Genomic DNA, 115343 nt, shown 5'->3' with positions numbered 1-115343 from the left:
GACCCGGTGGTCACCACGACCACCGACGGCGACACGTTCGTCGAGCCGGGCGAGTCGGCGACGGTCACGATCCCGGTCACCAACCGGGGCGACGGACCGGCCACCGGCGTGAGCGTCCAGGTCAGCACCTCGACCCCGGGCGTCACGGTCCGGCCGGCCACCCGGTCGTACGGGAACATCGCCGTCAACGCGACCAAGACCGTCGGAGCCTTCACCCTGACGGTCCCGGCGAACTTCCCGCTCGGCGGCACGATCACGCTGAACATCCGGGTCAGCTTCGCCGGGGCGCTGTCCCCGCAGACCGTGGCGAAGTCGATCACGGTCGGCCAGCCCGGTCCGGTGCAGAACTTCGCCTACGCCGGTCCCGTCGTCGCGATCCCGGACAACACCCCGGCCGGGGTCGACGTCCCGGTGACCGTCGCGGGCGTCGGCAACGTCGCCCGGGCGTCGTTCTCGGTCGACGGTGCGACCTGCACCGACCTGCCCGGCGCGACGGCCGTCGGCATCGACCACACGTTCGTCGGTGACCTGATCGGCACGGTGGTCGCGCCTGACGGCACGACCGTCACGCTGTTCGACGCGCAGGGCGCCGGCGGCAACAACATCTGCCAGGCCGTGTTCGACGACTCGGCGACCGCGGTATTCGGGTCCACCGCCGCGCCCTTCACCGGGACGTGGAAGCCGGACTCGCCGCTGTCGGCGCTCAACGGGCACGCCGGCGATGGCACGTGGAAGTTCCACGTGTCCGACAACGCCGGGCTGGACATCGGCTCGGTCCGGGCGTTCTCGCTGCACCTGAGCGGGTTCGTCGCCTAGCGACGCACAAGCAGCACGGGAGGGGGGCGGCCGTCCGGTCGCCCCCCTCTCCGCGTTCTGTGGGACGCTCGGTGTCGATGTCGACGCTGCTGGAGCTGCTGACCGAGCACACGGACCTGCCGGCCGAGGACGTGACGCACCTGCAGCGGCTGGTGGCGGAGTGGCAGCTGCTGTCGGACCTGTCCTTCGCCGACCTGCTGCTCTGGGTGCCGATCGGGGAGGACGAGTTCCTCTGCGTGGCGCAGGTACGGCCGACGACCGGGCCGACCGCGTACCTGGACGACCACGTGGGGTTGCGGCAGTGCGACCCCGAGGCGGTCCCGCAGCTGGTCGCGACCCGCGAGGGCCGCATCTTCCGGGAGGCCGACCCGGAGTGGGACGGCCCGGTCGCGGTGCGGCGGGAGGCGATCCCGGTCCGCCGGTACGGCGGGCAGCCGCCGATCGGGGTCGTCGGCCGGGACACCAACCTGGTCGCCACCCGTGGTCCGTCCAAGCTGGAGCTGGCCTACCTCGGCGCCGCCAACGACCTGTGCCGGATGCTGGCCGAGGGCAACTTCCCGGCGCCCGGCCAGGACGAGGTGCACACCGGCCCGCGGGCCGGGGACGGGCTGATCCGGCTCGACGCCGACGGCCGCGTGGTCTACGCCAGCCCGAACGCGCAGTCGGCGTACCGGCGGCTCGGCGTGACCGGTGACCTGGTCGAGGACGAGCTGGCGCCGCTGACCCGGCAGCTGTCCCGGGACGCGCTGGAGGGCAGCGAGATCGCGGGCCGGATCAAGGCCGCGCTCGCCGGCGAGGCGCCGGCCCGGATGGAGGTCGAGGCCCGGGGCGCGATCGTGCTGTTCCGGGTGCTGCCGTTGCATCCCGAGGGGGAGGCCGCCGGGGCGCTGGTGCTGGTCGGCGACGTCACCGAGGTCCGCAACCGGGACCGGCAGCTGCTGAGCAAGGACGCGACCATCCGGGAGATCCACCATCGGGTGAAGAACAACCTGCAGACCGTGGCCGCGCTGCTGCGGCTGCAGGCCCGGCGGGTGGAGTCGGCGGCGGCCCGGACCGCGCTGGAGGAGTCCGTCCGGCGGGTGTCCTCGATCGCGATGGTGCACGAGACGCTCGCGGTCTCGCTGGACGAGAAGGTCGACTTCGACGGGATCGTGGACCGGCTGCTGCTCTCGCTCGGCGACGTGGCCGGGGCCGGGACCCGGGTCCGGCTGAACCGGCAGGGCGCGTTCGGGATCCTCGTCGCGGACGTGGCGACGCCGCTGGTGATGGTGCTCACCGAGACCGTGCAGAACGCGGTCGAGCACGGGTTCCCGGAGGACACCGACACCGGGACGGTCACGGTCACCGCGTACCGGATGGGGCGGCGGGTGCGGGTGACGATCGCCGACGACGGGGCCGGGCTGCCGCCGGGGTTCTCGCTCTCCGACAGCGACCGGCTCGGCCTGCAGATCGTCCGCGCGCTGGTGACGGCGGAACTCGGCGGCACCATCGCCGTACGCCCCCGCGCGATCGGCCGCGGCACCGAGGCGGTCCTCGACGTCCCCCTCCACCGCAAACACTGACCCACCCGGCCGACGGTGGTGCCGGGTGTTCGGACAGGGGACGGCCCGGCGCGTGAGCGCCGGGCCGTCGTGACGACGTTGGGGCAGTTATGCCATTCGTGCGCGAGCAGCGCGAGCACCACGCCGCTTGAGAGCACGACGCTCGTCCTCGCCCATCCCACCCCAGATGCCGGCGTCCTGACCGGATTCGAGCGCCCAACTCAGGCACTCGTCGGTCACTGGGCAACGACGGCATACGGCCTTGGCCGCGTCGAGCTGCACGATGGCGGGACCGGTGTTGCCGATCGGAAAGAACAGCTCCGGGTCCTCGTCGCGGCAGAGCGCTCGGTGGCGCCAGTCCATTGCGTAACTCTCCTCGCATCGCATGTTGGTCGCGATCCGTACCCGTGGTTAACGAGTACGAATCAGTCCCCCGCTTGTGAATTCTTTCACGAGTGACCTCGGTGTCAAGACTGTTCTCGGTCACCAGGTCATACCCGCGAGTGACGTCCCGCCGTTGCGGTGACCCGGAGTAGCCTTCCAGCCTGGCCGTGACGGCACAATGGGCTACTCGGGGTATTTCAGGCCACGATCTCCGGGGGCCTGATCACGTAATGCGATCAGACAATGACCCGCAGCACGTCGGGAACCGACCGGAATCGCACCGACTCCCGCTCGCCGAGCCAGTCGCCGTCCACCTGCAGCGCCAGCGGACGGCTCGCACGGAGGGTGAACTCCGCCAGGTCGTGCACTCTGAGCAACCGTCGGCTGCGTGGCGGCGACGACCCGAGCAGCGCCCGCCGAACGTAGCGCAGAGTGAGCAGGATTCCCATACTCCTGGGCGCGAAAAGGTCCAGTCCGGCGTCGAAGGACGCTTCCGGGCTCGGCTGCACCGGACGCTCCCCGAGGTACGTCCAGGGCGCGGTGTTGGTCACCAGCGCGAAGTGCAGGTGGTCGACCGGTTTCTGCCCCGGCCGTTCCAGCGTGATCGCCGGGTGCCGCCGGTCGACCGTGGCGTAGTGCGTGAGCGCGGCCCGGACGAACCGCGCGTGCGACGGCGGGTCGCCGGCCCGCCGCCGCTTCTCGATCCGCCGGACCACGTCGGCGTCGAAGCCGAGGCCGGCGTTGAAGGTGAAGTAGCGGTCGTCGGCCAGCCCGAGCCCGATCCGGCGGGTCCGCCCGGCTCGCAGCGCCTCCAGGATCGCGCCGGTCGCGTCGAACGGGTGCGTCGGCAGGCCGACCGCGCGGACGAAGACGTTGGTGGAGCCGCCGGGCACGACCGCGAGCGCCGGCAGGTCGTCTTGCGGGCCGTCGGTGAGCAGCCCGTTCACGACCTCGTTGACGGTCCCGTCGCCGCCGAGCGCGACGACCACGTCCAGGCCCTCGCGCATCGCCCGGACGGCCAGCGCGGCCGCGTGCCCGCGGTGGCTGGTCTCGACGACCTCGACCTTGAGCTCGCTGGCCAGCGCGCGCTTGAGCACCTCGCGGCTGCGCGGGGTCGTCGTGGTGGCCTTGGGGTTGACCACCAGGAGAGCGCGCACGTCCAGCAGCTTAGGTCCCGCCCGCTACCGGCCGCCCGGCTGCCGGTCCGCGGCCGCCGGTAGGGTCGTCGTGTGGCGGAGGGAGAGCCGGCCCGGGCGCCGCGGCCCGTGCTCGCCGCGTCGGCGCTGGTCGTGGTCGAGGGCGCCGCGCTGCTGGTGTTCGCGATCGTCAACGTCGTGCTGACCGCGTCCTCCGACGCCGGCAGCGTCCCGCTCGCGCTCGGCGGCGCGCTCGTGCTGGCGATCTTCGGCGGCATCCTGGTGCTGCTGGCCCGGGCGCTGCGCGCGCTCAAGCCGCCGGCCCGGTCGCCGGTGATCGCGGTGCAGATCGTCGCGCTGCCGATCGGCTGGACGCTGACCACCGGCAACGCGCGGCCGGAGATCGGCCTGCCGGTGCTGGCGCTGGCGATCGCCGTGCTGGTGCTGCTGTTCAGCACGGCCGAGGCCCGGGACTCGCTGACCCGGGAGCGCTTCATTCGTCCTGAGTGAGCCGCTCCCGCAGCTGGGCCAGGGTGCGGGCCAGCAATCGGGACACGTGCATCTGGGAGATGCCGAGCTCGGCCGCGATCTGGGACTGGGTCAGGTTGCCGAAGAACCGCAGCATGAGGATGCGCCGCTCCCGCGGGGCAAGCGAGTCCAGCAGCGGCTTGATCGACTCCCGGTACTCGACGCCCTCCAGGGACAGGTCCTCGGCCCCGAGCGTGTCCGCGACCGACAGGCCGCCCTCGCCGTCGCTGGCCTCGATGGACACGGCCGTGTACGCGTTGGCCGACTCCAGCCCCTCGAGCACCTCCTCCTCGCCGATCTTCAGGTGCACGGCGAGCTCGCCCACGGTGGGGGAGCGGCCCAGCGTCTGGGTCAGGTCGGAGGTGGCCGAGGACAGCGAGGCGCGCAGCTCCTGCAGCCGCCGCGGCACCCGGACGGTCCAGCCCTTGTCCCGGAAGTGCCGCTTGATCTCGCCGACCACGGTCGGCGTCGCGTACGTCGAGAACTCGACACCACGCTCGGTGTCGAACCGGTCCACGGCCTTGATCAGCCCGATGGTGCCGACCTGGACCAGGTCGTCCAGCGGCTCGCCGCGGCCGGCGAACCGGCGGGCGAGGTATTCCACCAGCGGCAGGTGCATCTCGACCAGCCGGTCGCGGACGCGCTGCCGGGCCGGGTCGTCCTCGGCCATCCCGACGAACGTGCCGAACAGCTCGCGGGCGAGCTCGCGGTCGTTGCGGGTGCGTTCGCTGCGGGTGGAGTCGTCGCCGGCGGTGGCGATGCTGCGCGCGCTCATCCCTGACCGCCGTGCTTGCGCAGGGTCACCGAGACGGTGTTGTCCTCGGCGACGTCGGTGTCGACGTCACCGGCCAGCGCGGTCAGGACCGTCCAGGCGAAGGTGTTGCGCCGGGGCACCCGCCCGGTCCGGCTCGGCACCCGGACGGTGACCGTGAGGGACCGGTCGGCCAGCGAGAACAGGCAGGTCATCGCCGCGCCGGCGACCGCGTCGGGCAGCAGCAGCGCGCACGCCTCGTCGACTGCGATGCGGAGGTCCTCGATCTCGTCGAGGGTGAAGTCCAGCCGGGCGGCCAGGCCGGCGGTCGCCGTCCGCAGCACCGACAGGTACGCCCCGTCGGCCGGGAGCCTGAGCTCGACCACGTCCTCGCTGCGGGCGGCCGCGGCCGCCGTCGCGGTTCCTGCGTCGTCGGTCACCTGGTGCCCTCCCGAGCGGCGTGTCGCCTGTTCGCCGCGCAGGGTACGCAGGTCAGCCCGAGTCCCGCTCGGCGGGGTTGGGCACGTTCCAGCGGTGCACGGCGGGCTGGCCGTGCTCGCTCCCGAGCAGGCACGGGCTGGCCGGACCCAGCACGAACAGTGAACCACTGCTCACGGGGAGTCCCAACCATCGGGCGGCCAGAACTCGGCTGAAATGACCGTGCCCGACGGTCACGACCGGCCCGGTCTCCAGCGCGGTACGGATCCTGACCAGCATCCGGTCGGCCCGGGCGCCGACCTCGGCCGCGGTCTCGCCGCCGGGCGGGTCGCCGGTCCAGATCGTCCAGCCGGGCCGGGTCTTGCGGATCTCCGCGGTGGTGACGCCCTCGTATTCGCCGTACGCCCACTCGGCCAGATCGTCGGTGATCTCGATCGTGCAGGTCTCGGCCAGGCCGGCCAGCTCGGCGGTGCGCTGAGCCCGCCCGCGGGGGCTGACGAAGACGGTGGCCGGGCAGACCTCGGCCAGCAGGGGGCCGAGGGCCCGCGCCTGCCGTTCGCCCTGCCGGGTGAGCGGGACGTCGGTCGTGCTGGTGTGCCGGCCGGCGCGGGACCACTCGGTCTCGCCGTGCCGGACGACGCAGAGCTCGTCGGGCGCAGGCGCGGCCGGCACCGCAGAGGTGCCGGCCGCGTCCAGAAGGCTCACGAGAAGCCCCTACGCCTGCTTGGTCTCCCAGAAGATCTTGTCGATCGCCGCGATCTGGTCGAGCAGTGCCTGGCCCTCGGCCGGGTCGACCGAGCCCTTGCCGCCGGCCGCGCCGGCCGCCTTGGTGGCCTTGTTGAACAGCTCGTGCAGCTGCGGGTACTTCTCGAAGTGCGGGGGCTTGAAGTAGTCGGTCCACAGCACCCAGAGGTGGTGCTTGACCAGCTCGGCCCGCTGCTCCTTGATGATGAGCGCCCGGGTGCGGAACACCGGGTCCTCGTTCGACTGGTACTTCTCCATGATCGCCTTGACCGACTCCGCCTCGATCCGCGCCTGCGCGGGGTCGTAGACGCCGCAAGGCAGATCGCAGTGCGCGTACGCGACAGTGCGAGGCGTGAGAAGCCGGGACAACCGCATCGGGTGAACCTCCGAATCGCTGTCATGATCGTGCCGTGCCGACCCTACCCCGCTGGCCCGTCCGGAGGGTCCGCGTGGTCGGCCCGTCGATGGTGCCTACCCTGCGAAATGGGGACGCACTCCTCGTCCGGCCGGGCGGATCCGTGCGGCCCGGCGACCTCGTCATCGCCCGCTTCCCGGCCGGTCCGGACCTGCTCGTGGTCAAGCGCGCGATCCGCCGCGAGGGCGCGGGCTGGTGGCTGGAGGGCGACAACCCGTTCGTCACCGACGACAGCCGCGCGTACGGCCCCGGCACCGTCCTGGCCCGGGTCGTGCTGCGGTACTGGCCGCTGCGCCGGCTTCAGCAGCACTAGCGCGACGAGCGCGGCCACGGCCCCCAGCGCGGCGTGCGCGTCCAGCAGCGGCAGCAGCCCGACCGGGTCGGCCAGCAGCCCGGCCAGCAGCGTCCCGGCCGCCTGGGCCGCGGCGCCGACGGCCAGCACCAGCCCGAGCACCCGGCCCCGGTACGCGTCCGGGGTGCTGCCCAGCGCCACCGTGGTCAGGCCGGCCAGGCCGGCCGAGATCGGCAGCCCGACCACCACGAACAACGCGACGTAGTACGGCGGTGCGGTGGTCAGCGCCGGGCCGTTCCAGATCGCCAGGCAGACCAGGGAGAAGCCGAGGCAGCCGCCGGTGACCAGCGCCCGGGGCGAGACCCGGCGGGCGAGCGCGCCGAGCACCATCCCGCCGGCGATGCCGCCGATCGCCTGCACGCCCCGCAGCAGCCCGACCTCGGCCCCGCCGCCGCCGAGCCGGCGCAGCACGAAGACCACGAACAGCACCACGAACATGCCCTGGGCCAGGTCGATGAGCACCGCGACCAGCACCGCGCCGACCAGCCGCCGGTCGGACCGGATGACCGCCAGCCCGGCCAGCAGCTCGGTCGCCGCGCCGGCCGGCGCCGCCCGTGGGACCGGCGCCGGCGTCCAGCCGACGAGCAGGGCCGCCGCCAGCGCGAAGGTGACCGCGTCGGCGATCACCACCCCGCCCAGCCCGTACGCCTGGAGCAGGACGCCGCCGAGGGCGCCGCCGGCCAGCCGGGCCACGTTCGCGGCCACCCCGAGCTGGGCCGCGGCCGCGGTCAGCTCGTCCGGCTCGACCGTGGCCGGCATCAGCGCCTGCCGGACCGGGTCGTTGACGGTGGACAGCACGGCCTGGGCCGCGGTCACCAGGTAGACGATCCAGAGCGTGCCGCGGCCGTCGACCGCGAGCAGCGGCAGCAGCAGGACGCCCTGCGTCAGCCCGGCCGCGATGAGCAGCCGGCGCCGGTCCCAGCGGTCGGCCAGCACCCCGGCCAGCGGCGCGGCCACCACCGCCCCGGCCAGCTCCAGCAGGAACACCGTCGAGGTGGTGAGGGCCGAGCCGGTCAGCTGCAGGACGTACACGGGCAGCGCGATCAGCAGCAGCCAGTCGCCGGTCTCGGAGACCGCGCCGGCGCTCCAGAGCCGGGCGAACGCCGGCCGGCGGCGGACCAGCATCACGACGCGTCCGGCCGCAGGAACGCGGACAGGAACAGGTGCACCGGCCGGGCCCCGGCGGGCGCGTCGTCCCGGGTCGCGGCGAGGTACGGCCGGATCGCCGCGTCCAGCCGGGCGCTCAGCTCGAGCAGCTCGGCCGGCGTCAGCAGCAGCCCGTACGTGCTCAGGTCGGCGCTGCGGCGCCACTCCTCGGGCAGGTCGTCCTCGCCCCGCAGGTAGGCCCGGGCCAGCCGGTTCTCCTCGTCCAGGCGGATCGCCGCGAAGGTCTGCAGGGCGCCGCGGGCGGCCGGCTCGGCCGCGATCTGGGAGAAGTCGAAGCCGGTGGCGGCCGCCCGCCAGGGCCGCTCGCGCCCGTCGGCCGCGTCCTCGGCCCGCTCGACGAAGCCGAACTTCTCCAGCTGCCGCAGGTGCCAGCTGCAGTTGGAGGGGGAGGCGCCGACCGCCTCCGCGCACTCGCTCGCGGTCCGCGGTCCGACCGCCATCAGGTGCGACAGCAGCGCGGTCCGGACCGGGTGGGCGAGCGCGGACAGCATCCGGACGTCGCGGACCTCGCGCCGGTTCTCGGGCCGGGCCATGAGCCACCTCCTGAAAGAGTCCTTTCACATCTGACCACGGTCAGAGACGGATGTGAAGGGGTTCTTTCGGACCTGGCGGAGTTCGGACCGGCCGGAGTTCGGACCGGCCGGAGTTCAGACCTGCCGGAGGGAGGCGTAGAACGCGCGGCACTCGTCGTACGTCGGCAGCAGGCCCTGGTCCGCGGCCTCGGCCAGCGTCGGGGCCGCGGTGTCCTTGGCCGAGAGCAGCACCTCCAGGTCGTCCGGGATCGGCAGCGCCAGGGCCGGGTCGACCGGGCTGATGCCCTTCTCCCGGCCGGGGTCGTAGCCGGTGGAGCAGAGATAGGACAGCACCGTGTCGTCCTCGAGCGCGACCGCGCAGTGCCCGAGCCCCTCGGAGAGGTAGATCGCGCGGAAGTCGCGGTCGTCGAGCCGGACCACGTCATGCTGCCCGTACGTCGGTGAGCCGATCCGGATGTCGATCACGATGTCGAGCGCGGCGCCGCGCGGCACGTAGACGTACTTGGCCTGGCCGGGGGGCAGCAGCGAGAAGTGCACACCGCGCACGACGCCCCGCTTCGAGGCGCTGTGGTTGGTCTGCACGACCTGCACCGGGTGGCCGATCGCGTCGGCGAGCACGTCCCCGCGGAACGGGTTGACGAACAGCCCGCGCTCGTCCGGGAAGACGTCCGTGCTGATCTCGTAGGCGTCCGGGATGCTCAGTTCGCGCACCTTCACGTGGGCAACCTAACAGCGGTGCCAAACCGGTCCATGCGACACTTCGAGCACCTTCCTCGTACGTCGAGCTTCGGGTGATCCCCGGCGCGTACCTCTCCGAACTCCACGATTGGACGAGCCGTGAGCGACGCCGTGTCCTCTGCCGAGGACCCTTTCTCCGATCCGGTCTTCGCGCTGCACGAGGGCGGGAAGCTGGCGGTGCGCAGCCGGGCGCCGTTGCGCGACACCGCCGACCTGTCGCTGGCGTACACGCCCGGGGTGGCCCGGGTCTGCATGGCGATCGCGCAGGAGCCGGCGCTGGCCGCCCGCTTCACCTGGACCAGCCGGCTGGTGGCGGTCGTCACCGACGGCACCGCGGTGCTGGGGCTGGGCGACATCGGCCCCAGGGCCTCGCTGCCGGTGATGGAGGGCAAGGTCTGCCTGTTCAAGGAGTTCGGCGGGCTGGACGCGGTGCCGATCGCGCTGGACACCACCGACGTCGACGAGATCGTCGACACGGTGGCCCGGCTGGCGCCGTCCTTCGGCGGGATCAACCTGGAGGACATCAGCGCGCCGCGCTGCTTCGAGATCGAGGACCGGCTGCGGGAGCGGCTGGACATCCCGGTCTTCCACGACGACCAGCACGGCACCGCGATCGTGGTGCTGGCGGCGCTGCGCAACGCGGCCCGGCTGACCGGGCGCGAGCTCGGCCAGCTGCGGGTGGTCGTCTCGGGCGCCGGGGCGGCCGGGGTCGCCTGCACCAAGATCCTGCTCGCCGCCGGGATCGGGGACATCGCGGTGGCGGACTCCCGCGGCATCGTGCACGCCGGGCGGACCGACCTGACCCCGGTCAAGGCCGCGCTGGCGGAGATCACCGACCGGGCCGGCCACACCGGCTCGCTGGTGGAGGCGCTGGTCGGGGCGGACGTCTTCCTCGGGCTGTCCGGCGGAACCGTCCCGGAGGAGGCGGTGGCCTCGATGGCGCCGGGCTCGATCGTGTTCGCGCTGGCCAACCCGGACCCGGAGATCCACCCCGAGATCGCGGCCAAGTACGCGGCCGTGGTCGCCACCGGCCGCAGCGACTTCCCGAACCAGATCAACAACGTGCTGGCCTTCCCGGGTGTGTTCGCCGGAGCCTTCGACGCCCGGGCGACGGAGATCACCGAGGCGATGAAGCTGGCCGCCGCCGAGGCGCTCGCGGCCGTGGTCGCGGACGAGCTCCGGCCGGACCTGATCGTGCCCGGCCCGTTCGACCGGAGGGTCGCGCCCGCTGTGGCGGCCGCCGTCGCCGCCGCCGCCCGTCAGGACGGCGTCGCGCAGGTCTGAGCCGCGCGTCCCCGCGGCAGGTGACCTGGGCCGTTTCCGCCCGCGAGGGCCCGATCGGTACCGCTGGCCGGGGACCGACCGGGCCACCTGTGTTGAGCCGTTCGGGCCAGTCTGGGCCGCCCCGTAACTGAACCGTTCGCTGTCTCGTTGCGAACGATGAACGTACAGTGATGGTGGCGGCGTTCGGTGCCCGTGTTCCCGTGCGCCTGAGTGCCGCCGAACGGGGAGGCGCCACGTGCTCGGAGTGCTGCGCACGATCTGCACGGTCGTCGGGGCCGGGGCGCTGTACGGCGCGCTGATGGTCGCGCTCTGGTACGGCGTGATGCGGGCCGGGAAGCACCGGGCCCGGATGCACGCCGACCGCCGGGTCGCGGCCCGCGCCGTGCCGGTGACCGGGAGCGCGCACGACCGGTCCGCCGAGGGCCGCGAGCGCCGGGCCCGGTCCTGGGAGGAGCTGCCGTCCTGGCTCTGGCGGGACCGGCCCTGGGCGGTGGCGGTCGTCCTGCTCGGCGCCCCGTCCGTACGGGACCGGACGGCGCCGTTCGTCGACTTCCCGAACCGGGTGATCGACTGGAAGACGCTGCTGGACGAGTCCAGGGCCTGGCCGCCCGACCAGCGGCTCCTGGTGCAGAGCGCGTACGAGATGGCGTTCGACACCCCGGGCGAGGTCACCCGGGCCATGTCCGACCCGGTGACGCTGCGGGACCTGGTCCGCCACCTCGACGACGACGAGGTCGACCGGATCCGGGTGGCCATGCAGATCCGGCGCGTCCGGCTCGAGCCGGAGGACGGGATCACCACCCTCTCCTAGGGCGCGGCTCATGACCGACTGGCGGCGCGGACGGCGGTCAGACGACGACCGGCCGCGTCGGAGAAGCCGACCGATACAACCCCGGTATCGGCCGACTCCGCCGCCTTGCCGGACGCCGCCTGACCGCCGTCCGCATCCACCGCCGGTCATGAGCCGCGCCCTAGTCTGTCCGGGTGGTCATCCCGGTCTATGACTCGAACCCCACCCGGCGGCGTCCGTACGTCACCTGGGCCCTGATCGCGGTGACCGTGCTCGCGTTCCTGTTGTCGCCGGTGGTGCGCGGCCCGATCTTCGGGCAGGCGTCGACGGCGCAGCTGTGCCGGCAGCAGGCGTACTTCCTGGAGTGGGGCGCGGTGCCGGTCGAGCTGACCCACAACCGGCCGCTGGGCTACACGTACGGGCAGGCGGCCGGGGCCGGGCAGTGCTTCCAGGAGACGCCGAGCTACGACAAGCGGCCCTGGCTGTCCTCGATCACCGCGATCTTCGTGCACGGCGGCTGGGGACACCTGCTCGGCAACATGCTGTTCCTCTGGGTCTTCGGCAACAACGTCGAGGACCGGTTCGGGCGGCTGCGGTTCCTGCTGTTCTACCTGGCCGTCGGCATCCTCTCGACCTATGCGTACGCGTTCACCCGACCGGACGCGACCGAGCCGCTGGTCGGCGCGTCCGGCGCGATCTCCGGGGTGCTCGGCGCGTACCTGCTGCTGTTCCCGCGGGCCAAGGTGCTCTCGCTGGTCAGCTTCCTGTTCTTCTTCCCGCTGCGACTGCCGGCCTGGGTCGTGCTCGGCTTCTACTTCGTCCTGCAGGCTGTCTACGCGTACGGGGTCGGCGTGGGCGGCGGGGGAGCGGTGGCGTACCTGGTGCACGTGGTCGGGTTCGCGCTCGGGGTCGGCGTGGTGCTCGCGCTCGGGAAGCGGCTGCGACCGCCGCCGCCCCCACCACAGGCGAACTGGGCGTACTAGACCGCGCCCGTGTGGGCGCCGGCGACCGGGTCGATCTCGTGCAGGAGCCGGCCGGCGTCGACGTAGAGCGAGACCAGCGTGCGCGGGTCCTGCTCGGACGGCATCGTCTCCAGCGCGTCCGAGACCGCGCGCAGGCCGGCCTGGGCGGCGGCGTGGGCCCGCTGCAGCTCCGTCCGGTCGCCGCCGACCTGCAGCCGGCCGAACGCGCCCACCGCCGCCCCGGCCTGCTCCAGCGGGTCGGCCAGCGCGGCCACCACCGGCGCGACCTCGGGGTCGTCGCGCAGGTCGGCCAGCGCCCGGGCGGTGCCACGGATCTGGGTGGCCACGTGCTCCAGCGCGGTGTGCGCCTCGGTCAGCCGGGCCACCGACTCGGCCTCGTCGCGGGCCAGCGGGTTGTAGCGCAGGCTCTCGTCGCCGCGCCGGACCGCCTCGCCGGCCCGGGCCCGGGCTGCGTCCAGCTCGCGGGCCCGGCGCAGCCAGTCCTGCGCGGTCCGGTGGTCCCAGCCCGTACGCAGGCCCGTGCCGATGTCCGTGAGCAGCAGGCCGAGGTCCTCCGCGGCCCGGGTGATCGCACCGGCCGCGGCCTGCACGTGCGTCGGCGGGACGACGAGCATGTTCACCAGCACGCCGACGACCGCGCCGAGCAGGGTGTCGACGATCCGGACGCTGCCGTAGCCGGCGCCGAGGGCGAGCACCAGCACCGCGGACATCGCGACCTGGTTGACCTGCCGGCCCAGCCGCAGCAGGTTGCCGACGACGAGCGCGAGCAGGATCAACAGGGCGACCGTCCACAGGTGCACGCCCAGCGCGCCGACCAGCAGGAACGCGCCGCCGACGCCGACGGTCACGCCGACCACCTGCTGGATGCCGAAGGTGACCGTCTGCTTGACCGTGACCTGCACGGTCAGGATCGCGCCGAGCGCGGCCAGCGCCGGCAGCGGGCTGTGCAGCACCCGGACCGCGAGCTCCCAGGACACCGTCGCCGCCAGCGCGGTCTTGGCGATCTGCCGCAGCGTGTCCTGCTCCAGCACCAGCCACCGCCGCAGGCCCAGGCGGCGCAGCCGCCGCCAGCCGTCTCTCAGCACGATCTCCACGAGCGCATCGTGCCCCGTCAGCTCGTCAGGTGGCGCAGCCAGCGTTCGGGCGCGTCGAGGAACTCGCGCCAGTCCCGGACCAGGTCCAGCTCGGCCCAGTCCCGGCGGGTGAGTCCGTCCTCGGTCAGCTCCAGCACGCTCGCCCCGGGGGCGGCGGCCAGCAGCGGGGAATGTGTCGCCATGATCACCTGGGAGCCGGCCGCGACCGCGTCGGCCAGCAGGACGAGCAGGGCCAGGCAGGACCGGAACGACAGCGCCGCCTCCGGCTCGTCCAGCAGGTAGAGCCCGCGCTCGGTCCGCCGCGACTCCAGGAAGGCCAGGAACCCCTCACCGTGCGAGCGGGAGTGCAGGCCGGCGCCGTCGAACGCGCGCAGCTCGAACGCGTCGGTGTCGAGGGTGTCGAAGACCGCGTGCATCGCCTCCGCCCGCAGGAAGCAGCCGCCCTGCGGCGGCGGCCGCTCGGTGTCCAGCGCGAGGTGCCGGAACAGGTCGGTGTAGCCGGGGCGGCCGGCGTCCTCCGGCGTCCAGACCGGACCCCAGTGCTTCACCTCGGCCCGGGTCAGCCGCCGGCGCCAGGCGGCCGCCAGCGCCTCGACCAGCGTCGACTTCCCGGACCCGTTCTCGCCCACGAGCACCGTGACGCCCGAGTCGAGGTCGAGACCCTCGGCGCGGAGCTGGGCGACGGCCGGGATCGACCAGTACCAGGCGGCCGGGTCGTACTCGTGGCCCGGCTGGACCGCCACCCGGGTCAGCGGCAGCATCCGGCCACCGTACCGGTGCGGCGGGCGCGGGCCTGGTCGCGGCTAGGTCGCCGCGACCGCGGCCGTCTCCAGGCGGCGCCGGCAGTCGGCCGCCAGTGCCTCGTCCCGCAGGTCGAGGGCGCAGTCGAGCAACAGCCGCAGCGCCAGGCCGGCCTGCTGCGCCCGGCCGATCCGGTCGGCCGTACCGGCCGAGGCGGTCAGCTCCGGTACGGCCTCGGCCGGCCGGCCCAGGTCGAGCAGGATCTCGCCGAGCAGCCGCCGGGCGTCGGCCTCGACGGGCAGGTCCTGGACCCGCGACTCGGTCTCCGCGGACCGCCGGGCCAGCGGCTCGGCCTCGGCGGGCCGCCCCAGCCGCAGCAGCACCTCGGCCCGGGTGAGCTCGGCGTGGCTGGCCAGGCAGTCGTCCTCCAGCCCGGCGCCCGCGGCCCCGGCCTCCCGCAGCACCCGGTCGGCATCGTCGAGCAGGCCGCCGCGGACCAGCACGATGCCGAGCGTGATGAGCCGGTCGCACCGGTCGTGGGCCCGGCCGTGCCGGCCGGCCAGCTCGACCGACCGCTCCAGCGACCGGCGGCCGGCGGTCGTGTCGCCCCGGTCGAGCTGCAGCAGCGAGAGCGCGTGCAGCACGTACCCCTCGGCGTCGGGGGTGCCGCCGACCGCCGCCAGCTGCAGGGCGTCCTCGATCAGCGCGGCGCCCTCGGCGGTCCGGCCGGTCATCCGCAGGCAGAAGCCGGCCCGGGTGGTGCACAGCGCGCCGCCGCGGTGGTCGCCGAGCTCGGCGTACAGCTCGCGGGCGCGCAGGGCCGCCGCCAGGCCGCCGTCGAAGTCGCCGGGCACCGAGCGGGCGTCGGCGGTGAACCGGAGCACGCAGGCCAGCCCGGCCCGGTCGCCGGCCGCCTCGGCCGCTCGCCGCGCGTCGGCGAGCACGCTCTCCCACTCCGCCAGCCGGCAGCGCACCTGCAGGTGCCCGGTCAGCCGCTGGGCCAGCGTCCAGGCGACCGCGGCCGACCCCAGGTCGGCGGCCTGGCCGGCCACTTCGACCAGCGCCGGGGTCTCCTCGTCGAACCAGCGGCGGGGTGCGGCCGCGACCAGCGCGCGGACCGGTTCGGGCGGGGTCCAGGGGTCCGCCGGCTCGGGGTCGAGGTGGGCGGCCGACGACCCGTGGGTGGCGGTCGCGGCCACGCCGGCCAGCGCGCTCCAGCCGGCCAGCGCCCGGCCCAGCGCGGCCGGGCTGCCGGCGTCGTCCGGGTCCCGGACCACGAGGCGGATCAGGTCGTGCAGGACGTACCGGGGGCCGGTGACGCCGCGGCCGGCCGGGGTGACCAGGTGGGCGTCCAGCAGCGCCTCCAGCGCCCGCTCGGCCCGGCCCGGGTCGGCGTCGAGCAGCGCGGCGGCGACCCAGCCGGAGACCTCGGGCGGGCGCAGCGCGGCCAGCCGGGACAGCAGCAGCCGGCATTCGGCCGGCAGCGCGACCAGCCCGGCCGACAGGCTGGCCCGAACGCCCAGGTCGCCGAGCTGCAGCCAGTCCAGCCGCTGCCCGTCGACGGCGAGCCGGTCGGCGAGCTCGGCCACCGTGCCGTCGGGCGTACGGGCCAGCCGGGCGGCCACGATCCGCACCGCCAGCGGCAACCCGTCGCAGTAGCCGGCCAGCCGCTCGGCCGCCGCGCGCTCGGCCGCCACCCGCTGCGGGCCGACCACCGCGGACAGCAGCTCCAGCGCCTCGCCCGGGTCGAACGGGGCCAGGCCGATCCGGGCGGTCGCCGGCAGTCCCGCCAGTTGCTGCCGGCTCGTCGCGACCAGGGCCGTACCGGGGCCGGTCGGCAGCAGCGGGCGCAGCTGCGCCTCGCCGGCGGCGTCGTCGGCGACCAGCAGCACCCGGCGGTCGGCGAGCAGGTCCCGCAGCCGGGCCGCCCGCGAGTCCAGGTCGGGCGGTACGGCGGCGGGCAGCACGCCGAGCGACTCCAGGCAGCGCCGGACCGCGGCGGCCGGGCTCACCGGCCGGTCCAGCGTCCCGCGCAGCGAGACGAACAGCTGCCCGTCCGGGAACCGGTCGCGCAGCGCGGCGCCGACGGCGGCCACCAGCGCGGTCTTGCCGACCCCGCCCATCCCGCCGACCACGACGACGGCCGGCCCGGCTCCGGTCAACGCCGCCGTCAGCGCGGCGCGCTCGGTGTCCCGGCCGCTGAAGTCGTTCGGCGCGGCCGGGAGCTGGCGCGGGGCGGCCGCGCGGCCGCGCGCGGGCGTGAGGATGTCGCCGGCGTCGCCGGCCAGCAGCCGCTCGTGCAGCTCGCGCAGCCGGGCGGCGGGCTCGACGCCGAGCTCGTCGACCGACCGCCGCCAGCCCTCCCGGTACGTCGCCAGCGCGTCGGCGGTCCGCCCCGTCCGGGCCAGCGCCAGCATGAACCGCTCCCGGACCCCGTCCAGGTACGGCTGCTCGGCCAGCACCGGACCCAGCTCGTACGCGACCTCCTCGGGCCGGCCCGCCCGCAGCGCCGCGTCGGCCCAGTCCAGCAGGACGCCGCCGCGCAGCTCGGCCAGCGCGGCGGCGTGCGCCCGCAGCCGGGGCAGGTCGAGGCCGTCGAAGGCGGGGCCCCGCCAGCGGTCCAGCGCCGCGCGCAGCTCGGTCGCGGCCCTGACGGCGTCGCCGTCGCGCAGCGCCTGCCGGCCGCGGGCGGCGCCGGTGCGGAACAGCTCCGCGTCCAGGCCGCCGTCCGGGAGTTCGAGCCGGTACCCGGCCGGAGAGGTCACCAGCACCTCCCGGCCGGGACCGCCGGCCTCGTCCAGCGCCCGCCGGATCCCGTGCACGAGCCCGTGCACCTGGGTGCGGGCCGAGGCCGGGGGATCGCCGGGCCAGAGGTCGGCGATCAGCCGGTCCACCGGCAGCGGCCCGGTGGCCAGCAGCGCGAGCAGCGCCTCGGCCAGCCGGCCGCCCACCGGCAGCACCCGTCCCCGCGCGGTCAGCTCGATCGGGCCGAGCACACCGAGCCGGACCGGCGGTGGTTCCGAACGAGCCACGGACAGCTAGAGGTCGTCGTCGGAGTCGTCGCGGGCCAGCCAGGTGGCCAGCCGCTCGACCGGGACCTCGAAGTCCGGGTTGAGGTCGACGAACGCCTGCAGCTTCGCGGCCAGCCAGGCGAGGGTGACCTCCTGGTCACCCCGCCGGTCGGCCAGCTCCTCGATGCCGCGATCGGTCGCGTACATGGGCCCTCAGTCCGCGAACGCCGACTCGACGATGCCGCGCTGCTGGGCCTCGTGCGTCTTGCTCGACCCGGCGGCCGGCGAGGCCGAGGCCGGCCGGGCCCGGACCGTGAGCTGCGGCCGGGAGCCGAGCAGGGCCGGCAGCCGGAAGGCCACGTACGTCCAGGCGCCCATGTTCTCCGGCTCCTCCTGCACCCACCGCACCTCCGCGGACGGGTACGCCGCGAGCGCCTCGGACAGCGACTCGCCCGGGAACGGGTGCAGCTGCTCCAGCCGGAGGATCGCGGTGTCCCGGACCTCGTTCTGCTGCCGGTAGGACTCCAGGTCGTAGTAGACCTTGCCCGAGCAGACCAGCACCTTCGTCACCTCGGACGCCGAGGGCTTGCTCGGGTCGGCCAGCACCGGGGCGAACCGGCCGGTGGTGAAGTCCTCCACCGCCGAGGTCGCCGCCCGCAGCCGCAGCAGCGACTTCGGGGTGAACACGACCAGCGGCCGGACCGCGGCCAGTGCCTGCCGGCGCAGCAGGTGGAAGTAGTTCGCCGGCGTGGAGCAGTTGGCCACCGTGATGTTGTCCTCGGCGCACATCTGCAGGAAGCGCTCGATGCGGGCGGAGGAGTGGTCCGGGCCCTGGCCCTCGTAGCCGTGCGGCAGCAGCAGGGCGACCCGGGACCGCTGGCCCCACTTCGCCTCGCCGGAGGAGATGAACTCGTCCGTGATCGTCTGGGCGCCGTCGATGAAGTCGCCGAACTGGGCCTCCCAGCAGACCAGCGCCTCGGGGTTGGCCACGGAGTAGCCGTACTCGAAGCCGACGGCGGCGAACTCCGACAGCAGCGAGTCGTAGACCCAGAACTGGGCCTGGCCGGGGTCCAGGTACTTCAGCGGGGTGTGCTCCTCGCCGGTGTTGCGGTCGATGAGCACCGAGTGCCGCTGCGAGAACGTGCCGCGGCGGCTGTCCTGCCCGGCCAGCCGGACCGGTACCCCGTCCAGCACGGTCGCGCCGAACGCGAGCAGCTCGCCGAAGGACCAGTCGACGTGGCCCTCGATCGCCATCGCGCCGCGCCGGTCCAGCTGCGGCTTCAGCCGCGGGTGGACCTCGAAGCCGTCCGGCAGCGAGACGAACGCGTCGCCGATCCGCTTCATCGTCTCGGGGGTGATCGAGGTGTCCACCTGCTTCGGCGGCGGCGGGGTCATGTCCGGTGCCGGCTTGGCCTGCCCGGAGGCGTCCCGGGTCTCCACGAACACGCGCTCCAGCTGGTCCTGGAAGTCGCGCAGGGCCTCCTCGGCCTCCTCCAGGGTGATGTCCCCACGGCCGATGAGCGCCTCGGTGTAGAGCTTCCGGACCGAGCGCTTCTTGTCGATGATGTCGTACATCAGCGGCTGGGTGAACGAGGGGTTGTCGGTCTCGTTGTGGCCCCGCCGCCGGTAGCAGACCATGTCGATGACGACGTCCTTCTTGAACTCCCGGCGGTAGTCGACGGCCAGCTTGGCCACCCGTACGCACGCCTCGGGGTCGTCGCCGTTCACGTGGAAGATCGGGGCCTGGATCATCCGGGCCACGTCGGTGGAGTAGATGCTGGAGCGGGCCGCGGCCGGCGAGGTGGTGAAGCCGACCTGGTTGTTCACGACCAGGTGCACGGTGCCCCCGGTGCGGTAGCCGCGCAGCTGGGAGAGGTTGAGCGTCTCGGCGATCACGCCCTGGCCGGCGAACGCGGCGTCGCCGTGCATGAGCACCGGCAGCACGGTGAAGCCGGCCTCGCCCTTGTCGATCAGGTCCTGCTTGGCCCGCACGATGCCCTCGACGACCGGGTTGACCGCCTCCAGGTGGGACGGGTTCGCGGTCAGCGACACCTTCACCGTGGAGCCCATCCGGGACTTGAACACGCCGGCCGAGCCGAGGTGGTATTTCACGTCGCCGGAGCCGTGGCTCGACCTCGGGTCGATGTTGCCCTCGAACTCGGCGAAGATCTTCCCGTACGACTTGCCGACGATGTTGGCCAGCACGTTGAGCCGGCCGCGGTGCGGCATGCCGATGACGACCTCGTCCAGCGCCTCGTTGGCGGCCTCGGTCAGCACCGCGTCCAGCAGCGGGATGACCGACTCGGCGCCCTCGAGTGAGAACCGGCGCTGGCCGACGTACTTGGTCTGCAGGAACGTCTCGAACGCCTCGGCCGCGTTGAGCCGGCCCAGCACGTGCTTCTGCTCCTCGCGGTCGACCTGGTCGTGCTTGACCTCGATGCGCTGCTGCAGCCAGCGGCGCTCCTCGGGGTCGGTGATGTGCATGTACTCGACGCCGACCCGGCGGCAGTACGCGTCGCGCAGCACGCCGAGGATGTCCCGCAGCGCCATCGTGCGCTCGCCCGCGAACCCGCCGACCGGGAAGACCCGGTCCAGGTCCCAGAGCGTCAGCCCGTGCCGGATCACGTCCAGGTCGGGGTGACTGCGGATCTTGAACTCGAGCGGGTCCGTGTCGGCCATCAGGTGGCCGTTGGTCCGGTACGCGTTGATCAGCTCGATCACCCGCGCGGCCTTGTCGATCTGGCCCTCGTGGCTGAACGTCTGGTCCTGGACCCAGCGCACCGGCTCGTACGGGATGCGCAGCGAGTTGAAGATCTCGTCGTAGAACTCGTCGCCGCCGAGCAGCAGCTCGTGCATCCGCTTGAGGAACTCGCCGGACTGCGCGCCCTGGATGATGCGGTGGTCGTAGGTCGAGGTGAGCGTGACCGTGCGGCTGACCGCATTCTGTGCCAGCGCCTCCTCGCTCATCCCGGAGAATGCCGCCGGATACTCCATCGCGCCGACGCCGATGATCGTGCCCTGGCCCTGCATCAGCCGGGGGACCGAGTGCTCGGTGCCGATCGTGCCCGGGTTGGTCAGGCTGATCGTGGTGCCGGCGAAGTCGTCGGCGGTCAGCTTGCCCTGCCGGGCCCGCCGGATGATGTCCTCGTACGCGGCCAGGAACTTCGCGAAGTCCATCCCGTCGGAGCCCTTGAGGGCGGCGACGACCAGCGAGCGACTGCCGTTCTTGGCCTGCAGGTCGATGGCCAGCCCGAGGTTCACGTGCTCGGGGGTGACCAGGGCCGGGCGGCCGTCCACCTCGCCGAAGGAGTTGTTCATCTCCGGGTGGCTGCGCAGGGCCTTGACCATCGCGTAGCCGATGAGGTGGGTGAAGCTGACCTTGCCGCCGCGGGCCCGGCGGAGGTGGTTGTTGATGACGATGCGGTTGTCGATGAGCAGCTTGGCCGGGACCGCGCGGACGCTGGTCGCGGTCGGCACGGTCAGGCTGGACTCCATGTTCGCGACCACTCGGGCCGCGGCGCCGCGCAGGGGCTGGGCGCTCTGCTGCTGCGGAGCCTTGCCGCTCGGGCCGGACTGGGCCGTGCCGGCGGCGGGCTTGTCCGCGGGCTTCGCCGCGGCCGGCTTGTCGGCGGCGGGGTCGGGGCTGCTCTGCTGGGCGGCGGCCCGGTCCGCACCCGGCGCGGGCTTCGCACCCGGCGTCCCGCCGGAGGTCGCGCCGGAGGTCCCGGCGGAGGCGCCGGAGGTCCCGGCGGGATCGCCGGTGGACATCGCGTCGGACTTCGCGCTCGGGCTCGCGCCGGACGTTCCGGCGGAGGTCGCCGCGGGCGTCGCGCTCGTCGGTGCGGTCCCGTTCGGAGACGTCTTCGGCGGCGCGGCGGTCGCGCTCGCGGCGCTGTCGGCGGCCGGCGCCGGGGTCGGCGCCGCGGCGCCGACATCACTCGCCGCGGGCGCCGTACGCCCGGCGGGTCTGTCCGGTGAGTAATCGGCGAAGAACTCATGCCAGGCCGTGTCGACGCTGCCCGGATCGTCCAGGAAACGCTCGTACATCTCTTCCACGAGCCAGTCGTTCGGTCCGAACCCGCTAGGGGCACTCTGGGTGGACACGCGTGCGGTCGCCTCTTCCGCGCTGAGGTTTGGAGTTTCCCCAGGTTACCGTCCGGACGCTCGGCCCGGTGGTGAGGTGACCCGATCGGCGCAGCGACACGGCGGAGGCCGGGCCCGGTTCCGCTGGTGTGCACAGCGGAACCGGACCCGGCCCCGGTCGGTGTCGGCCCGGCCTGTCAGCTCACGTCGCGACGCACCGTGAACAGCCAGGCGAGGACGGCGAACGCCACCCCGTAGGCGAGCAGCACGATCCCCCCGGCCCATGGCGTGAGCAGGGTGATGTCGCCGTTGGTCCGGTCCCCGGAGCCGGTGCTCAGGGCCGTCGTGGCCCCGCCCGGCACGTACGGGTAGGCCTGCTGGACCTTCGCGATCGCGAAGATGAGCGTCTCGACCACGAACCGGTAGAGCAGGATCCCGACGACGGCCGCCACCTGGTTGCGCAGCAGGGCGCCGACGCCGACCCCGATGACGCCCCAGATCCCGGACGCGACGATGCCGCCCACGATGATCCGCGGTACGTCGTCGGAGCCAAGTTCGACGTCGATGCCGCGGGCGGAGAAGATCACCGCCGTGATCACGACCGAGGAGGCGACGGCCAGCGCGCCCAGCGCGAGCCCGGTGATCCCGTACGTGATCATCTTGGCGGTGATCACGCTGCCGCGGCGGGGGACGCTGAGGAACGTCGGCGTCACGGTGAGGTGCCGGTACTCCCCGGTCACCCCGATGACACCGAGGACGGACGAGATGATGACCGCCAGTCCGGTCGTCCCGCTGACCGCGTCCTGCATGAAGTTGGCCGGGTCGTCGATCCTGGTGAGGCCGGCGTTGAGGCCGGTGATCAGCAGGCTCAGGCCGGCGGTGAGCACCACCAGCCAGAACCACACCCGGGTCGTGAACAGCTTGCGGCTCTCGGCGCGCAGGGCGAGCGTCACCGGGCACCTCCTGGCGTGGTCGGGGCCTGCGGACCGGCCTGTGCGGACGCCATCGGCGGCAGTCCCGCGGGGACCGTTCCCGGCGGCGGGGCCGACCCGTCGGGCGCCCGGTACTGACCCTCGGTGAGCGCGAAGAACAGCTGCTCCAGGTCGGCCCGCTCGGTGCGCAGCTCGTGCAGCTCCACACCGGCCTCGAACGCCCGGTGACCGACCGCGTCGGCCGCCATGTCGCGGACCCTCAGCTCGGTCTCCCCGCTGCGGGTGACGTTCGCGCCGGCGTCGGCCAGCGTCATGCCGAGCTTGTCGACCGTCGGCGTCCTGACCACGACCGTCTCGCCCGCGCCCTTCTCGAGCTCGTCCATCGAGCCCTCGCGGACCAGCCGGCCCTGGCTGAGGATCACGACCCGGTCGGCCGACTGCTGCACCTCGGTGAGCAGGTGGCTGGAGACCAGCACGGTCTTGCCGGCGTCGGCCAGCGCGCGCTGGAACCGGCGCAGCCAGCGGATGCCCTCCGGGTCCAGCCCGTTGGCCGGCTCGTCCAGCAGCAGCACCTGCGGGTCGCCGAGCAGCGCGAACGCCAGGCCCAGCCGCTGCCGCATGCCGAGGGAGAACCCGCGCACCTTGCGGTGCGCCGCCTCGGTCAGCCCGACCTGCTCCAGCACCTCGTCGGCCCGGACGTCCGGGATTCCGGACGCGGCCGCGTAGACCCGCAGGTGGTTCCGGGCCGTCCGGCCCGGGTGGAAGCTGGACGCCTCCAGCACCGCTCCCACCGCCTGCATCGGCCTCGAGATCTGGCCGTACGGAACCCCGCCGATCGTCGCGGTGCCGCTGGTCGGCGTGACCAGTCCCAGCAGCATCCGCAGCGTCGTCGTCTTGCCGGCCCCGTTGGGGCCGAGGAAGCCGGTCACCGAACCCGGCTCCACGGTGAAACTCAGGTTGTCGACGGCACGGATCGTGCCGAAGTTCTTGGACAGGCCGGCCACCACGATGCGGCCCGGCTGGTCTGCCACCGGTCTCTCCCTCCCGTTCGCCGTTGCGCCGGAGTCATCGACCCGGGCACGTTTCCCCGATCTGGGGGACATCCTGGCAGACCGGTCAGACCGGATAGATCCCGCTTGGGGTGGAGTCAGGCATCCGTCATCCGGTGGATGCGGCGATACCGTGACCCCATGTCCGCCCCCGTCGGCTACTCCGGGAAACCGCTGGCCGCCAAGCTCGGCGTCACGCCCGGGAGCCGGGTGCTGCTGGTCGGCGCGCCCGCCGGCTTCGACCTCGCGGCCCCGGCCGGCGCGGTGGTCCGGACCCGCCCGGGTACGGCGGAGTACGAGGTCGTCCTCGCGTTCTGTCCGGACAGGTCGGCGCTGCGACGGCGGTTCGCGGCCCAGGTCCCGCGGCTGACGACGGCCGGCGCGCTCTGGGTCTGCTGGCCGAAGAAGAGCAGCGGGGTGGCGACCGACCTGGACGAGAACGGCGTCCGCGAGCACGGTCTGTCGGTGGGGTTGGTCGACGTGAAGGTGGCGGCGGTGGATCAGGTCTGGTCCGGGTTGAAATTCGTCCGAAGGCTGGTCGACCGATGAGCGACGTGGTGGTGATCGGCGCCGGCCACAACGGGCTCGTCGCCGCGACGCTGCTGGCCCGGACCGGGCTGTCCGTACAGGTGCTGGAGCAGGCGCCGGTGGTGGGCGGGGCCTGCCGGACCGAGTACCCGTTCGGCAAGGCGCCCGGGCTGGCCGCCTCCACCGGGGCCTATCTGCTGGGCCTGATGCCGCCGGAGCTGCTGCCGATCCTCGGGCTCGACCTGCCGCTGGTCCGCCGCGACCCGCACTACTTCCTGCCCACGCTGGACGGCCGGTCGCTGGTGCTGGGCGGGTCGCGCGAGGCGGCCCGGGCCCAGTTCGCGGAGTTCTTCTCCGAGGCCGACGCCCGCGCGGACGAGGCGCTCGGCGCGGAGCTGGCGATGCTGCGCGAGGACCTGGCCCCGGCCTGGCTGGCGCCGCCGCTGACGGTGGAGGAGACGGCCGAGCGGTACCTGCGCCCGGAGCTGCGGGACACCTTCGCCGCGATGGTGCGCGGCTCGGCGATGGACTACCTGCAGCGCTTCGGCTTCGAGTCCGAGACCGTCCTGGCCATGTACGCGGTGACCGACGGCATGCCCGGTCTCACCGGCTCGCCCTGGTCGCCCGGGTCCGGGCACAACTTCCTGGTGCACAACATGTGCCGGCTGCCGGGCGCGGGCGGGACCTGGATGGTCGTGCGCGGGGGCATGGGGACGGTGACGACCCGGCTGGCGGCACTGGCCGCCGCGGCCGGGGCGACGATCCGGACCGGCGTCGAGGTGACCGGGATCGAGACCGCCGGCGGTGCCGCCACCGGGGTCGTCGCCGACGGCGCGGTCGTGCCGGCGTCGGTGGTGCTGGTGGCGACCGACGCGTACCGGGTGCCGGGGCTGCTCGGGGACGCGACCCCGCCCGCGCTGCGGGAGCGCATCGACTTCTTCGCCGCGCGCTCGCCCGGTCAGACGATGAAGGTGAACCTGGCGCTGGCCGGGCTGCCGCGGTTCGCCGCGCTGCCGGACCCGGGGCACGGCCAGCACGGCACGACCGTGCACCTGCTGCCGCCGGCGGCCGAGGACGGCAGCGTGCTGACCGCGCTGCGGGCGGCGTTCTCCGACGCGGGGGCCGGCCGGCTGCCCTCCGCTCCACCGCTGGAGTGGTATCTGCACTCGACGCTGGACCCGTCGCTCGCCGACGACGCCGGCAACCACTCGTCCGCGCTGTTCGTGCAGGGCGTCCCGCACGAGGTCGCCGGGTCGTCCTGGGCCGCCGAGCAGGACGGGTACGTCGACCACCTGCTCGACCTGGTCGAGGCGTACGCGCCGGGGACCCGGGACCTGCTCGTCGACGTGAACGCGCTGGCGCCCCCGGGCATCCGGGAGCACTTCGGCATCACCAGCGCGAACATCATGCACGTGGACAACTCGATCTCCTTCGCCGACCGGATGCCGTACGCGGTGGGCGTCGAGGGCGTCTACGCCGGCGCCGCCGGCTGCCACCCGGCCGGCTCCGTCATCGGCGCCGCCGGCCACAACGCCGCCCGGCTCGTCCTCGCCGACCTGGGCCGGCGATGACGGAGAAGCGGCCGGTGCGGGACGTCGAGGTGAGCTCGGCGCCGATCCGGCTCGGGCAGTTCCTCAAGCTGGCCGGGCTGGTCGAGGGCGGCGGGGAGGCCAAGGCCCTGCTGGAGGCGGGCGAGGTCACGCTGAACGGGCGGCCGGAGAGCCGCCGCGGCGCGCAGCTCCGGTCGGGTGACGTGGTCCGGGTCGGGGACGAGCGTGTCCGGGTGGCGGCCGCTCCGGCGGACTAGAGAGGCGGAGTAGAAAGGCTGCGTGGCGACGGACGGGCGCGGCTGATGGCCGGGCGGATCGAGGACTACGCGCTGCTGGGCGACCTGCAGACCGCGGCGCTGGTCGGCCGGGACGGCTCGATCGACTGGCTCTGCTTCCCGTACTTCGACTCCGCGGCCTGCTTCGCCGCGCTGCTCGGCGACGAGGAGAACGGGCACTGGCGGATGGCGCCGGCCGCCGGCGGCGAGTGCACCCGGCGGTCGTACCGGGGCGACACGCTGGTGCTGGAGACGGTCTGGGAGACCCCCGAGGGCACCGTCCGGGTGGTCGACTGCATGCCGCCGCGGGGCGAGGACCCGGACGTGGTCCGGATCGTCGAGGGCATCTCCGGCAAGGTCGCGATGCACGGCGTGCTCCGGCTGCGCTTCGACTACGGCAAGGTCATGCCCTGGGTCCGCCGGGTCGACGGGCAGATCGTCGCGGTCGCGGGCCCGGACTCGGCCTGGCTGTCGACGCCGGCCCCGCTGGACGGGCGCGACTTCGCCACCCACTCCGAGTTCACCGTCTCGGCCGGCGAGCGGGTCCCGTTCGTGCTGACCTGGCACCCGTCCTGGAAGCGGCCGCCCAAGCCCGTCGACCCGTACGCGGCCGTGGACGATGCCGAGGCCTGGTGGGCCGACTGGATGTCGCGCTGCACGTACGACGGGGCCTGGCAGGGCGAGGTCCGCCGCTCCCTGACCACGCTCAAGGCGCTGACCTTCCAGCCCACCGGCGGCATCGTGGCCGCGGCGACCACGAGCCTGCCGGAGCAGATCGGCGGGCCGCGCAACTGGGACTACCGGTTCTGCTGGCTGCGGGACGCGGCGCTGACCCTGCAGGCGCTGATGGGCGCCGGGTTCAAGGCCGAGGCTGGCAAGTGGCGGGACTGGCTGCTGCGCGCGGTCGCCGGCGACCCGGCCGAGCTGCAGATCATGTACGGCATCACCGGCGCCCGCCGGATCCCCGAGCTGGAGCTGGACTGGCTGGCCGGCTACGAGGGCTCCAAGCCGGTCCGGGTCGGCAACGCCGCGGCCGAGCAGCTGCAGCTCGACGTCTGGGGCGAGACGCTCGACGGCCTCTCCTTCGCCCGCGAGTCCGGCATCTCCCGCAACGACGACGCCTGGGCGCTGCAGATCAACCTGCTGGAGTTCCTGGAGGGCAACTGGCAGCAGCCCGACAACGGGCTCTGGGAGATGCGCGGCGACCGGCAGCACTTCGTCCACTCCAAGGTGATGGCCTGGGTCGCGTTCGACCGGATGATCTCCGGGGTCGAGCACTTCCGGCTGGACGGCCCGGTCGACCGCTGGCGGCAGACCCGCAAGGAGATCCGGGACGAGGTGCTGGCCAAGGGCTTCGACGCCCAGCGCAACACCTTCACCCAGGCGTACGGGTCGAGCCAGCTGGACGCGGCCCTGCTGCTGATCCCGCAGGTGCGCTTCCTGCCCTGGGACGACCCGCGGGTGTCCGGCACCGTCGAGGCGATCCAGCGCGAGCTGGTCGCGGACGACTTCGTGCTGCGGTACCGGCCCGGCCGCGGCACCTCCGACGACGGGCTGCCGGGCGACGAGGGCGCGTTCCTGGCCTGCTCGTTCTGGCTCGCCGACGCGCTGCACGGGATCGGCCGGCACGACCAGGCGACCGCGCTGTTCCAGAAGCTGGTCGACCTGGCCAACGACGTGGGCCTGCTGGCCGAGGAGTACGACCCGCGGATGAAGCGGCAGGTCGGCAACACCCCGCAGGCGTTCAGCCACCTCGGGCTGGTCAACGCGGCCCGGCACCTGTCCGGTGCCCGCTCGGCCGCGCCCGCCCTCCGGCAGCCCCGGATGCGGGCCCGACGCCCGCGATAGGCTGGCCGCCGCCATGAGTGAGCTGCTGCCGACCGCGCCCTACCGCGGTACGAGGGACTTCCTGCCCGCCGACTACTCGGTCCGTGACCAGGTCTTCCATCGGCTCTACGGGGTGATCGAGAGCTTCGGCTACCAGCGCTACGACGGCCCCATCCTGGAGTCGGCGGAGATCTACGAGGCCAAGTCCGGCCGCGAGCTGGCCGACCAGCAGCTCTACACGCTGACCGACCGCGGCGGCCGGCGGCTGGCGCTGCGCCCGGAGATGACCCCGTCGGTGGCCCGGATGATCGCCGGGCACGCGGGCGAGCTGACGTTCCCGGCCCGCTGGTACACCAACGTCAACTGCCACCGGTACGAGCGCCCGCAGCGCGGCCGGCTGCGCGAGCACTATCAGATCAACGTCGACGTGTTCGGCACCGAGAGCGCGCAGGCCGAGATCGAGCTGGTCGAGCTGGTGCACGCGATGTTCGCCGCGCTCGGTGCGAGCACGGACATGTGGCGGCTGCGGATCAACGACCGGGTGCTGCTGGAGAGCATGCTCATCGACCTGGTCAAGGTGCCGCCGGCCGAGGTCCGCGCGGTGTCCAAGCTGATCGACCGGTGGGAGAAGCTGTCGCCGGACGTGCTGGCCGCGGACGCGGCCGAGCTCGGCCTGTCCGACGCCCAGTTCCAGCGGCTGCAGACCGCGCTCGGCTCGGGGATCGCGCTGCTGGACGAGCTGCCGGCCGAGGCGCTGGAGCGCTCGACGCTGGTGCCGGTGCTGCGCACGATCCCGGAGCTGGTCTCGTACGACCCGCTGATCGTGCGGGGGCTGGACTACTACACCGGGACCGTGTTCGAGATCTTCGACACCGACCCGGAGAACCCGCGGGCGCTGTTCGGCGGCGGCCGCTACAGCGACCTGGCCGGCCTGTTCACCAACCAGAAGATCCCGGGGATCGGGTTCGCGGTCGGGGACGTGACGCTGCCGGACTTCCTGCGGACGCACGGGCTGCTGCCGGAGCCGGCGGCCGGGACCGACGCCGCGGTGCTGCCGCTGGCCGCGGACCTCTTCGGCCCGGCCCGGACGGTCGCCGCGGGGCTGCGGGCCGCCGGCCTGCGGACGACGGTGGCGCTGGAGCAGCGCAAGCTCGGCAAGGAGCTGACCCGGGTGGCGAAGTCCGGGGCGCTGGTCGCGGTGCTGGTCGGCCCGGAGGAGTGGGGCCGGGGCGAGGTCACCGTGCGCGACCTGGAGACCCGCGAGCAGGTCACCGTCCCGGCCGCCGAGGCCGGAGCGGCGGCGGCCCGGGTCGTGGGCAAATCGCGCTAGTGGGGTAATGCTCGGGGCATGGCTGAGTCCGGCAAGCACACCCTGCTCGTCGCCGCCAACCGCGGCCCCGTCTCGATCTCGGCCGGCCCGGGCGGCAAGGAGGAGGTCCGGCGCGGCGGCGGCGGCCTGGTCAGCGGCATGGTCTCGGCGTTGTCCGAGGTCGGCGGCCTGTGGGTGTGCGCGGCGCTGAGCGACCGGGAGCGGGTCGCGGCCCGCCGGGCGCCGGACGGCCACCTGGCCGAGGCCGAGTACGACACCGGCGGGCTGGACGTGCGGATGCTGCCGCTGGACCCCTCGACGTTCTCCCGGGCGTACAACGGGATCGCGAACTCGACGATCTGGTTCGTCCAGCACCTGCTCTACGACAGCGCCAACGCGCCGGTCTTCGATGCCGGCTGGCGGCGGCTGTGGGCCGCGTACGAGCGGTACAACCGGTCCTTCGCCGACGCGCTGGCCGACGAGGCCGCGCCGGGCGCGAAGGTGATGGTGCAGGACTACCACCTGAACCTGGTCCCGCGGCAGCTGCGGGAGCGCCGGGACGACGTGCGTATCGCGCACTTCACCCACACCCCGTGGGCGCCGCCGGAGCAGTTCGGCTGGCTGCCGGAGGCGGTCGTCCGGGAGCTGCTCACCGGCCTGCTCGGCGCCGACCACCTCGGCTTCCACTGCGCCCGCTGGGCCGACGCGTTCCTGGCCTGCTGCTCGGAGCTGCTCGGCGCGGACGTCAACCGCAGCGCCCGGACCGTGCACTGGGAGGGCCGCACCGTCCGGGTCGGACTGCACGGGCTGGGCACCTCGGCCGAGGAGCTCACCGAGCGGGCCGGCCAGGACGACGTCGAGGCCGGCCTGGCCCACCTGCGGGACCTGGTCGGCGACCGGAAGGTCATCGTCCGGGTGGACCGGGCCGAGCTGAGCAAGAACATCGTGCGCGGGCTGATCGCGTACCGGGAGCTGCTGCGCTCCCGGCCGGAGTGGCACGGGCGGGTCGTGCACGTGGCGTACGAGTACCCGTCGCGGACGGACATCCCGGAGTACCGCGAGTACACCGCGGCGGTCCAGCGGGTCGGCCGGGAGATCGAGCAGGAGTTCGGCACCGACGACTGGGACCCGCTGCTGCTGGAGGTGGCCAACGACTACCCGGCCTCGCTGGCGGCGCTGCGGATGGGCGACGTGCTGCTGGTCAACCCGGTGCGGGACGGCATGAACCTGGTGGCCAAGGAGGGCGTGATCCTCTCCGAGCGCGACTGCGCGGTGGTGCTGTCCCGCGACGCCGGCGTCGCCGACGAGTACGCGGGCGACGCGCTCATGGTCAACCCGTACGACGTGACCGAGACCGCGGAGGCCCTGCACGCGGCCCTGTCCATGCCGGCGGCCGAGCGCCAGGACCGGCGCAAGCGGCTGCTGGCCGCCGCGACCGCGCTGCCGCCGGGCCAGTGGTTCCGGCAGCAGCTCGACGCACTGGACTGATCCTCAGCGACAGCTGGGCCGGCACACAGGATCCGGACAGCTTCCGTGGTGGCCGGGGACCCGGAGCGGCTGGACCTCGCGGCGTCCGGCACGCGCGGGCGGCGCTGGACGCGGTCCGGCGCTGGACCGCGACGCTGCCCGGCCGCGGCGCCTGCCGGCACCCCGACGCCGCCGCCCGGGTCATCGACGACAGCTCCCAGCCGGCCGTCACCTCCGGCGGGTCCTGACGAACGGAAGGGGCGGTCCGTCCACATCGGACGGACCGCCCCTTCCGTCATGCCGTTACGCGCGCCCGAACGGACCGCTCACCACGGCCAGCGCATCCACGATGCCGTGGCCGTAGATCGAGTTGAACGCGAGCGTGCCCGTGCAGGGCGCGTCGAACTCGACGCTGCGCCCCTCGGGGACGTACGTCTCCTTGCCGCCGGCAGGGCAGGGCTGCTGCGCGGCCGAGGCGGTGAGGATCCGCTCCAGCCGGTTCGGCGCCAGCGTCAGCTGGCCCGCGTGCGCCGGGTCGGCGGTGCCGAACCGGCTCACGATGAGCGCGGCCACGCCGGTGGCGTGCGGCGCGGCCATCGAGGTGCCCTGCAGGTAGGCGTAGTAGCCGCAGGCGCCGGCGGCCGTGCAGGACTTGAACACCGAGTCCTCGAAGGCCGCGACCACGTTCCCGGCCGCGTCGACCGCGCCGATCGCCTGCAGCACGTTCTTCGGGTACGTCGAGAGGATCTCGTTGAAGTCGGTCTGGAAGGTCGGCGTGCCCAGGCCGTCCCGGAACCAGCCGCCCGGCGCCGCGACGGTGATCTGCTCGGTGCCGTAGTCGGAGTAGTCGGCCTTGCGGGTGGACGGGCCGAGCGCCGAGACGCCGATGACGTTCGGGCCCTCGACCGGCAGCGACAGGCAGGTCGCGTTGTCGATCGTGCGGGTCTTGTTCGCGCCGGCCGGGAAGTCCGGGCTGGTCGAGTCGGGCAGCGGGTTGCCCAGGTCCTGGTGGTCGTTGCCGAGCGCGACGACCATCGAGACGTTCTTGCGGTGGGCGTAGTTCATCGCCCGGGTCATCGCCTGGATGATCGTGCGCTGCTCCTGCTGCTCGGCCGGGGTGTCGGCCGGGTTGTTGCGGCAGTTGAACAGCCACGGGTCGACGAAGAAGGACATGTTCACCACGTCCAGCCCGACGTCGGCCGAGTACGTCAGCGCGCTGAGGACCGGGTTGAGGAACACGAAGCCGGAGTCCTGCCCGCCCCGGACCTCGACCAGCGTCACGTTCGGCGCGACGCCGGCGATGCCGACGCCGTTGGCGGCCGCGGCCACCGTGCCGGCGACGTGCGTGCCGTGGCCGCTGTCGTCGTGCCCGACCGGGTCGACGCAGCCGGCGAACTCGCACGGCCCGTCGATGAGCGGGATGTCGGTGACGAAGTTGCGGGAGAGGTTCAGGTCGACGTTCGGGGCCAGGTCCGGGTTGGTCGCGTCGATGCCGGAGTCGATGATCCCGATCTTGACCTTGCGGCTGCCCTTGTTGGTCTTGTTGGCCTGGTCGGCCTTGACCATCTTCATGTCCCACTGCAGCCCGGACAGGGGCTCGGCGGTGGTGGCCTTGGGTACGGCCGCCTTGGTCCGGTTGGCCAGTTTGGCCTTCGCGGCCCGGGCGGCGGCCGGCTCGGCGTTCGGGTCGAAGCGGGTCGGCTGGCCCGGAGCCCGGCCGATGACCTGGTCCCGGGCCGCGCCGGCGAGCGCGGCCTGGCCGGCCGCGGCGGTCTCGAAGCCGGCCCCGGCCACGACCGTGTACGACGCGATGGCGCTGTTCTCGGCCACGACGCGCCCCCCGGCACGGCTGATGGCGGCCAGCGTGGCGGCTCGGGACGCGCCGTCCGCGCCCAGCACGACGTACCGGGTGGCGCCGGCGGCGGGCGCGGCGGCGGCCGAGCCGGTGGTGGCGGGCACCACCAGCGCGGTGGCAAGTGCGATAGCGGCTGCGGCCGCAGCGGCGAGTGGTCTGCGCTGCACGGATCCTCCCCAGTGTCCGGCGGCCTTCGACGGACGCCCCGGACACTGCCGGAAGTCATCGCATCTGCATAGAGGACACGTTGCGTGTCCATGGCGCCGGCTTTACCCGGTTTGCGGTCCTCCGGTCAGCCCAGTGCGTCGGCCAGCTGGGTCACGAGCGTGACCACCCCGGCCGGGCCGTCCACGACCACGTCGGCGGCCTCGGCCACCGCGGCCGCCTCGGGGGAGGCGCTGGCCACCGTCAGCCCCGGCGTGCCGGCCGCCCGCAGCTCGGCGACGGCGGCGAAGCCGGGCAGGTCGCCGACGTCGTCGCCGGCGAACAGCACTGCCGACGGGTGCCGCTCGGTGGCCAGCCGGTGCAGCACGCCGCCCTTGTCGAAGCCGGGCGGGCGCAGCTCGAGCACCATCTTGCCGGGGTGCGGCTCCAGGCCGTGCTCCTCGGCCAGCGCCTGCAGGGCCGGCCCCAGCCGGGTCAGCTCGGCGTCCGGGTCCGGCGTCCGGCGGGTGTGCACGACCAGCGCCAGCCGCTTGTCCTCGACCCAGACGCCCGGGTCGGCGCCGGCGCTCGCCAGCACGTCCGGCAGCGCGGCCTTGGCGGCGGCCACGGCCGGTGGCGCGTCCGGGGTGGTCAGCCGGCCCGCGGCCCAGGACTCCGCGCCGTACTGACCGGCCACGATCAGGCCCGGCACGGACTCCAGCCCGCCGAGCCGGACCACCACCTCGGCCGGCCGGCCGGTCACGACCGCGAGCGTGCCCACCCGCGCGGCCAGCCGGCGCAGCGCCTCGATCGCGCCCGGGGCCGGCACCGCCGAGTCCGGGTCGGGGACGATCGGGGCCAGCACGCCGTCGTAGTCGAGCGCCACCAGCGCCCCGCCGGGGTCGGCGACGATCGCGTCCCAGCCCGCCTGCGCCGCTGAATCCATGCCGGCAGCGTACGGTCGCGGCCGTGGCGGACGAGTTGCGACCGGTGTCGGCGGAGGTGGCCGAGCTCGGCGAGGGGGCCCGCTGGGACGGCACGGCCGGCGAGCTGCTCTGGGTCGACATCATGGCCGGGGTGCTGCGGCGCGCGGTCGAGGACGGCGAGGGCTTGCGTACGGTCGAGGTGCTGAGCATCGGCGAGCCGCTCGGCGCCGCCGCCCCGCTCTCGGACGGGACCGGCTGGCTGCTCGCGGCCGGGCGCGGCTTCACCCGGCTCGCCCGGGACGGGACCGCGACGAAGCTGCTGGACACCGAGCCCGAGGGCGTCCGGATGAACGACGCCGCCTGCGACCCGCAGGGCCGGTTCTGGGCCGGGTCGATGGCCTACGACCAGCGGCCGGGCGCCGGGCGGCTGCTGCGCTGCGACCCCGACGGCACGGTCCGGGTGATGCTGCCGCACACCGACATCGCCAACGGGCTGGGCTGGAGCCCGGACGGCCGCACGCTCTACCACGCCGACAGCGGCACCAAGGTCGTCACCGCGTACGACCCGGAGACGATGGCCGGGCGGGTGCTGATCCGGCCCGAGCGGGGCGCGCCGGACGGCCTGACCGTCGACGCGGAGGGCGCGATCTGGGTCGCCCTGCACGGGGCCGGCGAGGTCCGCCGCTACGACCCGGACGGCAACACCCTGTCGGTCTGGCCGCTGCCGGTGAGCCAGCCGACCTCGGTCGCCATCGGCGGAGCGAGCGGGCGGCGGCTGTTCGTGACCACGGCCTGGGAGAACCTCGGGCCCGAGCAGCGGGCGGCCGAGCCGGACGCGGGACGGGTCTTCGCCGCCGACGCCGGGGTGGGCGCGCCCCCGGTGCGCCCCTGTCAGGGTCAGCTGCCCCGGATCCGGGGTCGGACCAGGGACTTCCCGCATGGTTCGTGACCGCCGGGGACATACGGTCGAGGTATGGAACCCACGCGACGCCTCTACCGCCCTCGTACCGGCCGGATGCTCGGCGGGGTCTGCGCCGGGCTGGCGCAGAGGTTCGGCACCTCCGCCACCACGATGCGCATTCTCTTCCTGCTCTCCTGCCTGCTCCCTGGCCCGCAGATCGTGATCTACGTCATCCTGTGGATGCTGCTCCCGTCCGAGTGAGGGTTGCCCGGCGGGCCGACGGGAAACGCTTGGGACGCGGGTCGACTCAGAGACTCGGCTCCGGGACTCGACTCACAGGGGAGAGAAGATGATCGACCAGGCATCGGTGCCTTCGCTCATGGGCTCCACGGTTCGCGACAACGCCGGCGAGAAGATCGGCAAGGTCGGCCAGGTCTACCTGGACGACACGACGGGCCAGCCGGAATGGGTGACGGTCCGGACCGGCCTGTTCGGCACCAGGGAGAGCTTCGTGCCGCTGGCCGCGGCCCGGGTCGAGGGGGACGAGCTGATCGTCGACATCCCCAAGGACCGGGTCACCGACGCGCCCAAGCTGGACGAGGACGGGCACCTCTCGGAGGAGCAGGAGACCGAGCTCTACACGTACTACGGGGTCAGCCAGGGGCCGTTCGGCCGGCAGGACACGCCGGCCGCCGAGGCGGCCGCGGAGGACCCGGACTACCTGCGGACCGACCAGCAGACCGGGGTGGCGCCGACCGGCGCGCCGACCGACGACGAGCGGACCGACCGGCGTACCGGGATCGAGGACGCCGGTGACTACGACGCCACCGACCGGCGGACCGGCGTGGGCGACCTGACCGGCACCCCGGCCGGCGACCAGGACGTGGCCGAGGCGACCGCCGGGCCCGGGTTCGGCGACGAGGCGGGCGAGCCGATCGCGGACGGGCCCGACTCCGGCCGGGGCCGGCTGCGCCGCTGGCAGGTCACCCAGGAGGAGGTCGCCGCGCCGGTGGTGGACGAGGAAACCGGCCAGGTGGTCGGCGAGGTCCGGGCCGAGCGGGTGGAGATCCGCCCGGAGGACGAGACGCGCTGAGCCGACGGGTGGCCGCCGGTCTCAGGCCGGCGGGCCGGCCCAGTTCAGCAGCATCAGCGTGGCGTCGTCCTGCAGCAGACCGTTCTGGTGCTCCAGCACGGCCCGGATCAGCCGCCGCAGCACCTCCGGGCCGGCGTGCCCGGACGCCGAGGCCCGGATCACGAAGTCGGCCAGCCGCTCCTCGGTGAAGAACTGGCCCAGCCTGCGGGCCTCGACCACGCCGTCGGTGTAGAGCACCAGCCGGTCGCCCGGCTCCAGCTGCAGGGTCTGGATCGGCGGGTGGCCGTCGGTGAACCGCAGCCCGAGCGGGGTGGCCGGCCGGCCCTCGGGCAGCCGGACCTGCCGGTTCTGCCGGACCAGCAGCGGCGGCAGGTGCCCGGCCGAGATCCACTGCAGCAGCCCGGTCGAGACGTCGAGGTCCAGCAGCAGGCCGGTGACGAACTGCTCCCGGCCGAACTGGCTCGCGATCGCGACGTCGATCGCCTCGTACGTGCCCCGCAGGTCGGTCCGGCCGCGCCGGGAGTTGCGGTACGCGCCGACCGCGAGCGTGGCCAGCAGGGTGGCGGCCAGTCCGTGGCCCATCGCATCGAACAGCGCCAGGTGCAGCCGGCCGTCGTTCAGCGCGTAGTCGAAGGCGTCGCCGCCGACCTCGTCCCACGGCTCCAGCAGGCCGGACAGCGAGACCGCGCCGGCCTCGACCGTGGTCGGGGGCAGCAGTCGCCACTGGATCTCGGCCGGCAGCCGCATCGGCCGCACCCGCCGGACCAGCTCGAACACGTCCCCGTAGGCCCAGCGGGTGACCAGCAGCGCGGCGACCAGGTCGGCCAGGTCCTGGGCTGCGGGCAGGACCGCCCCGGCCTCGGCGGCCGGCACCGCGAGCTCGAGCACGCCGAGCCGCTCGCTGCCCTCCGACAGCGGCAGCCAGAGCCGCCGGTCGCCGTCGGTGCCCTCGCCGACCAGCCCGCCGCCGGTCCGGTACGCCCGCCCGGCCAGCGTGCCGTCCACGCCCAGCGGCAGCCGGACCGGCATCCCCGCGTACGGCAGCGGCATCAGCCGGCTCTGCGCGTAGTCGGCCAGGTAGATGACCGCCTCGGCCATCCCGGCCCGCTGTGCGCACTCGGCCACCAGCGGGGCCAGCTCGGACGGCCCGGTACCCCGGGTACGGCGAACGAGCTCACCGAGGACCGCGGTGGGATCGGACGCCATGATCCCGACCTTAGGGGCCCGACCGCCCCGAGCAGCACGGCCGGCGCCCGGGATTCGCCACTGTACGCGTACGCTCCGGCGCGCCGGGTGATAGTGGCGGTGATGCCGGGTGCAGAGCAGCAAGGAAGTGGCATGCTCTCGCCCGAGTCAGTCGTCCAGGGGACGCTGGGGGGCGACCCGGTAGACGGGGAATCTCATGGGCAGGCACAGCTCGGCCGCCGCACGGATCCGGCGCCCCGCGCTCTGGACGGCCGCGGTCGTGCTCGCGCTCGTCGGCGTGACCTCCGCCGGGTTCATGGTCTCCCGGCAGGGTCCGACCCCCGCGACGGCCGGATCCGCGGACGCGTCCTCGCTGCTGGCCGCCTCATCCTGCGACCGGAGCCTGCGGGTCGTCACCGCCGCCTCGTTCGCGCCGGTACTGGCGGCGGTGCAGCCGGCCCTGGCGACGGGCAAGGACTGCGTCGCGCTGGACACGGTCGTCGTCGACGGCCGCGCCGCCGCGGACCGGGTGGCCGAACGGGAGGCCGACGTCTGGATCCCGGACGACGCGTCCTGGGCTGCCGTCGCCCGCGGCGGGCTGCTGGCCGAGGAGGGCCAGGGCGGCTCCGGCACGGTGCTGGCCACCAGCCCGATCTACATGGTCACCGACCCCGCCACCGCGACCAGGGTCCGGGCGGCCGGCGGCTCCTGGCTCGGCCTGTCCCGGCTGGCCGCCACGCCCTCGTCCGGGGTCCGGCTCGCGGTCCGGGACCCGAAGGGCTCCGGCGACGGCATGGTCGCCGCCGGCAGCCTCGGCGAGTCGGTCTGGATCAAGAACGGCATGGACGCCTCGTCGGCGGCGCTGTCGGCGATCCTCAAGCAGACCCGGACGGTCGGCGGCTCGGCCCCGGCGCTGCCGAACCGGGCCGGCGAGGTCGGCCTGGTCCCGGAGTACGCGCTGCTGGCGGCCAAGGATGCCGGCGCGGACGCCGTGCTGCCCGGCACCGACTACACCGCCCTGCTGCGCTACGCCTGGCTGCCCTCGGCCGCCGCGGTCGGCACCCCGGAGCGGGCCGCCGGGCTGGAGCGGCTGCTGGCCGAGCTGAAGAGCCCGGACGCGTCCCCGGCGTACGCGGCGGCCCGGTTGCGCCGCCCGGACGGGGCCGCCCCGGCCGGGTCCGGCGGAGTCCGGCTGCCCGCGCTCACGGCCCGGCCGCAGGTGGTCCTGGAGGCGCACCACGTCGACCACGTCTTCGCCGCCTGGTACGTCCAGGACCGGCTCAGCAGCATCCTGCTGGCCGTGGACGTGTCCGGCTCGATGGCCCAGCGCGCCCCGGGGACGAACACGCCGCTGATCCAGCTGGTCCGCGCGGGCTGCCTGGCCGTCGGGCAGCTGCTGCCGGACCAGTCCTCGCTCGGGCTCTGGTCGTTCGGCTCGCAGCTGGACCCGCCGCGGGACTACAAGGTGCTGCTGCCGACGGCCGAGCTGACCGAGGGGCAGCGGGCCGGGCTCAGCGGCGCGGTGAGCACGCTGGCCGCCGAGCAGACCGGCACCGGCCTGTACGACACGATCCTGGCCGCGTACAGGTCGGCGACGGCGGCGTACCGCAGCGGGATGGCGAACGAGGTCGTGGTGTTCACCGACGGGCGCAACGAGGCCGACCCGGTCTCCATCGGCGCCGCCCAGCTGACCGTGGCGCTCAAGGCCGCGACCGACCCGAAGCGGCCGGTGCAGCTGACCGTGGTCGCGTTCGGCGCGCTGCCGGACGTGGCCGGCCTGCAGAAGGCCGTCGGCGTGGTCGACGGGTACGTCTCGCCGGTGCAGACGCCGGCCCAGGTCGCCGCCGCGTTCCTGCACGCGGCCGCGTCCGGCCTGGTCGGCACGGGCCCTGCGTAGTCTTCCCCTCCGTGAGCAGCGCGCGCCGGGTGAGCGAGGTCCCGCCGGGCCTGCCGGGTGGCGCGGCCTCCGACCTGGTCGAGGAGACGCTCGTGCTCGGCGGCCGGGAGACGTTCCTGCTGCGGCCGCGCTCGGGCGACGCGCTGCTGGACGAGGTGCTGGCCGAGGACGACCCGCCGGACGAGCGGCTGCCGTTCTGGGCCGAGCTCTGGCCCAGCGGGAGCGCGCTGGCCGACGTGGTCGCCCGGACCTCGCTGGTCGGCGCCCGGGTGCTGGAGCTCGGCTGCGGGCTCGGGCTGGTCAGCGTGGCCGCCTCCGCGGCGGGGGCCGAGGTGCTGGCGGCCGACCAGTCGGCCGAGGCGATCGCGTTCACCACGGTCAACGCCGAGCGCAACGGCGTGCCGGTCCGGACCGTCCGGTGCAGCTTCGAGCGGCCCGACCCGCTGCTGGCCGAGGCCCCGTGGGACCTGGTGGTCGCCGCGGACGTGCTCTACGAGCCGGCCACCGTCCCGGTGCTGGCCGCGTTGCTGCCGCGGCTGACCGACCGGGTCTGGCTGGCCGACCCGGGCCGGCCGCGGGAGCCGGAGTTCCTCCGTACGGTCGACGCGGCCGGCTGGGAGCGGGACACGACCGTGGTCACACCGGCGGACGTGCTGCCCCGGGTGCGCATCCACCGCCTCACCCGGGGCACGCCCGCACCGCTGTCCAAAAAGGACTAGCGCCGCTGCCCACTGTCCGCAATGGACTGGGCCAGGGTGAAGGACTAGCGCCGCTGCCCACTGTCCGCAATGGACTGGGCCAGCGTGCGCAGCCCGTCGACCAGCGGCGTGGACGGGCGGCCGGCCAGCCGGGCCAGGTCGCCGGTGGCGTCGCCGAGGGTGCCCTCGCGGATGTTGCCGTCCAGCGCGACCACGAAGCCGGCCGTGCCGTCGGGCAGCCCGGCGGCGATCAGCGTGGCCAGGTGCTCCTCGGGCGAGACCGAGCGGTACTCGACGTCCCGGCCGAGCACGGTCGCGGCCGCCTGCGCGAACTCGGTGAAGTCCCAGGCGACGTCGCCGGTCAGCTCGTACGTGGCGTCGTCGTGGCCGTCGGTGGTGAGCACGGCCGCGGTCGCGGCGGCGTAGTCGACCCGGGACGCGCTGGCGACCCGGCCGGACCCGGCGCTGCCGAGGATGACGCCGGTCCGCGCGGCCTGGGCCAGCGTCTGGGCGTAGCCCTCGGTGTACCAGTTGTTGCGCAGGATCGTGTACGTCACCCCGCCGGCCCGGATCAGCTCCTCGGTGGCCTTGTGCTCCGGGGCCAGCACGAGCGTGGTGTCGGTGGCGTGCGGCGCGCTGGTGTAGACGACCCGGCCGACGCCGGCCTTGGCCGCGGCCTCCAGCGCGTTGCCGTGCTGGGCGACCCGGTTGCCCGGCACCGGCATGGAGACCAGCAGGACCGTGTCGCCCGCGGCGAGCACGCCCTCGGCCGGCGCGTCGTAGTCGAAGACCGCGGTCCGTACGCCGCGCGCCTCGAGGTCGGCCAGCGGACCGAGTTGGCGGCCGGCCGCGACGACGTCGTCCGGGGCGACGCCGCGGGCCAGCAGCTGCTCGACGACGAGACGGCCGAGATGCCCGGTGGCTCCGGTGACGACGATCGACATGACAGGTACCTCCGCGGGTGGCAGATGTTTGCGCTTTCAACAACCTACCCGCCGGCGGATCGATGCCGTGCGCCGCCTCACGCCGCCCTGGAGGTCAGGACCACTCCGTGTTCGGCCGCCCGTGCTTCTTGCCGTCCACGAACACGTCGAGCTTCTCGTCGTAGAAGGCGACCAGGTCCTTGACCGGGACGGCGTCGTTGAGCGGCTCCGGGTAGTACCAGACGACGTCCTCGACCACGGTCCCGTCCGGCAGCTCCGGCGACCTGTAGGACGCCGTCCCCTTGTACGAGCAGATCGTCGTCAGCGCGCTGTCCCGCAGCGGCACCCGCACGTCCTCGGCCGGGATGTACGTCCGGACCGGCAGGCCGGTCTCCAACAGCAGCTGCGGCCGGTCGGTCTCGGCCAGCACCACGCCGTCCTTCTCGATCCGCACGGTCCGGGAGGACGGCAGCACCTCGATGCGGTGGTACGGGTCGCGCGGGTGCCCGATGCGCTCGTCGTCCTCCTCGTGCCAGGCGTCGAAGCCGGCGAAGTCGACCAGCACGTACCCGGTCAGGCCCGGGTCGGCGGTGCGCAGGCCGGCCGCGCTCGCCCCGCCGGCGGTGATCCGGACCGGCTCGCCCTCGGCGGTGTGGGCCGCGAACGGCGTGTTCGGGTAGATCATCGGGTCGTCCGGCGGGTCCTGGCGGCCGTCCGGGTCCGGCTCGACGGTGGCGCTGATGTCCTTCTCCGGGATCGCGTAGGTCGGCAGCACGTGCCGCGGCTCCCAGACCAGCATCGCCCGGGTGCTGTCCACGACGGTCTCCCCGCCGAGGCGGCCGCGCAGCCGGAACGGCAGCAGCTCGCGGCGCAGCTCGCCCAGCTTGCTGCCCATGACATCCCGCATCCGTACGCTCATGGCGCCCTGTCTACACCGCCGCGGCGCAGATGTGGACAGTCGGTCCGGGTGCCGCCTCGCGGGGCTCGGGCGGCCGGCCGCGGCCGCCGCGGACCCGCAGCGCGAGGAACGAGGTGCCGTCGGCGGTGGTGGTGCCGCGGTCGGCCAGCGTCGCCCCCGACCCCGCTCCAGCACGTCCTCGGCCGAGGAGCCGGCGCAGCCGGCCGGCACCGCGGCGAACCGCGGGTAGCCGACCAGGCCGCCCCGGCTGGTACCGCCCGCGCAGGGCAGCAGCGAGTCGCCCGGGTGCAGCTCCAGGCTGCTCGCCACAGATCACCGGGATCTCGCGCCGCTCCCGTCGAGGTCGACCTGGAGGAGTACGCCGCGGGCTGATCGGGCAGGCTCGGCCCATGCCGACCATCGGGATCCTGTTCTTCGACGGGTTCGAGGAGCTCGACGCGATCGGGCCGTGGGAGGTGCTCGCGGCCTGGACCGACCAGTTCCCCGGCGACGGCTGGGACGTCACGACGGTCTCCGCCGCCGGCGGGCTGGTGCACTGCGCCAAGGGGCTGGTCGTGCAGGCCACCCACTCGTACCGGACCGTGCCGCTGCTGGACGTGCTGGTGGTCCCGGGCGGGCGCGGCACCCGGCCGCTGCTGACCGACCGGCCGACGCTGGACTGGCTGCGCGAGCGGCGGGTCGACGCCCCGCTGTTGACCAGCGTCTGCACCGGCTCGCTGCTCTACGCGGCCGCAGGCCTGCTGCGGGGCCGGCCGGCGACGACGCACTGGGGCTCGCTGGACCGGCTCAAGGAGCTCGACCCCAGCATCGAGGTCCGCCCCGACGACCGGTACGTCGACGCCGGCGACATCGTCACCGCCGGCGGCGTCTCGGCCGGCATCGACATGGCGCTGCACCTGGTCGCCCGGCTGGGCGGGGTCGAGCGTGCCCGCGAGATCCGCCGCTACATCCAGTACGACCCCGAGCCTCCGGTCTAGCCGGCCGCCGGCCGGAACGCGGCCCGGAACGGGTCCCGGACCTGGTCGTCCGGCTCCGCCAGGAGCGACGTGCCGGTCACCCGGCGAGCACGGCAGTGCTGGGAAACGGATTCGGCGGTTAGGTTGGTGGGGTGGCTCGATGAGGAGGCACTCCAGTGGAGAACACGCTCGTCGAGGCCGGTGTCGACGTTGATGCCGCCGTGCTGCACGGGGTCGCCGAGGACCTGGCCGGCAAGTTCGAGCTGCGGCCGCTGCTGGAGCGCATCCTGCGCCGGTCGGTCGAGCTGCTCGGTGGCGACGCCGGCTCGATCTGCAGCGTGGACGAGGCCGCCGGGATCTACCGCAAGGAGGCCGACTTCGGCGTCGCCTGCCAGTCCGGCCAGGTCTTCCCGCTCACCGAGGGGATGACCGGCGCGGTCGTCCGCGCCCGCGGCCCGGTGCAGTACGGGGACTACCGAACCGTCCCGGGCGGCCACGTCCGGGCCGAGGACCGGGAGACCCTGCGCGGCGTGGTCGGGGTGCCGATCCTCTGGCGGGACGGGGTGGTCGGCGCCTGCGTGGTGTTCAGCCGCGACCCGGCCCGGACCTTCGGCGCCGCCGACGTCGCCCGGCTGGAGCTCTTCGCCCGGCACGCCGCGATCGCCCTGGCCAACGCCCGGCTGTACGCGGAGGCCGAGGCGCACGCCCGGGCCGAGGCCGCCGCGGCCGAGCGGGACCGGCTGGTCCGGGAGGTGCACGACACGGTCGCGCAAGGGCTGGCCTCGGTGATCGTGCATCTGGACGCGGCCGCCCGCGGCCCCGAGCCCACCCGCGAGATCGAGCTGGCCCGGGAGTCGGCGGTGACCGCGCTGGCCGAGACCCGCCGTACGGTGCTGGGGCTGGCGCCGTCCCCGCTGGAGGGCCGGTCCCTGGCCGAGGCGCTGGAGCTGGAGCTGGGCTGGGCCAACCGGACCGGCAACCTGGACGTCCGGCTGGTCGAGGCGGGCGTCCCGCAGCCGGTGCCGGACGGGCTGGCGCACCAGCTGTTCCGGATCGCCCAGGAGGCGCTGACCAACGCGGTCCGGCACGCCGGCGCCCGCTCGGTCCGCATCGGCGTGATCCACGAGGAGGGCTCGGTCGCGGTCCTGGTCCAGGACGACGGCCAGGGATTCTCGCAGTCCGCGCAGGGCGAGACGGCCGGCTCGATCGGCCTGCGCGGGATGGCCGAGCGGGCCCGGCTGATCGGCGGGACGCTGGACGTGGACTCGCTGGCCGGCTGGGGCACCCGGGTGCGGGTCCGGGCCCCGCTGGGCGCCCCGGTGGCCGACCGGGTCCGGGTCCTGGTCGCCGCGCCGCACCCGATCACCCGGGCCGGCGTGGTCCGGCTGCTCGCGGCGGGGGAGCCGGCGCTGCAGGTGGCCGGCGAGGTCGACTCGGTCGACGCGGCGCTGGACGCGTACCGGCTGCTGGCCCCGGACGTGGTGCTGGTGCACCTGGACCTGCCCGACCCCGACGCGCTGGCCGGCGCGAAGGCGATCCGGGCGCTCGACCCGGCCGCGATCGTGCTCGTGCTCTGCGCCGAACGGGACCAGGAGCACGCGGCCGCGACGCTGCGGGCCGGCGCCAGCGGCTGGCTGGTCGACGACGCGTCCGGCACCGAGCTGGCCCGGGCCGTGCTGGCCGCCGCCCAGGGCCGGGCCGTGCTGCCGGCGGCCGCGCTGAACAGCGTCGCCGACCCGGTCGCGCTGACCGACCGCGAGCGCGAGGTGTACGGGCTGGTCTGCCGCGGCCTGCGGGACAAGCAGATCGCCGAGCGCCTCGTCATCTCGGTCAAGACGGTCGAGAAGCACGTCGGTGCCGTCCTGCGTAAGACCGGCAGCCGCAACCGGACCGAGCTCGCGTCGCTGAGCCTGGGGGAAACCCCTACCTCGAAGACGGGGAGCTTCCCGGGCGCGGTGCGGGTACGGCAGGCCTAGCGTCGGGCGCACCGAGGGAAGGTGTGCGATGCCTGTCGTACCCACCGGCGAGATCCTCGCCACGGCGTACCGCGAGCGCTACGGCGTGGCCGCGATCAACATCGTCAACGACCTCACGCTCGAGGCGGTACTGGCCGCCGCCACCGAGCTGAACGCGCCGCTGATCGTGCAGACCTCGGTCAAGACGGTCCGCTCGATCGGCTACGACGTGCTCTACGGCCTGTGGACCACGATGACCGCGGACGTGCCGGTCCCGGTCGCGCTGCACCTGGACCACTGCCCGGACCGCGAGGTCATCAGCCGCTGCCTGCGGACCGGCTGGAACTCGGTGCTCTTCGACGCCTCCACGCTGCCGATCGAGGAGAACCAGCGGCAGACGGTCGAGGTCGTGGCCGAGGCCAAGCAGTACGGCGCCCAGGTCGAGGGTGAGGTCGAGTCGATCACCGGGGTCGAGGACGGCATCGGCTCGGACACCGAGGCGGCCCGCCAGGACCTGGACGCGGTGGTCGAGTTCGTGAAGGCCACTGGGGTGGACGTGTTCGCGCCGGCGATCGGCAACGCGCACGGCGTCTACTCCAGCGCGCCGACCCTGGACGCGCAGCGGGTCTCCGACATCGTGGCCCGGGTCGACATCCCGATGGCGCTGCACGGCGGGACCGGGATGTCGGACGAGCAGTTCACCGACCTCATCAGCCGCGGCTGCGCAAAGATCAACATCTCCACGGCGCTCAAGGTGACCTACATGAAGGCCAACCTGGAGTTCCTCCAGCAGGCCGAGGCCAAGAACAAGTGGGACCCGCCGTCGCTGTTCACGGCGGTCGGCACCGCGGTCAAGGAGATGGCCGCCGACCACATGCGCCGCTTCGGCAGCGCGGGCAAGGCGGGGGCGTGACGAACACTCTCATCTTCGACTGCGACGGCGTCCTGGCCGACACCGAGCGGTACGGGCACCTGCCGGCCTTCAACCAGACCTTCGCCGAGTTCGGCCTGCCGGTGCGGTGGTCCGAGGCGGACTACGCGGAGAAGGTGCTGATCGGCGGGGGCAAGGAGCGGATGCGCAGCCTGCTCACCCCGGAGTTCGTCGCCGAGGCCGGCCTGCCCACGGACGAGGACGGCCAGGACGAGGCGATCGCGGCCTGGCACCAGCGCAAGACCGAGATCTACACGGCCATGGTCGCCGACGGGAAGCTGCCCGGCCGGCCGGGGATCCGCCGGATCATCGCCGCGGCCATCGAGGCCGGCTGGCGGCTGGCCGTCGCCTCCACCTCGGCCGAGCCGTCCGTCCGGGCCGTGCTCGAACACGTCGCCGGCGCGGACCTGGCGGCCGGGTTCACCGTCTTCGCCGGCGACATCGTCCCGGCCAAGAAACCGGCCCCGGACATCTACGTGCTGGCGGTCCGCGAGCTGGGCGCCGATCCACAGGCGACGGTCGTGGTCGAAGACTCCCGCAACGGCTACCTCGCCGCCACCGGCGCCCGGCTGCCCGCGCTGATCACCGTCAACGGCTACACCCAGGACGAGGACTTCAGCGGGGCGGCGCTCGTCGTCACCTCGCTCGGGGACCCGGGCGAGGCCGCCCGGGTGCTGGCCAACCACACCGACGCCGATCCCGGCGAGCTCGTCCAGCTCACCGACCTGGAGGCCTGCATGGCCGTACCGATTGGAGTTCCCGATGGCGGGTGACCTCGCCGACGTCGAGTACGTCGTGCGCACGATGGCGCGGACCGCGGTCGAGAACGAGAAGTACTTCGGCGACCTCGACGCGGTCGTCGGCGACGGCGACTTCGGCTACTCGATGGCGCGCGGCTTCGAGGTGGTGCTGTCCGGCTGGGACGACATCGACCGTACCGACATCGCGACCTTCCTGAAGAAGGTCGCGATCACCATCACCAGCAAGATCGGCGGCACCTCGGGGCCGATCTGGGGCACCGCGTTCCTCCGCTTCGCCGCGACCGTCGGCGACAAGTCCGAAGTGGACGGTGACACGCTGGTGGCCGGGCTGCGGGCGGCGGCCGAGGGCATCATGGCCCGCGGCAAGGCCGAGCTCGGCGACAAGACACTGCTCGACTCCCTCGTGCCGGCCACCGACGCGCTGGAACAGGCGCTGGCCGCCGGCGAGGACGGCGCCGCCGCGTTCGCGACCAAGGCGCGCGAGACGGCCGAGGCGACCAAGGAGCTGCAGGCCCGGCGGGGACGGGCGAGCTACACCGGCGAACGCAGCATCGGCTCGGTCGATGCCGGCGCGATCGCCGTCGCGGTGCTGGCCGAGGCGGTCTCGGCCGGCTGGGCGAACCGGAGAGCCTGATCCCGTACTTCTGTGCTGCCAACCGGCGAGACGACCAGGAAACCTTCAGTCCACAGAGGAGTGTGACGTGAAGAAGTTCGTCAACGACCCCAACAACTTCGTGCCCGAGATGCTGCAGGGCATCGCGCTGGCCAACCCCGACACGCTGAAGTACGTGCCGGACTACAACCTGATCATGCGGGCCGACGCCCCCAACGACGACAAGGTCTCGATCGTCCAGGGCTCCGGCTCCGGCCACGAGCCCGCGCACGTGATGATCGTCGGCAAGGGCATGCTCGACGCCGCCTGTCCCGGCAACGTCTTCGCCGCGCCGCCGATGGACTACGTCCTGGAGACGAGCAAGCTGCTCAACTCCCAGAAGGGCGTACTGCACCTGATCAACAACTACACCGGCGACCGGATGGCCTTCGACATGGGCCGGGAGATGGCCGACGCCGAGGGCGTCCGGATCGAGACGGTCGTCGTCGACGACGACGTCGCGGTCAAGGACTCGACGTACACGGTCGGGCGGCGCGGCGTGGCCGGCAACTTCTTCGTCATCAAGGCGGTCGGCGCGGCCTCCGAGCGCGGCGCCGAGCTCGACGACCTGGTGAAGATCGGCAGCCGGGTCAACTCGGTCACCCGCACCATGGGCATGGCCCTGACCTCCTGCACGCCCCCGGCCAAGGGCTCGCCGCTGTTCGACCTGGGCGACGACGAGATGGAGATGGGCGTCGGCATCCACGGCGAGCCCGGTCGCCGCCGGGAGAAGCTGGCCTCCGCCAACGACATCGTCGACGAGCTGCTCGAGGCCGTCGTCACCGACCTGCCGTACCAGCAGGGCGACGACGTGGCGCTGATGATCAACGGGCTCGGCGGCACCCCGATCAGCGAGCTCTACATCCTCTACGGGCGCGCGCACCAGCAGCTGGAGTCCCGCGGCATCCACGTCCGCCGCAACTACGTGGGCGAGTACTGCACCTCGCTGGACATGGCGGGCGCCTCGCTGACCCTGGTCAAGCTGGACGACGAGCTGGTCGACCTGTTCAGCGCACCGGCCGAGATCGCCATCCGCACGTTCTGAGGGAAGTGACAGCGTGGTCGACAACCCTTACTACACCCACGAGTTCCACGGCGACTACGACCTGGTCAGCATCGGCCGGCTCGACCTCGAGGAAGGCGGTTCGATCCCGGACTGCCAGCTCGCAGTCACCACGTTCGGCACGCTGAACGAGGCCAAGGACAACGCGATCCTCATCGTCACCTGGTTCTCGGGCACCCATCAGATCTTCCGCGACGCGTACGTCGGCCCGGATCACGCGCTGGATCCGGACCGGTACTTCATCGTGGCGATCAACCAGATCGGGTCGGGGTTGTCGACCTCGCCGCACAACGCGTCCGGCGCCAACGCCGGGATCGCGATGTCGAGGTTCCCTCGCGTGACGATCGGCGACGACGTGGTCGCGCAGGAGAAGCTGCTGCGTGCGCACTTCGGCGTCGAGACGCTGCAGCTGGTCGTCGGCGGGTCGATGGGCGCGCAGCAGACGTACGAGTGGGCGGTGCGTTTCCCGGACAAGGTGCGCCGGGCCGCCCCGATCGCCGGCACCGCGCAGATCACGCCGCACGACGTGATCTACACCCAGACCCTGATGGACGCGATCACGTCCGACCCGGGCTGGAACGGCGGCGAGTACGCGTCGCACACCGAGGTCACGGCCGGGCTCAAGCGGCACGCCGACCTCTGGGCGGCGATGGGCCTGTCCACCGAGTGGTGGAAGCAGGAGGGTTGGCGGGCGCCGGGCTGGCGGCCGGACCAGCCGTTCACCTCGATGCCGGAGTTCGTGACGGACTTCCTGGAGAATGCGGTCTGGGGCGTGATGGACCCGAACGACCTGCTCTGCATGGCCTGGAAGTGGCAGCACGGGGACGTCGCCAAGCACACCGGCGGGGACCTCGCCGCGGCGCTCGGCCGGGTCACCGCGCGGACGTTCGTGATGCCGATCAGCGAGGACATGTTCTTCCCGGTCCGCGACTGCGCGGCCGAGCAGGAGCTGGTGCCGGGCAGCGAGCTGCGGGTGCTGGACGACCTCGCCGGGCACCTCGCGCTGTTCGGCATCGCGCCGGCCTTCCTGCCACAGGTCGACAGCGCCCTGCGGGACCTGCTGGACGGGTAGCCGGCTGCGGCGCGCCGGGGTCGGCCCCCGGCGCGCCGCATGCCTGCCGCCGTACGGTGGGGTCATGGAGAGCATTCCGCCGCCGGTCGTCGTCACGGCCGGCGGTGACAGCGGTCCGCTGGTGGTGCTGCTGCACGGTCGCGGCGGCGACGAGGAGCGCATCCTCGAGCTGTCGGCGCTGCTGCCGGAGACCTCGTTCGCCGCGGTCCGCGGGCCGGTCGGCAACGGCGACGGGTACGCCTGGTTCGAGAACCACCCCCTCGAGGGGCCGGACTGGTCCACGGTGGCCGCGACCATGGCCTGGTTCCGGGAGTGGCTGGACGACGCGGCCGGAACCCGGCCGGTGGTGCTGGTCGGCTTCAGCAGCGGGGCCGCGTTCACCGGCGGGCTGATCCTGTCCGACCCGGGCCGGTACGCGGGGGCCGCGGTCCTCTACGGCACGCTGCCGTTCGACTCCGGGTTGCCGGCGACGCCGGGCCGGCTCAGCGGGCTGCCGGTGTTCGTCACGCAGGGCGAGGAGGACGAGGTCATCCCGGCCGAGCTGAGCGCACGGACCTGGGCCTACGTGACCGGGGAGTCCGGGGCGGACGCGACCGCGCAGCGCTACCCGGGTGGGCACGGGTTCACCCCGGCCTCGCTCCGCGACCTCAGCGACTGGCTCATCAAGACCGTCGCCGCCGCGGGCTGACGCCGGGATCGGTGCGGCCCGCCGGACCCGTAGGCTGAGCCGGTTCGGGACGCAGCCGGGTCGGCGGAGGAGGTGAGCGGTCTGCTCGAGTCCGTGCTGACCGCCCCGCCCGCCCTCGTCTATCTCGTGGTCGCCGCGCTGGTCTTCGCCGAGGACGCGTTCTTCGTCGGCTTCGTCATCCCCGGCGAGACCGCGGCCATCCTCGGCGGGGTCGCCGCCGCCCGCGGCAACGTCGGGCTGACCGGCATGCTCGTCGCGGTGATCCTGGCCGCGGTCGTCGGCGACAGCGTCGGCTACGAGGTCGGCCGGTCCCTCGGGCCGCGGATCCTGCGGGCCCGGATGCTCGACCGGCACCGGGACCGGATCGACGGCGCCCGCTCGCTGCTGGCCCGGCGTGGCTCGGCGGCGGTGTTCCTGGGCCGCTCGGTCGCGTTCTTCCGGGCGGTGATGCCCGCGCTGGCCGGGATGGCGATGATGCCGTACCGGCGGTTCCTGATCGCGAACGCGGCCGGCGGGATCGTCTGGGGCGTCGCGACCGTGCTGCTCGGGTACCTGGCCGGGAACTCGTACGAGCGGGTGGAGAAGACGTTCGGCCGGGGCGCGGCGATCGTGCTGGCCGTGGTCGTGATCGCCTTGGTGGCGGCGTGGGTCGTGCGCCGCCGCCGTTCCGAACGCTCCTAGGTCAGGCCCCGGGCGGCGAGCCAGTCGGCGCCGCGGCGCTTCGAGGCGCGGCAGAGCCAGGCGTCCTGGACCAGCTCGGCCAGCTCGTCCCGGGCCAGCTCGCCGATCCGGGACGCCCGCAGCAGCACCGACGGGTGCCCGTCGAAGTGCGGGGTGCTGAAGAACGGCGTGCGCTCGTCCTGCACCAGCGCCTGCTTGTCCGCCTCGGAGGCGACCCAGAAGACGATCACGTCGTCGTACCGCTCGCCGGTGTCCGGGTCGGCCGCGTCCGGCCGCGGGTTGCGGAAGAACACGAACGACTTCCGGCCGACCTGGTAGACGGGCCGGTCCGGGGCGATCAGCTCGACCGTCACGTGCGGCATCCCGCCGGCCAGCTCGTGCACGTCCGCGACCCGGGCCCGCCGGCTCACGCCGCCCCCAGGCCGGGGCAGGGGTGCGGGAAGCCGACCCCGATCGAGCTGCCGAGCAGGACCACGACCGACCGCGGGTCGGGCGGGACGGCGTGGGCGGCGGCGGTGCCGTCGTGCAGCAGGACCACGTGCAGATCCTGCCCGACCAGCTCCCGTAGCCGCGCGGGCACGTCCGGGCCGACGTCGGCCAGCCGGGTGTAGAGGCCCAGCGGGGTCCGGTACGGCTGCCCGTCCCGCAGGTACGCCGCCATCGAGGCGACCACCGGCCCGGCCGGGCGGCCCGCGTCGGCCCAGGCCGCCGCCACGATCCCCGCCACCGCCGCCGCCAGCGCCGCGCCGTCCAGGTCGTCGGGCGGCGCCCCCACCGACCTCATGCGCCGCAGCACCGGCGCCCCGCCCGCCGGACCTGCGCCGGCCTCGGCCGCCCGGTCCACCGGGGCGGCCGGCACCGGGGCCGCCCTGCCGCCGGCCTCGCCGGCCGAGGCCGCCCTGCCGCCGAACTCGCCGGCCGAGGCCGCCCTGCCGGCTGTGGCCGTCCCGCCCGCCGTAGCCCCCCGGCCCGCCGGAGCGGCCGGTGCCGAGGACGGGTGCGGCCCGGCCGGGCCGCCGGCCGGCGTGGGGAGGGGGGCGACGACCGCGCGCTTGACGAGGGTGTGGCCGAAGTCGAGGACGAGCGCGGGGCCGTCGGGGCGGGCGGCGGTGCGGGCCGCGCCGGCCAGCGGCAGGTCGGCCGGCTCCGGGGCGACCACCACCCGGCAGCCCGGCCCGACCAGCGCCGCCGCCCGCGCCGAGGCGAGCGCCCCGAACGCCCCGCCGGCCAGCCCGCCGCCGAGCCGGATCGTCGTCGTCCCGGTCCACCACCGCCACCAGGACTCGTCCCACTCCGGGCGGGTCCGCCGGTTCCCGGCCCGCAGCGTCGCCAGCAACGTCCCGAGCCGGTCCCCGTACGTCGCCGCGACCGACGCCGCGGCCGGGTCGCCCGCCGCCAGCCGCCGGTCCAGGTACGTCCGCAGCGGCCCGACCGGCCGCAGGCCGGCGCCCGCCGCGAGCTCCGCCAGCGCCGGCGCCGAGAGCAGGTCGCGGGCGTCCCGGTCGCCGAGCCGGGTCCGGTTGATCGAGGCGACCGGCGCCGGCCCGCACGGCTCCAGCGCGGTCGCGTCCGACCAGTCCGGCGGACTAGGCAAGACCGTCGGTGACGAGCCCGCGCATCTCCGCGGCCGGGAGCGCCGGGGCGTAGAACCAGCCCTGCGCGGTGTCGCAGCCGGCGTCCCGCAGCCAGTCGGACTGGTGCGCGGTCTCGACCCCCTCGGCGGTGACGGTCAGGCCGAGGGTGTGGCCGAGGTCGATGAGGCTGGCGGCCAGGTGCTGGTCGAGCGGGTCGCCGTCCGGCCCGCCGAGCCCGGTGACGAACTCGGCCGCGAGCTTGAGCTCGTGCAGCGGCAGCCGCCGCAGGTAGGAGTGGTTGGCCTGGCCGGTGCCGAAGTCGTCGACCGCGATCCGGATGCCCGCGTCGGCCAGTTCCCGCAGCGTGGTCAGCGCGTCGTCGCCGGGCTGGATGACCGCGGTCTCCAGCACCTCCAGCTGCAGCCGGTCCGGCGGCAGCCCGGCCTCGGCCAGGATCGCCAGCACGTCCTTGACCAGCCCGGGGGAGTGCATCTGCCCGGCGGCCAGGTTGACCGACACCCGCGGCGCGTCCGGGCGCAGCGACGCCCATTCCGCCGCCTCGGCGCAGGCCGCGGCCAGCACCTGCCGGCCCAGCGGCACGACCAGACCGGTCTCCTCGGCCGCGGCGATGAACTTGCCCGGCAGCAGCAGCCCCTGGCGCGGGTGCTGCCAGCGCACCAGCGCCTCGACCGCCCGCAGCCGACCGTCGGCCAGCCCGACCATCGGCTGGTAGTGCACCTCCAGCGCGCCGTCCCGGACCGCCGCCGGCAGCTCGGCGGCCAGGCTCCAGCGCGCGGTGTCGGCCTTGTTGCGGGCGGCCTCGAAGACGCTCCACCGGTCCCGGCCGTCGGCCTTGGCCCAGGTCAGCGCGATGTCCGCGGACCGCAGCAGCTCGTCCAGGTCGATCTCGCCGACCGGCCGCTCGATCAGCCCGGCGCTGGCGGTGACCGTGAGCGGCGTCGGGCCGACCTGCAGCGGTGCCCCGGCCAGCGCCGCCAGCAGCGACCGCGCCGTGCTGACCAGGTCGTCCGGGCCGGTGGTGACCAGCGCGAACTCGTCCCCGCCGAGCCGGGCCAGCAGCCGGCCGCCGGCGTGCGCGAGCAGCCGGTCGGCGACCGCGGCCAGCAGCCGGTCGGCCGCGTCCGGCCCGAGCGTGTCGTTCAGCGCGTGGAACCGGTCCAGGTCGAGCAGGCAGAGCCCGACCCGGTCCTCGGCGGTGCCGGCGGAGAGGATCCCGGTCAGCGCCTCGGCGAGACCGAGCCGGTTCGGCAGCCCGGTCAGCGGGTCGTGCCGGGCCTCGTGCCAGCGCTTGTTCTCGCTCTCCCAGAGGGCCCGCTCCGCCTCGGTCCGGGCCGCCAGCGAGGCCCGCACGATCGTCTCCTGGTCGTCCAGGGCCCGGTCCCGCAGCGCCCGGGCGTACCCGGTGGTGGTCGCCCCGAGCAGCGCCGCCAGCCGGGACCGGTACGGCTCGAAGTCCTGTCCGAGGTCCGGCAGCAGCCGGGTGCCGAGCACCTTGACCAGCCGGCCGGAGATCTCCGGCCCGGTGAAGTGGGCCGCGACCAGCTCACCTCCGAGCTGGTACGCCGAGGCCGTGCTGAACGGCTCCTCGGTCATCGCCCGGACCAGCTCGGCCACGACCCCGTGCAGGTAGTCGTTGAGCGCGTCCCGGTCCAGCGCGACGTAGCTGGTCTCCCGGGCGACGGTGGCCAGCTCGCGCACGCAGTCCAGCAGGCCGGACCCGCGCAGCGGGATCGGCTCGCCGGGCCGGGCGGCCGCGGTCACGTCAGACGGCCGACCGCGGCGTACGCCCCGGGCCAGGTCACGTCGGCTCCGGCGTCGTCGGGATGGTCCGGCCGCCAGGCCGGCAGGAACTCGACCCCGGGCTCGACCAGGTCGACGTCGGCGAGGACCTCGGCGAGCTCGTCCTTCGTCCGCGGCCGCAGCGGCGTCGCGGTCGACCGGTAGTGCGCCGCCATCTTCGTCACCTCGGGGGCGTCGTCGGCGGTGCCGTGCGAGACGGCCAGCCAGCTGCCGGGCGCGAGCTTGGCCGCGTACCCGGCCAGGATGCCGCGCGGGTCGGTCTCGTCCGGGACGAAGTGCAGCAGCGCGACCATGAGCAGCCCGACCGGCTCGCTCAGGTCGAGCAGGCCGGTGACGCCCGGGTTGGCCAGCAGCACGCCGGGGTCGCGGCCGTCGGCCTCGACCACCGCGGTCCGCGGGTCGCCGGCCAGGATGGCCCGGCTGTGGGTGACCGCGACCGGGTCGGTGTCGACGTACACGACCTTGGCGTCCGGCGCCCCGGCCTGCGCGACCTCGTGCACGTTGCCGACGGTCGGGATGCCGGAGCCGATGTCGAGGAACTGCCGGACCCCCTGCCCGATCAGGAACCGGACGGCCCGGCGCAGGAACGCGCGGTTGGCCTGGGCGGCGCGGGGCATGTCCGGCCAGGCCTCGAGGACTTTCGCCGCGAGCTCCCGGTCGACCGCGAAGTTGTGGGATCCGCCGAGGTAGTAGTCGTACATGCGAGCGGCGTTGGGGCGGTCCAGGTCCAGCTCAGCCGGCGCCCACGCGGGTCGTCGATCCACGCCCATGCCCTCCCGGGGTGCTGTCGCGGTTCCCCGGAAGCATGCCACTTCTGCTGTCTGGCTCACATCGGTGGTCTTTGGGGGTACATCGCGACTACGCAGCGTGCGTCGTGGTGGTTCATTGCGACACGCACTCGCTCAGCCGGGCACGACCTCATGATCGTCCGCGGTCACGTACGGGATGGTCTGCGGGCCCTCCGGCAGCACGCAGACCCGGGCGTCCGGACCGGCCTCGGCCAGCGCGGCCCGGACCGTCTCGGCGACGTCGTCGGTGTGGCCGAGGTGGGCCGCGGCGAGCTGCCCGGCCGAGAGGTAGCCGCTCTTCACGACCACCCGGGCCAGCGACTGGATCTTGGCCTGGACCTGGACCTGCCACTGGTCCGGCACCGTCTTCTCCCGGCCGCCGATCTCGGCCAGCAGCGCCTCCGGCGAGTCCGCCGAGGACAGCACCTCCTGGTACGACCCGTGGTCCGGGAAGCCGTCCCGGCACTCGGCCGCGCACACGATCAGCCCGCCCGGCTTCACCACCTGGGCGGCCGCGCTCATGCCCTTGACCGCCTGGTAGAGGTTCTGGTCCAGCGGGAAGCCGGAGTTGGTCGTCACGACCACGTCGAACGGCCGCTCGACCGGGCGCATCGCGACCGACCGGGCCGTCTCGATCGCGGCCGCGTGCATCGGGAACAGCGTCCCGCCGAACGCGGCGACGATGTCCTGGTCCCGGTTGAGCACGACGTCCAGGGAGAAGTCGCTGCCGGTGCCGGCCGCCACCGCGCGGATGTCGTCGTGCACCGGGTTGCCCTGCGTGATGCCCCAGCGGGCGTCGGGGGAGCCGATCCGGCGGGCGTCGTGCAGGGTCAGCACGGTCTCCAGCCCGGCCAGCCCGGGCGCGATCATCTTCGGGCCGCCGGAGAACCCGGCGAAGAAGTGCGGCTCGACGAAACCGGTGGTGATCTTGACGTCGGCCGCGACCCACTCCCGGTTCAGCCAGACCGGCACGCCGTCCCCGTACGTGCCCAGCCACTGCAGGCCCGAGTCGTCGCGCGCGTCGTGGTTGACGATCCGGACCCGCTCGACGGTGTCCGCGCCGAACATCTCGGCCAGCTCCGCGGCCGTGTTGCCGCGGTGGGTGCCGGTGGCGACGAGCACGGTGACGTCCTCGGGCCGGACGATGCCCTCCAGCTCGTCCAGCACGGCCGGGATCATCAGGTGCCGCGGCTGCGGGCGGGTGCCGTCGCAGGCCGAGATCGCGACGGTCTGGCCGGGGCGGACCAGCGACCGCAGCGGCGGGCCGGCGACCGGGTCCCGCAGCGCCGCCCGCAGCAGCGCACGCTGGTCGGGCGCCGCGGCCCGGTGCTCCGGCGCGACGACGACCGCGTCGTCGGGGAGCTCGACGTCCAGGCCGTCCTTGCCGTACGCGAGCCGTACCTTCATGGGGTCAGCGTGCTCCGGGACGGCCACGCCCCGCAACGGGCGGCCCCGATCCGGGCCTCTTGCCCACGCCGGGGGCGACACTCCCGTACGGTGCGATCCGTTCCTGCTCCCCGCGCAGAAAAGGATCTCCCCACCGTGGCCGACTCGCTCAAGGCAAGCCTGCTCGATGCCGACCGCCGCGGCCAGGTCGTGACCGACCTGGTGACCTTCGTCGACCAGGAGGTCGCCGCGAAGGGCGGCCTGTCCGGCGGTCTCATCAAGACCGGCTACGCCGCCGTGAAGAAGGTCAAGCCCGGCATCATCCGGCACGCGGTCGACAGCATGATGGACGACTTCGTCGGCGCGCTGGAGCCGTACTGGTCGGCCTACCGGGCCCAGCCGGTGCCCGGCTTCGGCGCCTACCTGGCCGGCCGGCCGCAGGAGGTCTCGCAGTCGCTGCTCGCGGTGACCGACCGCCGGGCCGAGCGCTCCAGCCGCGGCTCCGTCACCTCCGTGTACTCCCGGCTGCGGCCCAAGGCCCAGGACAACGTCATCGAGTCGCTGCCCCGGCTGGGCGACCTGGTGGAGCGGCACGCCGCCTGACCTCCGTCACCCGAGGCCCCGCCACCCGCCGGACGACCGGCCGGTGGCGGGGTCTTCTCTTTGGCGGAGTCACCCATACGGCCGAGTGGTGGAGTGGTGGATCGGTCATTTGGCTGTCTCTTGAGTAATCTGAGCCGTTCCGATGGGCGAAATATCTGTAGGCCATCTGTCACGGTGCGTGTGTCCCGTTCTCCTCCGAGGAGGAAGCATGCGCCGTCCGTCCGTACCGGCCGTTCTCGCTGCGCTGGCCGCAGCGACGATCGCCTGGTCGGGCGCCGCGGGCGCGGCCACCGCCGCACCTACCAGCAGTGCCCTCGCGCCCACCGGCGCCACGGTCACTGTTCCCGCGAAGCCCGCCGCCAAGATCACCCCCGCTGCCTACCGTCGCGTCTGCTCGACCGCCACGGCGAAGAACGTCGCGCACTGCGACGCACTACTCCGTACGGACCTGGCCCCGAACGCCGTCCAGCCGAACGCACTGCCGTCCGGACTGGGCCCCGCCGACCTCGCCAGCGCGTACAAGCTGGGGGCGGGCGGTGCCGGCCAGACCGTCGCCATCGTGGACGCCCAGGACGACCCCAACGCGGAGTCGGACCTGGCCACGTACCGCTCGACCTACGGGCTGCCCGCGTGCACGACCGCGAACGGCTGCTTCCGCAAGGTGAACCAGACCGGCGGCACCACCTTCCCGGCACCGGACGCCGGCTGGGCCGGCGAGATCTCGCTCGACGTCGACATGGTCTCGGCGATCTGCCCGTCCTGCCACATCCTGCTGGTCGAGGCCACCTCGCCGACGAACGCCAACCTCGGCACCGCGGTGAACGAGGCGGTCGCACTGGGCGCGAAGTTCGTCTCCAACTCCTACGGCGGCGGCGACGGCACGGCGTCCTCGGCGTACAACCACCCCGGCGTGGCGATCACGGCGAGCACCGGTGACGACGGCTTCGGCGTCGAGTACCCGGCCTCCGACTCGCACGTCACCGCGGTCGGCGGCACCTCGCTGACCCGCGACACCAGCGCCCGCGGCTGGAGCGAGTCCGCCTGGACCGGCGCCGGCAGCGGCTGCTCGACGATCCAGCCCAAGCCGGCCTGGCAGACCGCGGTCACCCAGTGCACCCGCAAGGCCAACGCGGACGTCTCCGCGGTCGCCAACCCGGCCACCGGCGTGGCGGTCTTCCAGACCTTCGGCGCCACCGGCTTCGTCGTCTACGGCGGCACCAGCGTGTCCTCGCCGATCATCGCGTCGGTGTACGCGCTGGCCGGCGCCCCGGCCGTCGGCTCCTCGCCGGCCTCGTTCCCGTGGTCGCACACGGCGAACCTGTTCGACGTGACCACCGGCAGCAACGGCACCTGCACCCCGGCGATCCTCTGCCACGCGGGTGTGGGCTGGGACGGCCCGACCGGCCTCGGCACGCCCAACGGCGTGGCCGCGTTCAGCGGTGCCGGCGGCACCACCCCGCCGCCGCCCCCGCCGGGCTGCACCGCCGGCCAGCTGATCGGCAACCCGGGCTTCGAGACCGGTACGGCCGCACCCTGGACCGCCACCGCCGGCGTCGTCACCAACGCCGCCGGTGAGGCCACCCACGCCGGCACCTGGAAGGCGTGGCTGGACGGCTACGGGACCACCCACACCGACACGCTCTCCCAGACCGTGACGGTGCCGAGCGGGTGCACCAGCGTGGTGTTCTCCTTCTTCCTGCACATCGACACCGCGGAGACCACGACGACGACCGCGTTCGACAAGCTGACCGTCAAGGCCGGCGCGACGACGCTCGCCACGTTCTCCAACCTGAACAAGGCCGCGGGCTACACGGCGCGGTCGTTCACCCTGACCGGCGCGGCCGGCACCAGCGTGACGCTCTCGTTCAGCGGCACCGAGGACACGTCGCTGCAGACCAGCTTCGTGGTCGACGACGCGGCGCTGACGGTCTCCTGACCGCCATCGTCCACATCCCGCCGGCGTCCCGGGTTCTCCCGGGGCGCCGGCGGAACCATGCCGGGGCACCGGTGCGTCACAGGGGCATGCGCCGCCTCGCCGCCGCCCTCGTGCTCGCCTCCGCCGCCCTGCTCGCCGGCTGTGCCACCACCGGCTCGGGATCCGGAGGCGCCGCCACCCCGCCACCGGCCACCACCCCCGCGACGACCGCGCCCGCTCCCAGTACCGACCCGACCAGCGGGGCCGTCACCGTGGACGGGGTCGTCGAGAAGGGCGTCGAGCCCGGCTGCCTGGTCCTGAAGACCGGCTCGCAGAACTACCTCCTGCAGGGCGCGCAGGCCAGCAGCGCGCCGCTGGCCGTGCCGGTCCGGGTCACCGGGCAGGTCCGGGCCGACCTGCTCAGCTACTGCCAGCAGGGCACGCCGCTGGAGGTCGCCGCCGTCATCCGGCGCTGAACTGGACCCGCACGATCTGCTCGCAGATGCGCCCATCCTGCCGGCTGGGCGCATCGCCGCTGCTCAGGGGCGGGTCCAGCTCGTCACCACGGCCGGCGGGTCGAGCCGCAGCCGGAACGGTTCCCGCGGCGGCGGGCTGAACAGGAACCAGCCGACGACGTCGACCTCGGTGGTCTGCGCCGTCCCGGACGCGGTCTCCAGCGTCATCCGCGCCGCGCGGGGCGGCACCACCTGGCCCTGCAGGCCGTCCGCGGTCAGCTCGACCTCGATGAGCACCTCGCCGGCCCGGAACCGCAGCGCCCGCGGCTCGTCGCCGGCGGCCCGGGTCCCGACCGCCCCGGCCGGCGCGGCCTCCAATTCGGCGAGCTCGGCGTCGACCGTGCGCCAGCCGTACGCGGCCCGACCGGCCCGGCGGAGCCCGTCCGGCACCGCCGCCTCGTCCCGCACCGCCGCGCCGAGCTCGGCCAGCAGCCGGTCGTCGTCCCGCTCGTCCGGCACCGCGGTCACCCCGTCCCCGGTCCGCGCAGGGCGGACATCGCCGGGTGCGCCCGCAGCGTGTCCAGGCAGCGCGACCGGGTCGGGCCGATCCCGCCGACCGCGATCCCGAGCCGGCCGGAGATCTCCGTGTACGGCAGCGGGGGATCGGCGAACAGCAGCGCCAGCAGCTGCCGGCACTTCTCGCCGAGGTCGGCGAACGCCTCCCGCAGCACCGCCCGCCGCTCCTGCTCCAGCAGGAACTCCTCCGGCGCCGGGCCCTCGTCGGTGATCAGCTGCTGGTCCGTGGTGCCGAGCCGGCCCTGGGCCCGCAGCACGGCCAGGCACTCGTTGCGGGTGGTGGTGGCGAGCCAGCCGGGCAGCGCGGCCGGCTCGCGCAGCGAGTCCAGGCGCTCGACCAGCCGCAGCCAGACCGTCGCGCCGACGTCCTCGAGGTCGGCGTCGCCGAGCCGGTGCCGCCGGCAGACCGACGTGACCAGCGCCGCGTACCGGTCCACGATCCGGTTCCAGGCATCCGCCTCGCCGGCGGCCGCCCGCTTGACGAGGTCGGCGACCGGGGTGTCATCCCGCATGGCCGCCGCCGGTGTGCTCGAACTCGATCGCCTCGGCGCTGCGCAGCCAGGGCTTGTCCTCGACCATCGGCACGTGGCCGATCAGGTCGGCCCAGGTGCCGGCGCGGGCACCGAGCCGGGCCAGGATCCCGCTCACCGAGGCCGCCGCGAACGACGTCCCGCTCCACCGGCACCAGCCGCCGGTCAGCCGAGGCCCGAGCACCCGCACGGCCGAGCCGTACACGGTGATGCCGGACCAGCGGCTGGCGAACGAGGCCGTCGGCTCGGTCAGCGAGAACGCGAGCGGCGCCTCCGGCAGGACGGTCTCGTCCACCGCGCCGACGGCCAGCACGTTGCTGCCCGGGTCGCTGCTGAACGCGGCCGGCCAGCTGGGCCGGTCGTCCCATCGGTTGGCCGTGGCGGCGACCACCGGCACGTCGCCGAGCGCGGCCAGCGCGGCCGCGATCTCCGTCGGCCCGGACCGCTCCTCCCAGTGGCCGGCGAAGGACAGGTTGACGACCGCGAGCCGGTTGCCGTTGTCCGCGGCCAGCGCGCGGATCGCGGCCGCGACCGCCGCGTCGTTGTCGGCCTGCCGGTCGCCCGCCCCGAGCAGCACCCGGCGCATGTCGATGGTCGCGGTCGGCGCCTCCAGCAGGATGCGGCCGGCGACGAAGCTGCCGTGGCCCCGGTAGAGGTCGTCCTCGGCGCGCAGGTCGGCGTAGTCGGCCGGCTCGCCGGCGAGGTGGCCGGCCAGGAAGGGATGCGGATGGCCGTCGTCGAGCACGATCCCGGTGTCGACCACACCGACCACGAGGTCCGGGTCGACCCGCGGCCCGGCGGCCACGAAGTCCGCCTCGCGGGCGGACAGCTCCGGCACCAGGATCGGGCGGTCGGCGGGCCCCATCGGCTGCCGGCCGCCGGCCTGCAAGCGCATCGGCATCTCGGCCTCCCCTCGCTCACCCTCGGGCTACTGTCTGCCGAACGGAGGTTCCGTACGCGTGGTTGATACACCCTAGCGGCATCGGACGGGACGATGATCGACATGCCGGCCCTGGAGCTGGCCCTGGCCGCGGTCGACTCCGCGTACGGGCAGCCGCCGCGGGCCCGCCGGCTGGCCGGGGCCGCGCTGGCCGCCGCCGACGGCGATCCCGAGCCGGCCGCGGTGGCCGAGCGGGCGCTGGGCATGGCCGGCACCGCGCTGGGCGAGCTGGCCACCGGCGAGACCCACCTGCGCGCGGCGATCGCGGTCGCGGACGGGGCCGGGCTGGCGTCCCGGGCGGCGGAGGCGCGGGCGTCGCTGAGCTACCTGCTCGCGCTCGGCGGGCGTACCGGCGAGGCGCTGGCCGAGCTCGACCGGGCCGCGGCGGTGCTGCGCGGCGTCGTCGGCGCCCGGGTCCGGATGCAGCGGGCGCTGGTGCTGTCCGAGGCCGGCCGGTTCGCCGAGGCGGCCGCGGGCTACGACGCGGCCCTGGCGGCACTGCGGCGGGCCGGCGGCGACCCGGTGGTCGAGGGCGACCTGCGCAACAACCGCAGCGTGCTGCGGGTGCAGGCGCGGGACTGGCGGGGCGCGGCCGACGACCTGCGCCGGGCCGCCGACCTCTACGCGGCGGCCGGCCAGGAGGGCAAGCTCGCCACCGTCCACCACAACCGCGGGCTGGCCGCGGCCGTCCGCGGGGACCTGCCGGCGGCGCTGGCCGCCTTCGACGAGGCCGCCGAGCTGTACGCGGCGACCGGTCGGGATCCCGGGCTGCTCGGCGTGGAGCGGGCCGAGGCGCTGCTGTCGGTGCTGCTGGTCGCGGACGCCCGGCGGGCCGCGGCGGCGGCGGTCGAGCAGTTCGCGGCCCAGCGCAACGCGGTCGACCTGGTCCAGGCCCGGCTCGTCCTGGCCCGGGCCGCGCTGCTGGACGGCGACCCGGCGCTGGCCGCCGCGCAGGCCGACCGGGCCCGCCGGGCCGCGCTGGCCCAGCAGCGGCCGGGCTGGGCCGCCCTGGCCGGCTACCTCTCCCTCCGAGCCCGCTCCGCCAGCGCCGGGGCGGGTGCCCCCGGCAGTGCCGGGGCCGGCTCCGCGGGCAGTGCCGGGGCGGGCTCCGCGGGCAGTGCCGGGGCCGGCTCCGTCGGCAGTGCCGGGTCCCTCTCCGCCGGCAGGCCGGTCGGCGGCTCGACCGGCGGCCCGGCCGCGGGCCCGAACCATGGCCTCGGGGGCGATTCGGACCGCGGTTCGGGCGACTCCGGGGGCGAGGGGATTGTGCGGGCCGGGCGGCGGACGGCGGCGGCCCTGGCCGCGGCCGGGTGGGTGGTGGAGGCGGCGGACGCGCGGCTGATCGTGGCCCGGGCGGCGCTGGCGCTGGGCCGCCCGGCGACCGCGCGGCGGACGCTGGCCGGGTTGGATCCCGACACCGTCCAGGGACCGGCCGAGCTGCGGGCCCGGCTCTGGCACGCCCGCGCCCTGCTGCGACTGTCCGAAGGGGACGGTGCCGGGGCGGAGGCGGCGCTGCGCTCGGGGATGGCGGTGCTCGACCGGTTCCGGGCCAGCCTCGGCGCGACCGAGCTGCGCGTGCACGCCGCCGGTCACGCCGGCGAGCTGGCCGCTCTCGGCGTCCGGCTCGCGGTGGCCGCCGGGGACGCCGGCTCGGTGCTGGACTGGAGCGAGCGCTGGCGGGCCGGCGCGCTGCTGCTGCGGCGCGCCCGATCGGAGGGCGCGCCCGAGCTGACCGAGCTGCGCCAGGTGGTCGCCGAGGCCGGCGCGGCCGCGGCCGCCGGCACCGACACCGCCGCGCTGCGGGCCCGCCAGGCGACCCTGGAGGAGGCCGTACGGCGGCGGGCGCTGCGCTCGCGCGGGACCGGGGTCGCCCCGGCCGGGCCGGTGCCGGTCGACCGGCTGCGGACGGTGCTCGGGCCGGCGGCGCTGGTCGAGTACGTCGCGGTCGACGGCGAGCTGCACGCGGTCGTCGTCACCAGCACCATGCTCACGCTGCACCGGCTCGGTCCGCTGCCGCCGGTGGAGCGCGACCTCACCGCCCTCCGGTACGGGCTGCGCCGGTTGCTGGCCGGGTCCGCCGGCGCGGCGCCGCTCGTCGCGGACAAGGCCGACCGGCTGGAGCGGGCGCTGCTCCGTCCGTTGCGGGCCGAGCTCGCCGACCGGCCGCTGGTGCTGGTGCCGACCGGCGCGCTGCACGCGCTGCCCTGGGGCGCGCTGCCCGGGCTCGCCGACCGCCCGATCGCGGTCGCGCCCTCGGCCGCGCTCTGGTACCGCGCGGCCGCCGGTGCGGCGCCGATCGGCGGCCGGCTGGTGCTGGCGGCGGGACCGGACCTCCCGTACGCGGCCGCGGAGGTGGCGGACCTGGCCGCCCGGCACCCGGACGCGCTCCGGCTGACCGGCCCGGACGCGACGGTGGCGGCGGTGACCCGGGCGCTGGACGGGGCCGGGCTGGCGCACGTCGCCGCGCACGGCCGGTTCCGCGCGGACAACCCCCTGTTCTCCGCACTGTCGCTGGTGGACGGTCCGCTCACCGTGCACGACCTGGAGCGGCTGGACCGCCCGCCGCGGCAGGTGGTGCTGTCGGCCTGCGAGTCGGGCCTGTCCGCGGTGCACCCGGGCGACGAGCTGGTCGGGCTGGCCGCGGCGCTGCTCGCGCTGGGCGTCGGCAGCCTGGTCGGCAGCGTCGTCCCGGTGCCGGACGAGGCCAGCCGGCCGGTGATGCTCAGCCTGCACCGGCACCTGCGCGACGGTCTCGGGCCGGCCGCCGCGCTGATGCTGGCCCGGCGGGAGCAGCCGGACCGGGCGAGCGCGAGCTGGGTGGCCGCCGCGGGGTTCGTCTGCTTCGGCGCCGGCGGTATCAATCCGGCGCCGGGCCCGTCCGGAGAGCATGAGAGCGCGATGGGCGGGGACGGCGGCAGTGCTGGCGGCGCTGCTGGCCGGGTGCGGGGCGAACGGGGGTGACCCGGTCGCCGGCGGCGGGTTGCCCGCGCCGGGCGAGAGCGGCTCGGTCACGACGAGCGGGCCGACGATGGTGCCGGACGACCCGGCGACCTCCTCCGGCGCGGACGACGCCGGCAGCGGCTCGAACGGGGGCGGCTCGGGCGGCAGCTCGGACGGCGGCGGCTCGGGCGGGAACGGTTCGGGCGGGAACGGTTCGGGCGGGGGCGGGAAGTCCGGCGACGACCACGGCCGGAAGATCGGTCTGCCGAAGTCGATCCGCATCCCGGAGATCGGCGAGCAGGCGTTCCGGGACGGCGTCGTCGCCGCCTGCGGAAGCCCGGACGGCGCGCCCGGCTGCCTCACGGTGACGTACAGGACCGTCGACGACGACGGCACCTGCGGCTTCGTCTGGGAGTCGGACCCGCCGAAGGTCTCGGACGGCAACACCAACTCGATCGTGCCGCGCGGCGCCAGGATCACCGCGACGATCTCCACCGGCTGCGGCCAACCGGACGACACCACCACCTCACCGCCGGCCGACGACTCGGCGTCCACATCGGACACCTCGACCGCGCCGGAGGTATCGGACCCGCCGGCGAGCGAGACGGCGCAACCGTGATCCCGCGGGTCCTGCGGCTGCTCGGGACGGTCGTCGCGCCCACCGGTCTGCTGACCGGACTGTTGCTCTACTTCGGACAGACGTACGTGGCCGGCTACTGCCGCTACTTCGGGGTCAACTTCACGACGCTGGACATGACCGTCCAGGACTACCTGATCCGCAGCGTCGAGGGGATCTTCCTGCCGCTGGTGCTGACCGCCGCGCTCGTGCTGCTCGTGCTCTGGCTGATCCGGGTGGTCTTCGGCGTGCTCGACCTGGCGACCCGGGAGACGGTGCTGCGCCGCGCCCTGCCGGCGCTGGCCGTCGCCGGCGTCGCGCTGATCGTGCTGGCCGCGGTCGCGCTGGCGCTCGGCGGCACGGTCGGCGACACCGCGCCGGAGCTCGGCGGCCTCAGCCTCGCGGCGGGCGTCATCGCGGTCACCGTCTCGGTGCCACGGCTGCTGGAGCGCCGGCAGCGGGCCGAGGTGCCGGCCGGGTTGCGGGCCGAGCTCGGGCTGGCCGAGTGGGTGGCCGCGTTCGTGCTCACCAGCGTCGGCCTGTTCTGGGCGGTCGGCAGCTACGCGACCGGGATCGGCACCGGCCGGGCGCAGGAGATGGTGGCGGCGCTGCCGGCCTGGCCGGACGCCGTCCTCTACAGCGAGCGCGGGCTCGGCCTGAGCGGCCCCGGCGTCTCGGAGACCACCTGCGCCGGCCCGGACGCCGCGTACCGCTACCGGTACGACGGGCTCAAGCTCGTCCTGCAGTCCGGCGACCAGTACTTCTTCCTGCCGGCCGGCTGGACCGCGGGCGACGGCGCGGCGCTGGTCGTCCCGCGGACCGACACGCTGCGGCTGGAGTTCACGCCCGGCTACCGCTCCGGGGACGGGCGGTGCGGCGGCTCGCCGTGACCCGGCCGCCCGCGTGAGGATGGGCCCATGGCCGTGTCGATCGTGCGGGTCGAGCACCCGGAGCTGTTCGTCGGTCCGGCGGACGCGCCGGAGCAGATCGTCCGGGTGGTGCTGGCCGGCGACCCCGGGCCGGTCACGGTCGGGGTGAGCCCGGGGACGGAGCTGACCGCGATGCTGGCCGCCGCCGAGCTGGCGGTGGAGATCCCGGTCCCGCTGACCGGCCGGGCGGTCGGCACCGAGGTTCCCGCGGTGGTCACCGTGCGCGGGCCGGCCGGGGACGCCCGGACGGACGTGCTGATCCCGGTGGCCGAGCCGGGCTGGACGGCGTACCTGGTCCCGCACTTCCACTACGACCCGGTCTGGTGGACCACCCAGGCCGCGTACACCTCGGCCTGGGACGAGCTGACCGGTCCGGACTCGGCCCGGCAGGCCTTCCAGCTGGCCGGCTTCGACCTGGTCCGGGCGCACCTGGAGACGGCCCGGCACGACCCGGACTACCGGTTCGTGCTGGCCGAGACGGACTACCTCAAGCCCTGGTGGGACACGGTCCCGGCGGAGCGGGCGTTCCTGCGCCGGCTGCTGGCCGAGGGGCGGTGCGAGCTGGTCGGCGGGACGTACAACGAGCCGAACACGAACCTCACCTCGGTCGAGTCGACGATCCGCAACCTCGCGTACGGGATCGCGTTGCAGCGTGACGTGCTCGGCGGGGAGCCGGAGACGGCCTGGCAGCTGGACGCGTTCGGGCACGACCCGCAGTTCCCGGGGCTCTGCGCGGGCGCCGGGCTGACCGCGTCGTCCTGGGCCCGCGGTCCGTTCCACCAGTGGGGGCCGATGCAGACCCACGGCCTGAGCGGGGACGCGCGGGTGATGCAGTTCCCGAGCGAGTTCGAGTGGGTGGCGCCGAGCGGGACGGGGCTGCTCACCGCGTACATGCCGGCGCACTACTCGGCCGGCTGGTGGATGGACTCGGCGGCGAGCCTGGCCGACGCGGTCGCCGCGGTGCACGCGCTGTTCCTGTCGCTGAAGCCGGTCGCCGCGACCCGCAACGTGCTCATCCCGGTCGGTACGGACTACTCGCCGCCGAACAAGTGGGTCACCGCGATCCACCGGGACCAGGCCGAGCGCTACACCTGGCCCCGGTTCGTCTGCGCGACGCCGCGGGACTTCCTCGGCGCGGTCCGGGCCGAGCTGGCGGCGGAAGGCCGCAGCGCGGTGCCGGTGAGCCGGGACATGAACCCGATCTACACCGGCAAGGACGTCTCCTACATCGACACCAAGCAGGCCAACCGGGAGGCCGAGGTCCGGGTCGCCGACGGCGAGCGGTTCGCCACCCTGGCCGCGCTGCAGGGCGCCCGGCACCCGCACGCGGCCCTGGACAGCGCCTGGCGGCAGCTGCTCTACGGCGCCCACCACGACGCGGTCACCGGCAGCGAGGGCGACCAGGTCTACCTCGACCTGCTGGCCGGCTGGCGGGACGCCTGGACCACCGGCGGCGACGTGCTCGCGGCCGCGACGGCCGACCTGGTGTCGCATGTGGACACCGGCGGGGACGGGCTCGCGCTCACCGTCCTCAACGGACTGGCCTGGCCGCGTACGGACCTGGTCCGGGTCGAGCTGCCGGCCGGCGAGTGGTCGCTGCGGGACGCTGCCGGCGCGGCGGTGCCGGCGGTGCAGGAGGGCCGGACGCTGGCGTTCGTGGCCGCGGACCTGCCCGCGACCGGCTGGCGCACCTACCGGCTCGTGCCCGGCGGTACGCCCGGCTGGACCGCCGCGAGCGGCAGCACGATCCGGTCCGAGGCGTACGAGCTGAGCGTGGATCCGGCGCGGGGTGGCACCGTCAGCTCCTGGCGGGACCTCCGGCTGGGCCGGGAGCTGCTCACCGGTCCCGCCAACGAGCTGCTGCTCTACGACGAGTACCCGCAGCACCCGACGTTCGGCGAGGGGCCGTGGCACCTGCTGCCGACCGGTCCGCCGCGGGACCGGGCCTCGGACTCGGCCGCGACCGTCCGGGCCGGGACCAGCCCGGCCGGGCAGCGGCTGGTGGTCCGCGGCTCGGTCGGGGAGGTGCGCTACGAGCAGGTGCTGACCGTCTGGACCGGACTGTCGCGGGTGGACTGCACGACCCGGCTGCTGCCGGTCGGCGCGGACCGGCTGGTGCGGCTGCGCTGGCCGGTCGACGTCCCGGGTGGGCTGCCGGTCAGCGAGGTCGGCGCGGCCGTGATCGGTCGCGGGTACGGGATCATCGACGTCGACTCGGCCGAGCACCCGTGGACGCTGGACAACCCGGCGTACTCCTGGTTCGGGGTCGGGTCGACGGCCCGGGTGGTGGCGGGGGAATCGGCGACCGCGATGGGGGTGGCCGAGGTGGTGGCCGACGCCCGCTCCCGCGCCGGCGTCCGCGACCTGGTCGTCGCGCTGGTCCGGGCCGGGGTCACCTCGACGACCTCGCTGGACACCGGCAGCCGGTACGGCGCGCTCGCGATCGACTCCAACCTGCCCGACACCCGGATCGCGGTCGGCGGGCCGGACCGCAACACGTTCACCGCCGCGGTGCTGGCCGCGGCGCCCGGATCCGGCGAGGAGCTGGAGCGGCAGCTGGCGGCGACCGGCCGCGCCCGGGTCTGGGTGCCGGCCGCGCGGCCGCTGCGGGAGGTCTGGGTGCCGAGCGCGGACCTGCGGGACGTGCGGGCGCTGCCGGTGCTGATCGTGGCCGGACGGGACGACGCGGCGCTCGCGGCCGCGGTCGCGGAGCTGGTCGACGACCTCGCCGACGCGACTGTCACGGCCGGACGGCCGGCGGACCTGGTGGACGCGACCGTCACTGCGGGACGGCCGCCGGACCTGGCCGACGCGTCTGTCCGGATCGGACAGACGGCGCCGGCCGGGTCGGCAGTCGGTGGTGCCGGGCTCGCTGCGCACTCGGTGGCGATGCTGAGTCGCGGGTTGCCGGGGTTCGCGGTCGACAGCAGCGGGGCGCTGAACCTGTCGCTGGTCCGGTCCTGCACCGGCTGGCCGTCGGCGGTCTGGATCAGCAAGCCCCGCCGTACGGTGCCGGACGGATCGGGGTTCCAGCTGCAGCACTGGACCCACACCGTGGACTATGCGCTGACCGCGGGGCCGGGGGACTGGCGTTCGGCCGGGTTCGTGCCGGCCGGGCAGGCGTTCACCGCGCCGCCGGTGGCCGTGCTGGCGCAGCCGCACCCGGGACCGTTGCCGGCCGCGCACTCGCTGCTCGCGGTCGAGCCGGCCGGCGCCGCGGTGGTGACCGCGGTCAAGCCCGTCGGCACCCCGCTCGCATCCGGGACCGCGCCGACGCCGCCGGCGCAGGAGCTGGCCGTCCGGGTCTACGAGGCCGCCGGGCAGCGGGTCACCGTCCGGCTGCGACTGGCCGGCGGGGTGCTGTCCGCGTCCCGGGCCGACCTGCTCGACCGTCCACTCGGGACACTGGAGGTGGCCGCGGACGGGACCGTCGTGATGCCGCTGGAGCCGTGCGAGGTGGCGACGGTGCTGGTGCGGCCCGCGGCGGCGGAGGCGGGCGACCGGGAGCTGGTGCCCGAGCCGGCCGGCGTCGTCCCGGCGCGCTACTGGCTGGAGAACGCCGGCCCGGCCCCGGCCGGCAACCTGCCGATCAGCGTGCACGCCGAGCCCACCCGGGCCACCGGGCCGGTCGACCTGACCGTCTCGGTGGCCTCCTCGCTGGCCGACAGCGAGTGGACCGGCGTGGTGACCGTGACCGCCGACGACGGCTGGACGGTCCGGCCCGCGGCCTGGCCGGTCGCGCTGCCGCCGGGCGGCTGGGCCCAGGCGCCGGTCCGGGTCGAGCCGCCGGCCGACGCGACGCCCGGCGACCACCTCGTCGCGGTCCAGGTCGAGCACCGGGGCCAGGTCGTCCGGGAGCTCGTGCAGGTGACGGTGCCCGGTCCGGTGCCGAGCCCGGGCGCGCTGGACGTGCACATCGACACGCTCGCGGTGGTGCTGCGGCCGGGGGAGCGCGGCACCGTGCGGGTCGAGGTGGCCAACTCCTACCGGAGCCCGGTGCAGGCGACGCTGCAGCTGCTGGGGCCGGTCGAGACCTGGCCGTACGTTCCACAGTGGACGGTGCCGGTCCGGCTGGAGGGCGACGACCGGCGGGCGGTCGAGGTGCCGGTGGCGGTGCCGGCCGGGGCGGCGCCGGGGGAGTGGTGGCTGCTGGCCCGGCTGACGGGCGCCGGGCAGGTGGCGTACTCGGGGTCGATCCCGCTGAACGTCACGTGACCGCGGCCTGGGTCGACGGGGAGCCGGTCGCCGCGGCCGAGGTCGACGCCGAGGTGGCGCGGCTGCGGGCCGGGCCGCTGGCCGACCGGCTGCCGCCCGCGGACGGTCCGGACGGACGGCAGCTGCGGCGCTGGGTGGCCCAGCGGGTGGTGATCCGCCGCCTCCTGGAGCGGGCGGCCGCCGAGCTGCCGTTCCGCGACGGAGCCGCCGGGGCGCCGGTCCGCGACGGAGCCGCCGGTCCGGCGGTGGGCGACGGGGCGGCGCGGCCGGACGCCGCGCTGGTCGGGAGCGCGGCGGCGGACGTGCTCGCCACCTCGGCCGCCGCGCGGGCGGTCCTCGCGACGTTCACCGACCGCCCGGACGAGGGTGAGCTGCGCGCGCACTACGACGCCCACCCCGACCGCTACGTCCGGCCCGAGCGGTGGCTGGTCCGGCAGGCCTTCCACCGCGACGACCCCGGGCGGCTCGAGCTGTCCGGCCCGGTGGAGGTCGACCCCGGGACGCTGGTCGCGGAGCTGCGGGACGCGCCGGCCGGGCCGGTGCGCTCGCTTCTGGGCTGGCACCGGATCGTGGTCGAGTCCGTCCGCCCGGCCGGCCCGGTCCCGTACGAGGAGGTGCGGGCCGCGATCGCGGCCGAGCTGACCGTGCGGCGGCAGCAGCTGGCGTTCGCCCGCTGGCTCGACGCCGCGCTGGCGACCCGGGTCCGGCTGGCGCCGGGGTACGAGCACCCGGCCGACCCGCGTCAGCCGGACGCGACCCACCGGCACTGACCGTCGCACCCGCCGCCGAGGTCCCCTCACGCGTCTCGTGCGATGCCGGGCCCGGCCCGGCCGGGCTTTGCGCCGTACCGAAACTCACCGCCGGCCGCTGGCGCGCTGCCGGACCGCCCAGATCGCGGCACCGACCGCGATCACGCCCGCGCCCGCGACGGCTGACGGCCAGGGCAGGTTGACCGCGAGCAGGACGCAGCCGGTGAGCCCGACCAGCGGCAGCGCCTTCGAGGCCGGCAGCGTCAGCGCGCTGGCGTTCGCGATCGCGTAGTAGGTGAGCACGGCGAAGGAGGAGAACCCGATCGCGCCGCGCAGGTCCACGGTCGCGACCAGGACGGCGACGACCAGCCCGAGCGCGACCTCGGCCCGGTGCGGCACGGCGAAGCGCGGATGCACCGCGGCCAGCGCCGGCGGCAGGTTGCGGTCGCGGGCCATCGCCAGCGTGGTCCGGGAGACGCCGAGCAGCAGGGCCAGCAGCGAGCCGAGCGTGGCCAGCGCGGCGCCGACCCGGACCACCGGCGCGGCCGCGTGCAGGTCGCCCGCCGCGACCACCGCACGCAGCGGGTCGGCCGCGGCGGCCAGCCCGTCCGGGCCGAGCCCGCGCAGGGCGGCCAGCGCGACCAGCAGGTACGCGGCCAGCGTGAGGCCGAGGGCCAGCGGGATTGCGCGCGGGATCGTCCGGGCCGGGTCGCGGACCTCCTCGCCCAGGGTCGCGACCCGCGCGTACCCGGCGAAGGCGAAGAACAGCAGCCCGGCCGCCTGGAGCACGGCGTGCGGGCCGGTACCGGGGCCGCCGACCGGGTGGGCCGGTGCGGTGAACCCGGCGACGACGACCAGCGCGAGCGTGGCCAGGGTCGCGGCGACCAGCACCCGGGTCGCGGCCAGCGACCGCTGCACGCCGACGTAGTTCAGCGCGGTCAGCCCGAGCACGGCCACGACCGCGACCGGGCGCGGGTGGGCCGGGACCGCGTACGTGGCGAAGGTCAGCGCGATGGCCGCGCAGCTGGCGGTCTTGCCGACCACGAATCCCCAGCCGGCCAGGTAGCCCCAGAACGGGCCGAGCCGCTCCCGGCCGTAGACGTAGGTGCCGCCCGAGGACGGGTAGCGGGCGGCCAGGCGGGCCGAGGAGGTCGCGTTGCCGTACGCGACCAGGCCGGCCAGGGCGAGCGCCGGCAGCAGCCCGGAGCCGGCCACCCGCGCGGCCGGCGCGAAGACCGCGAACACGCCCGCGCCGAGCATCGCCCCGAGGCCGACGACGACCGCGTCCGCCACCCCGAGCCGCCGCCGCAATCCCGCACCGCTCACCCCCGCATGGTGCCGGACGGGCGGTCGGGACCGGCGGCGGAGCACCCAGGCCCACCCGAGTGCGACGCCCGCTGTGGTCGCGACGACCCGGCCGTCCGCCCAGCACGCCCGAACCAGCCCGGGCGCCGGGGCCTCGACCGGGCCCGCGACAGTCGCCGCGTCGGCGACGGTGTCGGTCAGTCGGACGCGTCGCCCCGGATCGCCTCCAGCACCCGGGCCGGCGTCAGCGGCACCGCCGTGATCCGGGCTCCGAACGGCCGCAGCGCGTCCTCGACCGCGTTCGCGATCGCCGCCGGGGCCGGGATCGTGCCGCCCTCGCCGGCGCCCTTCGCGCCCAGCGGGTTCAGCGGCGAGGGCGTGTGCACGTGCACCAGCTCGACCGGCGGCACCTCGCGGGCCGAGGCCAGCGAGTAGTCGAGGTAGCTGGTGGTCTGCGGCTGTCCGGACACGTCGTAGAGGGCCTCCTCCAGCAGCGCGTTGCCGATGCCGTGGGCGAAGCCGCCGAGCACCTGCCCGTCGACCAGCATCGGGTTCACGACGGTCCCGCAGTCGTGGCCGATGACGTACTTCAGGATCTCGATCCCGCCGGTCTCCGGGTCGACCTCGACGACGACCGCGTGCGTGCCGCTGGCGTACGCGGCCCGTTCGGGCGCGAAGTAGGCGGTCGTCTCCAGCCCGGGCCGGACCCCCGCCGGCAGCGTGATCCCGTGCTTGCCGACGTTGGCGACCTGGGCGATCTCCCGCAGCGTCACCCCGGTCTCCGGGTCGTCCCGCACGACGACCCGGTCGCCGGCGAAGAGCAGGTCCGCGGACCTGAGCAGCACCTCGGCCACGCCGAAGACCTTCTCCCGCAGCTCCCGGCCGGCCAGCAGCGTCGCCGGGCCCGCGGTCGCGGTGATCCGGGACGCGAACGTGCCCTGCCCGAACGGGATCCGGCCGGTGTCGCCGGTGACGACGCGGATGTGCTCCATGTCCAGGCCGAGCGCGTCCGCCGCGATCTGCGCGTACACGGTCTCGTAGCCCTGGCCCTGCGGGGCCGCGGCCAGCGTGACGAGCACGCTGCCGTCGTTGGTCAGCCGGAGCCGCGACCCCTCGTACGGGCCGAGCCCGCAGCCCTCGACGTACCCGGCGACGCCGACGCCGACGAACCGCCCGGCGGCGCGGGCCTCGCGCTGGAACTCCCGCTGCCCGGCGTAGTCGATCTTGTCCAGGACGACCCGCAGCAGCTCCGGGAAGTTGCCGCTGTCGTACGTGAGCGGGCTGCCGTCCCGGAACGTGAGCCCGACCCGGTACGGGAACTCGTCGGCCTGCACGAGGTTGCGCCGCCGGACCTCGGCCGGGTCCAGCCGCAGGTGCTCGGCGACCCGGTCCACCATCCGCTCCATCGCCACGACCGCCTGCGGCCGGCCGGCCCCGCGCACCGAGCTGGTCGGGACCATGTTCGTGTAGCAGGCGTACAGCTCGCTGTGGATGAACGGGATCTTGTACTGGCCGGGCAGCGTGGACAGCGTGATCATCGGCACCTGCAGGCCCGCGCAGTACGCGCCCTGGTCGTGCTCGAAGACGTTCTTGACCGCGAGGATCGTGCCGTCGTCGTCGAAGCCGATCTCGATGGCGTGGGTCTGGGCCCGCTCCATCATCGTGGCCATGAAGTTCTCCCGGCGGTCCTCGACCCACTTCACCGGGTGCTCCAGCAGCCGGGACAGGTACGGGATCACCGCCTCCTCGCCGTAGAACTGGGCCTTGGGCCCGAACCCGCCACCGACGTCGGCCGGCGCGACCACCCGGACCTCGTCCTCGGTGACGTCGTAGAGGTAGGCGAGCATGTTGCGGACGTAGTGCGGGGACTGGGTGGTGTCCCAGACCGTGAGCTGGCCGGTGGCCGTGTCGTAGCGGGCGGCGACCGCGCGGGTCTCCATCGAGTGCCCGCCGCCGCGACGGATCACGAACGTCTCCGACAGCCGGTGCGGCGCGGCCGCCAGCGCGGCCTCGACGTCGCCGGTGCGCTGCACGACGTGCACGGCGATGTTGTCGCTCGCGCCGTCGTGGACCAGCGGCGCGCCCTCGGCCCGGGCCGCGGCGGTCGAGGCCACCGCGGGCAGTTCCTCGTAGTCGACCTCGATGAGGTCGAGGGCGTCCTCGGCGACGTAGCGGGAGACGGCGACGACGACCGCGATCGGTTCGCCGGCGAAGTGCACCCGCTCCGGCGGCAGCGCGTACCGGGGGACGTCGGCCAGCTGCGGGTGGGTCACCTTGGGCGGGATCGGCTTGGCGATCGGGCCGAGGTCGGCGCCGCTCCAGACGCCGATCACGCCGGTCAGCGCGGCTGCGGCCTTGGTCTCGATCCGGGTGATCCGGGCGGCCGCGTGCGGGCTGCGCAGGAACGCGGCCTCGTAGGCGCCGGGCAGGTCCAGGTCGTCGAGGTAGCGCCCGGCGCCGGTGAGCAGCCGGTGGTCCTCCCGGCGCCGGACCGAGGCGCCGATCATCGCGCTACTCACCGTCCACTCCGGACACGTCCAGGAGTGCCCTGACCATGCCGGCGTACCCGGTGCAGCGGCAGATGTTGCCGGACAGCACGTCCCGGGCCTCCTCCTCGGTCCGGACCGGACCCGCCCGCAGCGCCTCGGTCGCGCTCATCAGGAAGCCGCTGGTGCAGAATCCACATTGGACGGCGTGCCGGGCGCTGAACGCCTCCTGCAGCGGGTTCAGCTCGCCGTCCGGGGCCAGGCTCTCCACCGTCTCGACCGCGTGGCCCTCGGCCTGGACCGCGAGCATCAGGCAGGACCGGACCGCGGCGCCGTCGAGCAGGACGGTGCAGGCGCCGCAGACGCCGTGCTCGCAGCCGAGGTGGGTGCCGGTCAGCCGCAGCCGGCCGCGCAGGAAGTCGGCCAGCGTCAACCGGCTGTCGACCACCTCCTCGTACGGGCGGCCGTTCACCGTGGTGGCCAGCCGGACCACCTCGCCCGGGGCCGGCTCCTGCTCGGTCATGCGGCGTCCTCCCTGAGGTCGACCCGGTCGACCTGGTCGACCAGGTCGTCGAGGGCCCGGCGGGCCAGCACGCCGACCAGCCGGCGGCGTTGCCCGGCCCCGGCGTGCAGGTCGCCGAGCGGGTCGGTCTCCCGCCGGGCGGCGTCCTCCACGGCCGCGAGCGCCGCGGGTTCCAGCCGGCCGCCGGTCGCGGCGCGCTCGGCGCCGGACAGCCGGACCGGGGTCGCGCCGACGCCGGCCGCGACCAGCCGGCAGCCGGTCACCGTGCCGGTGTCGTCGCGGACCACGACCGCGGCCACCGCGGCCAGCGCGAAGTCGCCGCGCCGGGTCGCGAACTCGCGGAACGCCGTGCCGGTGCCGGCGGCCAGGTCGTCCACCGACACCCCGGTCAGCAGCTCGTCCGGTTCCAGCGCCGAGGTGAGGTGGAACAGGAAGAACTCCGCGGCCGGGACCTCCCGCTCGCCCCGGGCCGAGCGGACGTGCATCCGGGCGCCGAGCGCGGTCATCACGGCCGGCAGCTCGGCGGCCGGGTCGGCGTGGGCCAGGCTGCCGCAGATCGTGCCCCGGTTGCGGATCTGCGGGTGCGCGACGTGGGTCAGCGCGGTGGTCAGCAGCGGCAGGTCGCGGGCGACCTCGGCCGAGCGCTCGACCGTCCGCTGCCGGACCAGGGCCGGGAAGTGCCACCCCGTCGCCGTCCGGCGGGGGCGGTCCAGGTCCGGCAGCCGGTTGATGTCGACGAGGTGCTCGGGCGCGGCCATCCGGAAGTTCATCAGCGGCAGCAGGCTCTGCCCGCCGGCGAGGACCTTGCCGTCCTCGCCGTACCCGGCCAGCAGGGCTACCGCCTCGTCCACTGTGGACGGAGCGTGGTAGGAGAACCGGTTCGGCTTCACGGGGTCACCTGAGCACAGCCGCAGTCGCCCGCGGGCAGCGCCGGCAGGTCGTGGCCGGCCAGGAACGCGCCGACCAGCGCGGCCAGCTCCGGCCGCTCGACCAGCGACAGGTGCCGCAGGCCCGGCAGCGTCAGCGCCCGCCCGTCCTGCACCCCGGCGGCGGCCGCCTCGCCCATCGCCGGCGGGGTCGCGTAGTCCTCCTCGCCCGCGAGCGCGAGCGTCGGCGCGGTCACCGCGGCCAGCCCGGCCCGGGCGTCGAGGCGCCCCAGTGCCCGGCAGGCCTCGGCGTGCGCGGGGGACGCGGTGTCGAGGAAGACGCCGACCACCCGGCGTACCTCGGCCGGGTGGGTGGCCCGGAAGGCCTCGGTGAACCAGCGGTCGACCTGGAACGGCACCTGGTTCGTCCGCGGCGTCGCGAGCACGCCGTCGGCCCGCTCGGACCAGGTCTTCGGCGCCTGCGGGCCGTACCAGGCGGTCGTGTCGGCCAGCACCAGCCGGTCCACCCGGTCCGGGTACGCCGCCGCGAACGTCATCGCGACGCTGCCGCCCATCGACATCCCGACCAGATGCACCCGGGCCAGGTCCAGCCCGTCCAGCAGCGCCAGCACGTCCGCGGCCATCTCGGCGACGTCGAACGGACCGCCGTCCCAGCCGCTGTCGCCGTGCCCGCGGGCATCCGGCGTGATCACCTCGTACGATCCGGCCAGCCGGTCGGCGAAGCCGTCCCAGACCGGCCCGGCCAGCGCCAGCGGGTGCAGCAACATCACCGGATCGCCGTCACCCCGCCGTCCGTACGCGAGAGACCCGACCCGACTGCGGTCTACAGTGGATGGACCTGACGCCGGCTCAGGAGGAGAAACCGGGGCGCCGGCGGACGGCATCGGGTTTCCCGACGGGGGAGCGGGTTCCTCAGGCATGGACGCCCCCGCCCAGCAACGCGGCCACGTTCCCGCCCAGCACCGCCGCCTCGTCCGCTGTGGACAGTCCGGCCGCCGTGACCGTGCCGACCGGCGTGGGATCGCCGATCGGGAAGGGATAGTCGGTGCCGAGCAGCACGTGCCCGGCTCCGACCGTGCCGGTGAGGAACGCGATCGCGGCCGGGCTCATCGCGACCGTGTCGTAGTAGAGGTCGCCCAGGTAGTCCGAGGGCGACTCGCGCTCGATCCGGTGCCCGGACAGCCCGTCGGCCCGGTGCCCGCCGTCCAGCCGCAGGCTCTGGTACGGCAGGAACCCGCCGCCGTGCACGGTCACCAGCCGCAGCCCCGGGTGCCGGTCCAGCACCCCGGCCAGCAGCAGCCGCGCCACCGCGAAACTCGTGTCGACCAGCCGGCAGTAGGTGTTGCCGTACTCCTCGGCGTCCGGCAGCGAGCGGGCCGGCCCGTCCGCCGGCGGATGCAGCAGCGCCGGCACCCCGAGCTGCTCCAGCGCCGACCAGAGCGGCTCCAGCCGCGGGTCGGCGAGGTCCCGGACGTGGTACGGGTTCGTGCTGAGGATGAGCCCGGCCGCCCCGTCCTCGGTGACCGCCGCGGCGAGATCCGCGGCCGCGTCGTCGGGGTCGTCCAGGGCCACCGAGGCGAAGACCCGGTCGCCGGGGCCGGCCTCGGCCAGCAGCCCCCGGGTCAGCCGCCGGGCCCAGGACCGCGCCTCGCCGGCCGGCATCGACGGCGGCGGCTGCACGTCCACCCAGGGCGAGAGGACCTGCGCGTCGATGCCCTGCCGTTCCAGGTACCCGGCCCGGGCCGACGCCTGCGTCATGCCCGGCTTGATCAGCCGCGTGCCGCCGCCGGGCAGCTCCAGCCGCCAGCCGCCGTCCACCCGGGACGCGGCGAAACCGGATGTGCCGTCGAGCGAGGCCAGCAGCGCCTCCGGCACGACGTGGGCGTGGCAGTCCACGACGGGCGTGCGGTCGTCCACGGTGACGTCCTCCCTGGTCGGATTCCCCCACCCGACGGTAGAGAGGCGGGGTCCGGGCGACCAGCGGGACCATCTGATGACTGCCTTCAGGGCAGCTTGGTTCAGCTCACCGCGGCCAGGGGTACGGCCCGGGCCGAGACCGTCGCCGCGATCTCGTGCAGCACGGCCAGCAGCCGCGCCACCGCCGGGTCGGCCGGCCCGTCCGGCCGGGTGACCGCGTCGATGTGCCGGACGAACGCCGGCTGGTGCACCGGCCGGGCCACCACGTCCGGCCGCCGCGCGGTCAGCGAGAGCCGCGGCACCAGCCCGACCCCGATCCCGGCCGCGACCAGCCCCTGCACCGACTCGTAGTCCGGCGTCCGGAACGCGACGTCCGGCTCGAACCCGGCCAGCCGCCCCATGCACTCCAGCGCCTGGTCGTACGGGGCCTTGTGGGCGCGGGCGATCCAGGCCTCGTGGGCGAGGTCGGCCAGCCGCAGCGGCATGGTCTCGGGGCCGGCCAGCGGGTGCCCGGTCGGCAGCAGCACGTAGAGCGGGTCGTCGAGCAGGTGCTCGCGGTGCAGCCGCGGCATCGAGCGGGGCGCGAAGTCGTAGTCCCAGAGCAGCGCGACGTCGACCGAGCCCTCGGTCAGCTGGACCGCGACGTCGTCGGGCTGGGACGGCACGACCACCAGCCGGGTGTCGTCGTGCCGCTCCCGGTAGGCCGAGACGACCAGCGGGATCAGGTGCGCGCCGGCGGTGGAGAACGTGCCCAGCGTGACCGGCTCGGGCCGGTCGCCGAGCCGCCGCAGCTCCCGCTCGATCGCGGACAGCTCGCCCAGCACGGCACCGGCCCGCTCGGCCAGCACCGCGCCGGCCGAGGTGAGCCGGACCCCGCGCGGCAGCCGTTCCAGCAGCGGCGTGCCGACCTCGCGCTCGAGGATCGCCATCTGCTGGGAGACCGCGGACTGGGTGAAGTGCAGCCGGGTGGCGGCCGCGGTCAGCGACCCCTCGGCCGCGACCACGCAGAAGATCGTCAGCCGTCTCGTGTCCAGCACGTGAACCTCCTCAGTTGTCGCGCCGGACCCGGCCGGTCCACCCGGAGCCCTCGATCGCGGTCAGCCCGCGCATCACCAGCGAGGACGTCAGCGCCGCGGCCAGGTCCCCGTCCCGGTCCTCGTACGCGCGCAGCAGCCGCTCGTGGTCGAGCACGGACTTCTGGATCCGGCCCGGCAGCGACAGGCTGATGTGCCGCAGCTGCAGCATCCGCAGCCCCAGGCTGTCCAGGACCCGGCAGAGCGTCCGGTTGCCGGTGATCGCGGCCTCGGTGTTGCGGACCTGGACGTTGGTCCAGAAGTAGCGGTCCACGTCCTCGTCCCGGACCGCGGCCGTCAGCTCCGCCTGCAGCTCGTGCAGCCGGCCCAGGTCGGCCTGGGTCGCGACGTCCACGACCGTCCGGCTGACCATCGCGTACAGGTGGGCGCGGACCCGGTAGAGCTCGCGCACCTCCTGGATGTCGAGCGAGGCGACCCGGGGCCGGCGGCGGGCCGTGATCTCCACGAACCCCTCCCGCTCCAGGGTCAGCAGCGCCTCCCGGACCGGGGTGCGGCTGGTGCCGAAGTGCCGGGACAGCTCGACCGAGTTGAGGTCGTCCCCCGGCAGCAGGCGGCCCTCGATGATGTCGCTGCCGACGGTGACCACGACCTCGTCGACGGTGCTCTCGCCGGTGCGCCCGAGCACCCGCAGCAGTTCCCGCCGGCCGAGCTGGCCGCGGATCCCCGTCTCCAGCGCATACGTCATCGTTCCCTCTCCGGCACGGTTCAGCCCCCCAGCAGGCGCGGCCACTTCGCGGCCACCCGGTCGAGGAGCTCCCGGCTCGCCTCGGCGACGCGGGGGAACTCCTCCAGCCGTTCGAAGGGCCGGCAGGCGTCGATGATGGCACGCGTGTTGTACGGCGGCGCGCCGCGCGGCCGCATCGGGTCGACCCGGCTGCCCCAGGTCCGGCGGAGCACGTCGATGTCCTCGCCGGGCTCGGTCCGGGTGCAGACCGCCCACATGACGTCGTTGAGGCTGCGGGCGTCCACGTCGCCGTCGACCACGATGACGAACTTGTTCATGTACGCGGCCGCGGGCAGCTGCGAGGCCAGCAGCCCGGCCTGCCGGACGTGCCCCGGGTACTGCTGGTGCACCGACACCGCGAGCAGCTGCCGGCCGCCGCCGACCTCGTGCGCCCAGACGCTCTCCAGCCCCGGCAGCCCGGTCGCGACCAGCGCGTCGTGGATCATCGCCGACTTCATCACGCTGCGCATGTAGGAGTAGTCGTGCGGCGGCTTGCCGGGCGGCGCGCCCAGCAGGATCGGGTCGCCGCGGTGGTAGAGCCGCTCGACCGTCATCGTCAGCACCTGCTCGGAACCGCCGCTGTAGTAGCCGGTCCACTCCCCGAACGGTCCCTCGTCGGCCTTCTGGTCCGGGTAGAGCCAGCCTTCGATGGCGATCTCCGCGGTGGCCGGGATCGGCAGCCCGGTCAGCTCGCCCGCCACCACCTCCAGCGGCCGCCCCATGACCGCGCCGGCATAGTCCAGTTCGGACACTCCGCGCGGCACCTCGGTCCCGGCCACGATGAGCAGCAGCGGGTCCTGGCCCAGCGTGGCCACCACCGGTGCCCGGCCCTCCTTGGCGAACCACTTCCGGACGTGCATCGCGCCGTGCTTGCCGGCCTCGATGTTCACGCTCGCGGCCCGGCCGCCGTCCTGCACCTGGATCCGGTACGCCCCCGCGTTGACGTCCGCGGGGTCGTCCGGGTCGGTGGTGATCACCGCGCAACCGGTGCCGATGTAGCGTCCGCCGTCGCCCTCGTGCCAGCGCGGCACCGGGAAGGCCAGCAGGTCCACGTCGGTGCCGCGGACGACGTGCTCGGTGACCGGGCCGGCGGAGACCGTCCGGGCCGGGAACCGCGGGGAACCCTCGATCCAGGCCGCCGGCCGGCTGCGCAGCGCCTGCACCAGCGACCGGTCGTCGAGGTCGTCGCCGAGCCGCAGCGTCAGTCCGAGCCGCCGGGCCGTGCTGAGGCTGCCGGTGAGCACCCGCGCCCCGGCCGGGTAGCCGGTGATCCGGTCGAACAGCAGCGCCCGCGGCGAGGGCTGCTTGTAGTTCAGCTCGGACAGCGCGCCGATCTCCAGGTCCCAGTCGGCCGACTCGACGCTGCGTAGCTCGCCCAGCCCGTCGACGGCCTCCAGCCAGCTGCGCAGGTCGACGATGTCCTCGAGGGAGACGCCCATGCCGTCAGTCCCTGTAGAGCGAGTCGATGTAGCCCTGCTTCTGCAGCGCGTCGACGTAGCTGTTGTCGACGTACTGGTCGGCGTTCGCGGGCGGGTCGAGGCCCTTGTCCTGGGCCGCGGCCTGGAACGCCTTGGTCAGCAGCCCTGGGTCGACGGTCGGCGTCCTGGCCCAGAGCGGGTTGAAGAAGTCGTAGGAGTACTTCGCCAGCGTCGGGTCGTCGTTCCCGCTGTGCTTGATGATGCTGGCGATCGCGGTCTTCTCGTCGTTGTGCAGGATCGACAGGCACTCCACTTCGGACTTCACGAACGCGGCCACGGCCTTGGAGTTCGTCGTGTCGTAGTCCGCCTTGACCGTGTACGCGTTGGCCGCGGCCGGGAACCGGGTGAAGTCCATGATCTTCTTGAAGCCCTTGGCCCGGGTCTGCGTCCCGGTCGGCGGCTGGGTCACGATCGCGTCCACCGCGCCCTTCTCCAGCGCGGTCACCTCGGCCGGCGTGCTCTTCAGGAACGTCTTCTTGATGTCCTTGTCGGTCAGCCCCTGCTCGGCCAGCCAGGCGTCGATCGACGCATCGCCGAGCGAACCGGGCGAGCTGAGCCCGATCTTCTTGCCCTTGAGATCGGCCGCGCTCGAGGTCAGCGTCGACTTGCCCCACATCTCCACGTAGTAGTGCGGGATCGGCAGCGCGACGTACTTCAGCGGCACCCCGTTCAGCGCCCCGGCCGCGGTCGACTGGGCCACCCCGACGCCGATCTGCACGCTGTTGCTGGCCAGCGCCGCGAACAGCTGGGAGCTGCTGTTGAGCAGCGTGAGCTTGACGGTGAGCCCGTTCTTGGCGAAGACGCCCTGGTCCTGGCAGACGTAGAGATCGTCGTACGCGGCGCCGATGGCGGTGTAGCCGATCGTCATCGACATCGAGCCGGCGGCGGCGCCGCCGCCGGACGCGGCGGGCTTGCCGCAGGCGGCCAGCAGCAGCGCGGCGGCGGAGACAGCCGCGATCAGCAGCGGTCGGGTACGGGTGCGCATGGGGATTCCTCCGGCGGGGGAGAGGGCTCAGACGGAGCTGGACCAGAAGGTGAAGCGGTGCTCGACCCAGGCGACGCCGCGGGTCAGCGCGACCGCGAGCACGGCGATGACGACGATCGCGGCCATCGCGTCGTCCATCTGGAAGTCGGAGGTCTCCTTCTGCACGACGTAGCCGAGACCCTCGTTGCCCATGAACAGCTCGGCCACGATGGCGCCGACGAGCGCGCGGCCGACGGCCTGCCGGACCCCGGCCAGGATGTACGGCAGCGTCGCCGGGAAGGCGACCGAGCGCAGGGTCAGCCCGCGGGAGGCGCAGAAGACCCGGGCCACCTGCAGGTAGTTCTGCTCGACGTTGCGGGCGCCGGCGACGACGTTGATGAGCAGCGGGAAGATCGCGCTCCAGACCACGATGACGATGCGGGCCTGACCGCCGATGCCGAACCAGAAGATGATGATCGGCAGGAAGACCACGAACGGCACCGAGTACATGATGCTGACGATCGGCTCGGTCAGGCCGTAGAGCAGCCGGCTGCGTCCGATCAGCAGGCCGATCGGGATGCCGGCGGCCAGCGAGATCAGCATGCCGACGAACACCGACTGCAGCGTGGACAGCAGCGGCGGCCAGAGGTTGCCCGAGCGCTGCAGGTCGCCGAGCGCCCTGATCGCCCCGATCGGGGAGCTGGAGAACGTCGGGTCGACCCAGCCGGCCCAGGTCGAGACCTGCCAGGCGCCGAGCACGACGACCAGGCCGATCAGGCCGAGGACGCCGGTGCCGGGCAGCCGCCGGCGGCGCGGGCCGGGGACGGTCGCCGGTGCCGCGGTCGTGCTAGCCGGCGAGACGTGCGTGGTCGTCATCGGACCGGGCCTCCGTTCGGGCGTTCCGGGCGGGCTGGGACTGGTGCATGACCAGGTCGGTGACGTAGTCGCTGAGCGCGAGGAACTCGGCCGACCGCTTCACCTGCGGGCTGCGCGGCCGGGGCAGGTCGACCGGCACGATCTCCAGCACGTGGGCCGGACCGGCCGAGAGCACCACGACCCGGTCGGCCAGGAACACCGCCTCGGGCACGTCGTGGGTGATGAACACGGCCGTCTTGCCGCCCTCGACGCCGTCGGCCTGCCAGACCCGGACCAGCTCCGCCTGCATGACCTCGCGGGTCTGCGCGTCCAGGGCCGCGAACGGCTCGTCCAGCAGCAGCAGCTCCGGGTCGGTGGCCAGCGCCCGGGCCAGGTTGACCCGCTGGCTCATGCCGCCGGAGAGCTCCCGCGGGTAGCGGTCGCCGTAGCCGCCCAGGCCCACCAGCTCGACCAGCTCCTCGACCCGGCGGTGGCCGGCCGCGTCGATCCGGCCGTGCGCCCGCAGGCCGAACTCGATGTTGCCGACGACGGTGCGCCAGGGGAACAGCGACGCCTGCTGGAAGACCAGCGACCGTTCCCGGCCCGGGCCGCTGATCTGCTTCCCGTCCAGGCTGAGCTCGCCCGACTCGACCGGCAGCAGGCCGGCGATCGCGGAGAGCATGGTCGTCTTGCCGCAGCCGCTCGGTCCGACCACCGCGACGAACTCGTTCGCCGCGACGTCGAAGGTCAGACCATCGACCGCGAGTGAGAACGTGCCGCGACGACCCGACCGGTGGCCGATCCTCAGGTCCCGTACGCGGAGCTTGGGCACTCCTGCTGCCATCGTTCCTGCCTCCCGGATGTCGGGGCGGATGCAGCTCGCGTCGACCAACTGTCGACACTTGGAGTCAAGCAGGCTTCCCGGCCAGGTGTCCAGAGCGTGACGGGCGGGGATTGAGAATGTTTCGATGACGCGGAGTGTCCACAGTTACCGAGAGGTCTACGCCTGCTGCTATCCGTCCACTCCGATCGGGCGCCATCGCGACGCTGCGTCAGGTGATGGCCAAGCGTCGACACTTGGCCATCGGGTGCGCTGATCCGGGGCCGCAGGCGGCATCATGATCCCCGGAGGCAGGGGAGGGGTGCGGGTGCAGTACGAGATCGTCGCCGAGACGTACCGGGATCTGGAGGCGGCCACCGGCCGGCTCGCGTTGATCGACCGGCTGTCCGGACTGATCGAGGTGACGCCGGAGGACCTGCTGGCCCGGATCTGCTATCTGTGCCAGGGGATGATCGCGCCGCAGTTCGCCGGCGTCGACCTCGGGCTGGCCGAGAAGCTCGCGGTCCGCGCGGTCGCCACCGCCGCCGGGGTCGAACCGGCCGCGGTCAGCACGGCCGTCCGGGAGACCGGCGACCTCGGCGAGGCGGCCCAGCAGCTGCTGCCCGAGCGGACGGCGAGCCTCGGGGTGGCCGAGGTGGTCGGCACCCTGCACGAGATCGCCGCGGCCGAGGGCGCCGGTTCGCAGGGCCGCAAGCTCGACCTGCTGGCCGGGATGCTCGGCCGGGCCACCCCGCTGGAGGCGCGTTACCTGCTGCGGCTGGTCACCGGCAACCTGCGGCTGGGCATCGGCACGCCGACGATCCTGGACGCGCTGGTCCGGGTGCACGCCGGCGGCAAGACCGACAAACCGGTGCTGGAGCGGGCCTACAACATCTGCTGCGACCTGGGCCTGGTCGCCGAGACCCTGGTCCGCGGCGGGATGGCGGCGGTCGAGGAGATGAAGGTCCGGCCGGGCAACCCGGTCCGGGTGATGCTGGCCCAGCGGCTCTCCGACGCCGAGGAGATCCTGGCCAAGCTCGGCGGCGAGTGCGCGGCCGAGTACAAGTACGACGGGATCCGGATCCAGGCCCACCGCACCGCCGACGGGCACGTCGAGCTGTTCACCCGCGGGCTGGAACGCATCGGCAACCAGTTCCCCGACCTGGTCGAGGCGCTGGCGGCCGGGATCGGGCCGAGGGAGGCGATCCTCGAGGGCGAGGCGGTCGCGTACGACCCGGCCGCGGCCGAAATGCACCCGTTCCAGGAGGTCATGTTCCGCCGCCGCAAGCACGGCATCTCCGAGGCGGTCCGGGACGCGCCGGTCAGCCTGTTCTGCTTCGACCTGCTCTACGCCGACGGCGAGGACCTGACCCGGCTGCCGTACCGGCAGCGCCGGCAGCGGCTGGCCGCGGCGGTCACCCTGTCCGACCGGCTGCACCTGACCACCGCGATCGAGGTGAGCACGCCGGCGGCGCTGGACGCCGCCTTCGAGCAGGCGATCGCCGACGGCTGCGAGGGGTTGATGTGCAAGTCGGTCAGCCCGGACGCCGGCTACCGGGCCGGGGCCCGCGGCTGGACCTGGATCAAGCTCAAGCGGGACTACCGCTCCGAGCTCTCCGACACCGTCGACCTCGCCATCGTCGGGGCCTTCGCCGGCCGGGGGCGGCGGCGCGGCGTCTACGGGGCGCTGCTGCTGGCCGCGTACGACGCCGAGGCGGACGTCTACCGCACGGTCGGCAAGTGCGGCACCGGCTTCTCCGACGCCGAGCTGGCGGCGCTGCCGGAGCGGCTGGCGCCCTACCGCAGTGAGCACAAGCCGGCCGTGGTCGACGCCCGGCAGCCGGCCGACGTCTGGTTCGAACCGGCGCTGGTGGTGGAGATCCTCAGCGCCGAGCTGACCCTCTCGCCCAACCACACGGCCGGCTGGGGCGTGCTGAAGCAGGACGCCGGGCTCGCGATGCGCTTCCCCCGCTTCACCGGCCGGTGGCGCGAGGACAAGACCGCGCAGGACGCGACCACCACCACTGAGCTGGTCGATCTGTTCCTGGGCGCGCGCCGCAAGGCCTGAACGGGGCGCGCGTCACAGGTTGCAGCCGGGTAGCAAACATCCGATTCGGTGGACGACGTTTCGCAGCCGTGCCTATTGTCTAGTGAATCGATCGGCATAGACGGCCATCATGGCCAGGGGGCTCATTCATGATCACTATCCGTTCGCGTCGCGGCCGTACGGTCGCGTTGCTGGCCCTGACGACCGCTGCCGGCCTCGGCCTGAGCGCCTGCGGGTCGAGCTCGTCCGGCGGCGGCAGCAGCGAGAGCAAGTCGGTCAACCTCGTCGCCTACTCGGTGCCGAAGCCGGCGTACGACGCGCTGGCCACCGCGTTCGCCAAGACCAGCCAGGGCTCGGGGGTCAAGGTCAACTCCTCGTACGGGGCCAGCGGCACCCAGGCCACCGCGGTCACCAACGGCCAGAAGGCCGACGTGGTGAACTTCTCGGTCGGCTCGGACCTGACGAAGCTGGTGCCGGGCAAGGTCGCCGAGGGCTGGAACACCGGCCCGACCAAGGGGATCGTCTCCGACTCCGTGGTCGTCATCGTGACCCGGCCCGGCAACCCCAAGGGCATCAAGGGCTGGGACGACCTGATCAAGCCGGGCGTGCAGATCGTCACCCCGGACCCGGCGTCCTCGGGGTCGGCGAAGTGGAACATCCTCGCCGCCTACACCCACGTCCTGAAGGACGGCGGCACCGAGGACCAGGCCAATGCGTACCTGACCTCGTACTACAAGAACATCGTGAGCAAGCCGAGCAGCGGCTCGCTGGCCACCTCGACGTTCCTCAACGGCACCGGTGACGTCCTGATCTCCTACGAGTCGGAGGCGATCGGCGGGAAGCAGAAGGGCGACAAGTTCGACTACATCGTGCCCGCGGAGTCGTTCCTCATCGAGACCCCGGCCGCGGTGACCTCGAACGCGTCCCAGGCCGGGAAGGACTTCCTGGCCTACGCCGAGAGCGACGCCGGCCAGAAGATCTTCGCCAGCAAGGGTTTCCGGCCCGCGCTGCAGGGCGTCGACCCCGGCACCGTCGAGGGCGCCAACGACCCGTCCAACCCGTACCCGGCCGTGGCCAAGCTGACCACGATCGCCGACCTCGGGGGCTGGACCACGGTCAACAAGAAGTACTTCGACAAGGAAGACGGCATCGTGACGAAGATCGCGAGCAGCGTCGGGTGACCACCACCGACCTGACCGCCCCGGTCGCCGCCGCCCCGCGCGGTGGCAGCGGCCGGCGGCGGCGCGCGGAGGAGGCCGGCTCGACGTTCCGGTTCACCCCGCTGACGGGGGTCGGGCTGGGCTCGGCGGTGCTCTGGATGAGCCTGCTGGTGCTGCTGCCGCTGGCCGCGGTCGTGCTGAAGTCCACCGACGCCGGCTGGAGCGGCTTCTGGGACTCGATCACCGGGAAGCAGGCGGCCGGCGCGCTGCGCTTCACCGTCGGCAGCTCGCTGCTGGTCTGCGCGATCAACGCGGTGATGGGCACGCTGATCGCCTGGGTGCTGGTCCGGGACGACTTCCCGGGCAAGCGGCTGGTCGAGAACATCATCGACGTGCCGTTCGCGCTGCCGACGATCGTGGCCGGCCTGGTGATGAACACCCTCTACGGCACCGACTCCCCGGTCGGCATCGTGCTCTACGGCAAGCGGGCCGGGATCGTCATCGCGCTGCTGTTCGTCACGCTGCCGTTCGTGGTCCGGACCGTACAGCCGGTGCTGATGGCGATGGAGACCGACGTCGAGGAGGCGGCCGCCTCCCTCGGGGCCAGCCCGCTGACCACGTTCCGCCGGATCGTGCTGCCGACGATCCTGCCGGCGATCGCGGCCGGCACCGCGCTGGCCTTCGCCCGGGCCATGGGCGAGTACGGCTCGGTCGTGCTCATCGGCGGCCAGCTGAACAAGACCCAGACCTCGTCGGTCTTCGCGTACAACGCGATCCAGGACGGTGAGCTGGCCGACGCCGCCGCCACCGCGACCGTGCTGCTGGTGGTCGCGATCCTCGTCATCGGCGGGCTGGACCTGCTGCAGCGCTGGGCGGCCCGCCGTGGCTAGCACCGTGGCGACCAAGCAGCGCCCCAGCACCCGGGCGGGGCTGCGTACGGTCGCCGTGCTCTACGTGGGCATCCTGGTCGCGGTGCCGCTGGCGCTGATCTTCGCGCGGACGTTCGAGCAGGGCGCCTCGACGTTCTGGGAGGCGATCAGCACGCCGGACGCGGTGCACGCGTTCAGGCTCACCGCCGAGATCGCGCTCATCGCAGTCGTGATCAACACCGTCTTCGGCATCGGGGTGGCGCTGCTGCTGGCCCGCTACCGGTTCCCGGGCCGGCGGCTGTTCAACATCCTGCTCGACATCCCGGTCTCGGTCTCGCCGATCGTGGTCGGGCTGGCGCTGGTGCTGGTCTACGGGCCGACCCAGGGCTGGTTCGGGCCGACGTTGTCCGACGCCGGGCTGCAGATCATCTTCGCCCTGCCCGGCATGGTGCTGGCCACCTGCTTCGTCTCGCTGCCGCTGGTGGTGCGGGAGCTGGTGCCGGTGCTGGAGGAGGAGGGGCTGGACCAGGAGATCGCGGCCCGGTCCCTCGGCGCCAACGGCTGGCAGCGGTTCGTCCGGATCACACTGCCGACCGTCCGCTGGGCCCTCGCGTACGGCGTGGTGCTCAGCCTGGCCCGCGCCATCGGTGAGTTCGGCGCGGTCCGGGTCGTGTCCGGCGACGTCATCGGCCAGACCCAGACCGGCACGCTGCGGGTCGCGGACCTGGCCGAGCAGGGAGAACCCGGGTCGTACCAGGTGGCGCTGGTGCTCGTGCTGTTCGCCGTGGTCTGCATCGTGGGCATCTCGTTGCTCCGTCCCAGGGAGAAGAAGAGCTGATGGGTATCGAAGCGCGCGCCATCACCAAGCGGTTCGGCGACTTCGTCGCCCTCGACGACGTCGACGTGTCGGTGCCGTCGGGCGAGCTGACCGCCCTGCTGGGCCCGAGCGGCGGCGGCAAGTCCACGCTGCTGCGGATCATCGGCGGGCTGGAGGAGCCGGACACCGGCTCGGTCGACATCGACGGGGTCGATGCGACCCGGGTGCCGGCTCAGCGGCGCAACGTCGGGTTCGTCTTCCAGCACTACGCGGCGTTCAAGCACCTCTCGGTCTACCGGAACGTCGCCTTCGGGCTGGAGATCCGGCGGCGGCCGAAGGACGAGATCCGGCGCCGGGTGCACGAGCTGCTGGAGCTGGTGCACCTGGAGCAGTTCGCCGACCGGCTGCCCTCGCAGCTGTCCGGCGGGCAGCGGCAGCGGATGGCGCTGGCCCGGGCGCTGGCGACCGAGCCGAAGGTGCTGCTGCTGGACGAGCCGTTCGGGGCGCTGGACGCGCAGGTCCGCAAGGAGCTGCGGGACTGGCTGCGCCGGCTGCACGACGAGATGCACGTGACGACCCTGTTCGTCACCCACGACCAGGAGGAGGCGCTGGAGGTCTCCGACCGGCTCGTGGTCATCAACCAGGGCCGGATCGAGCAGGTCGGCTCGCCCACCGACCTGTACGACAAGCCCGCGAACGACTTCGTCATGAGCTTCCTCGGGCCGGTGACCCGGCTGGAGGGCCGGCTGGTCCGCCCGCACGACATCGAGGTGTTCAGCGAGCCCGTCGGCGGTTCCGTCCAGGCTTCGGTGACGCGCCTGCAACGGATCGGGTTCGAGGTCCGGGCCGAGCTGGAGGCCGGGACCAGCAAGCCCTGGGTGCAGCTGACCCGCGGCCAGGCCGACGGGCTGCGGCTCAACGCCGGCTCGACGGTGTGGCTGCGCGCGGCGGAGGGCGCGTCCACGCTGGCCGCGCCGGCGGGCGAGCACGCTCCGGTCCCGGTCCCGGCGGCCTGATCCCGGCTCGGGGCATCCTCCGGGCGCCCTGGCGGTCCCCTCCCGCCGGGTGCCCACGCCCTCGGCCGGACGCGGCCGGGGTGAGCGCCGTGGGCCGGTCGGGGTGGGGTGGGGCGGCGTTCCCGGTCGCCGCTCCGCCCGCCCCGGCCGGCCCACGGTAACGTCGGGCGGGTGACAGACTATGGGGATATCGCCGCATTCGTTGGCCTGCCGCGCCTGACCGGTCTGACGCTCAGCCCCGACGGCGTCCGGCTCGTCGGCACCGTCCAGCAGCCCGACGCCAAGGACGCCCGGTACGTCTCCGCACTCTGGGAGATCCCCCTGGGCGACGGCGACCCGGCTCGCCTGACCCGGTCGGAGAAGGGCGAGTCGGCGCCGGCGTTCCGGCCCGACGGCTCGCTGGTGTTCACCTCGGCCCGCCCGGTCCCCGACGGCGAGGCCGACGAGGCCGCGCTCTGGGTGCTGCCGCCGGCCGGCGAGCCCCGGGTGCTGGCCCGGGCGGCCGGCGGCCTGTCCGGACCGGTCGTCGCGGCCGAGGCCGGCACCGTCCTCGTCACCGGCAGCCGGCTGGTCGGGTCGGGCCCGGACGACGACGCCGAGCGGCGCAAGACCCGCCAGGACCGCAGGATCAGCGGGATCCTGCACACCGGCATGCCGATCCGCTTCTGGGATCACGAGCTCGGCGCCGAGTCGCCGCGGCTGCTGGTCGCGGACGCCGGGGGCGAGCTGCGCGACCTCGCCCCGGACGCCGCCTTCGGGCTGGTCAACGCCGACTGGTCGGTCACCGCGGACGCGGTCACGGTCGCGACGACCTGGCACACCCGCGGTCCCCGGGGCGCGTTCCGGTCCTCCGTGGTGCTGATCGACGTGGCCACCGGCGAGCGCAGCACGCTGGCCGAGGACGCGGACCGGGAGCACGACGGCCCCCGGATCGCGCCGGACGGCTCCCTGGTCGCGATGAACACCCGTACGGACGGGTCGTACGAGACCCCGTCGGTGTGGGGCCTGCGGATCGTGCCGGCCAAGGGCGGGTCGGCCGTCCCGGTCGAGCTCGGCGACCTCGACCCGGCCGAGTATGTCTGGGCGCCGGACTCCCGGATCCTCTACGTCGCCGGCGACCTGCACGGCTCCGGCGCGGTCGTGGCCGTCGACCCGGCCACCGGCTCGGTGCTGCGGCGGCTGGCGGGCGACGGCGTGTTCAGCAGCCTCTGCCCGTCGCCCGACGGCCGGTACGTCTACGCGCTGCGCTCCGCGATCGACGCCGCCCCGGCTCCCGTCCGGCTCGACACCGCGGCCGCGGACCAGACGCCGGTGGACCTGCCGACCCCGGCCCCGATGCCCGCGCTGCCGGGCCGGGTCGAGGCGGTCCGGGCCGCGGTCGGCGGCGCCACCGTCCGGGGCTGGCTGGCCACCCCGGCCGACGCCGACGGCCCCACCCCGCTGATGGTCTGGATCCACGGCGGCCCGTTCTCGTCCTGGAACTCCTGGAGCTGGCGCTGGAACGCGTGGGTCGCGGTGGCCCAGGGCTGGTCCGTGCTCATGCCGGACCCGGCGCTGTCCACCGGCTACGGCCCGGACTGGATCGCCCGGGCCTGGCCGCACCGGGCCGCCCCGGTCTGGGCCGATCTGGAGGGCCTGCTCGACGCCGTGGTCGCCCGCCCGGACATCGACGAGACCCGGACGGCCTGCCTCGGGGCCTCGTTCGGCGGCTACATGACGAACTGGATCGCCGGTCACACCGACCGGTTCGGCGCGATCGTGACCCACTCCGGCACCTGGGCCCTGGACCAGAAGAACGACACCGCCGACGTGGCCCAGCACTGGGACACCATGTTCGGCCGCCCCGAGGCGCACCCGGACTGGTACGCGGAGAACTCCCCGCACCGCAACGCCGACCGCATCCGTACACCGCTGCTGGTCATCCACGGCAACCGCGACTACCGGGTGCCGGTGAGCGAGGCGCTGCGGCTGTGGTGGGACCTGGTCGGCCGCTGGGAGGGCGACCCGGCCGAGCTGCCGCATCGTTTCCTCAACTTCCCGACCGAGAACCACTGGATCCTGTCGCCCGCCAACGCCGAGATCTGGTACGACGCGATCCTCGGCTTCTGCGCCGAGCACGTGCTCGGCCGGCCCTGGAGGCCCTCCGCCCTGCTGTGACTGGGATCTCGGCTTCCGTGAACGCTGGGCGAACTCTCCCGCGAGGGACTGTCTGAGCGTCGTTCTGCCGGTCAATCTGACGGTGTGACGGGTGCTTCGGTAGTTCTCGCGCTGGTCGTGATCACCGCGTTGGGGTTCGACTTCACCAACGGGTTCCACGACACGGCGAACGCGATGGCCACGTCCATCGCCACCGGTGCCCTGCGGCCCAAGGTCGCGGTGGCATTGTCCGGGATCCTCAACCTCGTCGGCGCGTTCCTGTCCGTGGAGGTCGCCCTCACGGTCACGAACGCCGTGGTGAAGATCCAGAACAAGGACGGCACGCCCAAGGCGTCCCTGATCGGCGACGGCGGTGAGGCCCTGCTCATCATCGTGCTGGCCGGCCTCATCGGCGCGATCGTCTGGAACCTGCTGACCTGGCTGCTGGGGCTGCCGTCGAGCTCGTCGCACGCGCTGTTCGGCGGGCTGATCGGCGCGGCGATCGCCGGCCTCGGCTGGGGCGGGGTGAACTGGAACGGCGACGGCTCCAAGCTGGACGGCGTCGTCGGCAAGGTGGTCCTGCCCGCGCTGCTGTCACCGATCGTGGCCGGGGTCGTCGCCGCCGTCGGCACCTGGTTGATCTACCGGGTGGTCACGGGGGTGGCGGCCAGGTTCACCGACAACGGCTTCCGCTGGGGCCAGATCGGCTCGGCCTCGCTGGTCTCCCTCGCCCACGGGACGAACGACGCGCAGAAGACGATGGGCGTGATCACGCTGGCGCTGATCGGCTCCGGGCACTGGAGCCACACCGACAGCATCCCGTTCTGGGTGAAGCTGTGCTGCGCCCTGGCGATCGCGTCCGGGACGTACATCGGCGGCTGGCGGATCATCCGTACGCTCGGCAAGGGGCTGGTCGAGATCACGCCGCCGCAGGGGATGGCCGCGGAGAGCGCGTCCGCGGTCGTCATCCTCGCCTCCAGCCAGCTCGGCTTCGCGCTGTCCACCACCCACGTGGCCACCGGCTCGATCCTCGGCACCGGTATCGGCAAGCGGGGCGCGGTGGTCCGCTGGCGGGTGGCCGGCCGGATGGTCGCGGCCTGGCTGATCACGCTGCCGTGCTCGGCGATCGTCGGCGCGGTGATGTGGTACCTGGCGCACGCGCTCGGCGGCGCCGCCGGCGGCATCGTCATCTTCCTCGTGCTGCTGGCCGCCGCGGCCGGGTTCTACCTGCGCTCCCGGGCCACCCCGGTGCACGCGGGCAACGTCAACGACGAGTGGGAGGGCGCCGCGGAGACGGCCGCCCGGACCCCCGCGAACGCCTGAGCCGGGAGGGCGACGCAGATGCACAACGTGACGCTGGCCTTCGAGGCCATCTGGAAGGTTCTTCTCATCGGGCTGATCCTCGGCGCCGGGCTGCCGACCCTGTTCGCGGCGGGCGTCCGCTTCATGGCCTGGGGCGAGGGCGGCGAGGCCGAGGTGCACACCGCCGGCACCGCGGTCGCGGTCGCGCACCCGGTCGGGCGCCTGCTGGCCGGCCTGTGCTTCCTGATCGTGTTGCTCGGGGTCGCCCTGGGCATCCTCTACATCGTGGTCACCGGCCTCGGCGATCACCTGCACTTCACCCACGTCTACCCGACGATCTCGAGCAAGTAGGGAGCGCGACGTGACCGAACCGACTGCTGCCAACTTCCTCACCCGGGCCGTGGAGTGGCTGCGCGCGGGCTACCCGGCCGGGGTGCCGAAGCAGGACTACGTGGTGCTGCTCGGGCTGCTGCGGCGCAAGCTCACCGACCTCGAGGTGCACCAGATCTCCGCCGAGCTGGCCGGGCTGGCCCAGCAGGGCGAGGAGATCACCACCGCGGACGTGGAGAAGCTCATCAACGACGCGACCCTGGACCAGGCCGCGCCGGCGGACGTGGCCCGGGTCTCGGCCCGCCTCGCCGCCGGCGGCTGGCCGCTGGCCGACGCCCCGGCCTGACCCGGATCAGCGCGGCCGCAGGCCCAGGAGGGCGGCGAGCGGGAAGACGCTGCGCGGGGCGTACGTGGTCCGCCACAGTCCACCGTGGACGGCCGTGTACGCCTCGTCCTGCCAGGGGTGCGCGTGCACCGGCGGCGTGGTGTTCAGGTCGTGCACGAGCAGGGCCGCGAGCAGCGTGCTGGACGTGGCCGGCTCGAAGACCTCGACGCCGAAGTGGTGCGCGCCGGTGAACGCCGCCTTCAGCGTCCGCCGCGAGACCACCGACCGGGTCCGGGTCGACGGCGCGACGTGGAAGGACACCGTCGCGCCGGCCGCCCGGGCGACGGTCGCGCGCCAGCGCTGGACCCGCTTGGCCAGCGCGTAGTTCGGGCCCTGCTGCGGGATCAGGCTGTCGTTGATCCCCGGGTCCGTGCCGGGCTCGTACGGGCGGTGGAACAGGGGAGTGACGGCGCCCAGCCGCCGGGCCGCGGACCGCTCGTACGCGGTCGTGGCCGCGGTGACCGCGGCGCCCGGCACCGCGAACACGTCCGTCGGCGTGGCCAGGTACGCCAGGGCCAGGTCCGCGCGCTGCTGCCGGACCCGGCGGCCGAGCACGTCGGCGGCGGCGGACAGCCGCAGGTGCAGGCTGCCGTCGGCGTACGCGTAGGTGCCGAGGACGAGGCGGCCGGGCAGGCCGGTCAGCCAGTCCGCGATCGCCGGCACCTCGGTGAGCAGGTCGGCCCCGGTCTGCCCGCCGGTCCGTCCGCCGGTGCCGGCGGCGTCGCCGTCGGTGGGCAGCAGCAGGCGGCCGGCCGAGCCCGCCGCGGCCGCCCGCAGCCGGTCCTGCAGGGCCGGACGGGGCAGGTCGACCGCGGCCACGGTCGCGCCCCAGCGCAGCAGCGGCGCCACCGGCGCCATCTCCGCGCCGGCCCCGAGCGCGGCCACCGTGACCCCGTCCAGCCGCAGCCACTCCGGGTGGGCGAGCACGGCGTCGATCGGCCCCGCCAGTGAGGGCTCGGCGATGCCGCCGGCGATCCAGCTCTCGACCCGGCGCCGGATGCCGTCCCCGCGCAGCAACTCGCCCCGGTACGGCAGGACGAGCTCGGCCTCCCGCTCGCCGCTGCCGCGGACCTCCTCGGTGCCGGGCTTGCGGGTGGCCGGCTCGGCCAGCGCCGCCGTCAGCGGGGCCTCGTCGCCGCCGGTCAGCCCGATCCGCATCCGGTGGTCCAGCTCGTCCAGCCCGGCGCCGGCGAGGTGGACCCAGTCCTCGGGCGAGCGCAGCCCGGCCTCGACAAGCCGCCGGAAGTGCGCGGGGTAGTCCTTGCGCCAGTCCTCGGCTCCCTCGACCGCCCGGGCGCCGTCCGGGTCCACCGGCCGCAGCGCGGCCGCCAGCACGGCCCGCCCGGCCGCGGTCGTGCTCCGCCGCCCGTCGGCCCCCGCGGCGACCACCACACCCGCCCGTTCCGTCATGCCCTGCTTGTACTCATCCCCGGGCCCGTCCGCCAGTCCCGGCCCGCGATCGGGGTCACGGCGAGTCCGTGGACACGCAGGACGAACCCGGCGTTCTGCGGGCCGGTCACCTGGCGGGTGCAGGGATCGGAGATCCGCCCGTACCGGGACGAGCCCCGGATCCCCGTACGTCGCGGGGTCGGCACGAACAGCGGGAACACCACGGCGTCACCGGTCACGTGGGCCCCGAATTCCTCGTACCTGCCGCAGGAGGTCGGCGGCGGGGATCTGGACCCGGCGGATGGCGGCTTTGCCAAATAGGATGTGTACATCCTGATGGGGTGTGACGAACATGAACGGCATGGAATCGAACGAGAGTGCGACGGACCGGCGCGGGCCCACGAGGCGAACCGTGCTGGTGTCCGGGGCGGCCGCGGCACTGGGGCTGCCGCTGCTGCGGGCTCCGCAGGCGGTCGCGGCGGGCGGCGTCCCCGCCGACGGGCCGGGCGACGCGCTGCGGCGCGCGGACGGGCCGGGTGGCCCGCTGCGGCCGCAGCAGCCCGACCGGGAGCTCAAGGCGCTGCTGCGGGAGATGGACCCGGCCCGGATCGAGGCGTCGATCGCGCGACTGGTCGCGTTCGGCACCCGCAACACGCTGTCCAGCCAGGACGACCCGGTCCGCGGCATCGGCGCGGCCCGGGACTGGATCTTCGCCGAGATGCAGCGCTCGGCCGCCACCTCCCGCGGCCGGATGACCGTGGCGAAGCAGGCGTTCACGCAGACCGCCGGGTTGCCGACGCCGACGGTGATCACCAACGTGGTCACGACGCTGCGCGGCACCGCCACGCCCGAGCGCGTGTACGTGGTGACCGGCCACTACGACTCCCGCATCACCGACGTCTTCGACGCGGTCGGCGACGCTCCCGGCGCCGACGACGACGCGTCCGGGGTGGCCGCGGTGCTGGAGCTGGTCCGGGTGTTCGCGACCCGGCCCACCGAGGCGACGATCATCTTCGCCGCGGTGGCCGCCGAGGAGCAGGGCACGTTCGGCTCGGCCTTCCTGGCGGCCCAGCTCAAGGCCGCGGGCACCGACATCCAGGGCATGGTCAGCAACGACATCATCGGCGCCAGCAGCGCCCACGACGGCACCCGCCCCGATCCCCGTACGGTCCGGCTGTTCGTCGAGGGCGTGCCGACCTCGGAGACCGCGCAGCAGGCGGCGATCCGGCAGGCCGTCGGCGGCGAGGACGACGGGCCGTCGCGGCAGCTGGCCCGGTTCGTGCAGAACGTCGCGCAGAACAGCGACACCGGCATGACGATCCGGATCATCTGGCGCCGGGACCGGTTCCTGCGCGGCAGCGACCACATCCCGTTCCTGCAGCAGGGTTACCCGGCCGGGCGGCTGACCGAGCCGCGGGAGAACTTCGACCACGAGCACCAGGACGTCCGGGTCGAGGACGGGGTGCAGTTCGGCGACCTGATCGAGTTCGTCGACTTCGACTACACGACCCGGGTCGCCCGGGTGAACGCGGCGATGCTCTGGTCGCTGGCCCAGGGCCCGGGCACGCCCAAGGGCGTGATCATCGTCGCGGTCGCGCTGACCAACCAGACCACCGTGCACTGGACCCGCGGCACCGAGCCGGACCTGGCCGGCTACGAGGTGCTCTGGCGGGAGACGACCGCGCCGGACTGGACCCACGTCATCCCGGTCGGCGACGTCAGCTCGGTGACGATCGACCTGGTCAAGGACAACGTGCACTTCGGCGTACGGGCGGTGGACCGGGACGGGCACCGCAGCCCGGTCGCCTACCCGCGACCCGGCTCCTGACCCGGCGGCTCCCGGTCGAATGGGTGGCCCGCCGGTTCCCGCCGGCGGGTCGCCCGGCGCCGGACCACCGGCGCGAGCAGCAGGGCCAGCAGCGCGACCGGCACCACCGTCAGCGGCACCGTACGGCGGATCAGCGCGGCCTCGTCGGCGTGCAGCCGGCCGGTGTCGAAGTACGTCTCGACGATGATCGGCCGGCCGTCGGCGTCCCGGGTGCCGGCGTGCACCTCCAGCCCGTCGCCGAAGTGCCGGTCCAGCACGTTCTCGGACTTCGAGAGGTGCGAGACGGCGGAGTCGACGCCGCCGCGCCGCAGCACCGCCATGTCCTCGGGCTCCAGCGGGAAGCGCTGCCCGATCAGCCGCGGGTCGTCGCAGTAGAGGACGACGCCCAGGGCCGACCAGACCTTCACCCGCTGGATCCGGTCGCCGGCCTTCCGGCTGCGGACCCGGGCGTCCAGCAGGGCCATCGAGGCGGTGTCGCCGTGGTCCAGGCGGTGGTCGACGAGCGGGGCGACCAGCCGGGTGGCGACCCGCTGGCCGCCGTCCTCGGCCTGGTCCAGGGCCCGATGACGGGCGACCTGGAGGCAGATCGCGACGGTGGTCGCTCCGGTCACCAGCAGGACCAGGACCGCGGCCGCCGTGTACCGCAGGAGCGCCATGCGAAGGACCCCGTCTCCCGTACCGGCTGTTCGGGTCAGTATCCCGCATCCGTCCGGCCCTGCACACCGGCCCGGCGGTGTCACCGGGACCGGAGCCGCGGAGCGCCGTCCGTGGGAGCGCCGTCCGTGGGAGCGCCGTCCGTGGGAGCGGCGCCGGCGGGGCGGCGCCTGCGGAAGCGCCCGCCCCGTCGGTCCGGGTCGGAGGCCTGCGCTAGAAGACGAGGGTCCAGCCTTCGCGGTGGGCCTGGTCGCCGGTGTAGGAGACGCCGTCGGCCTTGGTCCCGTCCGGGTCGAGCAGCGTGATCAGCCCGCCGCGGTTGCCGAGCTGTACGCCGTTGGTCACGGTCACCACCGCGGCCCCGCCGGGCGGCAGCGGCCCGTCCCCGGCCGGGCAGGTGTGCTTGAGCTGGTCGGCCAGTGCCCAGCCGGTCAGGTCGACCGGCTGCGGCGAGGCGTTGATCAGCGTCACGGTCTCCCGTTCCGGCGCCGGGCCGACCGGGTTCACCAGCGCGGCCACGATCCGGACGCGCTCCGGGTCGGCCGGGCCGGACGGCCCGGTGCGTCCGGTCGGCAGCGGGTTGCCGGTCCGGTCGTCGGTGTGCCAGGCCTGGCTCTGGAACGCCAGGAAGATCCCCACCCAGCGCTCCTCGGCCGGGCAGTGCAGCAGCAGCGCGCCGTCCTGCCAGACCCCGTTGTCGCGGGCGAACCCGCCGCCGTTGCCCTGGTTCATGTGCACGTCGTGCACGCCGTTGCCCGGACTGAAGCCGAAGACCTTGTCGGCGACGGTCTCCGGGCCCCACCGCTGCCCGTACAGGTAGAGGACGGCGGCGGGGTCGGCGATGGCCCGCAGGACATGGTGGTCGAGCAGGTCGGCCAGGTCGTTGTCGGCGCCGGGCGCGCCGGCCGGGACGCCGCGCATCGCGGCCGGGTCGAGCAGGTTGGCCCGGATGAAGTCGAGCGCACCCGCACCCGGGGCCGACGGCAGCGGCGTCCAGCCCGAGGGCAGCCCGGCCAGGATCGCGGTCACCGGGTGCCGGAAGTCGTCCTCGGCCAGGTAGAGCAGGTCCGGCGGCTGCTGGGCCGACTTGACGTTCACCGCGGCGCGGTAGTGCACTCCGGCGTCGTCGACGAGATGGATCTGATAATGCGGTGAGTCGAGATCGGCCTGCTCGGTCCGGCGCTCGACGGCCCGAGCGGACAGCACCCCGTACGACGCGATCGGCATTCTCAAGACCCCGTGAAGTCGGTACGCCGGCCCGTTCCGGCGACGCACAAACAGAGGCTCCGGCCCGGCCCGCTGATACGCGGACCGGCCGGGGCGAGGAGGAATTCGGTGACCGACCTGACCCGCCCGCTCTGGCTCCGGTACGAGGCCCTGCACGACCTCATCTACTTCAGCCCGCACCCGCGGGAGCAGGCCAAGGCGCTGGGGCTGAAGGGCTACTGGATGGGCTACTTCGCCTTCCGGGCCGCGCCGCTCGGCCCGGTCGGACCGGACGTCGTCACCGCGGTCTTCTACGGCTTCCACCGCGACCGGGTGGCCCGGGCGCTGCCGGACGCCTGGGCGTACACGTCCCCGGAGCGGGCGATCGCGGCCCGGGAGGCGGGGGTCGACGCGGCCCTCGCCGAGCTGGAGGTCCCGGACGCCGGCCTGGCCGAGGCGGCCGAGCTGGCCTGGCGGGCGGCGGCGGCGGCCGGCACCGCCGGCCGCCCGCTGGCTGCGGCGAACCAGGTCCTGCCCCGCTCCGAGAACCCCCGGATCGCGCTCTGGCAGGCCACCTCGGTGCTGCGTGAGCACCGCGGCGACGGCCACAACGCGGTGCTGGTCGCGCGCGGCGTCCGGCCGGCCGAGGCGCACCTGCTCAAGGTCGGCGCCGGCGAGGCCGAGGAGGAGGTGCTGCGGACCGGGCGCGGGTTCTCGGAGCAGGAGTGGGGGCGGACCCGGGCCGGGCTGCGGGAGCGGGGCTGGCTCGACGACGCCGGCGGGCTGACCGCGGCCGGGCGGGCCGAGCACGAGGAGATCGAGGCCGGCACCGACCGGGCCGCCGCGCAGCCCTGGCAGGACCTCGGCCCCACCGACGGCGCCCGGCTGCTGGAGCTGCTCGACCCGCTGGCGGTGGCCGTCTTCCGCACCGGCCTGATCCCGTCGCCGAACCCCGCCGGCCTGCTCTGGACGACCTGATCCTGCGCCCGTCGTGTGCCCGGATGTACGGTTTCGGAGGTGACCGCGGACGGCAGGAGGGTGGCTGGGTGGCCGGTGAGGTGCGGGCGATCGGGGGTGCGCTGAGGGAGATCGTCGCGCTGCGGGGGCGGCGTCTCGTCGGCGCGCACGTACGGCGGGATCCGATCCTGCGGCTCTACACCCGGGCCGGGATCGCCGACCCGTACCCGGTGTACGCCTGGGTCCGGGCGCAGGGGCCGATGCTGCGGCTGCGGCGGGGCGACCGGGCCACCGCGCACTACGACTGCTGCCGGGAGGTGCTGCGCAGCCGGGACTTCGGGGTCCGGATGCCGGGCGATCCGGGGCCGTCCGGGCCGGGTCCGGACGTGCAGCTCGACCTCGGGATGCTGGAGCGGGACCCGCCCGACCACACCCGGCTGCGCCGGCTGGTCGCGCCGGCGTTCACACCGGCCGCGATCGCCCGGCACCGGGCGCTGGTCGAGGCGACGGCGGACCAGCTGCTGGACCGGGCCGTCCGGGCCGGCCGGTTCGACCTGGTGACGGACTACGCGGCGCCGCTGCCGGTCACGATCATCACCGCGCTGCTCGGGCTGGACGGGTCCGACGCGGCCGTGCTGGCCGGGCACGGGGCGGCGATCTCCTCCGCGCTCGACGGGGTCCGCTCGCCCGCGCACCTGCTCGCGGTGATCCGGGCCGCGGGCGCGATCGAGCCCGCGTTCGCCCGGCTGATCGAGGCCCGCCGCCGGGAGCCGCGCGACGACCTGGTCAGCGCGCTGGTCGCGGCCTCCGACGGTGGCCGGCTCACCGCGTACGAGCTGTACGTGACCTGCAGCCTGCTGCTCGTCGCCGGGTTCGAGACGACCGTGAACCTGATCGGGAACGCGGTCTCGGCGCTGCTGGACCGGCCCGAGCTCTGGGCGGCGCTGCGGGACGACCCGGGGCTGGCCGGGGCGGTGGCCGAGGAGGTGCTCCGGTACGACCCGCCGGTGCAGGCGACGTACCGGGTCGCGCAGGTGCCGACCGAGGTCGCCGGGGAGCGGTTCCGGCCGGGGGAGGGGGTGGCGTTGTTCCTCGGCGGGGCGGCGCGGGATCCGGCGGCGTACCCGGACCCGGACCGGGTCCAGCTGCACCGGCCCCGGGCGACGGACCACCTGGCGTTCTCGGCCGGCCCGCACTACTGCGCCGGGGCGCCGCTGGCCCGGCTCGAGGCGGAGGTCGCGCTGCGACGGCTCGTCGAGCGGATGCCGCGGTTGACCCGGGCCGGTCGCGGCCGCTGGCGCCCGGCCACCACGATCCGCGGCTACGCCAGCCTCCCCGTCCGCGCCTGACGCCGGCGGCTCAGCAGGCCATGGCCCGGGAGGTCGCGCCCTCAGGGGTTCCGCCGATGAGCGGACGCGTCTCCTCCTCGACGTGCTCGGGGAAGCGTGCGGTCGTCGCGCTCCGGGTAACTTGCGACCGGACGAGCCGAGGAGGTGACAGGTGACTGCTGGTGGCTTCTCGTCGACACGGCTGGCTCGGGTGCGGGGGCTGCTGGAGCGGCACGTCGAGAGTGGCTTCGTCCCGGGTGCGCTGGCGGTCCTCGCCCGGCACGGCGAGGTGCACGTCGAGGCGACGGGCACGCTCGCGTTCGAGGGCCCGGGGTCGGGGACGCCGATGGCGGGCGACACGATCTGTCGCATGGGTTCGATGTCGAAGCCGATCGTCGCCGCGTGTGCGATGACGCTCGTCGAGGACTGCACCCTGCGCCTCGATGACCCGGTCGACGACCTTCTGCCGGAGCTGGCGGACATGACGGTGCTCGCCGATCCGGACGGGCCGCTGGAGGACACCGTTGCGGCGCACCGCCCGATGACGCTGCGGGATCTGCTGACCTTCACCCTCGGTACCGGCATGGTCCCGGCCGAGCCGGGAACGGTCCCGATCGCCGACGCGATGGGTGTGCTCGGCAGGGCGGCGCCGCCGGCTGAGTGGATGGGCCGGCTCGGCGCGCTTCCGCTCGTCCACCAGCCCGGCGAGCGCTGGATGTACGACACCGCCGCGAACGTGACGGGCGTGCTCATCGCCCGGGCCACCGGCAGGTCGTTCGGGGCGGCCCTGCGCGAGCGGATCTGCGATCCGCTCGGGATGAAGGACACCGCCTTCAGCGTGGCCGGCGGGAGCATCGGCCGGTTGGCGACGGCGTACGAGCGCGACGATGCCGCCACCGGTGGGCCGGTCGTGGAAGACGACGGCCCCGAGGGGCGGTGGAGCCGGCCGCCGGTGTTCGAGAGCGGTGGCGGCGGGCTCGTCTCGACCGCCGAGGACTACCTCGCCTTCGCCTCGGCTCTGCTCGCGGGCGGTGCGCACCACGGCGAGCGGGTGCTGTCGCGGCCGGCGGTGTCGCTGATGACCAGCGACCAGCTGAGTCCGGCGCAGAAGGCGGTCTCCGGGTTCTGGCCGGGATACTTCGACGCCATGGGCTGGGGCTTCGGGATGTCGGTCATCACCCGCCGCACGCACCTCGGCCCGTCGGCCGGCAGCTACGGCTGGTCCGGCTTCTACGGCACCGCCTGGTACAACGATCCCGCCGAAGACCTGACGACGATCCTCGTCATGCAGCGGGCGCACGCAGGCGACCAGAGGCTGCCGAGGTCGCACGACTTCTGGACCGCCGTCTACCAGGCGATCGACGACTGACCGCGGGTCGCCCCGCTACGTGTCAACCGTGAGACGGGTCTCCGTCCAGGAGAACGGCCGTCAGGTCCGGCGGCGCAGGACCCGTCGTGGCCTGGACGCCGCGCGCACGGTGCCATCGCCGCCGGCGGCGCGGTCATCCGAGGGCAGGGGGAGGGGCTGGGGGGCGCCGAGGGAGTAGGTCAGGGTGACCGCGGCGACGGCCTCGGCGGTGAGGAGGCCGACCAGCACGATCAGCTGGAACCGGGCGGCCGACCCGGGGGAGGCGCCGCCGAACAGCGCGCCGACGAACGCGCCCGGCAGCGTGACCAGGCCGACCGTCCGGGTCTGGTCGATCGCGGGCAGCAGCGCTTCCCCGGCCGCCGTACGGACGATGTCGCGGACGGCCTGCCGCGGCGTGGCGCCGAGCGCGAGCCAGCCCTCGACCTCGTCCCGGCGGGTCCGGATGCCGGCCAGCAGCTGCCGGCCGGCCAGCGTGCAGGCGGTCATCGTGCCGCCGAGGGTGATGCCGCCCAGCGCGACGACGTACCGGACGGACAGGTCGACGGCGCCGGTGGCGAACGCGACGACCAGCGTGGTCGACGCGCCGGCCACGCTCGCGGTGAGCACCGCCCGGGTCGCGCCGGGGAAGTCGCGCAGCCGCCGGGCCGCGGTCCGGGTCGCGGTGGCGAGCATGACCACCAGCACGACCGCGGCCGCCGCCGGGAAGCGGAAGACCAGCCCGAGCACGGCGCCGAGCACCGCGAGCTGGACCGCGGCCCGGATCGAGGCCGTCACCACCTGGCGCCGGACCCGCACCCCGTTCGCGGTCAGCGCCCCGGCCGCGGCCCCCAGCAGCAGGAGCAGCGCGACCGCCAGCCGGACGTCCCCCGAGACGGTTCCGCCGAACGGACCGGCGGCGGACACGAGGGGCACGCCGCGACCCTACGGCGGCCAGGCAAGCGCCGGGCAAACCGGCCTGCCCTCAGGAGCGGCCGGCGTAGTCGACGAGCCGGCCCTGCAGCTCCCCGTACGGGTCGGCGGCCGGCACCGCCCGCCCGTCCCGGACGGCCAGCGCGACCTCGGCCGCGGCGTGGATCGCGGCCCGGTACGGCAGCGACCCGGTGCTGACCCGCCGGATCCCCAGGCCGCCCAGCTCGGCCAGCGACCGCCCCGGCACGACCAGCACGTTGACCGGCACCGGGATCGCCCGGGTCAGCGCCCGCAGCACGTCCGGCTCGGTCGCCCCGGGCACGAAGATCCCGTCCGCGCCGGCCGCCACGTACTGCCCGGCGCGGTCCACAGTGGACTCGACCGTCGCCTCCTGGCCCAGCCAGTACGTGTCGACGCGGGCGTTGAGGAAGAGGTCCGGCCGGCGGCGCTTGACCGCGGCGACCTTGGCCGCGTGCGCGGCCGGCGGGACCAGCGCCCCGGCCGTGCTGTCCTCGAGGTTGATCCCGGCCACCGGCAGGTCGGCGACGTAGCCGGCGACCTCGTCCGGGTCGTCGGCGTACCCGTCCTCGATGTCGAGGCTGACAAGGCAGTCCACTGTGGACAGAGCGTGGGCCAGCGCGAGGTTGGCGTCCCGGGTGGTGCGGGCGCCGTCCGGGCGGCCCAGGCCCGACGCGACGCCGAAGCTCGTGGTGCCGACGGCCTCGAAGCCGGCGGCCGCGAACGCCAGCGCGGACGGGACGTCCCAGGCGTTGGGCAGCAGCAGCGGGGTGGTGTCCCGGTGGTGCAGGTCGGCGAACGTCACAGCCATCCCGCCACCGTAGTCACCGGACCTGTCGACACCCGTCGAAAGGCTCGACTCGGGGCGTGGATCCGGCCAGGCTGGGGCGGTGACGTCCGACCGCCTCTCGGCCCGGGAGCTTCTCGCGATCACCGTCGACGACGGCTCGTTCACCGGCTGGGACGAGCCCGTGGACCACTCCGGCGCCGACCCGGCGTACCGGGCCGAGCTGGCCGCCGCGGCCCGGTCCAGCGGCGTGGACGAGGCCGTGCTGACCGGCGAGGCCCGCATCGGCGGCCACCCGATCGCGCTGGTCGTCTCCGAGTTCGGCTTCCTCGGCGGCTCGATCGGGGTGGCGACCGCGGACCGGCTGGTCGCCGCGATCGAGCGCGCCACCGAGCGTGGGCTGCCGCTGCTGGCCGGGCCGGCCTCGGGCGGCACCCGGATGCAGGAGGGCACGCTCGCGTTCGTGCAGATGATCCGGGTCTCGGCCGCGGTCACCGCGCACAAGCGGGCCGGGTTGTCGTACCTGGTCTACCTGCGCCACCCGACCACCGGCGGCGTGCTCGCCTCCTGGGCCTCGCTCGGGCAGCTCACGGTGGCCGAGCCGGGCGCGCTGATCGGCTTCCTCGGCCCCCGCGTGTACGAGGCCCTCTACGGCACGGTCTTCCCGCCCGAGGTGCAGACCGCCGAGCACCTGGCCGAGCGCGGCCTCATCGACGCCGTCGTCGCCCCGGCCGACCTGGCCGTGCTGCTGGCCCGGACGCTGGACGTGCTGTGCGCGCCGCGGGTGGCCGAGGGCGAGGCCCTGCCCGCGGCCGATCCCGCGCTGCCGGCCGGCGACGCCTGGGACTCGATCACCCGCTCCCGCCGGCCCGACCGCCCCGGCATCCGGCGGCTGCTGGACAGCGCGGCCACCAACGTGGTCGCGCTCAGCGGCACCGGCGAGGGCGAGCTGGACCCGGCGCTGGTGCTCGGGCTGGCCCGGTTCGGCCCGGTGCCATGCGTGTTCCTGGGCCAGGACCGCGGCGAGGAGACGCTGGCCCGCCCGCTCGGCCCCGGCGCGCTGCGGGTGGCCCGGCGCGGCATGCGGCTGGCCACCGAGCTGCGGCTGCCGCTGGTCACGGTCATCGACACCGCCGGGGCGGCGCTGTCGGTGGAGGCCGAGGAGGGCGGGCTGGCCGGCGAGATCGCCCGCTGCCTGGAGGACCTCGCCACCCTCGACGCGCCGGTCGTCAGCGTGCTGCTCGGTCAGGGCACCGGCGGGGCCGCGCTCGCGCTGCTGCCGGCCGACCGGGTGGTGGCCGCGCAGCACGCCTGGCTGGCGCCGCTGCCGCCGGAGGGTGCCAGCGCGATCAGGTACCGCGACCTCGACCACGCCGCGGACATGGCCCGGTCCCAGGGCGTCGGCGTCGCCGACCTGTACGCGGCCGGCATCGTGGACCGGATCGTGGCCGAGTCCCCGGACGCGGCCGACGAGCCGGACCGGTTCTGCCGCCGGCTCGGCGCCGTGCTGGCGGCCGAGCTCGGCGCGCTCAGCGGCCGTACGGATCCGGACCGGCTGCGGCGCCGGGCCGCGAAGTTCAGCGGGCGAGCTCCTCGAACTCCGTGACGTTGTCGAGGTCGGTGCCCATCGCGATGTTCGTGACCCGCTCCAGGATCACCTCGACCACCACCGGTACCCGGAACTCCGCCATCAGCTTGCGCGCGGTCTCGAACGCGCCCGGCAGCTCGTCCGGCTCCCGCACCCGGATCGCCTTGCAACCCAGGCCCTCGGCCACCTTGACGTGGTCCACCCCGTACGAGCCGAGCTCCGGGGAGTTGACGTTGTCGAAGGAGAGCTGGACCGCGTAGTCCATGTCGAAGGCCCGCTGGGCCTGCCGGATCAGCCCCAGGTAGGAGTTGTTCACCAGCACGTGCAGGAACGGGATGTTGAACTGGGCGCCGACGGCCAGGCTCTCGACCAGGAACTGGAAGTCGTAGTCGCCCGACAGCCCGACCACGGTCGCGCCCGGGTCGGCCACCGCGACCCCGAGCGCGGCCGGCACGGTCCAGCCCAGCGGGCCGGCCTGGCCGGCGTCGATCCAGTGCCGGGGGCCGTAGACGTGCAGGAACTGGGCACCGGCGATCTGGGACAGGCCGATCGTGGAGACGTAGCGGACGTCCCGGCCGAAGGCCGCGTTCATCTCCTGGTACACCCGCTGCGGCTTGATCGGGACGGTGTCGAAGTCGGTCCGGCGGTGCAGGGTCGCCTTACGCTCCAGGCATTCCGACACCCAGGCGGTGCGGTCGGTCCGCGGCCGGCCGCGGGCGACGTCGACGAGCTGCCGCAGCGCGGCCTTGGCGTCGGAGACCACGCCGTAGTCCGGGGTGAAGATCCGGCCGATCTGGGTCGGCTCGATGTCGACGTGCACGAACGTCCGCCCCCGCCGGTACGTCTCCAGCCCGCCGGTGTGCCGGTTGGCCCACCGGTTGCCGATGCCGAGGACGAGGTCGGAGGCGAGCAGGGTGGCGTTGCCGTACCGGTGGGCGGTCTGGATGCCGGCCATCCCGGCCATCAGCCGGTGGTCGTCGGGGATGGTGCCCCAGCCCATCAGCGTCGGCACCACCGGGACGTCGAGCAGCTCGGCCAGCTCGACCAGCTCCGCGGCCGCGTCGGCGTTGACGATCCCGCCGCCGGCCACGATCAGCGGCCGTTCCGCCGCGGCCAGCAGGTCCAGCACCCGCTCGGCCTGGGCCACGCTCATCGCCGGCTTCTGCACCGGCAACCGCTCGTACGTGTCGATGTCGAAGTCGATCTCGGTCAGCTGGACGTCCAGTGGCAGGTCGATCAGGACCGGGCCGGGACGGCCGGAGCGCATCGTGTGGAACGCCCGCTGCAGCGTGCCGGGCAGCTGGCCGCCCTCCATGACGGTGACCGCGAGCTTGGTCACCGGCGCGGCGATCGCGGCGATGTCGACGGCCTGGAAGTCCTCCTTCTGCAGCTTGGCCACCGGCGCCTGGCCGGTGAGGCAGAGCAGCGGGACCGAGTCGGCCCAGGCCGAGTAGAGCCCGGTGATCATGTCGGTGCCGCCGGGACCGCTGGTGGCCAGCGCGAGCCCGATGTTGCCGGCGGCGGCCCGGGAGTAGCCCTCGGCCATGTGCACGGCGCCCTCGACGTGCCGGCCCAGGTAGTGGGTGATGCCGCCGCTGGCCCGCATCGCCGAGTAGAACGGGTTGATCGCGGCGCCGGGCACCCCGAACGCGGTGTCGACCCCCTCCTTGAGCAGGATCGCCACCGCGGCGTCGACCGCGCGCATCCGGGTCATGACCGGCCTCCGTCCCCGGCCGCATCCCGGCCGGACAGCTGTCGTACGAGCAGGAGCAGGGCGCCGTGGTCGAGCGCCCCGTGGCCCTGGGCGCGCAGGGACGCGAGCAGCCCGGCGACGTGGCCGCCGAGCGGGAGGGCCACCCCGGCCTCGCGGGCGGCGGCGGTGACGATGCCCATGTCCTTGTGGTGCAGCTCGACCCGGAAGCCGGGGGTGAACTCGCCCGCGATCATCCCGGGCGCCTTGCGATCCAGTACGGCGCTGCCGGCCAGGCCGCCGGACAGCACCTGCACGGCCGGGCCGGGGTCGACGCCGTGCGCGTCCAGGAACACCAGCGCCTCGGCCACCAGCTCGAGCGTGCCGGCCACGAGCAGCTGGTTGGCAGCCTTGACGGTCTGGCCGGAGCCGGCCGGGCCGACCCGGACGACCGTGCTGCCCATCGCCGCCAGCAGCGGGCGGGCCCGCTCGACGTCGTCCTCGTCGCCGCCGACCATGATCGACAGCGTCCCGGCGACGGCGCCGGCCTCACCGCCGCTGACCGGCGCGTCGACCACGGCCAGCCCGCGGGACCGGCCCTCCGCGGCCAGCCGGGCCGCGACGTCGGGGCGGATCGTGGAGCAGTCGACGTGCAGGGTGCCCGGCTTGGCGTGCGTGTAGATGCCGTCCTCGCCGAGCGCGACGGCCTCGACGTCCGGGCTGTCCGGCAGCATCGTGATCACCACGTCGGCGCCGGCGACCGCCTCGGCCACGCTGGTCGCGGCCCGCCCACCGGCCGCGGCGAGCCGCTCGACCGCGGCCGGGCTGCGGTTGTAGCCGGTGACCTCGTGCCCGGCGGCGAGCAGGTTCGCCGCCATCGGCGCGCCCATGATGCCGAGGCCGACGAACGCGACGGCGGTCACGAGCGCACCTGCGTCGCGCCGGCCGGCAGCCAGCCGAAGCTGTCCGCGGACGGGCCCTCGGGGACGTACTCCAGGCTGAACCAGCCGTCGTAGCCGGCCGCGGTCAGGGCGTCGAGGTAGGCCGGGATCGGCAGCGTGCCGGTGCCGGGCTGGTGCCGGCCGGGCGCGTCCGCGATCTGCACGTGCCCGACCTCCCCGGCGTGCGCGGCGATCATCGCGGGGACGTCGTCGCCGTTGACGGACAGGTGGTAGAGGTCGGCCAGCAGCCGGACGTTCTCGCAGCCGTGCACGGCCCGGACCTCGTCGATGACGGCGAGCACGTCGGCCGCGGTCTTCAGCGGGTACGCCGGGACGCCGCTGACCGGCTCCACCAGCACGGTCGCGCCGATCCGGGCCGCGGCGGCGGCCGCGTAGGCCAGGTTGCCGACGGCCAGCGCGTCCTGTTCGGCCGGGTCGGCCCCGGGCAGCCGGTTGCCGTAGAGCGCGTTGAACGCGGGCACGTCCAGCTGCCGGCCGATCGAGACCGCGACCGCGACCCCGGCCCGGAACTCCTCGCTGCGGCCGGGCCAGGACACCAGCCCGCGCTCGCCCGCGGCCAGGTCCCCGGCGACGAAGTTGAGCCCGGCCAGCCGGACGCCGGCGTCGCGGACCGCGGCGACGAACTCCGCGACGGCCGAGTTCGTCGGCACCGCCCGGTCGAAGGGCCACCAGAACTCGACCGCCTCGAAGCCGGCCGCCCGCGCGGCCGCCGGCCGGTCCAGCAGCGGCAGCTCGGTGAACAGGATCGAGCAGTTGACCAGGTAGCGGGGAGCCATCGTCTCTTCCGCCCATCGGTTTCCGTATTGTGGAATACTGTTTCTGACTAATGGAAAAGTACGAGAGGCCGACACTCACGTCAAGGCGGGGACCGATGGATACTGACCGGGTGGGGACTCCGGGCCCGGACGGCGGAGGCGGCGTCCAGTCGCTCAACCGGGCGTTCGACCTGCTGGAACGGCTGGCCGACGCGGGCGGCACGCTGGGCGTCTCCGAGCTGGCCGCCGCGACCGGGCTGCCGCTGCCGACCATCCACCGGCTGCTGCGCTCGCTGACCATCAGCGGGTACGTCCGCCAGGAGCAGTCCCGGCGGTACGCGCTGGGTGGCCGGCTCATCCGCCTCGGTGACGCCGCCAGCCGCGCGCTCGGGGTCTGGGCCGTGCCGCACCTGCGCCGGCTGGTCACCGAGGTCGCCGAGACCGCGAACATGGCGATGCTCGACGGCGACGCCGCCGTCTACGTCGCCCAGGTCCCCTCGCCGCACTCGATGCGGATGTTCACGGAGGTCGGCCGGCGGGTGCTGACCCACTGCACCGGCGTGGGCAAGGCGCTGCTGTCCCAGCTGGAGGACGCCGAGGTGCTGGAGCTGGTCCGCCGGGCCGGGCTGCCGGCCCGGACCGAGCACACGATCACCACCCCGGACCGGCTGCTGGGTGAGCTCGCCCGGATCCGGGACCAGGGGTACGCCCTCGACGAGGGCGAGCAGGAGATCGGCGTCCGCTGCCTGGCCGTGCCGGTCGACGGCGGGCCGGGGCGGATCGCGGTCTCGGTGTCCGGGCCGTCCGGGCGGCTGACCGAGGAGCGGATCCCGGAGATCGTGCCGGTGCTGCACCGCGTCGCCAAGGAGCTCGGCACCGAGCTGCGCCGGGAAGCCCTTCCCGGCTGACAACCGGAGCCGGGTGGTGCGCGTCCTGTTGGCAACGACAGGTGCGAGCACAGGGGGAACCGGCTATGAGTACGAGCCTGCAGACACCGCGGCGGCCACCGACGCGGCGCGCTTCTCACTGGTGGATCGCGGTCGCGGTCGCGGCGGTGGTGGGGATCGTGCTGGTCGCGGTCGCTCAGCTCCGCGCCCCCTCCTCGGCTCCGTCCTCGGCTCTCGGTACGGGCTCGGCCGCGGGATCGCCTCCGGCGGCGGGGTCGGCGGCGGGGTCGGGCGCCGCGGGCTCGGCCGTCCCCGGTTCCGCGGCCGGGGTGCCTGCGGCCGGTTCCGGGGCCGGGGCGCCGGCGGTCGGGGTGCCGGCGTCTCCGGCAGGCGGGGCGGCGCCGGCCGTGCGGGCGGTTCAGTGGCTGTGGCCGTTCGCGGACCAGCGGGACGTCGCGGCCTGGCAGCGGGCCCACCGCGAGGGCGGTCACCAGCCCTGGCACGGCGACCCGGCCGCGACCGCGCTCGGGTTCGCCGGCCACCTCGGCTACCCCGCCCTCGACCGGGTCGTCCGGTCCACAGTGGACGGCGCCGAGGCCTACGTCGCGGTCGGGTTCCGGCAGCCGGACGGGAGCCTGCACACCGCGGCCGACGTGCACCTGGTCGCGATCGGCCGCGGCGCGGACCGGGCCTGGGAGGTCGTCGGCACCCGGGACACCACGCTCACCCTGACCACGCCCGCGTACGGCGCGACGGTGCGGTCACCGATCACCGTCGGCGGCCGGATCACCGGCGTGGACGAGCGCGTCGTGGTCACCCTGCACACCGGCACCGCGACCGTGCCCGGCACCGCCGCGACCGAGGCCGGCGGCGAGAACACCGGGTGGTCGGTGCCGGTCCGATTCGGCGCCGCCGCAGGAACCCTGATCACCGTCGCGGCCGCGACCGGCGGTCACGTCGCCGCGGTCGAGCGCTTCGCCGTCACCGCGATCCGCGTCGCGCCGTAGGGTGGACCGCCCGGCCGGACCCCTCGTGCCGGCCGGGCGATCGATCCGTCCACTGTGGACTACGGCGTGGACGGAGGCAGCGTGGTCGGCGCGGCCGGCGGCGGCACCGGGCTGGTCGCGGACCCGGTCGGCGACGGGACGGGCGACGACGGCGGCACCGGGCTCGGCGACCCGGCCCCGGACGGCGCCGCGGGGCTCGATCCCGGGGCGGTCCCCGACGGCCCGGAGGATCCCGACGGCCCGGAGGATCCGGACGGCCCGGGTGACGTGCTGCCGGACGGGGCCGGCGCGGGCGAGGTCGCCGGCGCCACGGTCCGCCCCTGCGCGGGCGCGATCACCTGCGGCAGCTGCACGATCGCCGGCCCGGGCGCGGACAGCAGCGCCGCCACGATGCCGACGCCGACGAGCGTCCCGGCCGCGGCGCCGGCCGCGATCCCGGCGGCGACCACGCGCCGGTCCCGCAGCCACTCGGTCTTGCGCCGCTCGCCCAGGTCCGGCGGCAGGGTGGCCCGCTGCGCGGCCAGGCTGTTGACCGGCGCCGCCGCCAGCCCCAGTGTCGGCACCAGCAGCAGCCCGGCCAGCAGCGGCCCGGCGTAGCTGTCGAACCGGGTCAGCCCGGCCACGATCCCGGCCAGCCCGAGCAGCGCGAGCCCGGTCTCGGCCCAGTTGGCCCGGATCGCCGTCCACCAGGAGGTGCGTTCGGTGCTCTTGGGCGTACGCAGGAACTCGGCCTTGCGCGCGTACAGGCCCTGGACGGAGGCGCGGGCGACGACCAGCGTGGTCGACTGCCAGATGAGGAACGCACCGACCGCGTCCCGCCAGGAGGCGCCGGTGCCGCGCCGCAGCAGCGCGACCGCCCGCAGCAGGCCGAGCGCGACCAGCACCGGCACGGTCGCGACCACGAACGCGGTGAGCTTGCGGAACAGGTCCCCGCCGCCGGCGGCCAGGTTGACCGCGCCGACCAGCAGCAGCAGGAAGAACGCCAGCCCGAGCAGGTCGCCGTACCACTGCACGGCGCCGGAGAAGTACGCCCAGCGCTGGGCCGGGCCGAGCTCGTTGTCGGCGGACCGTCGGCCGGGCAGCATCGAGCGCCAGTGCATCCGCAGGATCTGGATCCCGCCGAAGCACCAGCGGTAGCGCTGGCTCTTCAGTGCCTCGAACGTCAGCGGCATCACGCCGCGGCCGAAGGACTCGTCCACGTGCAGCCCGGACCAGCCGGCCCGCAGCAGCCGCAGCGACAGCTCGGCATCCTCGGTGATGCACCACTCGTCCCAGCCGCCGACGTCCTCCAGCGCGGACCTGCGGATCAGGCCCATGGTGCCGGCGAAGATCGCGCCGTCGTGCTCGTTGCGGGACGGCTGCGAGATCGCGAAGAAGTAGGCGTAGGAGTAGTAGAGCCGGCGGAAGTACGAGGCCTGCTCCCAGTCCCGGTAGTCCTGCGGCGCCTGGATGAAGCCGACCTTCTCCTCGGCGAACAGCGGCGCGCACCGACGCAGGAAGTCCGGCTCCAGCTGGTAGTCCGAGTCGACCACGCCGACCAGCTCGGCCCGCGAGTCGGTGTACTCGCGCAGCGCGACGTTCAGCGCGCCGGACTTGTAGCCGGGCCAGTCGGCCAGGTGCAGGAACGTCACCCCGTGCTCGGTGCACCAGTCCGCGACCGGCCGCCAGAGCTCCTCGTCGTCGGTGTTGTCGTCGATGACGACGATCTCGTAGTTCGGGTAGTCTAGCCGCAGCAGGGAGTTCAGCGTCGCGATGACCATCTCGGGCGGCTCGTTGTGGGCCGGTACGTGCAGGCTGACGAACGGCATCGCGTCCGCCCGCGGGGTGTCCTTGGTGACCCGGCGGCGCCAGCGCTCGGTGCCGAGCGCGTCGCACAGCTCCCAGAGGTACGCGCAGGCCAGCACGCCGGCGACGACCTCCAGCACCCAGAGCACCACGCCACCGGACGTGCCGAACGCACCGAGCCCGCTGATCAGCGTCCAGTGCAGGATGAACACCAGGTACGCGACGAAGAGGAACACGCTGGCCGACCAGCACAGGTGCGCGCGGGCGTTCCAGCGCCGGGTGGCGGGCAGCCAGACCAGGCCGGCCAGCACGACCGCGGCGGTGGCGGCGACCAGGTTCGTCCGGACCACGTGCATCCCGGCCAGCGCGGCGGCGACGACCGCGGCCAGCACGGCGGTGCCGAGCAGGGCCAGCACCAGCCGGCGGGTCGCGGGCCAGGTCCCGCTCACCCGGGCCCGGGACCGTACCGGGACGAACAGCGCGGCCGAGCTGACCGGCGCCGCGATGAGGCCGGCCAGCAGGATCGCTGCGAGCATGAGCACCCTTCCGTCTGGTCCGTCCACAAGGGACGGCGCGTCTCCAACCGTCCCTTCGGGACGGAGCCCCGTTCACTTGCAGGACGGACGCCCGTCCATCAGGACGGAGTCCCGTCCGTGCGGACGGGCTCCGTCGGGTGGGACGGAGGTCCGTCCACTGGGGACGGTGGCGGCGACGGTCGGGCAGGGTGGAACCGGGACGGGGGGCGAGACGCGGGGCGAGTGCGTCGGGCCGTCCGGGTACCGAGCTCCCGGACGCGTCGGCCGCCGTCGTCGTCCCGCGCCGGTCGCGGCGCGGAACCCTTACCAGTAAGGGACTGCGCGGCGCCCGGCCCGTGACGCGGTTGGGCCGAATTCATTCGCTGTGCCGCCGGTCACTCCCTGCGGGAGCGACCGACCCGAACTACTTGATCTTGCGTCGGTAGCGGCGTTCCTGCACCACCGGCGCAGGTTGCACGAGCCGGCGCTCCTCGATGACCGCACCGGGTGCGGCCGGGCGCTCCGTGACGACCTCGCGGCCAGGGGCGACCTGCCGCTCGACCACGGGGGAGGCCCGGACCAGCGCCCGGCGCCGGGGGCCCCAAACCACCAGCGACAGGACGAACCCGACGATCCCGACCAGCATCAGGATCACGCCGACGACGTCCAGGTCCAGCCCGGACACGCTGACGTTCGTGGCGAACGTCAGGATCGCGCCGATCGCGAAGAGGAAGAGACTGACGGCGATGCCCATCGAGGTTCCTTCCGGAAGGGGCCGCCCCACGCGGCTCCGCTCACAGGTCTGTTACCCATCCGTCCGAGCTCGCCAACCCGGGTCTGCTGGGATGTAGAGAACGGGGGATCGGCTCCGACGTCCCCACTGCACGGCCGCGAGGGACGCGGCCGCCGAAGGAGGACCCGATGAAGTACGTGATCCTGATCCACGCCAACCCCGACCCGTGGGGCCACCCGACCTCGATCTACACCGCCGAGGGCCGGGCGCTGCCGCAGGAGCAGCACGACCGGATGGACAAGGAGTTCGACGCGCTGCTGGAGGAGATCTCGGCCTCCGGGGAGTTCGTCACGGCCGAGGCGCTGGCCGACCCGGCCGCCTCGACGATCTACGGCTGGACCCCGGAGGGCCACGTCGCCACCGACGGGCCGTACGCGGAGGCCAAGGAGCAGCTGGCCGGGTTCTTCCTCATCGACGCCGCGAGCCGGGAGCGGGCCGAGGAGATCGCCGCGCAGTTCGCCGGGCCGGGCAGCGTGGTCGAGCTGCGCCCGGTGATGTGGCCGGGTGGCGAGGACCAGTGAGCCCGCGGCGGTGAGCGAGGCCGGTCTGGAGGACGTGTGGCGCCGGTGCGCGCCGCTCGTCCTGTCCGCCCTCGTCCGCCGCTACGGCGACTTCGACACCTGCGAGGACGCCGTTCAGGAGGCGCTGCTGGCGGCGGCGCGGCAGTGGCCGGCCGAGGGGATGCCGGACAACCCGCGCGGCTGGCTGATCCGGGTCGCCTCCCGGCGGCTGATCGACGGGCGCCGGGCCGAGCGGTCCCGGGCCGACCGGGAGCAGCGGGTCGGCCCGGTCGAGGAGGTCCTCGTCCCCGACCGGGACGACTCGCTCACGCTGGTGCTGCTGTGCTGCCACCCGGCACTGAGCCGGCCGTCCCAGGTCGCGCTGACGCTGCGGGCGGTCGGCGGGCTGAGCACGGCCCAGATCGCGCGGGCCTTCCTGGTCCCGGAGGCCACGATGGCGCAGCGGATCAGCCGGGCCAAGATCCGGCTGCGGCAGGTCGGGGCGCGTTTCACGGTGCCGGCGGCCGAGCAGCTGCCGGGCCGGGTCGCGGCGGTGGCCCAGGTGCTCTACCTGATCTTCACCGAGGGCCACACCGCGACCACCGGGGCCGCGCTGACCGACGTCTCGCTGGCCACCGAGGCGATCCGGCTGACCCGCCGGCTGCACGCGCTGCTGCCCGCGGACGGCGAGGTCGGCGGGTTGCTGGCGCTGATGCTGCTGACCGACGCGCGGCGGGCGGCCCGGACCCGCCCGGACGGCTCGCTGGTCCCGCTGGCCGAGCAGGACCGCTCGCGCTGGGACCGGGACCTGATCGCCGCGGGCGTCCGGCTGGTGGAGGCGGTGTTGCCGGCGGGCCCGGTCGGGCCGTACCAGCTGCAGGCGGCGATCGCGGCCGTGCACGCCGAGGCGCCGCGGGCGCGGGACACCGACTGGATTCAGATCGAGACCCTCTACCGGATGCTCGAGACGCTCACCCCGGGTCCGGTGGTCACGCTCAACCACGCCGTCGCGGTGGGCGAGGTCGACGGCCCGCAGGCCGCGCTGGCGATGCTGGCCCCGCTGCTGACCGACCGGCGGCTGCGTCATCACCACCGGCTGCACGCCGTACACGCGCACCTGCTGGAACGGGCCGGCCGGGTCGAGGAGGCCCGGACCGCGTACGCGACCGCGGCCCGGCTGGCGACCAGCATCCCGGAGCAGCGCTACCTCAACGCCCGCGCCCGGCGATGAGGTCGAGCGAGACCTGCCAGAGGCGGTCGGCGGCAACCGGATCCAGCGCGTGGTCCGCGACGCCGCGGCGTACGCCGGGCCGGTGCGGGCCGGCCTCGGCGCAGTCCTCGAAGTAGCGGCCGGTGACGCCGGCGACCAGCGGGGAGGCGGCCAGCAGCGCCGAGGTCGCCGCGCCCTGCGGGATGTCCTTCACCGAGACCGCGCTGGCGGCCGAGTTCGCCTCGAACGTGGCCGGCACTCCCGTGGTTTCTTGGTCGTCTCGCCGGT

The 115343-nt window shown here is 74.5% G+C and carries 105 protein-coding genes and 1 pseudogene (1 of these 106 running past the window's edge); 53 read left to right on the top strand and 53 right to left on the bottom strand.

The genetic code is table 11. The features are described from left to right. A protein-coding gene (locus tag VGP36_16470; GenBank protein HEV7656310.1) for a S8 family serine peptidase crosses the window boundary here: on the top strand, positions 1-816 show its 3' end. The gene continues 1959 nt to the left of window position 1, outside the view; only the last 816 of its 2775 coding nucleotides appear in the window; its start codon lies beyond the left edge, outside the window; its stop codon occupies positions 814-816. 77 nt (positions 817-893) lie between these two features. Beyond that, the gene (locus tag VGP36_16465; protein HEV7656309.1) at positions 894-2378 is read left to right on the top strand and encodes a histidine kinase N-terminal domain-containing protein; all 1485 of its coding nucleotides are present in this window, start codon (positions 894-896) and stop codon (positions 2376-2378) included. 87 nt (positions 2379-2465) lie between these two features. On the opposite strand, the gene VGP36_16460 is transcribed toward VGP36_16465, so the two are convergent. Beyond that, complete coding sequence (locus VGP36_16460) at positions 2466-2720, bottom strand: WhiB family transcriptional regulator (protein ID HEV7656308.1); 255 nt, start codon at positions 2718-2720, stop codon at positions 2466-2468. Between the two features lie 257 nt (positions 2721-2977). Beyond that, positions 2978-3898 (bottom strand): diacylglycerol kinase family protein, encoded by a 921-nt coding sequence (locus VGP36_16455; GenBank protein HEV7656307.1) that lies wholly within the window; start codon positions 3896-3898, stop codon positions 2978-2980. Between the two features lie 72 nt (positions 3899-3970). Between VGP36_16455 and VGP36_16450 the strand changes: the two genes are divergently transcribed. Further along, positions 3971-4387 carry a hypothetical protein gene (locus tag VGP36_16450; GenBank protein HEV7656306.1) on the top strand — a complete coding sequence of 139 codons (417 nt, stop codon included), beginning with the start codon at positions 3971-3973 and terminating at the stop codon, positions 4385-4387. Here VGP36_16450 and VGP36_16445 read toward each other — a convergent pair. From VGP36_16445 to sodN, 4 genes are read right to left on the bottom strand one after another with little or no spacing between them, the layout of a single operon-like run. Continuing rightward, the gene (locus VGP36_16445; GenBank protein HEV7656305.1) at positions 4371-5180 is read right to left on the bottom strand and encodes an RNA polymerase sigma factor SigF; all 810 of its coding nucleotides are present in this window, start codon (positions 5178-5180) and stop codon (positions 4371-4373) included. The genes VGP36_16450 and VGP36_16445 overlap by 17 nt on opposite strands. Continuing rightward, a complete protein-coding gene (locus tag VGP36_16440; protein ID HEV7656304.1) occupies positions 5177-5596 on the bottom strand; it encodes an anti-sigma regulatory factor in 420 nt (139 codons plus the stop codon). The genes VGP36_16445 and VGP36_16440 overlap by 4 nt, the downstream gene beginning before the upstream one ends. 52 nt (positions 5597-5648) lie before the next feature. Next, positions 5649-6299: a histidine phosphatase family protein gene (locus tag VGP36_16435; protein HEV7656303.1), complete on the bottom strand. Its 651-nt coding sequence runs from the start codon at positions 6297-6299 to the stop codon at positions 5649-5651. 9 nt (positions 6300-6308) lie between these two features. Then, the gene (sodN, locus tag VGP36_16430; protein HEV7656302.1) at positions 6309-6713 is read right to left on the bottom strand and encodes a superoxide dismutase, Ni; all 405 of its coding nucleotides are present in this window, start codon (positions 6711-6713) and stop codon (positions 6309-6311) included. Positions 6714-6802: 89 nt separating this feature from the next. Here sodN and VGP36_16425 point away from each other — a divergent pair, with 89 nt between their 5' ends. Beyond that, on the top strand, positions 6803-7066 hold the full coding sequence (locus VGP36_16425; protein HEV7656301.1) for a S26 family signal peptidase: 264 nt from the start codon (positions 6803-6805) through the stop codon (positions 7064-7066). On the opposite strand, the pseudogene VGP36_16420 reads toward VGP36_16425, so the two are convergent. The 3 genes and pseudogenes from VGP36_16420 to rfbC all read right to left on the bottom strand — a co-directional run bounded on the left by VGP36_16420 (position 7067) and on the right by rfbC (position 9522). Beyond that, positions 7067-8230 (bottom strand): annotated as a pseudogene (locus VGP36_16420) (MFS transporter). Continuing rightward, positions 8230-8805 carry a winged helix-turn-helix domain-containing protein gene (locus VGP36_16415; protein HEV7656300.1) on the bottom strand — a complete coding sequence of 192 codons (576 nt, stop codon included), beginning with the start codon at positions 8803-8805 and terminating at the stop codon, positions 8230-8232. Before VGP36_16415 ends, VGP36_16420 begins: the two are co-directional and overlap by 1 nt. Positions 8806-8919: 114 nt before the next feature. Then, on the bottom strand, positions 8920-9522 hold the full coding sequence (gene rfbC, locus VGP36_16410) for a dTDP-4-dehydrorhamnose 3,5-epimerase (protein HEV7656299.1): 603 nt from the start codon (positions 9520-9522) through the stop codon (positions 8920-8922). Positions 9523-9642: 120 nt separating this feature from the next. On the opposite strand from rfbC, the gene VGP36_16405 reads away from it, so the two are divergent. The 3 genes from VGP36_16405 to VGP36_16395 all read left to right on the top strand — a co-directional run bounded on the left by VGP36_16405 (position 9643) and on the right by VGP36_16395 (position 12600). Next, positions 9643-10827 carry an NADP-dependent malic enzyme gene (locus tag VGP36_16405; GenBank protein HEV7656298.1) on the top strand — a complete coding sequence of 395 codons (1185 nt, stop codon included), beginning with the start codon at positions 9643-9645 and terminating at the stop codon, positions 10825-10827. 235 nt (positions 10828-11062) lie between these two features. Next, complete coding sequence (locus tag VGP36_16400; GenBank protein ID HEV7656297.1) at positions 11063-11638, top strand: hypothetical protein; 576 nt, start codon at positions 11063-11065, stop codon at positions 11636-11638. 173 nt (positions 11639-11811) lie between these two features. Continuing rightward, a complete protein-coding gene (locus VGP36_16395; GenBank protein HEV7656296.1) occupies positions 11812-12600 on the top strand; it encodes a rhomboid family intramembrane serine protease in 789 nt (262 codons plus the stop codon). Here VGP36_16395 and VGP36_16390 read toward each other — a convergent pair. The 7 genes from VGP36_16390 to VGP36_16360 all read right to left on the bottom strand — a co-directional run bounded on the left by VGP36_16390 (position 12597) and on the right by VGP36_16360 (position 23492). Next, positions 12597-13694 (bottom strand): aromatic acid exporter family protein, encoded by a 1098-nt coding sequence (locus tag VGP36_16390; GenBank protein ID HEV7656295.1) that lies wholly within the window; start codon positions 13692-13694, stop codon positions 12597-12599. The two genes, VGP36_16395 and VGP36_16390, sit on opposite strands and share 4 nt — an antisense overlap. Positions 13695-13711: 17 nt before the next feature. Continuing rightward, the gene (locus tag VGP36_16385; protein ID HEV7656294.1) at positions 13712-14455 is read right to left on the bottom strand and encodes an AAA family ATPase; all 744 of its coding nucleotides are present in this window, start codon (positions 14453-14455) and stop codon (positions 13712-13714) included. Positions 14456-14497: 42 nt separating this feature from the next. Then, a complete protein-coding gene (locus VGP36_16380) occupies positions 14498-17467 on the bottom strand; it encodes a BTAD domain-containing putative transcriptional regulator (GenBank protein HEV7656293.1) in 2970 nt (989 codons plus the stop codon). Positions 17468-17473: 6 nt separating this feature from the next. After that, positions 17474-17653, bottom strand: coding sequence for a DUF6104 family protein (locus tag VGP36_16375; protein ID HEV7656292.1), 180 nt, complete (start codon positions 17651-17653; stop codon positions 17474-17476). 6 nt (positions 17654-17659) lie between these two features. Further along, a complete protein-coding gene (locus VGP36_16370; protein HEV7656291.1) occupies positions 17660-21493 on the bottom strand; it encodes a multifunctional oxoglutarate decarboxylase/oxoglutarate dehydrogenase thiamine pyrophosphate-binding subunit/dihydrolipoyllysine-residue succinyltransferase subunit in 3834 nt (1277 codons plus the stop codon). Between the two features lie 233 nt (positions 21494-21726). Then, positions 21727-22482 carry a hypothetical protein gene (locus VGP36_16365; protein ID HEV7656290.1) on the bottom strand — a complete coding sequence of 252 codons (756 nt, stop codon included), beginning with the start codon at positions 22480-22482 and terminating at the stop codon, positions 21727-21729. Then, a complete protein-coding gene (locus VGP36_16360) occupies positions 22479-23492 on the bottom strand; it encodes an ABC transporter ATP-binding protein (protein HEV7656289.1) in 1014 nt (337 codons plus the stop codon). The genes VGP36_16365 and VGP36_16360 overlap by 4 nt, the downstream gene beginning before the upstream one ends. Positions 23493-23651: 159 nt before the next feature. Here VGP36_16360 and VGP36_16355 point away from each other — a divergent pair, with 159 nt between their 5' ends. The 6 genes from VGP36_16355 to VGP36_16330 are packed head-to-tail and all read left to right on the top strand — an operon-like array spanning position 23652 to position 30487. After that, complete coding sequence (locus VGP36_16355; GenBank protein HEV7656288.1) at positions 23652-24059, top strand: DUF3052 domain-containing protein; 408 nt, start codon at positions 23652-23654, stop codon at positions 24057-24059. Next, the gene (locus VGP36_16350) at positions 24056-25609 is read left to right on the top strand and encodes an NAD(P)/FAD-dependent oxidoreductase (GenBank protein ID HEV7656287.1); all 1554 of its coding nucleotides are present in this window, start codon (positions 24056-24058) and stop codon (positions 25607-25609) included. Before VGP36_16355 ends, VGP36_16350 begins: the two co-directional genes overlap by 4 nt. Positions 25610-25623: 14 nt before the next feature. Further along, positions 25624-25845: an RNA-binding S4 domain-containing protein gene (locus tag VGP36_16345; GenBank protein HEV7656286.1), complete on the top strand. Its 222-nt coding sequence runs from the start codon at positions 25624-25626 to the stop codon at positions 25843-25845. 45 nt (positions 25846-25890) lie between these two features. After that, complete coding sequence (locus VGP36_16340) at positions 25891-27711, top strand: glycoside hydrolase family 15 protein (GenBank protein HEV7656285.1); 1821 nt, start codon at positions 25891-25893, stop codon at positions 27709-27711. A 13-nt stretch (positions 27712-27724) separates the two neighbouring features. Beyond that, the gene (hisS, locus tag VGP36_16335; GenBank protein ID HEV7656284.1) at positions 27725-29020 is read left to right on the top strand and encodes a histidine--tRNA ligase; all 1296 of its coding nucleotides are present in this window, start codon (positions 27725-27727) and stop codon (positions 29018-29020) included. 18 nt (positions 29021-29038) lie between these two features. Continuing rightward, complete coding sequence (locus VGP36_16330; protein HEV7656283.1) at positions 29039-30487, top strand: trehalose-6-phosphate synthase; 1449 nt, start codon at positions 29039-29041, stop codon at positions 30485-30487. A gap of 282 nt (positions 30488-30769) precedes the next feature. Here the strand turns inward: VGP36_16330 and VGP36_16325 are convergent, their stop codons facing one another. Both VGP36_16325 and otsB read right to left on the bottom strand, forming a co-directional pair. Continuing rightward, positions 30770-32488: a S8 family serine peptidase gene (locus tag VGP36_16325; protein HEV7656282.1), complete on the bottom strand. Its 1719-nt coding sequence runs from the start codon at positions 32486-32488 to the stop codon at positions 30770-30772. A 125-nt stretch (positions 32489-32613) separates the two neighbouring features. Next, positions 32614-33411, bottom strand: a complete 798-nt coding sequence (otsB, locus tag VGP36_16320) for a trehalose-phosphatase (GenBank protein HEV7656281.1) — start codon at positions 33409-33411, stop codon at positions 32614-32616. A 23-nt stretch (positions 33412-33434) separates the two neighbouring features. On the opposite strand from otsB, the gene VGP36_16315 reads away from it, so the two are divergent. From VGP36_16315 to VGP36_16305, 3 genes are all read left to right on the top strand, one after another. Beyond that, on the top strand, positions 33435-34340 hold the full coding sequence (locus tag VGP36_16315) for an SMP-30/gluconolactonase/LRE family protein (GenBank protein ID HEV7656280.1): 906 nt from the start codon (positions 33435-33437) through the stop codon (positions 34338-34340). 24 nt (positions 34341-34364) lie between these two features. Next, on the top strand, positions 34365-34553 hold the full coding sequence (locus VGP36_16310; GenBank protein HEV7656279.1) for a PspC domain-containing protein: 189 nt from the start codon (positions 34365-34367) through the stop codon (positions 34551-34553). 88 nt (positions 34554-34641) lie between these two features. Next, positions 34642-35385, top strand: coding sequence for a PRC-barrel domain-containing protein (locus tag VGP36_16305; GenBank protein HEV7656278.1), 744 nt, complete (start codon positions 34642-34644; stop codon positions 35383-35385). Between the two features lie 21 nt (positions 35386-35406). Here VGP36_16305 and VGP36_16300 read toward each other — a convergent pair whose 3' ends face one another. Beyond that, on the bottom strand, positions 35407-36591 hold the full coding sequence (locus tag VGP36_16300; protein HEV7656277.1) for a PP2C family protein-serine/threonine phosphatase: 1185 nt from the start codon (positions 36589-36591) through the stop codon (positions 35407-35409). 196 nt (positions 36592-36787) lie between these two features. On the opposite strand from VGP36_16300, the gene VGP36_16295 reads away from it, so the two are divergent. Beyond that, the gene (locus tag VGP36_16295; GenBank protein ID HEV7656276.1) at positions 36788-38467 is read left to right on the top strand and encodes a substrate-binding domain-containing protein; all 1680 of its coding nucleotides are present in this window, start codon (positions 36788-36790) and stop codon (positions 38465-38467) included. Positions 38468-38478: 11 nt separating this feature from the next. Continuing rightward, positions 38479-39186 carry a methyltransferase domain-containing protein gene (locus VGP36_16290; GenBank protein HEV7656275.1) on the top strand — a complete coding sequence of 236 codons (708 nt, stop codon included), beginning with the start codon at positions 38479-38481 and terminating at the stop codon, positions 39184-39186. A 44-nt stretch (positions 39187-39230) separates the two neighbouring features. On the opposite strand, the gene VGP36_16285 is transcribed toward VGP36_16290, so the two are convergent. Both VGP36_16285 and VGP36_16280 read right to left on the bottom strand, forming a co-directional pair. Next, positions 39231-40109, bottom strand: coding sequence for an NAD(P)H-binding protein (locus VGP36_16285; protein HEV7656274.1), 879 nt, complete (start codon positions 40107-40109; stop codon positions 39231-39233). Between the two features lie 94 nt (positions 40110-40203). Then, the gene (locus VGP36_16280) at positions 40204-41316 is read right to left on the bottom strand and encodes a DUF427 domain-containing protein (GenBank protein ID HEV7656273.1); all 1113 of its coding nucleotides are present in this window, start codon (positions 41314-41316) and stop codon (positions 40204-40206) included. Positions 41317-41396: 80 nt separating this feature from the next. On the opposite strand from VGP36_16280, the gene VGP36_16275 reads away from it, so the two are divergent. The 9 genes from VGP36_16275 to VGP36_16235 all read left to right on the top strand — a co-directional run bounded on the left by VGP36_16275 (position 41397) and on the right by VGP36_16235 (position 49766). Beyond that, complete coding sequence (locus tag VGP36_16275) at positions 41397-41984, top strand: DJ-1/PfpI family protein (GenBank protein HEV7656272.1); 588 nt, start codon at positions 41397-41399, stop codon at positions 41982-41984. 155 nt (positions 41985-42139) lie between these two features. Further along, positions 42140-43939, top strand: a complete 1800-nt coding sequence (locus VGP36_16270) for a GAF domain-containing protein (protein ID HEV7656271.1) — start codon at positions 42140-42142, stop codon at positions 43937-43939. Between the two features lie 28 nt (positions 43940-43967). Beyond that, positions 43968-44831, top strand: coding sequence for a class II fructose-bisphosphate aldolase (locus tag VGP36_16265; protein ID HEV7656270.1), 864 nt, complete (start codon positions 43968-43970; stop codon positions 44829-44831). Next, on the top strand, positions 44828-45622 hold the full coding sequence (locus tag VGP36_16260) for an HAD-IA family hydrolase (GenBank protein ID HEV7656269.1): 795 nt from the start codon (positions 44828-44830) through the stop codon (positions 45620-45622). Before VGP36_16265 ends, VGP36_16260 begins: the two co-directional genes overlap by 4 nt. Then, complete coding sequence (gene dhaL, locus VGP36_16255; GenBank protein HEV7656268.1) at positions 45612-46244, top strand: dihydroxyacetone kinase subunit DhaL; 633 nt, start codon at positions 45612-45614, stop codon at positions 46242-46244. The genes VGP36_16260 and dhaL overlap by 11 nt, the downstream gene beginning before the upstream one ends. A 67-nt stretch (positions 46245-46311) precedes the next feature. Beyond that, positions 46312-47307 carry a dihydroxyacetone kinase subunit DhaK gene (dhaK, locus tag VGP36_16250; GenBank protein HEV7656267.1) on the top strand — a complete coding sequence of 332 codons (996 nt, stop codon included), beginning with the start codon at positions 46312-46314 and terminating at the stop codon, positions 47305-47307. 13 nt (positions 47308-47320) lie between these two features. Continuing rightward, a complete protein-coding gene (locus VGP36_16245) occupies positions 47321-48397 on the top strand; it encodes an alpha/beta fold hydrolase (protein HEV7656266.1) in 1077 nt (358 codons plus the stop codon). A gap of 64 nt (positions 48398-48461) precedes the next feature. Then, positions 48462-49085: a dienelactone hydrolase family protein gene (locus tag VGP36_16240; protein ID HEV7656265.1), complete on the top strand. Its 624-nt coding sequence runs from the start codon at positions 48462-48464 to the stop codon at positions 49083-49085. Positions 49086-49157: 72 nt separating this feature from the next. After that, on the top strand, positions 49158-49766 hold the full coding sequence (locus VGP36_16235) for a DedA family protein (GenBank protein HEV7656264.1): 609 nt from the start codon (positions 49158-49160) through the stop codon (positions 49764-49766). On the opposite strand, the gene VGP36_16230 is transcribed toward VGP36_16235, so the two are convergent. The 5 genes from VGP36_16230 to larA all read right to left on the bottom strand — a co-directional run bounded on the left by VGP36_16230 (position 49763) and on the right by larA (position 55356). Next, entirely contained in the window at positions 49763-50128 is a 366-nt protein-coding gene (locus VGP36_16230; GenBank protein ID HEV7656263.1) for an MmcQ/YjbR family DNA-binding protein, read from the bottom strand. The genes VGP36_16235 and VGP36_16230 overlap by 4 nt on opposite strands. 44 nt (positions 50129-50172) lie before the next feature. Beyond that, on the bottom strand, positions 50173-51360 hold the full coding sequence (locus VGP36_16225) for a hypothetical protein (protein HEV7656262.1): 1188 nt from the start codon (positions 51358-51360) through the stop codon (positions 50173-50175). After that, the gene (locus VGP36_16220) at positions 51353-53122 is read right to left on the bottom strand and encodes a bifunctional diguanylate cyclase/phosphodiesterase (protein HEV7656261.1); all 1770 of its coding nucleotides are present in this window, start codon (positions 53120-53122) and stop codon (positions 51353-51355) included. The genes VGP36_16225 and VGP36_16220 overlap by 8 nt, the downstream gene beginning before the upstream one ends. Further along, positions 53119-53925, bottom strand: a complete 807-nt coding sequence (locus tag VGP36_16215) for an SAM-dependent methyltransferase (protein ID HEV7656260.1) — start codon at positions 53923-53925, stop codon at positions 53119-53121. The genes VGP36_16220 and VGP36_16215 overlap by 4 nt, the downstream gene beginning before the upstream one ends. Before the next feature lie 138 nt (positions 53926-54063). Then, entirely contained in the window at positions 54064-55356 is a 1293-nt protein-coding gene (gene larA / locus VGP36_16210) for a nickel-dependent lactate racemase (GenBank protein ID HEV7656259.1), read from the bottom strand. A 135-nt stretch (positions 55357-55491) separates the two neighbouring features. Between larA and VGP36_16205 the strand changes: the two genes are divergently transcribed. The 3 genes from VGP36_16205 to VGP36_16195 all read left to right on the top strand — a co-directional run bounded on the left by VGP36_16205 (position 55492) and on the right by VGP36_16195 (position 58329). Further along, positions 55492-55938 carry a hypothetical protein gene (locus VGP36_16205; GenBank protein HEV7656258.1) on the top strand — a complete coding sequence of 149 codons (447 nt, stop codon included), beginning with the start codon at positions 55492-55494 and terminating at the stop codon, positions 55936-55938. Between the two features lie 208 nt (positions 55939-56146). Continuing rightward, positions 56147-57874 (top strand): hypothetical protein, encoded by a 1728-nt coding sequence (locus VGP36_16200; GenBank protein ID HEV7656257.1) that lies wholly within the window; start codon positions 56147-56149, stop codon positions 57872-57874. A gap of 86 nt (positions 57875-57960) precedes the next feature. Then, positions 57961-58329, top strand: coding sequence for a hypothetical protein (locus VGP36_16195; protein HEV7656256.1), 369 nt, complete (start codon positions 57961-57963; stop codon positions 58327-58329). Between the two features lie 63 nt (positions 58330-58392). Here VGP36_16195 and VGP36_16190 read toward each other — a convergent pair whose 3' ends face one another. The 3 genes from VGP36_16190 to VGP36_16180 are packed head-to-tail and all read right to left on the bottom strand — an operon-like array spanning position 58393 to position 60315. Next, entirely contained in the window at positions 58393-58836 is a 444-nt protein-coding gene (locus VGP36_16190; GenBank protein ID HEV7656255.1) for a hypothetical protein, read from the bottom strand. Then, positions 58833-59396 (bottom strand): sigma-70 family RNA polymerase sigma factor, encoded by a 564-nt coding sequence (locus VGP36_16185; GenBank protein HEV7656254.1) that lies wholly within the window; start codon positions 59394-59396, stop codon positions 58833-58835. Before VGP36_16185 ends, VGP36_16190 begins: the two co-directional genes overlap by 4 nt. Then, positions 59386-60315 (bottom strand): S8/S53 family peptidase, encoded by a 930-nt coding sequence (locus tag VGP36_16180; protein ID HEV7656253.1) that lies wholly within the window; start codon positions 60313-60315, stop codon positions 59386-59388. The genes VGP36_16185 and VGP36_16180 overlap by 11 nt, the downstream gene beginning before the upstream one ends. A 93-nt stretch (positions 60316-60408) precedes the next feature. On the opposite strand from VGP36_16180, the gene VGP36_16175 reads away from it, so the two are divergent. Genes VGP36_16175 through VGP36_16155 form a run of 5 tightly spaced genes read left to right on the top strand, consistent with a single transcriptional unit; the run spans position 60409 to position 69824 of the window. After that, positions 60409-63315: a CHAT domain-containing protein gene (locus VGP36_16175; GenBank protein HEV7656252.1), complete on the top strand. Its 2907-nt coding sequence runs from the start codon at positions 60409-60411 to the stop codon at positions 63313-63315. Then, a complete protein-coding gene (locus tag VGP36_16170) occupies positions 63272-63913 on the top strand; it encodes a hypothetical protein (GenBank protein HEV7656251.1) in 642 nt (213 codons plus the stop codon). Before VGP36_16175 ends, VGP36_16170 begins: the two co-directional genes overlap by 44 nt. Further along, positions 63910-64800 (top strand): hypothetical protein, encoded by an 891-nt coding sequence (locus VGP36_16165; protein ID HEV7656250.1) that lies wholly within the window; start codon positions 63910-63912, stop codon positions 64798-64800. The genes VGP36_16170 and VGP36_16165 overlap by 4 nt, the downstream gene beginning before the upstream one ends. Positions 64801-64827: 27 nt before the next feature. Beyond that, a complete protein-coding gene (locus VGP36_16160; protein HEV7656249.1) occupies positions 64828-69054 on the top strand; it encodes an NEW3 domain-containing protein in 4227 nt (1408 codons plus the stop codon). Continuing rightward, on the top strand, positions 69051-69824 hold the full coding sequence (locus tag VGP36_16155) for a peptidylprolyl isomerase (protein HEV7656248.1): 774 nt from the start codon (positions 69051-69053) through the stop codon (positions 69822-69824). Before VGP36_16160 ends, VGP36_16155 begins: the two co-directional genes overlap by 4 nt. Before the next feature lie 84 nt (positions 69825-69908). Here the strand turns inward: VGP36_16155 and VGP36_16150 are convergent, their stop codons facing one another. The 12 genes from VGP36_16150 to VGP36_16095 form a co-directional block, all read right to left on the bottom strand. Then, on the bottom strand, positions 69909-71129 hold the full coding sequence (locus tag VGP36_16150) for an APC family permease (protein HEV7656247.1): 1221 nt from the start codon (positions 71127-71129) through the stop codon (positions 69909-69911). Positions 71130-71305: 176 nt separating this feature from the next. Next, entirely contained in the window at positions 71306-73627 is a 2322-nt protein-coding gene (locus VGP36_16145) for a xanthine dehydrogenase family protein molybdopterin-binding subunit (protein HEV7656246.1), read from the bottom strand. Then, complete coding sequence (locus VGP36_16140) at positions 73620-74117, bottom strand: (2Fe-2S)-binding protein (GenBank protein ID HEV7656245.1); 498 nt, start codon at positions 74115-74117, stop codon at positions 73620-73622. Before VGP36_16140 ends, VGP36_16145 begins: the two co-directional genes overlap by 8 nt. Then, positions 74114-75007 carry a xanthine dehydrogenase family protein subunit M gene (locus VGP36_16135; GenBank protein HEV7656244.1) on the bottom strand — a complete coding sequence of 298 codons (894 nt, stop codon included), beginning with the start codon at positions 75005-75007 and terminating at the stop codon, positions 74114-74116. The genes VGP36_16140 and VGP36_16135 overlap by 4 nt, the downstream gene beginning before the upstream one ends. Further along, positions 75004-75771 carry an alpha/beta fold hydrolase gene (locus VGP36_16130; GenBank protein HEV7656243.1) on the bottom strand — a complete coding sequence of 256 codons (768 nt, stop codon included), beginning with the start codon at positions 75769-75771 and terminating at the stop codon, positions 75004-75006. The genes VGP36_16135 and VGP36_16130 overlap by 4 nt, the downstream gene beginning before the upstream one ends. Positions 75772-75916: 145 nt before the next feature. Next, positions 75917-76921: an amidohydrolase family protein gene (locus VGP36_16125; GenBank protein ID HEV7656242.1), complete on the bottom strand. Its 1005-nt coding sequence runs from the start codon at positions 76919-76921 to the stop codon at positions 75917-75919. A 101-nt stretch (positions 76922-77022) separates the two neighbouring features. Further along, positions 77023-77958, bottom strand: a complete 936-nt coding sequence (locus VGP36_16120) for a LysR family transcriptional regulator (GenBank protein ID HEV7656241.1) — start codon at positions 77956-77958, stop codon at positions 77023-77025. Positions 77959-77968: 10 nt separating this feature from the next. Beyond that, positions 77969-78700 (bottom strand): GntR family transcriptional regulator, encoded by a 732-nt coding sequence (locus VGP36_16115; GenBank protein ID HEV7656240.1) that lies wholly within the window; start codon positions 78698-78700, stop codon positions 77969-77971. 20 nt (positions 78701-78720) lie between these two features. After that, positions 78721-80178 carry a UbiD family decarboxylase gene (locus tag VGP36_16110; GenBank protein ID HEV7656239.1) on the bottom strand — a complete coding sequence of 486 codons (1458 nt, stop codon included), beginning with the start codon at positions 80176-80178 and terminating at the stop codon, positions 78721-78723. Between the two features lie 4 nt (positions 80179-80182). Beyond that, positions 80183-81202 (bottom strand): ABC transporter substrate-binding protein, encoded by a 1020-nt coding sequence (locus tag VGP36_16105; GenBank protein ID HEV7656238.1) that lies wholly within the window; start codon positions 81200-81202, stop codon positions 80183-80185. A gap of 27 nt (positions 81203-81229) precedes the next feature. Further along, complete coding sequence (locus tag VGP36_16100; protein HEV7656237.1) at positions 81230-82057, bottom strand: ABC transporter permease; 828 nt, start codon at positions 82055-82057, stop codon at positions 81230-81232. Then, complete coding sequence (locus tag VGP36_16095) at positions 82029-82880, bottom strand: ABC transporter ATP-binding protein (GenBank protein HEV7656236.1); 852 nt, start codon at positions 82878-82880, stop codon at positions 82029-82031. Before VGP36_16095 ends, VGP36_16100 begins: the two co-directional genes overlap by 29 nt. Positions 82881-83184: 304 nt before the next feature. Between VGP36_16095 and VGP36_16090 the strand changes: the two genes are divergently transcribed. The 9 genes from VGP36_16090 (at position 83185) to VGP36_16050 (ending at position 92879) form a co-directional block, all read left to right on the top strand. Further along, positions 83185-84924 carry an ATP-dependent DNA ligase gene (locus VGP36_16090; protein HEV7656235.1) on the top strand — a complete coding sequence of 580 codons (1740 nt, stop codon included), beginning with the start codon at positions 83185-83187 and terminating at the stop codon, positions 84922-84924. A 128-nt stretch (positions 84925-85052) separates the two neighbouring features. Beyond that, positions 85053-86084: an extracellular solute-binding protein gene (locus VGP36_16085; protein HEV7656234.1), complete on the top strand. Its 1032-nt coding sequence runs from the start codon at positions 85053-85055 to the stop codon at positions 86082-86084. Continuing rightward, positions 86081-86953, top strand: a complete 873-nt coding sequence (gene cysT, locus VGP36_16080) for a sulfate ABC transporter permease subunit CysT (GenBank protein HEV7656233.1) — start codon at positions 86081-86083, stop codon at positions 86951-86953. The genes VGP36_16085 and cysT overlap by 4 nt, the downstream gene beginning before the upstream one ends. Next, positions 86946-87770, top strand: coding sequence for a sulfate ABC transporter permease subunit (locus tag VGP36_16075; GenBank protein ID HEV7656232.1), 825 nt, complete (start codon positions 86946-86948; stop codon positions 87768-87770). The genes cysT and VGP36_16075 overlap by 8 nt, the downstream gene beginning before the upstream one ends. Further along, a complete protein-coding gene (locus tag VGP36_16070) occupies positions 87770-88765 on the top strand; it encodes a sulfate ABC transporter ATP-binding protein (protein ID HEV7656231.1) in 996 nt (331 codons plus the stop codon). Before VGP36_16075 ends, VGP36_16070 begins: the two co-directional genes overlap by 1 nt. A gap of 171 nt (positions 88766-88936) precedes the next feature. Further along, positions 88937-90922, top strand: a complete 1986-nt coding sequence (locus tag VGP36_16065; protein ID HEV7656230.1) for a prolyl oligopeptidase family serine peptidase — start codon at positions 88937-88939, stop codon at positions 90920-90922. Between the two features lie 84 nt (positions 90923-91006). Beyond that, a complete protein-coding gene (locus tag VGP36_16060) occupies positions 91007-92224 on the top strand; it encodes an anion permease (protein ID HEV7656229.1) in 1218 nt (405 codons plus the stop codon). An 18-nt stretch (positions 92225-92242) separates the two neighbouring features. Continuing rightward, the gene (locus VGP36_16055; GenBank protein ID HEV7656228.1) at positions 92243-92554 is read left to right on the top strand and encodes a hypothetical protein; all 312 of its coding nucleotides are present in this window, start codon (positions 92243-92245) and stop codon (positions 92552-92554) included. A gap of 10 nt (positions 92555-92564) precedes the next feature. Continuing rightward, positions 92565-92879, top strand: a complete 315-nt coding sequence (locus tag VGP36_16050) for a DUF3349 domain-containing protein (protein HEV7656227.1) — start codon at positions 92565-92567, stop codon at positions 92877-92879. A gap of 6 nt (positions 92880-92885) precedes the next feature. Here VGP36_16050 and VGP36_16045 read toward each other — a convergent pair whose 3' ends face one another. Both VGP36_16045 and VGP36_16040 read right to left on the bottom strand, forming a co-directional pair. Continuing rightward, complete coding sequence (locus VGP36_16045; protein HEV7656226.1) at positions 92886-94328, bottom strand: hypothetical protein; 1443 nt, start codon at positions 94326-94328, stop codon at positions 92886-92888. After that, positions 94325-94546, bottom strand: coding sequence for a hypothetical protein (locus VGP36_16040; GenBank protein ID HEV7656225.1), 222 nt, complete (start codon positions 94544-94546; stop codon positions 94325-94327). The genes VGP36_16045 and VGP36_16040 overlap by 4 nt, the downstream gene beginning before the upstream one ends. 122 nt (positions 94547-94668) lie before the next feature. On the opposite strand from VGP36_16040, the gene VGP36_16035 reads away from it, so the two are divergent. Then, complete coding sequence (locus VGP36_16035; GenBank protein ID HEV7656224.1) at positions 94669-96135, top strand: M20/M25/M40 family metallo-hydrolase; 1467 nt, start codon at positions 94669-94671, stop codon at positions 96133-96135. On the opposite strand, the gene VGP36_16030 is transcribed toward VGP36_16035, so the two are convergent. Both VGP36_16030 and VGP36_16025 read right to left on the bottom strand, forming a co-directional pair. Further along, positions 96114-96791, bottom strand: a complete 678-nt coding sequence (locus VGP36_16030) for a hypothetical protein (protein HEV7656223.1) — start codon at positions 96789-96791, stop codon at positions 96114-96116. The genes VGP36_16035 and VGP36_16030 overlap by 22 nt on opposite strands. 211 nt (positions 96792-97002) lie before the next feature. Next, complete coding sequence (locus tag VGP36_16025; GenBank protein HEV7656222.1) at positions 97003-98016, bottom strand: DUF2278 family protein; 1014 nt, start codon at positions 98014-98016, stop codon at positions 97003-97005. A gap of 108 nt (positions 98017-98124) precedes the next feature. Between VGP36_16025 and VGP36_16020 the strand changes: the two genes are divergently transcribed. From VGP36_16020 to VGP36_16010, 3 genes are all read left to right on the top strand, one after another. Then, positions 98125-98973 carry a hypothetical protein gene (locus tag VGP36_16020; protein ID HEV7656221.1) on the top strand — a complete coding sequence of 283 codons (849 nt, stop codon included), beginning with the start codon at positions 98125-98127 and terminating at the stop codon, positions 98971-98973. Positions 98974-99041: 68 nt separating this feature from the next. Next, a complete protein-coding gene (locus VGP36_16015) occupies positions 99042-100301 on the top strand; it encodes a cytochrome P450 (protein ID HEV7656220.1) in 1260 nt (419 codons plus the stop codon). Between the two features lie 190 nt (positions 100302-100491). Further along, entirely contained in the window at positions 100492-101649 is a 1158-nt protein-coding gene (locus tag VGP36_16010) for a serine hydrolase domain-containing protein (protein HEV7656219.1), read from the top strand. Positions 101650-101709: 60 nt separating this feature from the next. Here the strand turns inward: VGP36_16010 and VGP36_16005 are convergent, their stop codons facing one another. Continuing rightward, positions 101710-102561 carry an ABC transporter permease gene (locus VGP36_16005; protein HEV7656218.1) on the bottom strand — a complete coding sequence of 284 codons (852 nt, stop codon included), beginning with the start codon at positions 102559-102561 and terminating at the stop codon, positions 101710-101712. 49 nt (positions 102562-102610) lie between these two features. Beyond that, complete coding sequence (locus VGP36_16000; GenBank protein HEV7656217.1) at positions 102611-103381, bottom strand: isocitrate lyase/phosphoenolpyruvate mutase family protein; 771 nt, start codon at positions 103379-103381, stop codon at positions 102611-102613. Between the two features lie 85 nt (positions 103382-103466). Here VGP36_16000 and VGP36_15995 point away from each other — a divergent pair, with 85 nt between their 5' ends. Beyond that, positions 103467-104969: a carboxyl transferase domain-containing protein gene (locus VGP36_15995; GenBank protein HEV7656216.1), complete on the top strand. Its 1503-nt coding sequence runs from the start codon at positions 103467-103469 to the stop codon at positions 104967-104969. Here VGP36_15995 and gcl read toward each other — a convergent pair. Genes gcl through VGP36_15980 form a run of 3 tightly spaced genes read right to left on the bottom strand, consistent with a single transcriptional unit; the run spans position 104941 to position 108379 of the window. Continuing rightward, the gene (gcl, locus tag VGP36_15990; GenBank protein HEV7656215.1) at positions 104941-106665 is read right to left on the bottom strand and encodes a glyoxylate carboligase; all 1725 of its coding nucleotides are present in this window, start codon (positions 106663-106665) and stop codon (positions 104941-104943) included. The genes VGP36_15995 and gcl overlap by 29 nt on opposite strands. Beyond that, positions 106662-107564: a 2-hydroxy-3-oxopropionate reductase gene (locus VGP36_15985; protein HEV7656214.1), complete on the bottom strand. Its 903-nt coding sequence runs from the start codon at positions 107562-107564 to the stop codon at positions 106662-106664. Before VGP36_15985 ends, gcl begins: the two co-directional genes overlap by 4 nt. Continuing rightward, entirely contained in the window at positions 107561-108379 is an 819-nt protein-coding gene (locus VGP36_15980; protein HEV7656213.1) for a TIM barrel protein, read from the bottom strand. Before VGP36_15980 ends, VGP36_15985 begins: the two co-directional genes overlap by 4 nt. A gap of 95 nt (positions 108380-108474) precedes the next feature. Between VGP36_15980 and VGP36_15975 the strand changes: the two genes are divergently transcribed. Both VGP36_15975 and VGP36_15970 read left to right on the top strand, forming a co-directional pair. Next, on the top strand, positions 108475-109266 hold the full coding sequence (locus VGP36_15975) for an IclR family transcriptional regulator (protein ID HEV7656212.1): 792 nt from the start codon (positions 108475-108477) through the stop codon (positions 109264-109266). 386 nt (positions 109267-109652) lie between these two features. After that, complete coding sequence (locus tag VGP36_15970; GenBank protein ID HEV7656211.1) at positions 109653-110252, top strand: hypothetical protein; 600 nt, start codon at positions 109653-109655, stop codon at positions 110250-110252. 59 nt (positions 110253-110311) lie between these two features. Here the strand turns inward: VGP36_15970 and VGP36_15965 are convergent, their stop codons facing one another. Both VGP36_15965 and VGP36_15960 read right to left on the bottom strand, forming a co-directional pair. Continuing rightward, positions 110312-112573, bottom strand: coding sequence for a glycosyltransferase (locus tag VGP36_15965; GenBank protein ID HEV7656210.1), 2262 nt, complete (start codon positions 112571-112573; stop codon positions 110312-110314). 403 nt (positions 112574-112976) lie between these two features. Next, positions 112977-113306 carry a DUF6458 family protein gene (locus VGP36_15960; protein ID HEV7656209.1) on the bottom strand — a complete coding sequence of 110 codons (330 nt, stop codon included), beginning with the start codon at positions 113304-113306 and terminating at the stop codon, positions 112977-112979. A gap of 167 nt (positions 113307-113473) precedes the next feature. On the opposite strand from VGP36_15960, the gene VGP36_15955 reads away from it, so the two are divergent. Both VGP36_15955 and VGP36_15950 read left to right on the top strand, forming a co-directional pair. Next, a complete protein-coding gene (locus VGP36_15955) occupies positions 113474-113866 on the top strand; it encodes a YciI family protein (protein HEV7656208.1) in 393 nt (130 codons plus the stop codon). Further along, complete coding sequence (locus VGP36_15950; protein HEV7656207.1) at positions 113850-115076, top strand: DUF6596 domain-containing protein; 1227 nt, start codon at positions 113850-113852, stop codon at positions 115074-115076. The genes VGP36_15955 and VGP36_15950 overlap by 17 nt, the downstream gene beginning before the upstream one ends. Here the strand turns inward: VGP36_15950 and VGP36_15945 are convergent. Next, the coding region (locus VGP36_15945; GenBank protein HEV7656206.1) for a hypothetical protein at positions 115054-115343 on the bottom strand (290 nt) is incomplete at its 5' end. The genes VGP36_15950 and VGP36_15945 overlap by 23 nt on opposite strands.

The sequence above is a fragment of the Mycobacteriales bacterium genome, from assembly GCA_035995165.1.
In the GTDB taxonomy this organism is placed as follows: domain Bacteria; phylum Actinomycetota; class Actinomycetes; order Mycobacteriales; family CADCTP01; genus CADCTP01.
This window is presented reverse-complemented; position numbering and strand designations above follow the sequence as displayed.

What these genes read in the sequence shown, in the direction of transcription:
- VGP36_16310 (HEV7656279.1), top strand. Translation starts at nt 34,365, where the DNA reads ATGGAACCCACGCGACGCCTCTACCGCCCTCGTACCGGCCGGATGCTC.
- VGP36_16465 (HEV7656309.1), top strand. Translation starts at nt 894, where the DNA reads ATGTCGACGCTGCTGGAGCTGCTGACCGAGCACACGGACCTGCCGGCC.
- VGP36_16175 (HEV7656252.1), top strand. Translation starts at nt 60,409, where the DNA reads ATGATCGACATGCCGGCCCTGGAGCTGGCCCTGGCCGCGGTCGACTCC.
- VGP36_16415 (HEV7656300.1), bottom strand. Translation starts at nt 8,805, where the DNA reads ATGGCCCGGCCCGAGAACCGGCGCGAGGTCCGCGACGTCCGGATGCTG.
- VGP36_16275 (HEV7656272.1), top strand. Translation starts at nt 41,397, where the DNA reads ATGCCGACCATCGGGATCCTGTTCTTCGACGGGTTCGAGGAGCTCGAC.
- VGP36_16140 (HEV7656245.1), bottom strand. Translation starts at nt 74,117, where the DNA reads ATGACCGAGCAGGAGCCGGCCCCGGGCGAGGTGGTCCGGCTGGCCACC.
- VGP36_16030 (HEV7656223.1), bottom strand. Translation starts at nt 96,791, where the DNA reads ATGGCGCTCCTGCGGTACACGGCGGCCGCGGTCCTGGTCCTGCTGGTG.
- dhaL (HEV7656268.1), top strand. Translation starts at nt 45,612, where the DNA reads ATGGCGGGTGACCTCGCCGACGTCGAGTACGTCGTGCGCACGATGGCG.
- gcl (HEV7656215.1), bottom strand. Translation starts at nt 106,665, where the DNA reads ATGACCCGGATGCGCGCGGTCGACGCCGCGGTGGCGATCCTGCTCAAG.
- VGP36_16100 (HEV7656237.1), bottom strand. Translation starts at nt 82,057, where the DNA reads ATGACGACCACGCACGTCTCGCCGGCTAGCACGACCGCGGCACCGGCG.
- VGP36_16035 (HEV7656224.1), top strand. Translation starts at nt 94,669, where the DNA reads ATGGAATCGAACGAGAGTGCGACGGACCGGCGCGGGCCCACGAGGCGA.
- VGP36_16375 (HEV7656292.1), bottom strand. Translation starts at nt 17,653, where the DNA reads ATGTACGCGACCGATCGCGGCATCGAGGAGCTGGCCGACCGGCGGGGT.
- VGP36_15975 (HEV7656212.1), top strand. Translation starts at nt 108,475, where the DNA reads ATGGATACTGACCGGGTGGGGACTCCGGGCCCGGACGGCGGAGGCGGC.
- VGP36_16200 (HEV7656257.1), top strand. Translation starts at nt 56,147, where the DNA reads ATGCGCCGTCCGTCCGTACCGGCCGTTCTCGCTGCGCTGGCCGCAGCG.
- VGP36_16355 (HEV7656288.1), top strand. Translation starts at nt 23,652, where the DNA reads ATGTCCGCCCCCGTCGGCTACTCCGGGAAACCGCTGGCCGCCAAGCTC.
- VGP36_16300 (HEV7656277.1), bottom strand. Translation starts at nt 36,591, where the DNA reads ATGGCGTCCGATCCCACCGCGGTCCTCGGTGAGCTCGTTCGCCGTACC.
- VGP36_16185 (HEV7656254.1), bottom strand. Translation starts at nt 59,396, where the DNA reads ATGCGGGATGACACCCCGGTCGCCGACCTCGTCAAGCGGGCGGCCGCC.
- VGP36_16085 (HEV7656234.1), top strand. Translation starts at nt 85,053, where the DNA reads ATGATCACTATCCGTTCGCGTCGCGGCCGTACGGTCGCGTTGCTGGCC.
- VGP36_15955 (HEV7656208.1), top strand. Translation starts at nt 113,474, where the DNA reads ATGAAGTACGTGATCCTGATCCACGCCAACCCCGACCCGTGGGGCCAC.
- VGP36_16370 (HEV7656291.1), bottom strand. Translation starts at nt 21,493, where the DNA reads ATGTACGAGCGTTTCCTGGACGATCCGGGCAGCGTCGACACGGCCTGG.
- VGP36_16230 (HEV7656263.1), bottom strand. Translation starts at nt 50,128, where the DNA reads ATGCCGCACGTGACGGTCGAGCTGATCGCCCCGGACCGGCCCGTCTAC.
- VGP36_16425 (HEV7656301.1), top strand. Translation starts at nt 6,803, where the DNA reads ATGGTGCCTACCCTGCGAAATGGGGACGCACTCCTCGTCCGGCCGGGC.
- VGP36_15960 (HEV7656209.1), bottom strand. Translation starts at nt 113,306, where the DNA reads ATGGGCATCGCCGTCAGTCTCTTCCTCTTCGCGATCGGCGCGATCCTG.
- VGP36_16115 (HEV7656240.1), bottom strand. Translation starts at nt 78,700, where the DNA reads ATGACGTATGCGCTGGAGACGGGGATCCGCGGCCAGCTCGGCCGGCGG.
- VGP36_16160 (HEV7656249.1), top strand. Translation starts at nt 64,828, where the DNA reads ATGGCCGTGTCGATCGTGCGGGTCGAGCACCCGGAGCTGTTCGTCGGT.
- VGP36_16295 (HEV7656276.1), top strand. Translation starts at nt 36,788, where the DNA reads ATGGGCAGGCACAGCTCGGCCGCCGCACGGATCCGGCGCCCCGCGCTC.
- VGP36_16350 (HEV7656287.1), top strand. Translation starts at nt 24,056, where the DNA reads ATGAGCGACGTGGTGGTGATCGGCGCCGGCCACAACGGGCTCGTCGCC.
- VGP36_16305 (HEV7656278.1), top strand. Translation starts at nt 34,642, where the DNA reads ATGATCGACCAGGCATCGGTGCCTTCGCTCATGGGCTCCACGGTTCGC.
- otsB (HEV7656281.1), bottom strand. Translation starts at nt 33,411, where the DNA reads ATGGATTCAGCGGCGCAGGCGGGCTGGGACGCGATCGTCGCCGACCCC.
- VGP36_16385 (HEV7656294.1), bottom strand. Translation starts at nt 14,455, where the DNA reads ATGCTGCCGCTGACCCGGGTGGCGGTCCAGCCGGGCCACGAGTACGAC.
- VGP36_16055 (HEV7656228.1), top strand. Translation starts at nt 92,243, where the DNA reads ATGCACAACGTGACGCTGGCCTTCGAGGCCATCTGGAAGGTTCTTCTC.
- VGP36_16130 (HEV7656243.1), bottom strand. Translation starts at nt 75,771, where the DNA reads ATGTTGCTGCACCCGCTGGCGCTGGCCGGGCCGGTCTGGGACGGCTTC.
- VGP36_16330 (HEV7656283.1), top strand. Translation starts at nt 29,039, where the DNA reads ATGGCTGAGTCCGGCAAGCACACCCTGCTCGTCGCCGCCAACCGCGGC.
- VGP36_16195 (HEV7656256.1), top strand. Translation starts at nt 57,961, where the DNA reads ATGCGCCGCCTCGCCGCCGCCCTCGTGCTCGCCTCCGCCGCCCTGCTC.
- VGP36_16025 (HEV7656222.1), bottom strand. Translation starts at nt 98,016, where the DNA reads ATGCCGATCGCGTCGTACGGGGTGCTGTCCGCTCGGGCCGTCGAGCGC.
- larA (HEV7656259.1), bottom strand. Translation starts at nt 55,356, where the DNA reads ATGAAGGTACGGCTCGCGTACGGCAAGGACGGCCTGGACGTCGAGCTC.
- sodN (HEV7656302.1), bottom strand. Translation starts at nt 6,713, where the DNA reads ATGCGGTTGTCCCGGCTTCTCACGCCTCGCACTGTCGCGTACGCGCAC.
- VGP36_16285 (HEV7656274.1), bottom strand. Translation starts at nt 40,109, where the DNA reads ATGTCGATCGTCGTCACCGGAGCCACCGGGCATCTCGGCCGTCTCGTC.
- VGP36_16445 (HEV7656305.1), bottom strand. Translation starts at nt 5,180, where the DNA reads ATGAGCGCGCGCAGCATCGCCACCGCCGGCGACGACTCCACCCGCAGC.
- VGP36_15965 (HEV7656210.1), bottom strand. Translation starts at nt 112,573, where the DNA reads ATGCTCGCAGCGATCCTGCTGGCCGGCCTCATCGCGGCGCCGGTCAGC.
- hisS (HEV7656284.1), top strand. Translation starts at nt 27,725, where the DNA reads ATGAGTGAGCTGCTGCCGACCGCGCCCTACCGCGGTACGAGGGACTTC.
- VGP36_16460 (HEV7656308.1), bottom strand. Translation starts at nt 2,720, where the DNA reads ATGGACTGGCGCCACCGAGCGCTCTGCCGCGACGAGGACCCGGAGCTG.
- VGP36_15980 (HEV7656213.1), bottom strand. Translation starts at nt 108,379, where the DNA reads ATGGCTCCCCGCTACCTGGTCAACTGCTCGATCCTGTTCACCGAGCTG.
- VGP36_16095 (HEV7656236.1), bottom strand. Translation starts at nt 82,880, where the DNA reads ATGGCAGCAGGAGTGCCCAAGCTCCGCGTACGGGACCTGAGGATCGGC.
- VGP36_16070 (HEV7656231.1), top strand. Translation starts at nt 87,770, where the DNA reads ATGGGTATCGAAGCGCGCGCCATCACCAAGCGGTTCGGCGACTTCGTC.
- VGP36_16110 (HEV7656239.1), bottom strand. Translation starts at nt 80,178, where the DNA reads ATGGGCGTCTCCCTCGAGGACATCGTCGACCTGCGCAGCTGGCTGGAG.
- VGP36_16180 (HEV7656253.1), bottom strand. Translation starts at nt 60,315, where the DNA reads ATGCCGATGCGCTTGCAGGCCGGCGGCCGGCAGCCGATGGGGCCCGCC.
- VGP36_16240 (HEV7656265.1), top strand. Translation starts at nt 48,462, where the DNA reads ATGGAGAGCATTCCGCCGCCGGTCGTCGTCACGGCCGGCGGTGACAGC.
- VGP36_16105 (HEV7656238.1), bottom strand. Translation starts at nt 81,202, where the DNA reads ATGCGCACCCGTACCCGACCGCTGCTGATCGCGGCTGTCTCCGCCGCC.
- VGP36_16340 (HEV7656285.1), top strand. Translation starts at nt 25,891, where the DNA reads ATGGCCGGGCGGATCGAGGACTACGCGCTGCTGGGCGACCTGCAGACC.
- VGP36_16045 (HEV7656226.1), bottom strand. Translation starts at nt 94,328, where the DNA reads ATGACGGAACGGGCGGGTGTGGTGGTCGCCGCGGGGGCCGACGGGCGG.
- VGP36_16265 (HEV7656270.1), top strand. Translation starts at nt 43,968, where the DNA reads ATGCCTGTCGTACCCACCGGCGAGATCCTCGCCACGGCGTACCGCGAG.